This is a genomic window from Aquitalea pelogenes, from assembly GCF_001515305.1.
Taxonomy (GTDB): Bacteria; Pseudomonadota; Gammaproteobacteria; order Burkholderiales; family Chromobacteriaceae; genus Aquitalea; species Aquitalea pelogenes.
The window spans coordinates 1-115,343 of the sequence record NZ_LNQV01000004.1; the positions used below are offsets into that span (position 1 = coordinate 1).

At 59.4% G+C, this 115,343-nt stretch carries 102 protein-coding genes, 5 pseudogenes and 1 riboswitch (1 of these 108 running past the window's edge); of the genes and pseudogenes, 52 read left to right on the forward strand and 55 right to left on the reverse strand.

The window, feature by feature from the left end:
• From AWT75_RS02460 to AWT75_RS02470, 3 genes are all read right to left on the reverse strand, one after another.
• Positions 1–463 (reverse strand): ABC transporter ATP-binding protein (locus AWT75_RS02460; protein WP_153013214.1); only part of this gene is annotated, 463 nt, incomplete at its 3' end.
• Positions 464–560: 97 nt separating this feature from the next.
• Entirely contained in the window at positions 561–746 is a 186-nt protein-coding gene (locus AWT75_RS02465) for a hypothetical protein (RefSeq protein ID WP_062786943.1), read from the reverse strand.
• Between the two features lie 316 nt (positions 747–1,062).
• Entirely contained in the window at positions 1,063–2,151 is a 1,089-nt protein-coding gene (locus AWT75_RS02470; protein WP_082695906.1) for an AraC family transcriptional regulator, read from the reverse strand.
• A gap of 307 nt (positions 2,152–2,458) precedes the next feature.
• Here AWT75_RS02470 and AWT75_RS02475 point away from each other — a divergent pair, with 307 nt between their 5' ends.
• The 3 genes from AWT75_RS02475 to AWT75_RS02485 all read left to right on the forward strand — a co-directional run bounded on the left by AWT75_RS02475 (position 2,459) and on the right by AWT75_RS02485 (position 4,344).
• On the forward strand, positions 2,459–2,911 hold the full coding sequence (locus tag AWT75_RS02475) for a hypothetical protein (protein WP_153013215.1): 453 nt from the start codon (positions 2,459–2,461) through the stop codon (positions 2,909–2,911).
• The gene (locus AWT75_RS02480; protein ID WP_062786954.1) at positions 2,875–3,843 is read left to right on the forward strand and encodes a DUF2145 domain-containing protein; all 969 of its coding nucleotides are present in this window, start codon (positions 2,875–2,877) and stop codon (positions 3,841–3,843) included. Before AWT75_RS02475 ends, AWT75_RS02480 begins: the two co-directional genes overlap by 37 nt.
• 120 nt (positions 3,844–3,963) lie before the next feature.
• Positions 3,964–4,344 carry a hypothetical protein gene (locus AWT75_RS02485; protein WP_062786957.1) on the forward strand — a complete coding sequence of 127 codons (381 nt, stop codon included), beginning with the start codon at positions 3,964–3,966 and terminating at the stop codon, positions 4,342–4,344.
• 82 nt (positions 4,345–4,426) lie between these two features.
• On the opposite strand, the gene AWT75_RS02490 is transcribed toward AWT75_RS02485, so the two are convergent.
• Positions 4,427–5,332: a DMT family transporter gene (locus tag AWT75_RS02490; RefSeq protein ID WP_062786961.1), complete on the reverse strand. Its 906-nt coding sequence runs from the start codon at positions 5,330–5,332 to the stop codon at positions 4,427–4,429.
• 119 nt (positions 5,333–5,451) lie between these two features.
• Between AWT75_RS02490 and AWT75_RS02495 the strand changes: the two genes are divergently transcribed.
• Positions 5,452–5,943 carry an Lrp/AsnC family transcriptional regulator gene (locus AWT75_RS02495; RefSeq protein ID WP_062786964.1) on the forward strand — a complete coding sequence of 164 codons (492 nt, stop codon included), beginning with the start codon at positions 5,452–5,454 and terminating at the stop codon, positions 5,941–5,943.
• Positions 5,944–5,967: 24 nt separating this feature from the next.
• Here AWT75_RS02495 and AWT75_RS02500 read toward each other — a convergent pair whose 3' ends face one another.
• Positions 5,968–6,570 carry a CBS domain-containing protein gene (locus AWT75_RS02500; RefSeq protein WP_045845992.1) on the reverse strand — a complete coding sequence of 201 codons (603 nt, stop codon included), beginning with the start codon at positions 6,568–6,570 and terminating at the stop codon, positions 5,968–5,970.
• 411 nt (positions 6,571–6,981) lie between these two features.
• Positions 6,982–8,370 carry an aminopeptidase P family protein gene (locus tag AWT75_RS02505; RefSeq protein ID WP_062786967.1) on the reverse strand — a complete coding sequence of 463 codons (1,389 nt, stop codon included), beginning with the start codon at positions 8,368–8,370 and terminating at the stop codon, positions 6,982–6,984.
• A gap of 373 nt (positions 8,371–8,743) precedes the next feature.
• Between AWT75_RS02505 and AWT75_RS02510 the strand changes: the two genes are divergently transcribed.
• Positions 8,744–9,193: a DUF441 domain-containing protein gene (locus tag AWT75_RS02510; protein WP_045845990.1), complete on the forward strand. Its 450-nt coding sequence runs from the start codon at positions 8,744–8,746 to the stop codon at positions 9,191–9,193.
• A 19-nt stretch (positions 9,194–9,212) separates the two neighbouring features.
• On the opposite strand, the gene AWT75_RS02515 is transcribed toward AWT75_RS02510, so the two are convergent.
• Complete coding sequence (locus tag AWT75_RS02515; protein WP_062786972.1) at positions 9,213–10,055, reverse strand: LysR substrate-binding domain-containing protein; 843 nt, start codon at positions 10,053–10,055, stop codon at positions 9,213–9,215.
• Between the two features lie 99 nt (positions 10,056–10,154).
• Here AWT75_RS02515 and AWT75_RS02520 point away from each other — a divergent pair, with 99 nt between their 5' ends.
• Entirely contained in the window at positions 10,155–10,832 is a 678-nt protein-coding gene (locus AWT75_RS02520) for a LysE family translocator (RefSeq protein WP_204376855.1), read from the forward strand.
• 107 nt (positions 10,833–10,939) lie between these two features.
• Here the strand turns inward: AWT75_RS02520 and AWT75_RS02525 are convergent, their stop codons facing one another.
• Positions 10,940–12,202, reverse strand: coding sequence for a benzoate/H(+) symporter BenE family transporter (locus AWT75_RS02525; protein WP_082695907.1), 1,263 nt, complete (start codon positions 12,200–12,202; stop codon positions 10,940–10,942).
• A 114-nt stretch (positions 12,203–12,316) separates the two neighbouring features.
• Here AWT75_RS02525 and AWT75_RS02530 point away from each other — a divergent pair, with 114 nt between their 5' ends.
• The 5 genes from AWT75_RS02530 (at position 12,317) to AWT75_RS02550 (ending at position 17,030) form a co-directional block, all read left to right on the forward strand.
• Positions 12,317–13,753, forward strand: coding sequence for an aminotransferase-like domain-containing protein (locus AWT75_RS02530; RefSeq protein ID WP_045845987.1), 1,437 nt, complete (start codon positions 12,317–12,319; stop codon positions 13,751–13,753).
• Entirely contained in the window at positions 13,753–14,853 is a 1,101-nt protein-coding gene (locus AWT75_RS02535; protein WP_062786981.1) for an NAD(P)/FAD-dependent oxidoreductase, read from the forward strand. The genes AWT75_RS02530 and AWT75_RS02535 overlap by 1 nt, the downstream gene beginning before the upstream one ends.
• A 7-nt stretch (positions 14,854–14,860) precedes the next feature.
• Complete coding sequence (locus AWT75_RS02540) at positions 14,861–15,460, forward strand: MOSC domain-containing protein (protein WP_062786985.1); 600 nt, start codon at positions 14,861–14,863, stop codon at positions 15,458–15,460.
• Between the two features lie 98 nt (positions 15,461–15,558).
• Positions 15,559–16,323, forward strand: a complete 765-nt coding sequence (locus AWT75_RS02545) for a DeoR/GlpR family DNA-binding transcription regulator (protein WP_045845984.1) — start codon at positions 15,559–15,561, stop codon at positions 16,321–16,323.
• Between the two features lie 158 nt (positions 16,324–16,481).
• Positions 16,482–17,030 carry a peroxiredoxin gene (locus tag AWT75_RS02550; RefSeq protein ID WP_045845983.1) on the forward strand — a complete coding sequence of 183 codons (549 nt, stop codon included), beginning with the start codon at positions 16,482–16,484 and terminating at the stop codon, positions 17,028–17,030.
• 115 nt (positions 17,031–17,145) lie between these two features.
• Here the strand turns inward: AWT75_RS02550 and yddG are convergent, their stop codons facing one another.
• From yddG to glpK, 5 genes are all read right to left on the reverse strand, one after another.
• Entirely contained in the window at positions 17,146–18,009 is an 864-nt protein-coding gene (gene yddG, locus AWT75_RS02555; RefSeq protein ID WP_062786989.1) for an aromatic amino acid exporter YddG, read from the reverse strand.
• A gap of 74 nt (positions 18,010–18,083) precedes the next feature.
• Positions 18,084–18,818: an AraC family transcriptional regulator gene (locus tag AWT75_RS02560; RefSeq protein ID WP_204376856.1), complete on the reverse strand. Its 735-nt coding sequence runs from the start codon at positions 18,816–18,818 to the stop codon at positions 18,084–18,086.
• A gap of 140 nt (positions 18,819–18,958) precedes the next feature.
• Positions 18,959–20,494 (reverse strand): glycerol-3-phosphate dehydrogenase, encoded by a 1,536-nt coding sequence (gene glpD, locus AWT75_RS02565; protein WP_062786993.1) that lies wholly within the window; start codon positions 20,492–20,494, stop codon positions 18,959–18,961.
• 292 nt (positions 20,495–20,786) lie between these two features.
• On the reverse strand, positions 20,787–21,491 hold the full coding sequence (locus tag AWT75_RS02570; RefSeq protein ID WP_045845980.1) for an MIP/aquaporin family protein: 705 nt from the start codon (positions 21,489–21,491) through the stop codon (positions 20,787–20,789).
• 241 nt (positions 21,492–21,732) lie between these two features.
• On the reverse strand, positions 21,733–23,229 hold the full coding sequence (gene glpK, locus AWT75_RS02575; protein WP_062786996.1) for a glycerol kinase GlpK: 1,497 nt from the start codon (positions 23,227–23,229) through the stop codon (positions 21,733–21,735).
• A gap of 602 nt (positions 23,230–23,831) precedes the next feature.
• Between glpK and pyk the strand changes: the two genes are divergently transcribed.
• Complete coding sequence (gene pyk / locus AWT75_RS02580; RefSeq protein WP_062787181.1) at positions 23,832–25,241, forward strand: pyruvate kinase; 1,410 nt, start codon at positions 23,832–23,834, stop codon at positions 25,239–25,241.
• Between the two features lie 98 nt (positions 25,242–25,339).
• Here pyk and AWT75_RS02585 read toward each other — a convergent pair whose 3' ends face one another.
• The 4 genes from AWT75_RS02585 to AWT75_RS02600 form a co-directional block, all read right to left on the reverse strand.
• Entirely contained in the window at positions 25,340–26,266 is a 927-nt protein-coding gene (locus tag AWT75_RS02585; protein ID WP_062786999.1) for a dienelactone hydrolase family protein, read from the reverse strand.
• On the reverse strand, positions 26,256–26,726 hold the full coding sequence (locus AWT75_RS22025) for an alpha/beta fold hydrolase (protein ID WP_204376857.1): 471 nt from the start codon (positions 26,724–26,726) through the stop codon (positions 26,256–26,258). Before AWT75_RS22025 ends, AWT75_RS02585 begins: the two co-directional genes overlap by 11 nt.
• Before the next feature lie 55 nt (positions 26,727–26,781).
• On the reverse strand, positions 26,782–27,027 hold the full coding sequence (locus tag AWT75_RS22030) for a hypothetical protein (protein ID WP_204376858.1): 246 nt from the start codon (positions 27,025–27,027) through the stop codon (positions 26,782–26,784).
• 337 nt (positions 27,028–27,364) lie between these two features.
• On the reverse strand, positions 27,365–28,363 hold the full coding sequence (locus tag AWT75_RS02600; RefSeq protein ID WP_045845977.1) for a sulfate ABC transporter substrate-binding protein: 999 nt from the start codon (positions 28,361–28,363) through the stop codon (positions 27,365–27,367).
• A 227-nt stretch (positions 28,364–28,590) separates the two neighbouring features.
• Here AWT75_RS02600 and AWT75_RS02605 point away from each other — a divergent pair, with 227 nt between their 5' ends.
• The gene (locus tag AWT75_RS02605; protein ID WP_062787008.1) at positions 28,591–29,163 is read left to right on the forward strand and encodes an RBBP9/YdeN family alpha/beta hydrolase; all 573 of its coding nucleotides are present in this window, start codon (positions 28,591–28,593) and stop codon (positions 29,161–29,163) included.
• Positions 29,164–29,280: 117 nt separating this feature from the next.
• On the forward strand, positions 29,281–29,820 hold the full coding sequence (locus tag AWT75_RS02610) for a DUF2059 domain-containing protein (protein WP_045845975.1): 540 nt from the start codon (positions 29,281–29,283) through the stop codon (positions 29,818–29,820).
• Positions 29,821–29,861: 41 nt separating this feature from the next.
• Here the strand turns inward: AWT75_RS02610 and AWT75_RS02615 are convergent, their stop codons facing one another.
• Complete coding sequence (locus AWT75_RS02615; protein WP_062787184.1) at positions 29,862–30,458, reverse strand: helix-turn-helix domain-containing protein; 597 nt, start codon at positions 30,456–30,458, stop codon at positions 29,862–29,864.
• An 80-nt stretch (positions 30,459–30,538) separates the two neighbouring features.
• Between AWT75_RS02615 and AWT75_RS02620 the strand changes: the two genes are divergently transcribed.
• The 5 genes from AWT75_RS02620 (at position 30,539) to AWT75_RS23760 (ending at position 32,889) form a co-directional block, all read left to right on the forward strand.
• Positions 30,539–31,159: a DMT family transporter gene (locus tag AWT75_RS02620; RefSeq protein ID WP_239689431.1), complete on the forward strand. Its 621-nt coding sequence runs from the start codon at positions 30,539–30,541 to the stop codon at positions 31,157–31,159.
• 32 nt (positions 31,160–31,191) lie between these two features.
• A complete protein-coding gene (locus tag AWT75_RS22535; protein ID WP_239689432.1) occupies positions 31,192–31,431 on the forward strand; it encodes an EamA family transporter in 240 nt (79 codons plus the stop codon).
• A gap of 149 nt (positions 31,432–31,580) precedes the next feature.
• Positions 31,581–32,138, forward strand: coding sequence for a LysE family translocator (locus tag AWT75_RS02625; protein WP_275575672.1), 558 nt, complete (start codon positions 31,581–31,583; stop codon positions 32,136–32,138).
• 40 nt (positions 32,139–32,178) lie between these two features.
• The gene (locus AWT75_RS02630; protein ID WP_045845971.1) at positions 32,179–32,478 is read left to right on the forward strand and encodes a superinfection immunity protein; all 300 of its coding nucleotides are present in this window, start codon (positions 32,179–32,181) and stop codon (positions 32,476–32,478) included.
• Positions 32,479–32,619: 141 nt separating this feature from the next.
• Positions 32,620–32,889 carry an SLC13 family permease gene (locus tag AWT75_RS23760; RefSeq protein WP_420835415.1) on the forward strand — a complete coding sequence of 90 codons (270 nt, stop codon included), beginning with the start codon at positions 32,620–32,622 and terminating at the stop codon, positions 32,887–32,889.
• Between the two features lie 1,350 nt (positions 32,890–34,239).
• Here AWT75_RS23760 and AWT75_RS02635 read toward each other — a convergent pair.
• The 3 genes and pseudogenes from AWT75_RS02635 to AWT75_RS20695 all read right to left on the reverse strand — a co-directional run.
• A pseudogene (locus tag AWT75_RS02635) lies at positions 34,240–37,899 on the reverse strand (two-partner secretion domain-containing protein); the annotation flags it as partial.
• A gap of 29 nt (positions 37,900–37,928) precedes the next feature.
• Positions 37,929–39,128, reverse strand: a complete 1,200-nt coding sequence (locus AWT75_RS02640) for a ShlB/FhaC/HecB family hemolysin secretion/activation protein (protein ID WP_082695908.1) — start codon at positions 39,126–39,128, stop codon at positions 37,929–37,931.
• Complete coding sequence (locus AWT75_RS20695; RefSeq protein WP_153013218.1) at positions 39,116–39,619, reverse strand: POTRA domain-containing protein; 504 nt, start codon at positions 39,617–39,619, stop codon at positions 39,116–39,118. The genes AWT75_RS02640 and AWT75_RS20695 overlap by 13 nt, the downstream gene beginning before the upstream one ends.
• 313 nt (positions 39,620–39,932) lie before the next feature.
• On the opposite strand from AWT75_RS20695, the gene AWT75_RS02645 reads away from it, so the two are divergent.
• The 4 genes from AWT75_RS02645 to AWT75_RS02660 all read left to right on the forward strand — a co-directional run bounded on the left by AWT75_RS02645 (position 39,933) and on the right by AWT75_RS02660 (position 47,969).
• On the forward strand, positions 39,933–41,408 hold the full coding sequence (locus AWT75_RS02645) for a methyl-accepting chemotaxis protein (protein ID WP_062787022.1): 1,476 nt from the start codon (positions 39,933–39,935) through the stop codon (positions 41,406–41,408).
• Positions 41,409–41,520: 112 nt separating this feature from the next.
• Positions 41,521–45,462, forward strand: coding sequence for an ATP-dependent RNA helicase HrpA (gene hrpA / locus AWT75_RS02650; protein ID WP_062787027.1), 3,942 nt, complete (start codon positions 41,521–41,523; stop codon positions 45,460–45,462).
• Positions 45,463–45,548: 86 nt separating this feature from the next.
• The gene (locus AWT75_RS02655; RefSeq protein ID WP_082695910.1) at positions 45,549–46,682 is read left to right on the forward strand and encodes an HD-GYP domain-containing protein; all 1,134 of its coding nucleotides are present in this window, start codon (positions 45,549–45,551) and stop codon (positions 46,680–46,682) included.
• A 126-nt stretch (positions 46,683–46,808) separates the two neighbouring features.
• Positions 46,809–47,969 carry an HD-GYP domain-containing protein gene (locus AWT75_RS02660; RefSeq protein WP_062787034.1) on the forward strand — a complete coding sequence of 387 codons (1,161 nt, stop codon included), beginning with the start codon at positions 46,809–46,811 and terminating at the stop codon, positions 47,967–47,969.
• A gap of 61 nt (positions 47,970–48,030) precedes the next feature.
• On the opposite strand, the gene nagZ is transcribed toward AWT75_RS02660, so the two are convergent.
• From nagZ to rpoE, 15 genes and pseudogenes are all read right to left on the reverse strand, one after another.
• Positions 48,031–49,113: a beta-N-acetylhexosaminidase gene (gene nagZ, locus AWT75_RS02665; RefSeq protein ID WP_062787037.1), complete on the reverse strand. Its 1,083-nt coding sequence runs from the start codon at positions 49,111–49,113 to the stop codon at positions 48,031–48,033.
• Positions 49,114–49,189: 76 nt separating this feature from the next.
• Positions 49,190–49,570: a holo-ACP synthase gene (gene acpS, locus AWT75_RS02670; RefSeq protein WP_045847959.1), complete on the reverse strand. Its 381-nt coding sequence runs from the start codon at positions 49,568–49,570 to the stop codon at positions 49,190–49,192.
• A 20-nt stretch (positions 49,571–49,590) separates the two neighbouring features.
• Positions 49,591–50,316, reverse strand: coding sequence for a pyridoxine 5'-phosphate synthase (gene pdxJ / locus AWT75_RS02675; RefSeq protein ID WP_062787187.1), 726 nt, complete (start codon positions 50,314–50,316; stop codon positions 49,591–49,593).
• A 22-nt stretch (positions 50,317–50,338) separates the two neighbouring features.
• Positions 50,339–51,070: a DNA repair protein RecO gene (recO, locus tag AWT75_RS02680; RefSeq protein ID WP_045847956.1), complete on the reverse strand. Its 732-nt coding sequence runs from the start codon at positions 51,068–51,070 to the stop codon at positions 50,339–50,341.
• On the reverse strand, positions 51,067–51,384 hold the full coding sequence (locus AWT75_RS02685) for a hypothetical protein (protein WP_062787041.1): 318 nt from the start codon (positions 51,382–51,384) through the stop codon (positions 51,067–51,069). Before AWT75_RS02685 ends, recO begins: the two co-directional genes overlap by 4 nt.
• Positions 51,384–52,274 (reverse strand): GTPase Era, encoded by an 891-nt coding sequence (era, locus tag AWT75_RS02690; RefSeq protein ID WP_045847954.1) that lies wholly within the window; start codon positions 52,272–52,274, stop codon positions 51,384–51,386. The genes AWT75_RS02685 and era overlap by 1 nt, the downstream gene beginning before the upstream one ends.
• Positions 52,271–52,981: a ribonuclease III gene (gene rnc, locus AWT75_RS02695; RefSeq protein ID WP_045847953.1), complete on the reverse strand. Its 711-nt coding sequence runs from the start codon at positions 52,979–52,981 to the stop codon at positions 52,271–52,273. Before rnc ends, era begins: the two co-directional genes overlap by 4 nt.
• Positions 52,982–52,986: 5 nt before the next feature.
• Positions 52,987–53,343, reverse strand: a complete 357-nt coding sequence (locus tag AWT75_RS02700) for a DUF4845 domain-containing protein (RefSeq protein WP_045847952.1) — start codon at positions 53,341–53,343, stop codon at positions 52,987–52,989.
• Positions 53,344–53,364: 21 nt separating this feature from the next.
• Positions 53,365–54,326, reverse strand: a pseudogene (lepB, locus tag AWT75_RS02705) (signal peptidase I).
• Positions 54,327–56,120 (reverse strand): translation elongation factor 4, encoded by a 1,794-nt coding sequence (lepA, locus tag AWT75_RS02710; protein WP_045847951.1) that lies wholly within the window; start codon positions 56,118–56,120, stop codon positions 54,327–54,329.
• A 65-nt stretch (positions 56,121–56,185) separates the two neighbouring features.
• Entirely contained in the window at positions 56,186–56,425 is a 240-nt protein-coding gene (locus tag AWT75_RS02715) for a glutaredoxin family protein (protein ID WP_045847950.1), read from the reverse strand.
• Complete coding sequence (locus AWT75_RS02720) at positions 56,422–57,837, reverse strand: DegQ family serine endoprotease (protein ID WP_062787045.1); 1,416 nt, start codon at positions 57,835–57,837, stop codon at positions 56,422–56,424. The genes AWT75_RS02715 and AWT75_RS02720 overlap by 4 nt, the downstream gene beginning before the upstream one ends.
• Positions 57,838–57,931: 94 nt before the next feature.
• Positions 57,932–58,888: a MucB/RseB C-terminal domain-containing protein gene (locus tag AWT75_RS02725; protein WP_062787049.1), complete on the reverse strand. Its 957-nt coding sequence runs from the start codon at positions 58,886–58,888 to the stop codon at positions 57,932–57,934.
• Positions 58,888–59,361, reverse strand: a complete 474-nt coding sequence (locus AWT75_RS02730) for a sigma-E factor negative regulatory protein (protein ID WP_062787052.1) — start codon at positions 59,359–59,361, stop codon at positions 58,888–58,890. The genes AWT75_RS02725 and AWT75_RS02730 overlap by 1 nt, the downstream gene beginning before the upstream one ends.
• A 2-nt stretch (positions 59,362–59,363) precedes the next feature.
• On the reverse strand, positions 59,364–59,963 hold the full coding sequence (gene rpoE, locus AWT75_RS02735; RefSeq protein ID WP_045847946.1) for an RNA polymerase sigma factor RpoE: 600 nt from the start codon (positions 59,961–59,963) through the stop codon (positions 59,364–59,366).
• 242 nt (positions 59,964–60,205) lie between these two features.
• Here rpoE and prpB point away from each other — a divergent pair, with 242 nt between their 5' ends.
• From prpB to prpF, 5 genes are all read left to right on the forward strand, one after another.
• Entirely contained in the window at positions 60,206–61,087 is an 882-nt protein-coding gene (gene prpB, locus AWT75_RS02740) for a methylisocitrate lyase (RefSeq protein WP_045847945.1), read from the forward strand.
• The gene (locus AWT75_RS21180) at positions 61,065–61,313 is read left to right on the forward strand and encodes a hypothetical protein (protein ID WP_153013219.1); all 249 of its coding nucleotides are present in this window, start codon (positions 61,065–61,067) and stop codon (positions 61,311–61,313) included. Before prpB ends, AWT75_RS21180 begins: the two co-directional genes overlap by 23 nt.
• Entirely contained in the window at positions 61,306–62,454 is a 1,149-nt protein-coding gene (prpC, locus tag AWT75_RS02745) for a bifunctional 2-methylcitrate synthase/citrate synthase (RefSeq protein ID WP_059287001.1), read from the forward strand. The genes AWT75_RS21180 and prpC overlap by 8 nt, the downstream gene beginning before the upstream one ends.
• A 69-nt stretch (positions 62,455–62,523) precedes the next feature.
• Positions 62,524–65,124, forward strand: coding sequence for a Fe/S-dependent 2-methylisocitrate dehydratase AcnD (acnD, locus tag AWT75_RS02750; RefSeq protein WP_045847943.1), 2,601 nt, complete (start codon positions 62,524–62,526; stop codon positions 65,122–65,124).
• Positions 65,125–65,460: 336 nt separating this feature from the next.
• Positions 65,461–66,654, forward strand: coding sequence for a 2-methylaconitate cis-trans isomerase PrpF (gene prpF / locus AWT75_RS02755; protein ID WP_062787054.1), 1,194 nt, complete (start codon positions 65,461–65,463; stop codon positions 66,652–66,654).
• Positions 66,655–66,729: 75 nt separating this feature from the next.
• On the opposite strand, the gene AWT75_RS02760 is transcribed toward prpF, so the two are convergent.
• Together AWT75_RS02760 and asd are read right to left on the reverse strand one after the other, a co-directional pair.
• Entirely contained in the window at positions 66,730–68,229 is a 1,500-nt protein-coding gene (locus AWT75_RS02760) for a GGDEF domain-containing protein (protein ID WP_082695911.1), read from the reverse strand.
• 302 nt (positions 68,230–68,531) lie between these two features.
• Positions 68,532–69,380 carry an archaetidylserine decarboxylase gene (gene asd / locus AWT75_RS02765; RefSeq protein ID WP_062787056.1) on the reverse strand — a complete coding sequence of 283 codons (849 nt, stop codon included), beginning with the start codon at positions 69,378–69,380 and terminating at the stop codon, positions 68,532–68,534.
• 187 nt (positions 69,381–69,567) lie between these two features.
• On the opposite strand from asd, the gene AWT75_RS02770 reads away from it, so the two are divergent.
• Both AWT75_RS02770 and AWT75_RS02775 read left to right on the forward strand, forming a co-directional pair.
• Positions 69,568–70,116 (forward strand): NADPH-dependent FMN reductase, encoded by a 549-nt coding sequence (locus AWT75_RS02770; RefSeq protein ID WP_062787060.1) that lies wholly within the window; start codon positions 69,568–69,570, stop codon positions 70,114–70,116.
• Between the two features lie 181 nt (positions 70,117–70,297).
• Positions 70,298–70,966, forward strand: coding sequence for a hypothetical protein (locus tag AWT75_RS02775; RefSeq protein ID WP_062787063.1), 669 nt, complete (start codon positions 70,298–70,300; stop codon positions 70,964–70,966).
• A 45-nt stretch (positions 70,967–71,011) separates the two neighbouring features.
• Here the strand turns inward: AWT75_RS02775 and AWT75_RS02780 are convergent, their stop codons facing one another.
• Both AWT75_RS02780 and dokD read right to left on the reverse strand, forming a co-directional pair.
• Positions 71,012–71,797: an ABC transporter substrate-binding protein gene (locus AWT75_RS02780; protein WP_052694230.1), complete on the reverse strand. Its 786-nt coding sequence runs from the start codon at positions 71,795–71,797 to the stop codon at positions 71,012–71,014.
• A 111-nt stretch (positions 71,798–71,908) separates the two neighbouring features.
• Entirely contained in the window at positions 71,909–73,294 is a 1,386-nt protein-coding gene (gene dokD, locus AWT75_RS02785) for an ornithine/lysine decarboxylase DokD (RefSeq protein WP_062787066.1), read from the reverse strand.
• Positions 73,295–73,390: 96 nt separating this feature from the next.
• Between dokD and AWT75_RS02790 the strand changes: the two genes are divergently transcribed.
• Positions 73,391–74,287 (forward strand): LysR substrate-binding domain-containing protein, encoded by an 897-nt coding sequence (locus tag AWT75_RS02790; protein WP_062787069.1) that lies wholly within the window; start codon positions 73,391–73,393, stop codon positions 74,285–74,287.
• A 49-nt stretch (positions 74,288–74,336) separates the two neighbouring features.
• On the opposite strand, the gene AWT75_RS02795 is transcribed toward AWT75_RS02790, so the two are convergent.
• The gene (locus AWT75_RS02795) at positions 74,337–74,549 is read right to left on the reverse strand and encodes a sigma factor-like helix-turn-helix DNA-binding protein (RefSeq protein WP_045847980.1); all 213 of its coding nucleotides are present in this window, start codon (positions 74,547–74,549) and stop codon (positions 74,337–74,339) included.
• A gap of 166 nt (positions 74,550–74,715) precedes the next feature.
• Positions 74,716–75,963, reverse strand: a complete 1,248-nt coding sequence (locus AWT75_RS02800) for a TIGR03862 family flavoprotein (protein WP_062787072.1) — start codon at positions 75,961–75,963, stop codon at positions 74,716–74,718.
• Positions 75,964–76,205: 242 nt separating this feature from the next.
• Here AWT75_RS02800 and AWT75_RS02805 point away from each other — a divergent pair, with 242 nt between their 5' ends.
• The 3 genes and pseudogenes from AWT75_RS02805 to AWT75_RS22545 all read left to right on the forward strand — a co-directional run bounded on the left by AWT75_RS02805 (position 76,206) and on the right by AWT75_RS22545 (position 79,376).
• On the forward strand, positions 76,206–77,834 hold the full coding sequence (locus AWT75_RS02805; RefSeq protein WP_062787075.1) for a methyl-accepting chemotaxis protein: 1,629 nt from the start codon (positions 76,206–76,208) through the stop codon (positions 77,832–77,834).
• 238 nt (positions 77,835–78,072) lie between these two features.
• Positions 78,073–78,941, forward strand: a pseudogene (locus AWT75_RS22540) (DEAD/DEAH box helicase); the annotation flags it as partial.
• Positions 78,942–79,145: 204 nt separating this feature from the next.
• On the forward strand, positions 79,146–79,376 hold the full coding sequence (locus AWT75_RS22545; protein ID WP_239689438.1) for a DbpA RNA binding domain-containing protein: 231 nt from the start codon (positions 79,146–79,148) through the stop codon (positions 79,374–79,376).
• Between the two features lie 77 nt (positions 79,377–79,453).
• Here AWT75_RS22545 and tauD read toward each other — a convergent pair whose 3' ends face one another.
• The 5 genes and pseudogenes from tauD to tauA all read right to left on the reverse strand — a co-directional run bounded on the left by tauD (position 79,454) and on the right by tauA (position 83,013).
• Positions 79,454–80,287, reverse strand: coding sequence for a taurine dioxygenase (gene tauD, locus AWT75_RS02815; protein WP_062787079.1), 834 nt, complete (start codon positions 80,285–80,287; stop codon positions 79,454–79,456).
• A gap of 59 nt (positions 80,288–80,346) precedes the next feature.
• Positions 80,347–81,228, reverse strand: a complete 882-nt coding sequence (gene tauC, locus AWT75_RS02820; protein WP_082695913.1) for a taurine ABC transporter permease TauC — start codon at positions 81,226–81,228, stop codon at positions 80,347–80,349.
• A complete protein-coding gene (locus AWT75_RS02825) occupies positions 81,225–81,785 on the reverse strand; it encodes an ATP-binding cassette domain-containing protein (protein WP_420835414.1) in 561 nt (186 codons plus the stop codon). Before AWT75_RS02825 ends, tauC begins: the two co-directional genes overlap by 4 nt.
• A gap of 77 nt (positions 81,786–81,862) precedes the next feature.
• Positions 81,863–82,015: pseudogene (locus tag AWT75_RS23765) on the reverse strand (ATP-binding cassette domain-containing protein); the annotation flags it as partial.
• Between the two features lie 2 nt (positions 82,016–82,017).
• Entirely contained in the window at positions 82,018–83,013 is a 996-nt protein-coding gene (tauA, locus tag AWT75_RS02830; RefSeq protein WP_062787082.1) for a taurine ABC transporter substrate-binding protein, read from the reverse strand.
• Between the two features lie 811 nt (positions 83,014–83,824).
• Here tauA and AWT75_RS23770 point away from each other — a divergent pair.
• Positions 83,825–84,088, forward strand: a pseudogene (locus AWT75_RS23770) (methyl-accepting chemotaxis protein); the annotation flags it as partial.
• A 78-nt stretch (positions 84,089–84,166) separates the two neighbouring features.
• Positions 84,167–84,517 (forward strand): CZB domain-containing protein, encoded by a 351-nt coding sequence (locus AWT75_RS23775; RefSeq protein ID WP_239689439.1) that lies wholly within the window; start codon positions 84,167–84,169, stop codon positions 84,515–84,517.
• Positions 84,518–84,563: 46 nt separating this feature from the next.
• On the opposite strand, the gene mmuM is transcribed toward AWT75_RS23775, so the two are convergent.
• Positions 84,564–85,520 carry a homocysteine S-methyltransferase gene (gene mmuM, locus AWT75_RS02840; RefSeq protein WP_062787088.1) on the reverse strand — a complete coding sequence of 319 codons (957 nt, stop codon included), beginning with the start codon at positions 85,518–85,520 and terminating at the stop codon, positions 84,564–84,566.
• On the reverse strand, positions 85,517–86,404 hold the full coding sequence (locus AWT75_RS02845; protein ID WP_197077251.1) for a LysR family transcriptional regulator: 888 nt from the start codon (positions 86,402–86,404) through the stop codon (positions 85,517–85,519). Before AWT75_RS02845 ends, mmuM begins: the two co-directional genes overlap by 4 nt.
• 124 nt (positions 86,405–86,528) lie before the next feature.
• On the opposite strand from AWT75_RS02845, the gene AWT75_RS02850 reads away from it, so the two are divergent.
• Positions 86,529–87,170, forward strand: a complete 642-nt coding sequence (locus AWT75_RS02850) for an NAD(P)-dependent oxidoreductase (RefSeq protein ID WP_062787091.1) — start codon at positions 86,529–86,531, stop codon at positions 87,168–87,170.
• Between the two features lie 146 nt (positions 87,171–87,316).
• Positions 87,317–87,404, forward strand: a riboswitch (glycine riboswitch).
• 394 nt (positions 87,405–87,798) lie between these two features.
• Positions 87,799–89,199, forward strand: a complete 1,401-nt coding sequence (locus tag AWT75_RS02855; RefSeq protein ID WP_062787094.1) for an L-serine ammonia-lyase — start codon at positions 87,799–87,801, stop codon at positions 89,197–89,199.
• Positions 89,200–89,279: 80 nt separating this feature from the next.
• Here the strand turns inward: AWT75_RS02855 and AWT75_RS02860 are convergent, their stop codons facing one another.
• Positions 89,280–90,548 carry an MFS transporter gene (locus AWT75_RS02860; RefSeq protein ID WP_052694302.1) on the reverse strand — a complete coding sequence of 423 codons (1,269 nt, stop codon included), beginning with the start codon at positions 90,546–90,548 and terminating at the stop codon, positions 89,280–89,282.
• Positions 90,549–90,649: 101 nt separating this feature from the next.
• Between AWT75_RS02860 and AWT75_RS02865 the strand changes: the two genes are divergently transcribed.
• The 5 genes from AWT75_RS02865 (at position 90,650) to AWT75_RS02885 (ending at position 96,215) form a co-directional block, all read left to right on the forward strand.
• Complete coding sequence (locus AWT75_RS02865; RefSeq protein WP_062787097.1) at positions 90,650–91,546, forward strand: LysR family transcriptional regulator; 897 nt, start codon at positions 90,650–90,652, stop codon at positions 91,544–91,546.
• Positions 91,547–91,870: 324 nt separating this feature from the next.
• Positions 91,871–92,848, forward strand: a complete 978-nt coding sequence (locus AWT75_RS02870) for a helix-turn-helix transcriptional regulator (RefSeq protein WP_062787101.1) — start codon at positions 91,871–91,873, stop codon at positions 92,846–92,848.
• A 123-nt stretch (positions 92,849–92,971) separates the two neighbouring features.
• Positions 92,972–93,847, forward strand: coding sequence for a transporter (locus AWT75_RS02875; RefSeq protein ID WP_062787196.1), 876 nt, complete (start codon positions 92,972–92,974; stop codon positions 93,845–93,847).
• A gap of 58 nt (positions 93,848–93,905) precedes the next feature.
• Positions 93,906–95,087: an MFS transporter gene (locus tag AWT75_RS02880; protein ID WP_062787105.1), complete on the forward strand. Its 1,182-nt coding sequence runs from the start codon at positions 93,906–93,908 to the stop codon at positions 95,085–95,087.
• A 54-nt stretch (positions 95,088–95,141) separates the two neighbouring features.
• Positions 95,142–96,215 (forward strand): class II histone deacetylase, encoded by a 1,074-nt coding sequence (locus AWT75_RS02885; RefSeq protein ID WP_062787109.1) that lies wholly within the window; start codon positions 95,142–95,144, stop codon positions 96,213–96,215.
• 171 nt (positions 96,216–96,386) lie between these two features.
• Here the strand turns inward: AWT75_RS02885 and AWT75_RS02890 are convergent, their stop codons facing one another.
• Positions 96,387–97,643, reverse strand: a complete 1,257-nt coding sequence (locus tag AWT75_RS02890) for a hypothetical protein (RefSeq protein WP_153013221.1) — start codon at positions 97,641–97,643, stop codon at positions 96,387–96,389.
• Positions 97,644–97,861: 218 nt separating this feature from the next.
• Here AWT75_RS02890 and AWT75_RS02895 point away from each other — a divergent pair, with 218 nt between their 5' ends.
• Entirely contained in the window at positions 97,862–99,508 is a 1,647-nt protein-coding gene (locus AWT75_RS02895) for a BBE domain-containing protein (RefSeq protein ID WP_082695914.1), read from the forward strand.
• Positions 99,509–99,767: 259 nt separating this feature from the next.
• On the opposite strand, the gene AWT75_RS02900 is transcribed toward AWT75_RS02895, so the two are convergent.
• The gene (locus tag AWT75_RS02900; protein ID WP_045848293.1) at positions 99,768–99,968 is read right to left on the reverse strand and encodes a hypothetical protein; all 201 of its coding nucleotides are present in this window, start codon (positions 99,966–99,968) and stop codon (positions 99,768–99,770) included.
• A 12-nt stretch (positions 99,969–99,980) separates the two neighbouring features.
• Here AWT75_RS02900 and AWT75_RS21185 point away from each other — a divergent pair, with 12 nt between their 5' ends.
• Positions 99,981–100,268 (forward strand): hypothetical protein, encoded by a 288-nt coding sequence (locus AWT75_RS21185; protein WP_153013222.1) that lies wholly within the window; start codon positions 99,981–99,983, stop codon positions 100,266–100,268.
• An 11-nt stretch (positions 100,269–100,279) separates the two neighbouring features.
• Here the strand turns inward: AWT75_RS21185 and AWT75_RS02905 are convergent, their stop codons facing one another.
• Together AWT75_RS02905 and uvrA are read right to left on the reverse strand one after the other, a co-directional pair.
• Positions 100,280–100,723 (reverse strand): VOC family protein, encoded by a 444-nt coding sequence (locus AWT75_RS02905; RefSeq protein WP_045848294.1) that lies wholly within the window; start codon positions 100,721–100,723, stop codon positions 100,280–100,282.
• Between the two features lie 128 nt (positions 100,724–100,851).
• On the reverse strand, positions 100,852–103,680 hold the full coding sequence (gene uvrA / locus AWT75_RS02910; RefSeq protein WP_062787120.1) for an excinuclease ABC subunit UvrA: 2,829 nt from the start codon (positions 103,678–103,680) through the stop codon (positions 100,852–100,854).
• A gap of 180 nt (positions 103,681–103,860) precedes the next feature.
• On the opposite strand from uvrA, the gene AWT75_RS02915 reads away from it, so the two are divergent.
• Positions 103,861–105,225, forward strand: coding sequence for an MFS transporter (locus AWT75_RS02915; RefSeq protein ID WP_062787122.1), 1,365 nt, complete (start codon positions 103,861–103,863; stop codon positions 105,223–105,225).
• Positions 105,226–105,315: 90 nt separating this feature from the next.
• A complete protein-coding gene (locus tag AWT75_RS02920; protein ID WP_045848297.1) occupies positions 105,316–105,771 on the forward strand; it encodes a single-stranded DNA-binding protein in 456 nt (151 codons plus the stop codon).
• Positions 105,772–106,033: 262 nt separating this feature from the next.
• Here AWT75_RS02920 and AWT75_RS02925 read toward each other — a convergent pair whose 3' ends face one another.
• Entirely contained in the window at positions 106,034–106,300 is a 267-nt protein-coding gene (locus AWT75_RS02925; RefSeq protein ID WP_153013223.1) for a hypothetical protein, read from the reverse strand.
• Positions 106,301–106,854: 554 nt separating this feature from the next.
• Here AWT75_RS02925 and AWT75_RS21190 point away from each other — a divergent pair.
• From AWT75_RS21190 to AWT75_RS20715, 5 genes are all read left to right on the forward strand, one after another.
• Entirely contained in the window at positions 106,855–107,442 is a 588-nt protein-coding gene (locus AWT75_RS21190) for a fimbrial protein (RefSeq protein WP_153013224.1), read from the forward strand.
• 53 nt (positions 107,443–107,495) lie between these two features.
• Positions 107,496–108,263, forward strand: coding sequence for a fimbrial biogenesis chaperone (locus tag AWT75_RS20700; RefSeq protein ID WP_082695915.1), 768 nt, complete (start codon positions 107,496–107,498; stop codon positions 108,261–108,263).
• Positions 108,264–108,287: 24 nt separating this feature from the next.
• Positions 108,288–110,903, forward strand: coding sequence for a fimbria/pilus outer membrane usher protein (locus AWT75_RS20705; protein ID WP_082695916.1), 2,616 nt, complete (start codon positions 108,288–108,290; stop codon positions 110,901–110,903).
• 77 nt (positions 110,904–110,980) lie between these two features.
• The gene (locus tag AWT75_RS20710) at positions 110,981–112,660 is read left to right on the forward strand and encodes a ShlB/FhaC/HecB family hemolysin secretion/activation protein (protein ID WP_082695917.1); all 1,680 of its coding nucleotides are present in this window, start codon (positions 110,981–110,983) and stop codon (positions 112,658–112,660) included.
• A gap of 132 nt (positions 112,661–112,792) precedes the next feature.
• A protein-coding gene (locus tag AWT75_RS20715) for a two-partner secretion domain-containing protein (protein WP_082695920.1) crosses the window boundary here: on the forward strand, positions 112,793–115,343 show its 5' portion. The gene runs 458 nt beyond the window's last position; only the first 2,551 of its 3,009 coding nucleotides appear in the window; it begins with the start codon at positions 112,793–112,795; its stop codon lies off the right edge, out of view.

Sequence of the window (115,343 nt, forward strand, 5' to 3'; positions counted from 1 at the left end):
CACGGGCCAGCGCCACCCGCTGCTGCTGGCCGCCGGACAGCTGGTGCGGACGGCGGCGGGCAAAGCCGGACAGCTTCACCAGCTCCAGCTTTTCCGCCACGATGGGCTTGATGTCGGCGGCTTTGACACCGCGCATTTCCAGCCCGAAGGCCACGTTTTCTTCCACGGTCAGGTGTGGAAACAAGGCATAGCTCTGGAATACGGTATTTACCGGGCGCTGGAAGGGCAGCTTGCCGGACAGCGATTCGCCATACAGGCGGATGTCGCCGCTGCTGACGTCCTCGAAACCGGCAATCATGCGCAGCAAGGTGGTCTTGCCACAGCCGGACGGGCCCAGCAGGGTGAAGAATTCGTTCTCGCGGATGCTCAGCGCAATATGATCCAGCGCCAGTACCGCATGTTCATCATGGCCAAAACGCTTGCAGACATGGTCGACGTCAATTGCCACACGATTGCCGGTCATGGCAGTCCTCCGGTGCAAATGCTGTGAAAACACGCCCCCGCACCACGCCGCGCGGCGATGGTGTCGGGTTGCTGTCAGAATCTGGAAAAGCCTGGCGCTACACGCCGGGCGGGCGGGCATGACCGCACGGAGTCAGCCGTGCAGCCGGGTCATCGCACAGGAAGGAACTGCCGTGGCAGATCGGGAAACGGTCTCGCCCGTGCAGGCTGTCGGATGGGCACTGCGGCTGGTACGAGGCCGGGGGCTGCGCCATCTTGCGGGCGGCAAAGCCTGGCTTGCTCATGGTTTCTCCTCCGTGTTGTGTGATCGGACATGGCATTGCCTGTAGGCCGGGCAGCCGTGTGGCACTCTCCTGGCGAGGGAGAACTGGCCTTGGCAATGACATCGAGTGGTCCGTCTTTTTTTTATTCATTCTGCCAACAAGTGCTGCGACAAAAAGATACAAAGCGGTCAACTATGGGATAAATACGGCCAAAAATGGCGTGTGCACCGCGCGCAGGACAACAGCTATCGCTTTGGACAGGCCATTCAGGACAGGGCAGCCCTACGGTCCGGCAGCAGGGTCGGCAGGGTTAGAAAGGCAGGAATACGCAGCAGCGTCAGCGCCGCAAATCGGAGGGTCGCTTGCCGGTCCAGCGGGCAAAGGCGTGGCGGAAACTGGCGGATTCGGCAAAGCCCAGCCGCTCGGCAATCATGCCGATGGACAGGCTGCTTTCCTGCAGCAAATGCAGCGCTTGCTGGTGCCGCGCCTGATCCAGCAAGGCCTGGAAGGAGGTTCCCAGTGCTGACAGCTTGCGTCGCAGGGTGCGCTCGGACATGTGCAAGGTGGCGGTCAGCTCGTCCAGCCGGGCAAAGCGCACCGGGTCGGACTGCATCAGGCGCAATACCCGCGCCACCAGTGCCGAGCCGTGACTGCTGGCCCATTGCTGCTGCTGGCGCTGGCATTGCTCCAGCGCCATGTGAAAGCTGACCGCATCGGCCAGCGGCTGGGGCCGGTCCAGCCATTTGGCCGGAAACAGCAGCGCGTTTTCCGCCATGTCAAAGCTGCCCGCCTGACCGAAAATGGCCGGATAAAGCCCGGCATGCGCGGGCGGGGCAAAACACATGTGCACCGCCTTGGGCGACCAGCGCACACCCATGCAGTCGCGGGCAATGGTCCACATCGAGGACAGGCACATTTCGGCATTGAAGCTGAGCAGATCCTCGCGGTAGCGGTAGCCTTCGGCCAGCAGGCAGGCATCCTTGCCCCGCTCTTCCAGCCGCAGGGTGAAATAGCTGGCCAGCAACAGGGGAAAGCGGATGGCGGTTTCCAGTGCCACCCGCAAGGTGGGGCTCACCAGCATGGTGTAACCCAGAATGCCGTAGTTGGAGGTATGCATGGCGTGGCCCAGCCGCAGGCCAAGGGCATCGTCCTGCGACAGGCGACGCGCGGTGTCGAAGACGGTGAGTTCCTGATGGTGGTTGATCAGCCGCGCCGGTTCCAGCAGGCGCTCCGGCGGAATGCCGCTGCCGGCCAGCACCTCGGCCGCGGCAATGCCCTGCTCGGCCAGTACATTCACTGTGGTGACAATGGCATGCAAGGACACCGGCCGACTGGAAGGGTTGTCGTGGCCGGGTGGGGCAACAGGGTCAGGACTGGCGGGCCGCTCCGGGTGCATCGTTGTATCCAGCCATGGCCGGCAGGCCATGTGCTGTCTCCGACTGGGGACAATCGCCTGATCTTGCCGTCTTGCCTGCGGACTGACAAGAGCGCTGCACCCCGGCGCGGGCAGCTGGCTGACGCATCAAATTTTGTAAATCTGCTTGTCGCTGGCCTGCCATGCCCGGAACAATACGGCTGCGCACGCAGACCAACTGTAGGCCATGAATACATGGCTGGCGCAAACCCGACCTTGCCACGGCTTCACTCCGGCAGGTTGCTTACCCGCACAGGGCCGTTGCGGCAGTGCGCTTTCTCTTCGCAAGACTCCGTTCCGGATGGACATAGCCAATACCATGATCACACTGCACAAAACCCTAGCCTCTTCCTGCTGCCTGATGCTGGGCTTGCTATGCACCCAGGCGAATGCCGCCGTCTCCATGCTGTCGGTATCCGACAGTGTCAGCGCTACGGTGGGCAGCATTTCCACCTCCTTGCAGAATTCCTCCAAGGCCATCGGCAATATCGCCGAAGGCGACTACAAGGTGGTGGCCGTAGCCCAGGCCGACCAAGCGGGCAAAACCCAGCTCACCCTGGTGCCGGTAGCCGCCGCCAACAATACCGAGCCTTTCAATCTGTTTGTGGCACAGGCTGATGTGAAGCACAGCGGCGTGGAAACCGGCCAGATCGTGCATGCACAAAAACAGGCCTATGGCCTGGTGTTTGCCCGCGCTGACAACCGGCAACCGTTTGCCCTGCTGCTGGATCAGGCGTGGAAGTCGGAAGTGCAGCCCAAGGTGGTGTCCTGATCCTGCTGCACCGTCACACCGGCCGACGACTACAAGCCCTGCTGATGGCAGGGCTGTTTGCCGTGTCGGCCACACTGGCCAACACGGCGGCGGCATCTTCCTTGATGTTCTGCGAACAGGCCTCACAGCAGAGCGTGGCACGCAAGAGCGACCTGCTGCTGTTCAGCCAGCAGGTACGCCAGCTGCTGGATGAATCCGGCCATCAGGCGGCCATCATCTCCCGCTCCGGGCTGGACCTGGAGCGTTTTCACATACGTCTGTCGCACGCCGGCATCAGCCTGCGCAACAATGCCAACTCGCCCTGGTCGGTACGCCAGCTGTACTACGCCTGTGAGGAACAGCGGCCGCACCTGTACGACCAGGGCCTGCCGGGCTTCCTGATCGACCAGCCGCAAGGCAGCAATGTCTACCTGTCCATCCTGCTGCTGCCGGCAAAACAGGAAGAACAACTGGTAACAGCCGCGCTGGACAACAAGCTGTCGCTGCAACTCCTGGGTGCGGACTACAGCGCCAACGCCTATCCCTTCTCCACCCGCTACCAGAACTGCAACCAGTGGCTGGTGGAGCTGCTGGCCCACGCCTGGGGGCAGTTACCGCGCGCAGGCGACGGCCGCAAGCAGGCACAGGACTGGCTGCAACAACAGGGCTACCGCCCGGATACCGTCGATGTGAAACACCGCTACATGGTGTGGGCGGCCAATGTGGTGCCGCTGGTGCACAATGGCGACCACCCGGACAGCGAACTGGCGGCAAACCGCTATCAGGTGAGCCTGCCCGCGGCAATCGAAGGTTTTGTGCGCCAGCAGGCCGCCGGGACCGAACGCATACAGCTGTGCCTGCGTGGCAAGACCCTGGTCACTCACCGTGGCTGGGACGACATGGCGGATGATTGCCAGCCGGCCGAGGGTGACAGCGTGCAGCAGCTGGGCTGAGTACAAACCGGCACGCTTAACCTTTCTTTACCCGATCTTTACATCCAGCGGCCTCATGCCTGCGCGCTGGCATGCCGATAATGAAGCATCCGATCATCATTTGTATGCAGCGAGACCGTGATGGATATCAGCAAAACAAACGCGGTGAACACCAGCGGCACCAGTACGCTGAGCACTAGCGGCAAGACAGCCGCCAGGGCAGGTAAAGACAGCAACACGCTGAACAGTGATGGCAAGGCGGCAAGCGCCTCGCCGTCCACCATCGTGAAACTGCAAAGCAAGGGCAAGGCGGATGAGGCCAGCAGCGACAGCAATGCCGCCAGCACGGATGACAATGCGCCATCCGCCGTCAAATCCTTTACCTACGGTGTGCTTAACCTGCCCGACCCGGCAGCCGACCCCGCCCCGGCGCCCGCCCAGACAGAAAACAGCTATTTCACCGCCGGCCGCTGGGCCGCAGCCGCAGTGACGGTGGGCACGCTGATTTCGCTGGTGGTGTGAGTCTGCATCCAACGGCATCGTCAACATGCAAAAGGCCGCTTTGCAGCGGCCTGTTTGTTTTGCAAACCCAGCTCAGCGGCGTTCAGCGCCGGGCAATCAGCACAATCCCCACCCCCACCAGCAGCATGCCGGCCAGCTCGCGCGCCAAAGGCCATTCCCCCAGCTGCAACGCCGCCATGGCCACCGCCAGCAGCGGAATCACCAGCGCATTGAAACTGAGCGTGCTGGCAGGCAAACGCTTGAGCAGCCACAACCAGGCCAGCCAGCCCACCGCACTGGACAATACCCCGGCATACAACAGCCCCAGCACAAAACTGCCGGACCAGTGGATATGGGCAAAATCCGCCCACGGCCACAGGGCCAGAATCGGCAACAGGCCGATCAGCGCCTGCCAGGCCGAAAAATTCAGGCTGTCGAGCTGACCACAGCGCGTCGCCCGCTTGCTCAGTACCGAACCCAAGGCCCAGAAGAAACCGGCCAGCACCGCCAGCAGCATGGGCAATACCCCGCCATGCAGCTGCCATGGCGCCACAATCAGCATCAGCCCGACAAAACCGGCGGCCAAGGCCTGGCCGGTACGCCGGCCAAACGGCTCGGCCAGCAACCAGCGTGACAGCAGCGCCACCCAGAACGGCATGGTGAACACCAGCACCGAGGTACGCCCCGCCGCCCCCGCCACCAGCGCCAGGGTAATGGACAGGCTGTACAGGCAGGTGGTGCTCAGCCCCACTTGTGCAGCCTGCGCCAGACGCTGTGGCCGGATGGCACGGCCACGCGCCAGTAGCACGCCAAACAGGGTCAGGCTGCCCAGCGTGGTACGCAAAATCAGATGGGTGATGGGCGTGGTGGCCTGCAAGGTCTGCTTCATCACCACATAGTTGTAGGCCCACAGCGTCACCAGTGCGGCAAACAGCAGCATGGGCAGCCAGCGTGCGGACGTGGTGGTGCGGGACAGGAAGGGATTGAGGGTGGTACTGGAAGCCGACATGGTGCATCTCCGATGGATGCCGCCAGTTTAAGCAGCCCACTGGCTTGCACTGATGCGTTTTACTGCGCCAGAATGCACGCAAACTGATGATTTTGAATATTCAATGCAGGAAAACTGATATGCCAGATGAAAAACAGCTGGACAGCTACGACCGTAAACTGCTGGCCCTGCTGCAGGAAGACGCGCGCCGCACCCACGACGAACTGGCCGAAGCCGTCAGCCTGTCACCCACTGCCGTTACCCGGCGGCTCAAACGGCTGCGCAGCGAGGGCATCATCCGCCGCGAAGTGGCCCTGGTGGACCCGGCCGTGCTGGGACGCCCGTTACGGCTGGTGGTGAATGTGATTCTGGAACGCGAGCGCATTGCGCTGGTGGATGCCTTCAAGCAGGCCATCCGCGCCGCGCCGGAAGTCGTGGAGTGCTACCACGTAACCGGGCGGCCGGACTTTGTGCTGGTGGTACTGGTGCGCGACATGGGCGATTACGAACGCTTTTGCCGCGAGCACATCATGAGCAATGACAATGTGCGCGAGTTTGAATCGCTGGTGGTGATGGAAACCACCAAGTACAGTACCGCCGTGCCACAAGACACGGCGGGCGAAGGCAACTGAAAGCCGGGCCAGCCCGTAACCGGTTCAGCCTTCGTGCAGCAAGGCGTGCTGGATTTCCGACAAGGCCTGCGGCACGCGCATGAAATTGAGCGGCATGCCCAGTCGCCGTGCCATGTGAGAAGACGAGAACATGCCACACAACTGGTAATGGCCGGTGTTCAGGTCCAGCTCGGCCACCAGCGCATGCTGCCGGCCCTGCTGCTTCAGCGTGGACACCATGTGGCCGACGGTGGCGTGCTGCACATCGGCCAGCGACAGCATTTCCAGCTCGCTGCGCGGAGTCATCACGTCGCGCACCAGTACTTCATCGTGGCGTTTGCCGTGCTCCAGCATGCACTGCACCGGGCGTTCGCCCAGAATGTCCGACGCGGTGATCAGGCCCACCAGCCTGCTTTCGTCGTCCTGTACAAACAGCAGGCGAATGCCGCGGCTGATCATCAGGTTGTGCGCATGGCGCAGGGCTTCATCCTCGCCAATGCTCACCGGGTCGATGATGCGCAGGTCGGTCATCACCTCCAGCGCCGGGCTTTTCAGATTGATGGGCCGTTGCGGGCGCTGGTCCAGATGAACCAGATCGGTATGTTTGGGCATGGCCATGGATGGCAGCGCTTGGAATGTGGTTTCCATGTGACTCTCCAGCTGATGGATGTTGTTGTCTGGCTAGGCTGTTGCCTGGTCACAGTGGCGCGGCAGGCTGGCTGTCACGTCGCTGACGGGTTGCACCGGAACTGTCTCCCCTATTCCGGCCCAGATTTCATTCTAGGCAGGATTTTCCAGATGCAAGGCCATCGTGATGGCCCAAGCTGCAAATAAGTGTTGCCCGCAAGCGGCCAGCTTCTGCAACGGCTAACACAGTCACAAGCCATGCTGAAAAATCAAGGTGGCCAGCCCAGCCCGCCAGACCTGCCTCTTGTACTGCATTGCCCCTAGCGCAGCCAGAGATGGCGGTTACACCAGACAGCTGCCCCTGTGCATGCCCGGCATCCACCATGAAAAAACCGCCGTGAAGCGGTGTTTATGGTGCGATAGCAAAACAGCTTACATCTGCATGATGGCTTCCAGCTCTTCCACCGTTTTGGGGATGGGCTCGCCCAGCACACGGCTGCCGGTTTCCGTCACCAGCACATTGTCTTCAATGCGGATGCCGCCAAAACCGCTCATGTCGGCAAAGCGTTCATAGTTGATGTACTGGCTGTGACGGCCCTCGGCCTGCCAGGCGGCAATCAGCGCCGGAATGAAATAAATGCCCGGTTCCACCGTCAGCACCATGCCCGCCTTCAATGCCTTGCCCAGTCGCAAATAGCCCAGGCCGAACAGCGGACTGCGCTGCACGCAGTCGTCATAGCCCACCAGGTCCTCGCCCAGGCCTTCCATATCGTGCACGTCCATGCCGATCTGATGCCCCAGGCCATGCGGGAAGGCAATGGCATAGGCTCCGGATTCGACAATCTCCTCCACCGGGCCGTGGAAAAAGCCCAGTGCGCTCATGCCTTCCACCATCACCCGCGCCGCCAGCTTGTGCACGTCCAGGTAACGTACGCCGGGCTTGATGGCGGCAATGGCCTGCAACTGCATGTCCAGCACGATGTTGTACAGCTCGCGCTGTTGCTGGTTGAACCGCCCACCCACCGGGAAGGTGCGGGTAATGTCGCTGGCGTAGCCGCCACCAGAAGTACAGCCGGTGTCGTTCAATACCAGGTCGCCCTTTTGCAGCACATTGTCGTGGGCATGGTTGTGCAGCACTTCGCCGCGACGCGAGAAAATGGACGGGTAAGCCAGCTGCCAGTCGTGACGGCGCATGATGCCTTCCATGATGCCCACCACCTGATGTTCCACCACACCGGGGCGCGAGGCCTGCATGGCGGCCACATGCATGGCACCGGTCACCGCCAGTGCGGCTTCCATTTCCGCCACTTCTTCCGCGCTCTTGATTTCACGCAGCGCCACCACGGCGCGGGTGAGCGCGGGCGAGAAGCCAGCTGCCACTTCGGCCGGATGCACATTCAGCAGGCGGCCCAGCTCCAGTTTGGTCTCGCCGCGATAGGGTGCCAGATAATGCACGGCGCGCCCGGCAGCATGGGCAGCCGCCAGCGCCTGCTCCAGCACGGCATAAGGCTGGCTGTGGCTGATACCGGCAGAGGCGGCGCGCTCGGCCAGCGTTGGCAGCGGGCCGGTCCACACGATGTCGGCCACGTCCGGGTCATTACCGAACAGGGTGGTCGTGCCAGCGGCAGTGTCGATCAGCACCGCCATGCCCGGCTGGTTCTGGCCAAAGAAGTAGCGGAAGCTGGAATCCTGCACAAAGGGAAAGATGTTGTCGTGGTAGTTCATCGGCGAATCCACATTGCCGACAAACAGCAACAGGCTGTCCGGCATGGACTGCTGCAGCGCGCTGCGGCGCTGCTGATAGGTGACAGCAGAAAACATCACTCATACTCCTTTATCTGGCCATGCTATCCGCACAACTACCGGCCAGCTGGCATTTTATGGCGAAAAATCACGCAAACTGCGGATTGTATACAGTGCAGACACTGTACACGGCAAGCCGGAACATGACCAGCATTGCCACCAGGCAGCTCTCATGATGTGTGCAGGCAGCTGCAACCTCTCTGTGCAAAAGCTGGCACACGGCCAGCAGCAGTGGCATGTAATCAATATTTAGCTGTTGATTGCCGGCAGCTTGCCGGGCTGACCGCCGTATAATTGCATGGCTTTTGTTCTGGCACGGCAGCTGCCCCGGCAGGCCTTGCCAGCGTGCTCATTTGGCCGGATTCACACCTTTCTTTCTCAAGTGATACGCATGCATTTTGACAATCTCCCCATCCTGTTCATCCTGGCCATCTCGCTGATCGGCAACAATTTCACGGTATCCATTGCCGCGCTGGTCTTGCTGTTGATCAAGCTGTTGGGGCTGGACAGCTGGCTGCCGGTAATCGAATCCAAAGGCATCAATGTTGGCGTGGCCATCCTCACCGCCGCCGTGCTGGTTCCGGTGGTATCCGGCCGGGTGGATGGCAACAGCATTGCCAATGTGTTCAAGTCGCCCGCCGGCATCATCGCGGTGCTGACCGGTTTGCTGGTGGCCTGGATTGCCGGGCAGGGCGTGCCCTTCATGAAGTCTTCGCCCGAAGCGGTAACGGCGCTGATGATAGGAACGCTGATCGGCGTGTGCTTTTTCCGTGGGCTGGCGGTGGGGCCGCTGATTGCCGGCGGCGTGGTTGCGCTGGTACTGGGGCTGCTGAAGCTCTGAGCGGCCCGGACGGCCTCCATCAGGCCCCGCCCAATATCTGCTCTGCCAGATAATCGCAGGGCGGACGCTTGGAGCGGGCACTGCGCGCCAGCACGATTTCCACCTGGCCGATATCCGGCAAGCCATCCTGCTGCGTCAAGCGCCGCAAGCGCTCCGGCAAACCACATAGCGCCAGCGGCGCAACGGCCAGCCCGGCCTCCACCATGCTGACCAGCCCGGTCAGGCTGGGGCTTTCGTAAGACATGCGAAACGAAATGTCCTGCCGTTGCAAGGCAGCAATCGCCCGTTCGCGGGCTACGCTGCCATGTTCGAACACCGCCAGCGGCAGCGGGCGCTCCTGCCACACCGCCCGGCTGGGCGAACCGGCCCAGACAATGGGCTCGAAGCGGATATGCTCGCCGCTGATGCGCGGACTTCTGGTGATGCAGGCCAGGTCCAGCGTGCAGTCCTCCAATAGCGGAATCAGCTCGCTGCTGGGACGGCCAATCACCTGGATTTCCACCCGCGGGTGTGCCAGCGAAAACTGGCGCAAGGTGGTGGGCAGCAAGGACGGGGCATAGTCGTCCGGCACGCCCAGCACGATGCGGCCAGTCACTTCCGGGCGCACAATCATTGCCCAGGCCTCCTGCCGCAAGGCCAGCATCTTGCGTCCGTACTCCAGCAAGGCCAGGCCCTCGGCGGTGACTTCCACATGCCGGGTGTTGCGCTTGAACAGCGGCTTGCCCAGCGCATCCTCCAGACTCTTTATCTGCATGCTGACCGCAGAGGCAGAACGGTGCACCACAGCTGCGCCGCGCACAAAGGATTTTGCCTCGGCCACGGCAATCACCATTTCGATGACGTCCAGATCCAGTTTTTTCATTTGATCAGTAAATCTGAATAGTGAAGCAAGTTTAATTCACTTAACTTGATAAGGCAGCAGGCCGATACTGCCAGGCATTCCCACCGAGGGCAGGAGCCCATGATGAATACCGCACCCTCCCTGCAGGAGTTTCTGGCCATCGGCATGCTGCTGGCCATCACGCCCGGGCCCAATATGATGTACGTGCTGTCGCGATCGGTGATACAGGGGCGGCAGGCTGGCCTGCTCTCGCTGGGCGGGGTCATGCTGGGCTATCTGTTTTACATGCTGGCCGCCGCCTTCGGCATCACGGCGGTTTTTGTGGGCATCCCGCATGCCCTTGCCCTGCTGACCATGGTCGGGGCGCTATATCTGGCTTATCTGGCCTGGCAGTCGCTGCGGCCGGGCGGACGCTCGCCGTTTGACGTACGGACCGGACAAGCCGCACCGCCCCGACGCCTGCTGTTGATGGGGGCCACCACCAGTCTGCTCAACCCCAAACTGATGATGATCTTTGTTTCACTGCTTCCCCGCTTTGTCGATTATCAGGCCGGAAATGTACTTGGCCAGACACTGACACTGGGCTCCATGCTGATTCTCGGCTTTGCCACATCGAACGGCATGGTGGCGCTGTTTGCCGGCAGTCTGTCCGATTTGATGACCCGGCGTCGTGGCCTGATGCTGTTGCAACGCCTGCTGACCGGATGCGTGCTGGCCATCCTCAGTGCACGCATGCTGCAAGAAGCATTACCGGCAGGGCTGCTGGTCGATGTACTGATGCTGGGCAAATCAGCCTGAATGATCGCGCGGTCTTCGCTGCCCGTCAGCAGCCGTTCACCCGGCCCTGCCAATAAAAAATGGCCGCTTGCACATGCAGGCGGCCATTGTTTTTTCTGACTCAACACTCAGCTTTTACCCTGCATCACCGGCTTGCTGACCGGCGTGCTTTTGGGGCGCGCCTTCAAGAGCCAGCTTACGCTGCCACCGGCCAGTACCGCCCACAGCGGCGAGCCGAGTCCGGCGATGGTGACACCCGATGCTGCCACGACAAAGGTGAGCAAGGCGGCTTCGCGGTGGCCTTCGTCCATCAACGCGGCGGTAAGCGATGAGGCCAGCGTGCCGAACAGCGCCAAGCCAGCAGCAGTCACCACCAGCGCCTTGGGCAGCAGCAGCACCAGGCCGGCCAGTGCACCACCGGCAATGCCCAGCACGATGTAGAGCGCACCGCACACCAGCCCGGCCATGTAGCGGCGTTGCGGGTCCGGGTGGGCCTCCGGCCCGGTGCAGATGGCGGCGATGATGGCCGCCAGCGTCACGCCATGCCCGCCCAGCGGCGCGGTGATGACCGAAGCCAGACCCAGCACGGTAACCGGCGAGCGGGCCGGAATGTGGTAACCGGAAGCAGACAGCACCGCCATGCCGGGCAAGAACTGGCTGGTCAGTGCCAGCAGTGCCAGTGGCAAGGCCAGGTTGACGAAAGCCGTCCACGACCACTGCGGCATGGTGAACAAGGGGCCGCTGCTGCCCTGCCAGCTGCCCGCCGTACCGTACATGCCTTGCCAGCTGGCAATGGCCAGCCCCAGGCCAATGGCGGCCAGCAGCGCAAAGCGCGGAAACAGCTTGCGACCGATGAAGAACAGCACCGTCATCGGCACCACCAGCAGCGCCTGCTGGCTGGCGGCAGCGGCCACGTCGGCAACAAAGTGGAACAGGATGCCGCCCAGCATGGCGGCCGCCAGCGAGGCCGGGAAAATCTTCATCAGCTTGTCGAAGGCACCGCTCACCCCCACCAGGGTGACAATGACGGCGGCAGCCAGAAACGCCCCCACTGCCTCGCCATACGGCACGCCGGGCAGCGCCGCCAGCAGCAGCGCCGCACCGGGCGTGCTCCAGGCGGTAATGACCGGAACGCGCCAGCGCAAGGTCAGCCAGATACCGGCCACGCCGGAGGCAATGGACACCGCCCATACCCAGGAGCCAAGCTGGGCGGCACTCAGTCCGGCAGACTGGGCGGCATGCACAATGATAAGAAAGGGGCCGGAATAGCCCACCAGCAGTGCCAGCACTGCGGCAAGCCCGGCCGAAGGCGAGAAATGGGACCAGCTGAACGGCACACGATCAGCATGCGTCTGGCTGGCAGGAGACTCTCGCGGGGAAAGCGTGGACATGGATGAACTCCAGGATGCGTCAATGCACACAGGGTAAACAATGTCGGCCGGTCTGCCTTCCCACACGGCGGGCAAACAGCGTAGACTGGGCTGAATCTGTTATATAGAACAGCGATGACCGACACTCCGCTCTACCTGCATATCGCCCGCCAGCTGCAAGCGCGACTGGACAGTGGCGAATGGCCGCCGGGCAGCCGCCTGCCTGCTGTGCGTCAGCTGGCAGCCGAACACGGCGTCAACACCCTGACCGCGCTGGCGGCCTACCGCCATCTGGAAGAACAGCAGCGCGTGGTGGCGCGTCCACGCAGCGGTTTCTTTGCTGCGCTGCCGCGCCATGTAGCAGAAAGCGGCCATATCACCCCGCCCGGCCCCACCGCCGCCGCGCTGGTGGACGTGGACAGCCGCATGAGCAATCTGATCCGCCTGTCAGCCTCGTCCATCCGCCAGCAATTGCACATGGCCGAGGCGCACCACAGCCTGTATCCGGCGCAGGAATTGTCGCGACGCATGCAAATGCGGCTGGCCCGCCAGCCGGAGCTGATTGGCGCTTACCTGCCCACCGCCGACCAGCAACAGCTGTACCAGCAAATACGCCGTCTGGCCTCTGGCTGGCAGCTGGATATTCCGGCCGACCACATCCTGTTCACCCAGGGCATTACCGAAGCCATCAGCCTGTCGCTGCGCCACCTCACCCGCCCGGGCGATGTGGTGGCGGTGGAAACCCCGGTGTACTTCGGCCTGCTGCAAACCCTGCAATCACTGGGCCTGAAGGCGCTGGAGATTCCCTGCACGCCGGATGCCGGGCTGTCGCTGGAGGCGCTGGAATTCGCCCTGCGCCACGGTGCGCCGGTGAAATGCCTGGTAACGGTGACCAACTTCCAGAACCCCACCGGTGCGCTGATGCCGGACGACAACAAAAAGCGCCTGCTGCAACTGGCGCGCCGTCACGGCCTCACCATCATCGAGGACGATGTATTCGGCGAGCTGTATTTCGGCAACCAGCATCCGGCCCCGCTCAAGGCCTGGGACCATGACGGCGACGTGATTTACTGTTCGTCCTTCACCAAGAGCTTTGCCCCGGCCTTCCGTCTGGGCTGGCTGTCCGGCGGGCGGCACCATGCCGCGCTGGAGCGGCTGCGCGAAAGCAGCAGCCTGGTCAGCCCGGCCATCCTGCTTGGCGTGTTGTCCGAGATGCTGGCCAGCGGCGACTACGCCCGCATCAGCCAGCGCATCCGCCAGCAGCTGAAACAGCAAATGGAACAATTGAGCGACGCGGTGCTGGATGCCTTCCCGCGCGGCACCCGCGTACGGCGGCCACAGGGTGGCATGCTGCTGTGGGTGGAAGGCCCGGAAGGGCTGGACAGCCAGGCCCTGCTGGAAGCCGCGCTCTCCCGCTCCATCAGCTTTGCTCCCGGCCTGGTATTTTCTGCCGAGCCGCGTTTTGGCCACTGCCTGCGTATCAACTGCGGCCAGCCCTGGTCCACCCAGCTGGCCGAGGACATCCACCTGCTGGGCTGGCTGGCAGCAGAACAACTGGCCGGACGGCTGTGATGGATCAGGTGGATTGCGTGGTGATAGGCGCGGGCGTGGTGGGCTTGGCCATTGCCCGCCAACTGGCCATGGCCGGGCGCGAGGTGCTGATTTGCGAGGCGGAAGGCCAGATTGGCCAGCACTGCAGCAGCCGCAGCAGCGAGGTGATTCACGCCGGGCTGTACTACCCCACAGGCAGCCTGAAGGCGCGGCTGTGCGTGCAGGGCCGTGCCATGCTGTACCGCTATTGCGCCGAGCGGCACATCCCGCACCAGCGTATCGGCAAGCTGTTGCTGGCCAACACAGCTGCCGACATGCCGCGCTTGCAGGATATTGCCCGCCGCGCTGTCGCCAATGGCGTGGAGGATCTGCACTGGCTGGATGCCGCCGGGGTGCGTGCGCTGGAACCGCAACTGCAAGTACATGCCGCCTTGCTGTCTCCCTCCACCGGCATTATCGATAGCCATGCCTTACTGCAAGCCCTGCTGGCTGATGCCGAAGCCCACGGCGCGCAACTGGCCTGCCATTCCCCGCTCAGCCGTGGCCGGGTAGTGGCAGATGGCATGGAACTGGAAATCGCCGGCATCACCATCAAGGCCAGATCGGTCATCAACGCAGCCGGGGCGTGGGCACCGGCTGTCGCCAGCAGCATGGCCGGTGTTCCACGTGAAACCATTCCGACCGCCCACTATGCTCGTGGTGTGTATTTCAGCCTGAGCGGGCGTTCGCCGTTCTCGCGGCTGATTTACCCGCTGCCGGAAGCGGGCGGGCTGGGCTGCCACCTGACGCTGGATCTGGCCGGACAGGCGCGCTTCGGCCCGGATGTGGAATGGATAGACGGCGTGGACTACCGGCTGGACCCGGCCCGCGCCGCTGCCTTCTATCACAGCATTCGCCGCTGGTGGCCGCAGTTGCCGGACGGCGCATTGCAGCCGGGGTATGCCGGGGTGCGCCCCAAACTGGCAGGGCCGGGCGAGCCGGATGCCGACTTTGTCATCCAGGGCCCGGCACAACATGGCGTGGCCGGGCTGATCAATCTGTACGGCATCGAATCCCCCGGTCTGACCAGTTGCCTGGCGCTGGCGGCGCTGGTGGGTGCCATGGCCAATCAACACATATGAGACCGACATGACAGACAGCCCCACCCTGCACTCCATCAATCTGGCAGCGGTCAGCCCCATGCTGATCGAAGGCCGCCGCATCATGAGTGGCATCAACAAGCTGCCGGTCAGCACCCTGCAACGGCCCGAGGCCATTGCGGTGGGCAAGCTGGGGCTGGCGGGCGACGAGCAGGCCGACCCCACCGTACACGGTGGGCTGGCCAAGGCCATCTACGCCTACCCGCTGGAGCACTACCCATTCTGGCAGCAAGCCTGCCAGCAGCATGGTTCGCGCCATGCCGGCAGTGCTTTACACCACGGCATGCTGGGAGAAAACCTCACCATCAGCGGCCTGCTGGAACAGGATGCCTACGTGGGCGATGTGCTGGAATTTGCCGATTGCCGACTGCAGATTACCGAACCACGCCAGCCCTGCTTCAAGTTCCAGGCGCACATGGACATGCGCCTGGCGGTGAAGCTGATGGCGCAAAGCGGGCATTGCGGCTTTTATCTGGCGGTGGTGCAAACCGGCACGCTGCGCGCCGGGGAAAGCTTCCGCATCCTGCCCGGCCCACGAGAGCTGAGCATGGCCGACGCCTTCCGCCGCCGCTTGCGCCGACTGGATTGAAGCCACCGCATAAGCCGACAGCATTTGGCGAAATGCGCCGCTCATGTAGAATCAGACAGCCTCCAACACCGCAGCATACTGACAAACGACCCGCCACCATGATCATTCTCAATCAGCGCCAGCAGGAACTGCTGGGCATCGTCCATCGCGAAAGCTATGTCACCGTGGAAAAGCTGGCCGCCCATTTTGGCGTCACCCACCAGACCATACGCCGCGACATTGCGCTGATGGCGGAACACCAGCTGCTGCAGCGCTATCACGGTGGTGCCAGCGTGCTGTCCAGTGTGGAAAACGTGGCCTACAACGCCCGTCAGGTGTTGTGCATAGAGGAAAAGCGCCGTCTGGCCGCGCTGCTGGCCAAGCAGATTCCCGACAATGCCTCCTTGTTCATCAATATCGGCACCACCACCGAAGAAGTGGCCAAGGCGCTGCATCGCCATCGCGGCCTCAGGGTGATCACCAACAACCTGCACGTGGCCGACATGATGTGCGACTACCCGGATTGTGAGGTCATCGTGCTGGGCGGCGTGCTGCGCAAGCGCGACCGCGGCATCACCGGTGAAGCCACGGTGCAGCTGATCCGCCAGTTCAAGGTGGACTACGGCATCATCGGCATTTCCAGCATCGAAAACGATGGCGTGCTGCGCGATTACGACTATCGTGAAGTACGCACTTCGGAAGCCATCATCCAGCAATCGCGCCAGGTGCTGCTGGCGGCGGATCATTCCAAGTTCGGCCGCCCGGCGCTGGTGGAACTGGGCCATCTGTCACAGGTGCATGCGCTGTTTACCGACAAGCCGGTGCCGCCGGAAATGCAGGCGGTGATTGCCGAAGCGGGCACCCAGCTGTTTGTCGCCGACTGAGACCTGCTAAGAAAGCCGCCTTGCCGTACTTGCTGTACTGTCTGCGTCGGCAGGCCCTGACCCGGATTTTCTGCGAGGTTTTGCCAGCCGCGCTGAGCGAACCTCTGCCACATCAAGCTGCCAAAAACTGTTCCAGCCCGAATGTCGAGGAGCCCCCCATGTCTGCATTCACCCGCCACACCCTGTCCATCGGCCTGTCCGCCCTGCTGCTGGCCACCACGGCCCAGGCCGAACTGAGCAAAGGTGCCCCGGCCAGCGACTTCAGCACCGAAGCCTCGCTGGGCGGCAAACGCTTTCATTACTCGCTGAACGAGGCGCTGAGCCACGGCCCGGTGGTGCTGTACTTCTACCCGGCGGCCTTTACCAGCGGCTGCACGGTGGAAGCCCACCTGTTTGCCGAAGCCACCGACAAGTTCAAGGCGCTGGGCGCCACGGTGATCGGCGTGTCTGGCGACGACATCGAAAAGCTGCAACGCTTTTCCGTGTCCGAATGCCGCAGCAAATTCCCGGTGGCGGCGGACAAGGATCGCAAGATCATGAAAGCCTACGACGCAGTGATGATTCCCGGCACCAGCTACGCCAGCCGCGTCTCCTACGTCATCACGCCGGACCATAAAGTCTGGTACAGCTATAACGCCATGGCCCCCGACCAGCATGTCAGCAACACGCTGAAGGCGCTGGAAGCGTGGAAGGCGGCGGGGCACTAAGACCCGCTCACACACCCCCCGATGCTGCGTTGCGCGGACTTGCCGTACTCACTGTACGTCGGCGCGCCTTGACTCGGGTGCTCTACGCGGTTTTGTTAGCGGCTCTAAACCGGTCTCAGCCAGCCCGCGCCGCCAGCGCCGCTCCGCCGATGATGGCAAGGCAGGACAGCAACAGGCTCCAGCTGGGCGTGGCCAGGCCTGCGCCCAGCAGCAACAGCGTGGAGATCAGCGGTGCGGCGTAGGACAGCACGCCAAGCAGCGGCAGATTGCCCTGCTTCATGCCGATATCCCAGGTGAAGAAGGCAATGCCCACCGGCCCCAGCCCCAGGGCCAGCACGCCCAGCCAGGCCGTCCACGGCGCAGTCCATACCGTGGCTTCGCCATACAGATGACACAGCGCCGCCAGCACGGCAGTTGCGGCGCAGAACCAGCCCACCGCATCGGTCGGCACCTGTGCCACCAGACGGCTGGCCACCGAGTACAGTGACCAGATCAGCGCGCACAGCAAGGCCATCAGGTAGCCGGGCAGGTACTGGCGGGCAAAACCGCCCTGCCCGCCACCCAGCAACAGCCAGCAGCCACCCAGCGCCAGCAGGCCGCCCAACAGATGCCAGCGTGACAGGCGATGGCCGGGCAGCAAGGCGGAAAACAGCAGAATCAGCAGCGGCCACAAATAGGCCAGCAGACTGACCTGCACCGCCGGGGCCAGCCGCATGGCCAGGAAATAGCAAAAGTGATATCCGAACAGCCCGCCCACTCCCAGCGCCCAGGCCAGGGGCGGCTGACGCAGAAAGCGGATAGGTGACTGAGCGGCGCGCAGCCATTTGGCCAGCATCAGGCCAAAGGCCAGCGCAAAGGTCATGGCCAATAGCTGGAAGGGCGGAAACACGCCGGCCGTCAGCCGGGTCAGCAGCGCAAGGCTGCCCCATAGCAGGATGGACAGGCTGCCGATCAGCGTAGCCTGGTGGCGGGTAAGCATGGGCAATACTCTCAGACAAGCAAAAGCGCAGTGTAGGCAGGATGGCACGCGGCGACTTTGCCGGGCTGGCGGGCTTATTTGGCCGGATGGCGGAAATGGCTGGGCGCGATGCCGAAATGGCGGCGGAAGCGGTCGCTGAAGGCGGACAGGCTGGCATAGCCGCATTGCTCGGCCACCTGCTGCACCGGCAAGCTGCCCTGCTCCAGCAGCAGCCAGCCATGCTGCATGCGCTGCTCCAGCTGGTACTGGCCGGGGCTCATGCCCAGTTGGCGGCGGAACAGCTCCGACAGCTGCGCACGCTCAGGTGGGCCGCCGCCGCCAGCTGCGCCAGGCTGATGTCCTCGGCAAAGCGCGCATCCAGCAGCGCACGGGCAGCGGCCACCCGCCGGTCCAGCCTGGCTGTCGGCCCCGGCACGCTCCGCCAGTAGCTGGGTGAGCAAGAGCAGCATCTGCCGCCTGCCGTTTTCACCCGTATGAGGCCGGGAGAGCTCGGCGCGCAGAAACTCCACATAAGCCAGCATGCCGGCGTCCAGCGGCAAAAAGGCAGGCAGGCTGGCCAGCTGCGGTGCCAGCGTGGCCGGAACATTGGCCACCACGAAGGCATTGTCACCGGGCGCAGCAAAGCCATGGCTGTTACCTGCGGCAATCACCGCCAGCTGGCCGGCCTGCACCACGCCGCCACGGCCCTCGACATCCAGCTCCAGGCAGCCATGCGCCGGCAGCACCAGCTGATGGTAATCATGCTGATGCTGGTGGCTTTCCTGCTGGTAACTACGCAGCTCCAGCAGCAGGTCGTCATGGCGGGACATCCGGCTATGGTAGCGGGGCGAGCTGGGGCTGGGTGCATGCTCGCACAAAAAAAATGCCCCACCGGGGTGGGTGGGGCCTACGGGAGGAGATGGGCGCAAGCCCTGATACAACAAGATACGACCACAACAAATCGTGACGCTTAGCCCGGCTGGGCGCTGTGCACTGCGGTACTGTCCGGCTGCACCGCGCACTGGCGATAACGGGCCAGCCAGTCAGTCAGCACGACACTGGCATTGGCAGGCAGGTGCAGACGCAGCTTGCTGCGTCGCCACAGGATGTCCTCGGCACTGGTCGCCCATTCCTGATCCACCAGATAACTCAATTCGGCTTCATACACGCCGGGCAGCACTTCTTCGCCCAGGTCGGCCAGGCTGCGGGCACTGCCGATCAGCGTATGCAGCCGCGTGCCGTAGCTTTTCACATAGCGCTGCACCAGAGCAGCAGGCAGCCATGGATAGCGCTGCTGGCTGGCCGCCAGGAAAGCCGCCGCATCGGCATTCGGCATGTCGCCACCGGGCAGCGGCACACCGGCCGTCCAGGTGGGCTGCTGATTGCCCAGCAGCGGGGCCAGGCGGTCCACGGCTTCTTCCGCCAGCTTGCGGTAGGTGGTGATCTTGCCGCCAAACACTGACAGCATCGGCGCACCGTTATGGTCCAGTTCCAGCGAATAATCACGCGTCACGCTGGAGGCATTGCTGGCTTCGTCGTCCAGCAGCGGGCGCACGCCGGAATAGGTGCTCAGCACATCGTCCGGGCCGATCTGGCTGTTGAAGTAGCGGTTGCTCATGCGGCACAGGTAATCCACTTCGTCGCCATCAATCTGCACGCTGCCGGGATCGCCGTGGTATTCCACATCGGTGGTGCCGATCAGGGTGAAGTCGTTTTCGTACGGGATGGCAAAGATGATGCGTTTGTCCGGGTTCTGGAAAATATAGGCATAGGGGTGATCAAACAGCTTTTTCACCACGATGTGACTGCCTTTCACCAGACGGATGGACTTGGGTGACGGCAGCTGCAAGGTGTCTTTCAACAGGCTTTCCACCCAGGGACCGGCGGCATTCACCACGGCGCGCGCCCTCACCTGCTCCTGACGACCATCTTCGTGTTGCAAGGTGCACAGCCAGTTTTCGCCTTCGCGCCGCGCCGCCACACAGGCGGTACGGGTGACAATGCGCGCGCCGTGCTCGGCGGCCGCCATGGCGTTGAGCACCACCAGCCGGGCATCCTGCACCCAGCCGTCGGAATAGACAAAGCCACGCTTGAATGCGGCTTTCAGCGGTGCGCCGGACGGATGTTTGGCAAAGCTGATGGTTTCCGAGCCGGGCAGTACTTCGCGCCGGGCCAGATGGTCGTACAGGAACAGCCCGCAGCGGATCATCCATTCCGGACGCTGGGCCTGGTCGTGCGGCATGACAAAGCGCAAGGGCCAGATGATGTGTGGCGCGGCCTTGAGCAGCACTTCGCGCTCTTGCAGCGCCTTGCGCACCAGACCGAACTCGTAATATTCCAGATAGCGCAGGCCGCCATGAATCAGCTTGGTACTGGCCGACGAGGTATGCGCAGCCAGATCGTCCTTTTCGCACAGCAGCACCGACAGGCCGCGGCCTGCTGCATCGCGGGCAATGCCGGCTCCATTGATGCCGCCACCAATCACCATCAGGTCGTAGGGTTTCACAGTTTCATCCTCGGTCTTGTCTGTATCCGGCTTGCGCCTGTCACTACAGGGCAAGAAGGCGGATTGCGTGTGTTGATGGTGTTAGCGTAGCGTCATACGAAGATCAATTCAACACATAATGTTCGTTTATGTTCGTTTTGTGCGTTGCAATGTGCGTATTGACCACAACAATCTTTGTTTTGCATTCCATTTATCGCCCATCCGCTGGAGCAGCCATGCCGCGGACGAAAAAAAAGCCACCCGCAGGTGGCTTGCCGGCCCCGCCAGCAGCGGGGCACCAGGAGCAACAGGTTTACAGATGGGTATACGTGAGCGCCGCCAGCGTGCCCCCCAGCAAGGAACCGACTACCGGCACCCAGGCATAGCCCCAGTCGCTGGAGCCCTTGCCCGGAATGGGCAGCAGCGCATGCATGATGCGCGGCGCCAGATCGCGCGCCGGGCTCATCGCATAGCCGGTGGTGCCGCCCAGCGACACACCGATACCCAGTACCAGCAAGGCCACCGGCAGGGCATCCATCGCGCCCAGCGACAGCTTGGGCGCCACCATGCTGAGAATGGCAAACACCAGCACGAAGGTGGCCAGCACCTCGGACAGCAGATTGCCCGGCAGGCTGCGGATGGCCGGGCCGGTGCAGAAGGTGGCCAGCTTCAAATCCGCGCAGTCGGTGGTTTCGTAATGCTTGCGATACATCACCCACACCAGCAGCGCACCCATCATGCCGCCCAGCATCTGCGCCAGGATGTAACCCGGAGCACGTGCCCATTCAAACTTGCCGGCCACCGCCAGCGCCACGGTGACTGCAGGGTTCAGGTGCGCACCACTGATGGCCGCCACGCTGAATACACCGACAAACACCGCCATCGCCCAGCCAAAGGCAATCACGATCAGGCCGCTGTTATGGCCCTTGGTATTGCTCAGCAGCACATTGGCCACCACGCCATTGCCCAGCAATACCAGCAGGGCCGTTCCGATAAATTCACCAAACAAAGGGTTCATGCAGGGTCTCCGCACCATGACTCCCGCTACCACCGGCTACTCTGGCTGATGGCTGCTCTTTCATGGCGTCAGTTACTGGCAGCAGGCCCGGGCGGGACGATCTTGCTGTCGTCCGGCCACCGGCTGCTGCCATACATCACACAGGAAATTCACACGGCCGGGCTGGCGGCACCAGGCCAGCTGCACACACCCCGGGCATGGGTGCGGGCAGCACGGACAGCCGCCGTGCGAGGGACGGTCATCAGGCGTCGGCCCAGGCCTTGGCGGCATTGACGGCGCGCACCCAGCCACGGACATTGGCATCGACCTGTTCAGCCGCCATGCCTTGCTGGAAGCGGCGGTCCAGCTGCCACTGGCCCTGGATGTCCTCCACCCCGGCCCAGTAACCCACGGCCAGACCAGCCAGATAGGCCGCGCCCAGCGCGGTGGTTTCGGTAATCTTCGGCCGCACCACGTCCACGCCCAGAATGTCGGACTGGAACTGCATCAGCAGTTCGTTGACGGTGGCACCACCATCCACGCGCAATTCGGCAATGGCCATGCCGGCATCGGCTTCCATGGCCTTGAGTACGTCCATGGTCTGGTAGGCAATGCTGTCCAGTGCGGCGCGGGCAATGTGCGCAGCCTTGGTTCCCAGCGTGGCGCCGACGATGGTGCCACGCGCATCCTGGTTCCAGTGCGGCGCACCCAGGCCGGCAAAAGCCGGAACCAGGTAGACGCCGTCACTGTCGGCCACTTCCTGCGCCAGCGGGCCGACATCGGCCGAATGGCGGATGATGCCCAGGCCGTCGCGCAGCCATTTCACCACCGCGCCACCAATGAAAATGGAACCTTCCAGCGCGTAATGCACCTTGCCATCCACTTGCCAGGCAATGGTGGTCAGCAGCTTGTTGGTTGATTCAATCGGCTGTTCACCGGTATTCATCATCATGAAGCAGCCGGTGCCGTAGGTATTTTTCACCATGCCCGGACGGGTGCACTGCTGACCGAACAAGGCGGCCTGCTGATCGCCTGCCACGCCGGCAATCGGGATTTCCACCCCCAGATGGGCGGCATGGGTGTGACCGTACACTTCGCTGGAGCTTTTCACTGCCGGCAGCATGCTGGCCGGAATGCTCAGGATGTCCAACAGTTCGGCATCCCACTCCAGCGTGTGGATGTTGTACAGCATGGTGCGCGAGGCATTGGACACGTCGGTAACGTGCACCTTGCCGTGGGTGAAGTTCCAGATCAGCCAGCTGTCCACGGTGCCGAAGGCCAGCTTGCCGGCCTCGGCACGGGCACGCGCGCCCGGCACATTGTCCAGAATCCACTTGATCTTGCTGCCGGAGAAATAGGCATCCACCAGCAGGCCGGTCTTGCTACGGATGGTGTCGGCCAGGCCGCGTTCCTTCAGCTGGTCGCAGAAGGCGGCGGTGCGGCGGTCTTGCCAGACGATGGCGTTATACACCGGCAGGCCGGTTTCGCGGTCCCACACAATGGTGGTTTCACGCTGGTTGGTAATGCCGATGGCGGCAATGCTGCGGCCATCGATACCGGCCTTGGCCACGGCTTCGGCAGCCACACCGGCCTGCCCGCCCCAGATTTCCTGCGGGTCGTGTTCTACCCAGCCCGGCTGGGGGTAAATCTGGCGGAATTCCTTTTGCGCCAGCGATACGATGTCGCCAGCCTGGTTGAACAGAATGGCACGCGAACTGGTCGTGCCCTGATCCAGCGCCAGAATGAACTGGTTCTTCATGTGAGGTGTCTCCTTGGCAATCCAAAGGCCGTTGCTGGCCGAGCGTTTTTGCTGACTGGTTTTGACGGCAACGCCACAGGCCCTGCGCAAGGCGGGGTGGGCGGGCAATCTTTGTTATGTTGTTTTTTGTATTTATATTGTTCGTTTTATTTTCGGCTCATTCTAGTTAACACGCTTCAGCTGTCAATCAATACGCATGAAACTTTCGCCACTAGCCAGATTCCGACCGCGTACCGGCATGGCAATGTCGTTTTTGCAGCGCAAGATAGCCGAAATGCAAATGGTCTGTAAGCCTTTCACTACAAGGATTTGGCATTTTCTTGCTTTGCAGCAAACATCACCATTTGCCGGACGAGGCAAAATAACAACACCAGCGTCAGACAACGCAAGCAAAACGCACATATCACGCACCCGGAATATTTCCCGACTGACAAGGTGGCAACACCCCGCCCAAGTACCTGCAAGGTAGCAAAGCCACTACATGCCAGTTGTGGCAGCATGGCAAAAACCAAGAGACAGCCGTTGGCAATCCGCCAGCAGATCAGGTCCCCGGACAACACCGCGCCACGGCCACGCAGGCCGGCATCGACAAGGACAAGTACATGCTCCGCAATACCAAGATTCTCGCCACGCTGGGCCCGGCATCCAGCACCCCGCAGCAAATCCTGGCGCTGGCCCGCGCCGGGGTGAACGTATTCCGTCTGAACATGAGTCATGGCAGCCACGACGATCACCGTGCCCGGCTGGCTGCCATCCGCGCCGCCGAAACCGAGCTTGGTCGCCCCATTGGCGTGCTGGTGGACCTGCAAGGCCCCAAGCTGCGCATTGGCACCTTCCCGCAAGGGCCGGTCACCGTACGCGTCGGCCAGCCCTACCGCTTTGTGCTGGACCAGGTGGACGGCGATGCCAGCCAGGTCACCCTGCCGCACCCGGAAGCCTTTGCCGCGCTGGAACACGGCCATCACATCCTGGTGAACGACGGCAAGCTGTCGTTTCACGTGGAACGTGTACAGGACCGGGTGATTGAAACCACCGTGGTGGTAGGCGGCGAGCTGTCCGACCGCAAGGGGTTCAACCTGCCGCAAACCATCCTGCCGCTGTCCGCCATTACCCCGAAAGACCGCAAGGACGCCCAATTCGCCCTGCAGGAAGGGGCAGACTGGATTGCGCTGTCCTTTGTGCAAACAGCTGAAGACGTACGCGAACTGCGCCAGATGATAGGCAGCAGCGTGGGCATTGTGGTGAAGATTGAAAAACCGTCGGCCGTGGACCAGCTGGACGAGATTGCCGAGCTGGCCGACGCGGTGATGGTGGCGCGTGGCGATCTTGGCGTGGAACTGCCGCCGGAAGACGTGCCGGTGGTACAGCGCCGCATCGTGCACCAGTGCCGCCACCTGGGCCGTCCGGTGATTGTGGCTACCCAGATGCTGGAATCCATGATCACCGCCCCCACCCCTACCCGTGCCGAAGCCAACGACGTGGCCACCGCCGTGTACGAAGGTGCCGACGCCGTCATGCTGTCGGCGGAAACCGCCGCCGGCTCCTTCCCGGTGGAAGCAGTACAGATCATGGACCGGGTGATCCGCCGCGTGGAAAGCGCACCGGACTACCGCCGCGTGATGGCACTGGACTACAGCGCCGCCGATGCCCCGGAACAGGCCGACGCCATTGCCGCCTGCGTGCGCAAGGTGGCCGCCATCCTGCCGGTCACCGTATCCGCCGCCTTTACTACCTCCGGTTCCACCTGCCTGCGCCTGGCTCGCGAACGGCCGCACACGCCCATCATGGGCATCTCGCCACGACTGAGCACCGCCCGCCGCCTGACCCTGGTATGGGGCGTGGTGGCCTATAACGGGCCGGATGCGGAAAACCTGGAAGACATGGTGGTGAAAACCACCTTCTGCGCCACCAAGCTGGGGCTGGCCGAACAAGGCAAGCCGATGGTGATCATCGCCGGTGTGCCATTCGGTACGCCGGGAGCCACCAACCTGTTGCGCATCGTGTATCCCTGATCATCCATCGTGGCCATCTGCCGCATGAAAAAAGCCGCCAGTGCAACATCCACTGGCGGCTTTTCATTTATTGCTGCCGACGTTGGCACACCCGGACATCAGGGTATTGCAGCGACGCGATTCATGCGCCCGGCCAGCACCGGCAGGCTTTGCAAGAAGTCATCCAGCGCTGCCGCCCACAGTGCGGCCGGGTGACGGCTCAGGCCATGGCCATCGCCATCTGCCACCGCAGGCGCATGGACAAAGCGAGTGGGGCTGCCACCAGCAGCGAAGGCCTGATGCCAGGCGACGGGTTCATCCGCTCCCCAGTACTGGTCGTTTTCGGCATACAGCCACAGATTGGGTAATACGGTGTGGCGGCCAAAATCGGCATACAGGGCGGTGAGTGCTTGCGGCTCGCAGCTTTGTCCGGGCGATTTTTCCGGGTTGCCACCGGCACCACCGGCAAAGTTGATATAAGCCACCACGCCAGGCGGTGCGCTGGCCCCCACCGCCACCGTCAGCAGGCCGCCAACCGACTGGCCTTCCAGTACGATGGGCTGACCCGCGCCCCAGGGCTGCCGGGCAATCCAGCGAATGGCAGCCTGCACTGCCACACCGCCTGCCTCGGCGGTATGGCGATAATCCGGATGGCCACTGCACTGGCCCGGTGCCAGCATGCGGGCGCTGTGATATTCCGGGTCGCCGCCTCCGGTATTGCCATAACCGGGCCGGATGGGCGCCACAATGATGAAGCCCTTGGCCAGCCAGTAGGCAATCTGGCTGCGGCCCATGGGGTATTTCAGTTGATGGCGCTCCTGCGTGCTGCCGGCACGGCCATGGGAAAACAGCAGCACCGGAAACGGTCCGTCCCCTGCCGGGCGGTACAGCAGTGCCGGCATGTCCAGCGTGCTGCCAAACAGACCTGCGCCAGACAGTGGAATGCTGACTTCCTGCGGGGCAGGCAGACTGGCAGCCCATACCGGCAGCACCAGACCGAGGGCCAGCAAGATGGCCAGGCAGTAACAGCGACATTCACGCCACATGGTCTTGCTCCAGAATGTCTGCCAGCAAAGCCGCCAGGCCGGCAGGGTTGTCTTCACTCATGGCATGGCCGGCATCAGCCAGCACATGCACGCTCACTCCATCTTGAGCAAGACTGGTCAGCCCCGGCAGGGGCAAGGAGCGCTCGCCCACCACCACACTGCGCGGCATGGAGAGCGCCAATAACTGGCTGCGCCAGCCGGGTTCACCACCCTGTACCAGCGATACCGCCGCACGGTGCACGGCAGGCGCATGACTGGCAGAGAGCGACCCCGCCCATAGCGGGCTGCCTTCACGGCTGGCCAGCCGCGCCATGCGGCGCTGGCCACGGCTGACGAATTCCTGCTCGCTCATGGCCGCCAGTGCGCGGCTGAACACGCCGCCGCCGGCATCCAGATTCGGCTCCAGCAATACCAGCCGCGCCACCTTGTCCGGGCGCAGGCTGCTGGCGGTAATGGCCACGGCCCCGCCCATGCTGTGGCGACAATGTCCAGCTGCGGCAGGCCGAGATGATCGATCAGGCCCGCCACGGTTTCGGCATGCGCGGCCACGCTGTAGGCAAAGTCGTCCGGCCGGTCGGAAAACCGGCACCCAGCAAATCCAGCAGCAGACGCCTGCGCCCGGCCAGCGCAGGATCGGCCGCCACGCGGGGAAAGTCGCTGGAAGCGGCACAGCCCAGGCCATGCACAAACAGCAGCGGCACACCGCTGCCGGGCAGGTCGTGATAACGCAATGCCCCATGAGGGCTGTGAAATACTTGCATGCGGATGGCGGGAAACAGATGAAATGAGCGTCGCCCAGTCTACCGCAGCCATGTGACAAGCGGCAGATGCAGACAGAATGGAAATGGAATGCAAAACAGGCCGCATCGTGCGGCCTGTCAGACTGCTGACACAGTGATTCGTGTCGAACCTACTGGACCCGGCAAAGCCGGGCCTTTCGATGAAGTGACTGATTCCGCAGCCTTTCCATCTATTCCCTATCCCCCCGCCCTTACCCTGTAAGGGTGCCTCGCTTTTCTTTCAGAAAGCGAGTGAGGCAATCAAAATCAGACAGGCCGCATCGTGCGGCCTGTCTGTGTTCTTCACGGCAGGAGAAAATCAGTTCTTGCTGTAGATCTGGTCAAACACGCCGCCATCGGCAAAGTGTTTTTTCTGCGCGCTGCGCCAGTCGCCAAACACGTCCTTGAGGGTGAACAGCTTCACCTTGGGGAACTGGCTGGCGTATTTGGCCGCAATCTTGGGGTCACGCGGGCGGTAGTAGTTTTCTGCTGCAATGGTCTGGCCTTCCGGGGTGTACAGGAACTTCAGATAGGCCTCGGCCTGCTTGCGGGTGCCTTTCTTGTCCACCACCTTGTCTACCACGGCCACTGGCGGCTCGGCCAGAATGGAGATGGACGGGGTGACGATGTCAAACTTGTCCGGGCCCATTTCCTTTACCGCCAGCACGGCTTCGTTTTCCCAGGCCAGCAATACATCGCCCAGACCGCGCTGGGTGAAGGTGAGCGTGGCACCACGTGCGCCGGAATCCAGTACCGGTACGTGCTTGTACAGCTCGGCCACATAGGCACGGGCCTTGGCTTCGTTGCCACCGTTTTTCTTCAGCGCATAACCCCAGGCAGCCAGGTAGTTCCAGCGTGCGCCACCGGAGGTTTTCGGGTTCGGCGTGATCACCTGCACGTCATTGCGCACCAGGTCATTCCAGTCCTTGATGTTCTTCGGGTTGCCCTTCTTCACCAGGAACACGATGGTGGAGGTGTAGGGCGAGCTGTTGTCCGGCAGGCGGGTTTGCCAGTTTTTCGGCAGCAAGCCTTCATCGGCCAGCACATCAATATCGTAAGCCAGGGCCAGGGTGGCCACGTCGGCAGCCAGACCATGCTGGATAGACAGCGACTGCTTGCCCGAACCACCATGCGACTGCTTGATGGTGAGCTCTTCGCCGGTCTTTTTCTTCCATTGCTCGGCAAAGGCCTTGTTCACATCCTGATACAGCTCGCGGGTGGGGTCGTAGGACACATTCAGCAGTTCGGCTGCCTTCAGCGGTGTCACAGCCAGCAGCAGCACGGCTGCCAGCGCTTTCAGATTGGTGCGGATAGTCATGAGTGGCTCCTGAGGCGATGTGCGTCGTTTGATGGGCACACTGTAATCAGGAATTGCTTAGCACTAGAAATGATTGTTTCTTATTCTGTTATTCAAAATAAGTCTAACAAACCACGACGCTTCCATGCTCATCAAATTACCAAATGAAATATAAAAACAATTATTTATCACTTTTTAGGCTATAGATTCTGACTTATAGTGGCTGCATCTGTTTCCGGGAACCTGTCATGACCACCATTGCCGACGACTTCGATTTCATCATCCAGCCAGGCTGGAGGGGCAGCGCGACCGATCACTGGCAAAGCCACTGGGAACAGCGCCTCAACGCCATCCGCGTGCAAAACGACAACTGGGAACAGCCGGACCTGGACAGCTGGCTGACCGGACTGGACCACGCCCTGTCGCAGGCACGCCGTCCGGCCATCGTGATTGCCCACAGCCTGGGCTGCATTACCGTGGCGCACTATGCCCGCTTGCAGCCCGGACGGATTGCCGGTGCATTGCTGGTGGCCCCGGCCGATGTGGAAAGACCCTTCGTGCCGCGCGAACTGATGCCGTTTGCCCCCTTGCCGCGCCAGCCACTGCCCTTTGTCAGCCGCGTGGTGGCCAGCGACAACGACCCGTTCTGCAAGTCTGCCCGCGCCGCACGCATGGCAGGTTACTGGCAAAGCCCGCTCACCTGGCTGCGGCAAGCCGGGCATATCAATGTGGCCTCCGGCCATCAGCAATGGGAAGAAGGACTGGCCCTGCTGCCGCCCTTGCTGGAGCGTGCCCGCGCCCAGGGCAGCCTGGCGGCCTGAGGCCGGACCGGGAACTGTCATTGACCGAACATCCTCAAAGCAGCTTTGACCACACTCTCTGGCGGTGTCACACTGCCAGCCTTGTGTCCCAGATGCCATTGCCGAAAAGGATGTCCCATGTTTGCTGCTAGCCCGATCAAGACCGCCATTGCCGCCCTTGCACTGACCCTGCCGATGCTGGCTCATGCCGATGCCGCACAGGATGCCGCCGCCAAGGAACTGGCCCAGGTGATCGGCCTGAACAATATGCCGAATGATCTGGCCAACCGCACCACCGCTTCTGCCGGCCCGCTGCTGCAGGAATATCTGGTGAAGAACAAGGTCAACCTGAGCCCGGAACAGCAAAAGAAGGCCCAGGACGGCTTCAAGACCTATGCTGATGGCGTGCACAAGACCGCCGCTGACTATTTCAACTCTGCCGCTGTGAAAAAGCAGTTCGAGCAGGAAGTGGTCAAGAGCTACAGCGCGCAGTTCTCTGCCGCGGAAATGCAGCAGATCGTGGCCTTCTACAAGACCCCGGCCGGCCAGAAGCTGATGAAGCAACAGCCGGTGGTGATCGACAACATCATGAAGAACATGCTGACTGCCGCCGAAAAGACCCTGCTGCCGAAAATGCGCACGGCCGCCGAAACCTACGGCAAGTCCATCAGCAAATAAGGTCGCGCATGACAATGAAAAACGGCTGCGGGCCGTTTTTGTTATTCCGCCGACTGCGTGCCGTGTGGATACATCAGGATGTTCTTGGTAAAGGCGCAAGCCACCGCGTCGCGGTTGTGATAGCTGTACACCTGGTCCGAGGCAAAAGTCAGTGACTGACCGGTTTGCAGCGTGTGGCTTTGCTGCGCCAGTTGTACTTGCAGGCTGCCTTGCAGCACATACAGCACTTCGTGGCAGCCGGGCGCATCGGCTTCGGCGTGATAGCTGTCACCGGCCGCCAGCTGCCAGCGCCACAGCTCCAGTGTCACACCGGGTTTGACCACCGACTCCAGCAGGCTGGCATGGCTGTCTGCCTGCTCGCCCTGCCAGATGCGCAGCGGCAAGGCACGGGCCTTGTCGCTTGACGACGGCGGGCGCACCACGTCGACAAAACTCAGCCCCAGTGCCGAGGCCAGCTTGTCCACCGTGGCAATGCTGGCATTGCTTTCCCCGGCCTCGATATTCACCAGCATGCGGCGGCTGATGCCCGCCCGCGTGGCCAGCACTTCCTGACTGTAGCCTTGCTGCAGGCGTGCCAGACGCAGATTGTCTGCCACGTTTTGCATGACTTGCAGCGAACCGTTTGCTTCCTTGCTCATGGCCATGTGCAATATATTGCCCAAATGGTGATTTGTGCATTATATTTCACAGACTCCCCACCCGCAACGAGAGCACGTCCATGACACCGCTGACCGCCACCGCCGGCCTGCCACCCGGCCCATCCCGCCTGCCAGACCTGGTGCTGATCGGCGTCACCATGATCTGGGGCTTTACCTTTCTGGTGGTGCAGCACGCGCTGCAATGGGCTGGCCCCTTCAGCTTTGTCAGCCTGCGCTTTGGCGTGGCCGGCCTGATTGCCCTGCTGCTGAGCTGGCGCGAGCTGCACGGCCTGACCCGGCGCGAGCTGCTGACCGGCGCACTGGTGGGCAGCGTGCTGTTTGGCAGCTACAGCCTGCAGACGCTGGGTTTGCAGCTGATTCCCAGCAGCAAGTCGGCCTTTCTCACCGGGCTGTATGTACCACTGGTGCCCTTGTTCCAGCTGCTGCTGTTTCGCCACCGGCCCCGGCTGGCAGCCTGGCTGGGCATCATCGTGGCCTTTGGCGGGCTGGTTTTGCTGTCCGACCCGCGTGGCCTGCAATTCAATTTCGGCGCAGGCGAATGGCTGACCGTGGCCGGGGCCGCCATGATTGCGCTGGAAATCAGCCTGGTGGGCCGCTTTGCCGGCCAGTGCCACCCGCGCCGGGTGGCGGTGGTGCAATTGCTGACCGTGTCCTTGCTGGCGCTCTGGGCTGGCAACTGAGTGGCGAAGCCGCGCCAGAGCCGCATCCGGTATTGCTGGTCAGCCTGCTTGGCATGGGGCTGGCCACTGCCGTCATCCAGATCGCCATGAACTGGGCACAGAAAACCGTCCCCGCCACGCGGGCCACCGTGATTTATGCGATGGAGCCGGTATGGGCTGGCCTGCTTGGTGCACTGGCCGGCGAGCAGCTGGGGCTGATGGCCATCAGCGGCGCGGCGCTGATTGTAGCCAGCGTGCTGATCAGCCAGCTGGGTGGGCGTCAGGGCCATTAGAGGGCTAATGGTGCACAAATAGTTGTTTTTGCTGGGCATTGTCGCTTTAATGAGCGTTTTTCGCCCAGCAAGGTGCCAACCATGTCGCACACGTTTTTGCTGTATACCCTCACCTGCCTGGCCCTGGTGGCGGCACGGGCCCGGACAATCTGCTGGCCATTGCACGTGGCCTGTCGCAGGGCAAGCGGGCGGCGGCCATGTCGGCGCTCGCCTCCGGCTGTGCCATCTTCGTGCATGTCACCGCGGCATCGCTGGGGCTGACCGCACTGTTGCAGGCCTCAGCCACCGCCTTCCTGCTGGTGAAGCTGGCTGGCGGCTGTTATCTGGTCTACCTCGGCTGGCAGGCCATCCGTCACCGCACCCTGGTGCGTTTTTCCCGTATCGACCCCTTACCGCTGTGGCAGGTGTTCCGCAGCGGCTTTCTGTCCGGCAGCCTCAACCCCAAGGTGGGCATCTTCATCATGGCCTTCGTGCCGCAATTCATCAGCACCGGTCAGGGCAGTGTGGCCGGGCAGATGATGTTGCTGGGCGGCTGGTTTGCCTTGCTGACAACATTGGGTTTTGGCCTGATGGGCATCAGTGCCAGCCATCTGGCGCGCTGGATAGCCGCCCGGCCCCGCCTGATTGCCGGGCTGAATATCAGTGCCGGTCTGGCGTTTATTGCAGCAGGTTTGTCCGTGGGGTTTGCCAAGGCGGCAAAGGCGTGATTACCCTAGCCGCTTATCTGATTACCCCTGTTTGTCTGTCATGAAAATCGTCGATCTGCTCAAAGGCCTGTTCATCATCGTGCTGGCGCTGGCCGTGCTGCTGTGGCTGTATGGCACCTTCAACAATCAGCCGCTGTTCGTCACCACCGCCATGTGGATGGGCGACGCGCTGGTGATGATTCCGGCTTATCTGATTCCCAGCATCACCGGCTGGCTGGTGAAAAGCCCCCGTCTGCAAAAAGTGGTTCTCATCAATGTGCTGGGCGGCTGGCTGCTGCTGCCGTGGATCGTGGCCATGGGCATGGCCATCAAGCGTGACGATTTGCGCACCGAGGACTGACGCCGCCGTGCACGCAGCTTGATGACGGCAGCAGCCTTCCCGTAAGCTGCCGCCATGTCTGCACACACCTCCCCCTCTCGTCTGGCCGCCTTGCTCGCCCCGTTCTTGCACGACCGGCTGCTGCATGTGCTGCTGTTGCTGATGCTGCTGCTATGGCTGCCACAGCCCGCGGCGGCCAGCCAGTTTGTCCACTGGATAGACTGGCCCACCATCACCACCCTGTCCGGCCTGCTGTTGCTGACCAAGGGCGTGGAAGCAAGCGGTTATCTGAGTCATCTGGGCCGCCTCATCATCAACCGGCTGGCGCGGGAAAGATCGCTGGCACTGTTTCTGGTGGGCATGTCGGCCCTGCTGTCCACCGTGCTCACCAATGATGTGGCGCTGCAGGGTGAGGTCGCCCTGGGTGGATAGGCGGCTGCCGGTTTGGTCGGTACTGGCCTGGGCGGACCAGTTGTTGGCATTCCAGGTGATGCGGCGTTGCTGGGCGGTGTCGGTGGTGCCGAGTGTGAGGTCTTGTCCGGCGGACAGCACGGTGCTGCCGCTGGATTGGTTGCTCAACTGGCTGCCGCTGAGGTCGAGGTTGCGGCCTGCGGCCAGCAGCATGGGGCCTGTGCCCTGCCCCAGGTACAGCCCGGCCATGCGGTCGAGTACGGTTTGTTGCAGGGTGTTGCCGCCGCTGCCGTGTTGTTGGCTATAGGTGGTGCTGGCGCTGCTGAGGTCGCGCCCGGCGCTCAGGCTGAGGCTGTGGTCGGCCTGAATGCGTCCGCCCTGGTTGTTGAGGTCGGTGTTGGCGTGGATGGCCAGGTCGCCGCCTTGCAGGCGTCCGGCCAAATTGTTGATGGTGTCGGCGTTGATGCTGAGCAGTTGTCGCCCGGCCATGCTGCCCTGGTTGCTAAGGTCGCCCTTCAGTTGCAGTTGCAGTCGGTCTGCCGCCAGGATGGCGCCGCTGGGGGCCAGGTCGCCTTGCTGCAGTTTGACGTACACCTGCGGCACCAGCACTTGCTGGCTGCGGCCATCCGGCAGGGTGACGGTTTGGCTGACCAGCCAGACGATGTCGCTGGTGAGCTGGGCCATTTGCGCAGCGGTGAGCGCCACGCCGGGCACCAGCTGGTGGCTGGCGGCAAAGGTTTTACCGTTGTCCATCAGCGCACGGAACTGGGCCTGACCGTCGCTATAGCCTGCCAGCAGGCTTTGGCCGGTGAGGCGGCTGACTTGCTGGTTGATGAGTTGTTGTTCGACATAACCATCACCCAGGCGTTTGAGGGAGGTATTGGGGTCGGGCGACAGCCCGGCCAGCAGGTAATCGCTGCCCAGCCAGGCCTGGCGATTGGTTAGCGCGGGGTCGGTTTCCAGCAATGGTGCCGGTCCGTCGGGCAGCAGGCGGTACAGGCTGCTGCGTGGCAACTGGATGGTGGGCGGCTGGGTCAGCACGCTGCCGGGGATGCCATTGCTGCCGGGTTCCAGCTGTACCGTGCCATTGCTGGTTTGGCTGAGCCGGGCTACTTCGCTGCCAGGAACGGGCGGTGCAATCGGGCTGGGGCCCGGGCGGCCCTGATCCAGATTGGCGACGGTGTCGGCGTTGATGACCAGGCTGGTCTTGCCCTGGATGCTGGCATCGACGCTGCCTATGGTTTCGCGGATATCGGGCCGGGGGAAAGCAAAGCCGCCACCGGAGTACATGCGTATCTGCACATCAAACTGGTGATTGCGGTACAGCGTGGCAGCGGTATTGATGATCTGGCTAGCTGCCCCACCGTCTATTTGCAGTTGGTCTGCGGCACTGATCTGGCCGTACTGGTTGTCCAGCAACTGGCCCGGCTGCAACAGCATATTGCCGCCAGCGCGGATGGTGGGGGCTGCTCCCGTGTCGGCTGTTAGCACGTCGTCCAGCGCGGTGTGGTGGGCGGTGCGACGTAGTTCGTTATACGGTTCGGTGGTACCCAGACCGGTCGGGTTAATCACGGTATGGATGGGGTCAGTGAGCTGATACGGCGTAATCAGCAATACGCAATGGCTGCTGCAACTGCCATATTGCGCGTCGTAACGAACGGCGTCGGTCTGGTAAGAGAAGTAAGGCGCACCACCGGTGCCACCCGGCCCGTGCAGCAGCAGGAAGGGGTCGAGCCCGTCCGGGCTTTGGTCCGGATTGACCACGCCGTCCTGACGCAGGGTGTAGTAGATGGTTTGGGTTTGCGGCTGGTCGATATTGATGCGCCAGCGCTCGCCGGTCATGCCCCAGCCACGGCCATTGGCAAAGAAGAAGGTACTGGTTTGCGGGCTGAGTTTGACCACGGCGCGGCCCAGCACATTGCCATCCGGGGTGATGATCTGCTCGTTGCTGATGATGTCGGCCGGGTCAACAAAATAAATCTGCGAGGCACGGTAATTGGCCGAGTTACGCAGGTCGCCGCCGTTGTGGCCATTACGCTTCCAGCCGGGCAGGTTCATGGTGACGGTTTCGTCAATGCTGCTTTGCTGGCTCATGCCCACCCGCAGCCGCTGGTTGCGTACGGTGTCGGCGCTGATCTGCATATTGCCACCGGCCTCGATGCTGGCCGACTGGTTGTCCACCAGACTGGCCGGGCGATTGATCTGGCCGCTATCGTCAAAGCCGCCGCCTATCACCATGTCGCCCAGGCTGATGAGCTGGGCGTTTTCGCCATTAAGCAGTTGATCGGTCGCGATGCCCAGTTGTTGCCGGGCGGCAATCACCGGTGCTTGCCCTGCTAGTGAGGTGTTGTCCAGCTGCGGTGCGGCCAGTAACAGCCTGTCAGCATAAATACGCCCGCTGCCGCGATTGCTGATGGCTTGTCCGGCGAGAAGGCTGGCATCCCCGGCGTCTATCAGGCCCTGATTGTCCAGGCTGGTGGTAGCTTGCAGGTTAAGCGTGCTGGCGGTGATGTCGGCCTGGCTGGCATTGCTGATGCTGTCTGCCTGTATGCTGGCGCTGCCTCCGGCGCGCAGGCTGGACTGGTTATCCAGCTTGCCCGTCGTACTGAGTACAAGGTTTCTGCCCGCCTGGATAGCGGCCTGTACGGTAAGGTCTTGCCGGGTGTTGAGGGTGAGGTCCTGCCCGGCAACAAACTGGCCGGTGCTGCCCAGCTGTCTGGCCTGGACGGCCAGATTGCGACTGGCCGTGGTCAGCCCGCCCTGCTGTTGCAGGGTGTCCGCTTGCACTGCGGCATCACCCAGGCTGTGCAATTCCCCCTGGTTGTGCAGGGATTGCGCGGCAACAAGCGACAGGCTGGTTTTGGCGGCAATCAGCCCGGCCTGGTTGTCCAGCGTATCGCCCTGCAGGGTGACGGTATCACCCATGATCAGGCCGGCCTGATTGCGCAGGGTGCTGCTGTTGATGTCCAGTGTGGACGCCTGAATGCGCCCGTCTTGCAGGTTGAACAAGTCGCCGGTTTTCAAGGCCAGCCTGCCGCCGGAGAGTACGCCCAGCGTATCGCCACTGTCGGCATTCCACAGGGTTTGTCCACCCGTATTCAGCAGCAGTGATTGACTAGCAGCCAGCAGGCCGCCACGGTTATCCACCGCACCGCTGCTGGCGCTGATGTCGCGGGCAAAGATGCCGCCCTGGCGGTTGTCAATGTCGCCGCCATTGAACAACAGCCCGGCGGCTTCCAGCCAGCCAGCGCGGTTGTCCAGTTGCCCGGTCATCAGGCTGAGTCCGCCCGCGGCGGCAAGCTTGCCCTGCTGGTTATTCAGAGTGGCGGTGCGCAGGGTGATGTCCTGCCTGGCCACCAAGGTGCCGCCCTGATTGTGGATGGCTCCGGTGTCGATGTGCGCCTGGTCGACATACAGCCGGCCTTGCCGGTTATCCAGCATGGGGCCGAACAGTTGCAGTGTGCGCAGCTGCATGCTGCCGTGATTCTGCAAGCCTTGTTGCAGGCTCAGGTCGATGCCGCCATTGGCCAGCAGGCTGCCGCTGTTATCCAGCAGGTCTGCCACGCGGATGGTGCCGTCGGCTAACACCTCGGCGGGGGTGGGCTGGCTGTAAACCGGGGCATCCCCGCCCGGTGCGTTCGTGCTGTCTGTGGCTGGCGGCGTGGCCGTACCATTATCCGGTGTGGATGGTAGCTCAGGTGCAGTGCTGGCTTTGGGCGGCAGGCCTATCGCCCCGCTGCTGTGCAAGGCATTGGCCTGCAACAGCAAGCCCTGCTGGCCGGTCTGGCTGAGTTGGCCCGCGTTGTCCAGGCTGTCTGCGTCTATCTGCACGCGCTGGCCGCTGATGCTGCCGCTGCTGCTGTTACGGATGTCGCTGGTATTCAGCACCAGTTCGCGCCCGGCATTGATCAGCCCGCTGTTGCTGAGTGGTCCGTTGGCAATGTGCAGGTTGCGGCTGGCCGACAAGGTGCCGTCATTATCCAGCCCCTGGCTTTGCACCAGCAGGCTGCCACCCTGCTGCGCCAGCATGCGGCCGGTGTTGATCAGGCGGCCATCCGCTTGCAGCTGCAAATCGCCCTGACTTGCCACTAGCTCACCGGCATTGCGTGCGCCCAGGCCGTGTTCGGTAGCCAGCAGGGTGATTTTGCCGGCGTACATGCCACCGATTGCCGCCACGTCCAGGCTGTAGGCCGGGACAGCACCGTCATTCCCCGCTGCCGGGGTGGTGGTGGCGATGAGCCTGCCCGTGGCATCCAGCTGGTTCTGCCCGGAGCTCAGTTGCAGTTGCTGCGCCCACAGCCCGGCATTCAGTTGTACGGCCCGGGCCAGGATGGTGGTGTAGTCGCTGCCGCTATCATTCAGCCCTGCACCGTTAATCTGCAACATGCCGTTGCCGGTCTGGAAGCCTTGCACTACCCCGCCAGTAAGCTGCGGCGTGGCAGCGGCAAAGGTGCTGCGGTTGGCATTGAGCACAGTGACGCCATCTATGCGCAGGCCGGAGGGGTTGGCGATGATCAGGTCTGCCCGTGCACCGGCTATTTCCATGGTGCCGCTCAGGCGTGACGGGTTGGCGCTGTTGACCTGGTTGACAATGACTCTGGCACTGCCACCGGCCAGCCACGGGTTGCCTGCCACCCAGCCGGCGCTTTGGGTCTGGCTGGCGCTGCGGCCGTTATTGAAGATGGTGACCGGTGTGGTGGTGTCGAACTGGCGATACTGGTTCATCGACACCCCACCGGCGGTCGGGGTCTGGATATTGATTTGTACCGCACCGCTGGCGGTATTGAGGATGGTGGGGCGTTGCCCGGCAGGTGCGGCAGGGTCGGCCAGAATCTGCGCCAGTGCAGCACCGGGCAGGCTGAGCAACAACAAGGCCAGTGCCAGCGGTCGCCATGCCCAGCAACATGGCCGTGCCTGCCCCGCTCCCGGACGGGTACTGGCTGAGCGCTGGTAGCTGCCGGTCAGCTCGGCGACAGGCATCAACAGATTGCGCAAGGTGTTAAAAACCAGACGATAGCATTGTCGATTCATGGGCCAGTCTCCGGTGGCAAGGCGCAGCGTCAAAAACGGTAGGCAAGGGAGAAGCCCCCGGTGCTGCCGGGGGTGCGAACATGGGTGGGGTAGTGCATGGGCTTGCTGATGAACACTTCGTAGTCGAAGCCAAGCAAGTGGCCACGGCTGCCAAGGGCAATGCCGCTCAGCCGACGACCCGGCAGCAAGGCCGCCGATTGGCCACCGACTTCGCCATGGTCGTAAGCCAGATAGATTTCACGTCCTTTGAATTGCCAGCCCAGCTCATTGCGTACCAGCCAGCCGCGATCGGCACTGAGCTGGTTGTCGCCGTTGAAGCCGCGCACGGTGCTGCGGCTGCCGATAGAAAAGCGGTCCAGCGGAATCAATGGGGTCTGGTTGTATTGGCCGCGCCAGGCCGAGCTGAACTGCAAGGCCTGGCCCAGGGCGCGAAACGGCAATACCAGCTGTGCCTCTGCCTGCCATAGCTGCAAGCGGGAACTGCCCTCGTTGAAGGCCTCCTCCGGCGCGCGCTGCGCGCGACGGGCACCGGTACCACGCCGGTAATTCAGGCTGGCGCTGAATGCGCCCTCACCCAGGCGGGTTTCGTGAGCTACGCCCAGCTCCCAGCCCGCCATGCGACGGCGCTGCACGTCGATTTCGGCATCGTTGATGAAGCTGCTGGTCTTGCGTTGCCACAACTGCAGGTTCACGCCGGTTTTGCTGTCGGCATCACGCAGCAGCAGGCGCGACAGCTTGAGCGAGGCGTTCTCGCTTTTACCGTGATAGAGATAGCTTTCATAAGCACCAGCCACCGACTGGCGATAACGGCCATCATTCAGTGTCAGGCCGAGCAGCCAATACCCCAGCGGCAGGGTGTAGCTGACGGTGTTGTTTTCAGAGCCCCGCTCGCCATCCTGACCACCACCCAGCGCCTGGCTGCGCGACAGGCTGAGCATGTCATTGAGCGTCAGCAGATGGTCCACCGCCAGCGTGGCACTGCCTTGCAGCACCCCGGTGGCCTTGCTGCCGCCATCATCCAGCTGCAATGACAAGCGGTATGGCCTGTGTTGCCGCCATTGCACCAGCACGTCGCTGCTGTTGGGCGGTGCATCGGCGGCGCTGGCCGGGGCAATCTGGAAGTCCGCCTGCACCGAAGGCAGGCGTTGCAGGTTTTCCAGCCCTTGTTCGATGTCACGCAGATTGAGTACCTCACCCGGCCCGGTTGGCAGGGCATTCAGCGTACGCATTGCAGTGCTGTTGTCGGCAGCAGGTTTGATCTGGTGAATAAAACCGGGCAGCAAGGTGAACACCAGCTGTCCGTGCTCAGGTTTTGCGGGCTGACCAGCACCCTGGAAGTGACAAAACCTTGTGCCAGCAGCGCGTTTTGCATGCGCCGTTGCAATTGGCTGACGCCCTGGCTGCCAAGGCAGCGGCCAATGGCGCTGTCCGGCTGGGCGGCAGCATGCAATAGCCACTGAAAGCGTGCGGATAACTCGCCTTGCAGAAACAACTGCCGTATCGGGAAACATGGCTGTTCTGCGGGTGGCAAGGGCGTGACCGCAGGCAGGCTGTTACCTGCTGCGGCGGCAAGTCCGGTAACCGGCGAAGGCACTTGCGCGAAGGAATATACCGGCCACAAACCGGCAAGCAATGGCAGTACTCCTGCCAGGCTACGCGGTACAAACCGGAAATTGGGAATCAAATGGCAGCCAAACAGCGGCAATCGGGACATTGTCATGGTTTGCCGATTGTCCAAATGCCATGCTGCTTGGCCTATCAGCGCATTCCCAAATGGACAGCATACTTTTCGGCACCTGCCGGTAATGCTGGCTGGTGTTGGCCTGACCGGTTCAGCACACACCGACGGCCTGTCCGCGGCAGGGCAAGAAATACACAGCCCTCACTGACTGAGCACCCCGCTGGCACGTGCTCAGCAAATAGTACGATTGCCGATTTCAAACAGTTGTTTTACATTAGCCAATCGCCTGAAATCGGGCGTAAAAACCAAAACAATACTTACAAATCAAGACGCAACGAGGGAGACTCACCACATGACTGCCAAGTCCGTTACCGACTGGTTCATACCGGAAACCATCCGCCAATCCCCCGCCCAGGCCATTGGCGCACGCACGACGGTGGGCGTTGGCCTGCTGGCCGGTTGCATTGCTCCGCTGTTTTCCATCGAGTATTTCATGCTGAATCACCCGGCCATGGGCACCGGCATTGCACTGGGCGGGCTGGGTTTGTTGCTGGCGCCACTCTTGCTGAAACTCACCGGCGCACTGCGCTTTTGTGCCGAGCTGATTACCAGCTGCATGTTCGTGATGGTGTGCTGGATGGTGTACGTCAACGGCGGCATCATGTCCACCAGCGTGGTGTGGTTTGCTTCCATTCCGTTTACCGCCATTTTCGTGTCCACCCGCCGCTCCGGCATGGTGTGGATGGTGCTGACCATTCTGGCTATCGGCGTGTTCTTTTTGCTGTCGTCCGACCCCGGTGCGCTGCCGCCGGTGCCGATCGACCATGCCGAAATTCCCAAACTGCAAGCCAAGTCGCTGATCGGCCTCACCATCGTGGTGTTGTCGCTGGCCATGGCCTTTGACAAGGCCAAGGTAAAAAGCCTGGAAAAGCTGGAACAGGCACGCGCCGAGTCCGAGCAGGCCAGCCGCGCCATGCGCGAGATGATGGAACAGGTGGCGCGCTCCATTCGCGCCGCCTCCAGCGCCAGCCGCGACATTGCCGACAGCACCGGGCTGATGGCACAAACCATGGCCGAGCAGCGCAGCCGTGCGGAAGACATGATGGTGGTGGCACAGCAAATGGCGGTCGTCACCAGCCAGAACGCCGCCCAGTCCGACAGCGCCACCCGGCTGGCGCAAACCGCAGGCCAGGCGGCCAGCAGCGGCGGCCAGGTGATGGACCAGGCGGTATTACAGCTGGGCCGCGCCGGGGAAGTCATCTCCCATGCCGCCAGCAAGCTGGAAGACCTGGGCCAGCGCAGTACCGAGGTCAACGGCATCGTACAGCTGATTCGTGACATTGCCGACCAGACCAACCTGCTGGCGCTCAATGCCGCCATCGAAGCTGCCCGCGCTGGTGAAATGGGGCGCGGCTTTGCCGTGGTGGCGGACGAGGTGCGCAAGCTGGCCGAGCGCACGCAGAACGCCACGCTGGATATCGAAACCAAGATCAAGCTGATTGTGGATGGCACCAATCAGGCCATCATCGCCATGCGTGACGGCAACAGCCAGATGCAGGCCGGGCGCAGCAATGCGCAGGAGGCGCAGCAGAACCTGCAAGGCATCATTCAGGAAACCCGCCAGCTGGCCAGCCTGCTGGAGGAAGTATCCCGGGCGGAAAGCAGCCAGAACCAGGGCTTTGCCCAGTTTGCCGGTGACATTACCGCGGTGGGCGAATCCACTCGCTCGCTGTCCACCGAAACCCGCTCCATTGCCGATGCCATCAAGCGGCTGGACCAGTTGCTGGATGATCTGGGTCGAACCTCGCAGGCCCAGCACGCCGGCTAGTCGCCACAAGGCCTCATCATGCCCGGACCGCCAACTGGCGGTCTTTTGCATTTTGTCCCCCTCCCCCCTCTGCTATACTGCCCGGCTTGTGTAAACAAGTGCTCTTTGCCCGATGACCACCCCAGCCCAGCAACTGTCCCAACTGAAATCCCGCCTTGCCCATTGCCTGCTGCGCGACCGCCACGGCCTGCGACGCAAGCTGAATGATGTGGCTGAACGGCTGAAAAAAAACCAGCCGGCCGACAAGCTGCTGGATGATGTCCGTGCCCAGCTGGAACGCTCGACTGCCCGCGCCGATGCCCGTCGTCAGCACATGCCGCGCCCGCAGTTTGACCCTGCCCTGCCGGTCAACCAGAAGCTGGACGACATCAAGGCCGCCATTGCCGGGCATCAGGTGGTGATCATCTGCGGCGAAACCGGCTCGGGCAAAACCACGCAGATTCCCAAAATCTGCCTGGAGCTGGGCCGCGGGGTGTACGGGCTGATCGGCCACACCCAGCCGCGCCGTCTGGCCGCACGCTCGGTGGCCACCCGCATTGCGCAGGAGCTGGGCTCGCAACTGGGCGAGCATGTCGGTTTCAAGGTGCGTTTTACCGACAAGCTGTCGGAGAAGTCCGTCATCAAGCTGATGACCGACGGCATCATGCTGGCGGAAACCCAGACCGACCGCTATCTGGAAGCCTACGACACCATCATCATCGACGAGGCCCACGAACGCAGCCTCAACATCGACTTTTTGCTGGGCTTTCTCAAGCAGCTGCTGCCGCGCCGCCCGGACCTGAAAATCATCATCACCTCGGCCACCATCGACGCCGACCGTTTTGCCCGCCATTTTGATGGCGCACCGGTGATTGAAGTCTCTGGCCGCACCTTCCCGGTGGAAGTGCGCTATCGCCCGCTCAAGCAGCGCGACGAAGACGAGCGCGAGATGGAAATGGAAGACGCCATTGTCGACGCCGCCGACGAGCTGTCGCGCCAGGGTGCGGGCGACATGTTGGTGTTTTTGCCCGGTGAGCGCGAAATCCGCGAAACGGCGGAAAAACTGCGCAAGTCCGGCATTCGCGGTTATGAAATCCTGCCCTTGTTTGCCCGCCTGTCCAACGAGGACCAACAGAAAATCTTCAAGCCATCCGGCGGACGGCGCATCGTGCTGGCCACCAATGTGGCGGAAACATCACTTACCGTGCCAGGCATCAAGTATGTGATCGATACCGGCCTTGCGCGCATCAACCGCTACAGCCCGCGCGCCAAGGTGGAACAGCTGCAAGTGGAAAAGATTTCCCAGGCCGCCGCGCGCCAGCGGGCTGGCCGGTGTGGTCGGGTGGAAGCCGGTATCTGCGTACGCCTGTACAGCGAAGAGGACTTCAACGCTCGTCCGGCGTTTACCGACCCGGAAATCGTCCGCTCCAACCTGGCGGCGGTTATTCTGCGCATGGCCGCGCTGCGCCTGGGCCGGGTGGATGCCTTCCCCTTTCTGGAAGCCCCCAGCAGCCGCCTGATTGCCGACGGCTACCAGGTGCTGACCGAGCTGGGCGCAGTAACCGACAGCAACGAACTGACCCCGATCGGCAAGGAGCTGGCGCGCATTCCGGTGGACCCGAAAGTGGGCCGCCTGCTGCTGGCCGGCCGCGACTTCGGCTGCATGCGCGAGGTGCTGATCATTGCCTCGGCGCTGTCCATCCAGGACCCGCGCGAGCGCCCTTTTGAAGCCCGCGAAGCCGCCGAGCGTGCCCAGGCCCGCTTCAATGATGAAAAGTCCGACTTCCTGTCCTATCTGCATTTGTGGGACTTCTTCAGCGAAGCCATCAAGCACAAGAAGTCCAACCGCCTGCTGGTGAACACCTGTCACGAGCACTTCCTGTCCTATCTGCGCCTGCGCGAATGGCGCGAGCTGCACGGCCAGTTGGCGGAGATTGCCAGCGAACTGGGCCTGATCAAGCGCGAAGCAGCGCATGCCGATGCCGAGCAGCCCGCTGCCCAGATGTCGCAGAAAAAGCGCCAGCAACTGGATGCCGTGGCCTATGAAAACCTGCACAAGGCGCTGCTGACCGGCCTGGTGGGCAATATCGGCATGAAGAATCTGGAAGGCGACGACTACCAGGGCGCTCGCGGCGTCAGCTTCCATGTTTTCCCCGGTTCCGGCCTGAAAAAGAGCAAGCCCAAGTGGCTGGTGGCGGCAGAGCTGGTGGAAACCACCCGCCTGTACGCCCGCTGCGTGGCCAAGATCGAACCGGAATGGGTGGAAAAACTGGCTCCCCATCTGGTGAAGTACCACTACTTTGAACCGCACTGGGAAAAGAGCCGCGGCGAAGTGGTGGCCAGCGAACGCGTCACCCTGTACGGCCTGACGCTGATTCCGCGCCGGGCGGTGAGCTATGGCCGCATTGCGCCGGAAGAAGCCCGCGAGCTGTTCATCCGCGGGGCGCTGGTGAACATGGATTACGTCAGCAATGCGCCCTTCTTCCAGCGCAACCAGCAGTTGATCCGCGAAGTGGAGCAACTTGAACACAAGGCGCGCCGTCAGGACGTGCTGGTAGATGAAGAAGCGCTGTATGCCTTCTATCACGAACGCATTCCGGCTACGGTAGTGGATGCCGCCAGCTTTGAAGCCTGGCGCAAGGAAGCGGAAAAAACCGAACCCAGGCTGCTGCACCTGACGCGCGATGAGCTGATGCGCCACGCCGCCCAGCATGTGACGGAAAACCAGTTCCCGGAATGGCTGGAACTGGAAGACGGCAAGCTGCGGCTGAAATACCGCTTTGAACCCAAGCACCCGCTGGATGGCGTCACCATGGATGTGCCGCTGGCCATTCTCAACCGTCTGCAACCAGCCCCGTTTGAATGGCTGGTGCCGGGCATGATCCGCGACAAGCTGCAACAGCTGCTCAAGGGCCTGCCCAAGCAGGTGCGGCGCTGTTGCGTGCCGGTGCCGGACTTTGTCACCCGCTTCCTCAGCAGCAATCCGGACCTGCAGCAGCCGATTGCGCCGCAACTGGCGCGTTTCATCCTGCGCGAAACCGGTGGCGTCAAGGTCGACATCGACGAATTCAACAAGCAGGAATTGCCGGAACACCTGCTGTTCAACTTCCGCATCATCGACGACGGCAAGCAGGAAATCGGCCTGGGCCGCGACCTGCTGGCCCTGCAAAAACAGTTTGGCCAGGCCGCCCAGCTGACCTTCCGCGACAGCAGTGCCGATTTTGAGCGGGATGATGTCAGCAGCTGGGACTTTGGCGATCTGCCGGAAAGCATCCAGTTTGCCCGTGGCCGCCAGCAGCTCACCGGCTATCCGGCACTGACGCTGGAACAGGACAAGGTGGCCATCCGCCTGTTCGATACCCAGCCTGAAGCCGAACGCCACCATCGCGCCGGGGTGATCCGCCTGTTGCAACTGCAATTGAAGGAGCAGATGAAGCAACTGGGCAAGGGCCTGTCCGGCATGACCCAGATTGGCCTGAACCTGCGCAATGTGGCCAATGCGGATGTACTGCTGGCCGATGCCATTGCCTGCATCTGCGACCGTGCCTTTATTGGCGAAGACGCGCTGCCGCGCAGCGAAAAAGCCTTCAACGAGCAGAAAACCCGTGCCCGTACCCGACTGCCGGCAGTGATTCAGGCAGTCACGCAGTATTTGAGCCAGATCGGCAGCGAATACATGGTGCTGTATACCAAAATGCAGAAACACCGCCTGGGCAATGAGCTACAACAGCAATTGAGCCGCCTGGTTTACCCCGGATTCCTGCAAGCCACGCCATGGGCGCAACTGCCACACCTCACCCGTTACATGCGCGCCATGAGCCTGCGCATGGACAAGCAGCCGGCCAATCCGCAGCGCGATGGCCAAAGGGCTGCAGAAATCCGCGAGCTGTGGAGCAAGTGGGAGGCCCGGCTGGCAGATGAGCGCGAGCGCGGCGAACCATCCGCCGCCTTGCTGGATTTCCGCTGGCAGCTGGAAGAACTGCGCGTCAGCCTGTTTGCCCAGGAGTTGAAAACGCCTTATCCGGTTTCGGTGAAGCGCTTGCAAAAGGCATGGCAGGATTTACCCAAACAATGATGATTATCAACATTTTCACCCGATATGCATGAGTGAAAATGTTGGTATATCTATATAATTTGGCCATTCAACGCTAACGGTGTGCCATGCCAGATCGCTCCTTGTCTGACAAACTGAAGTCCAGCGCCATTTCCATCGGCAAGGAATTGCCGATGGATGTCTACGCCAAGAACGGCATTCTGCTGCTCAAGCGCGGGCATTATGTGCTGACGCCGGACATGAAGCACCGGCTGATCAAGCTGGGCTTTGCCGAACACGCCGAAGAACCCAAGCCGGCGGATAAGACCGACGCCGAGGGCTACAAGAACCAGCTGCTGTTCGAGGAAGTCGCCTTCCTGCAGCAACGCGTACGCAGCATGTTGCAACATGCTCTAGGCCGCCCCGGACTGGAAGGACGGGTGCGCAGCATCGCCCAGGCGGTGATGACACTGTGCGAACGCCATCCGGACGGGCTGATCGCCGCCATGCTGCTGCTGCCCTTCCAGGATTATGCGGCGGCCCACTCGCTGCATACCACCGCACTGCTGGCACTGATTACCCGGCAGATGAAACTGCCGGCCGATCATCGGGAAATCCTGCTGTGCGCAGCACTCACCATGAATATTGCCCAAGTGGAGCTGCAAAACGAACTGTTCCGCCACCAGGGCGCACTGGCAGCAGAACAGCATGCCGCCATTCGCGAGCACCCCTTGCTCAGCTCGGCCATCCTGCGTGAGGCCGGCATCGAGAACGATTTGTGGCATGCACTCATCCAGACCCACCACGAAAACTGGCATGGCAAGGGCTACCCCTTCGGGCTGGATCGCAAGCAAATCCTGCCGCCAGCCCATTTGCTGCACCTGGCCGACATTACCTGCGCCAAGCTGGCGCCGCGCAGCTACCGGCCGCCACAACTGCCGGCCACGGCGCTGGGGCAGCTGTTCCAGCGCAAGGATGTGGACTTTGACGCCGCCTTCACCACCATGCTGATCCGCGAGCTGGGCATTTATCCGCCCGGCAGCTTTGTCAAACTGGCCAACGACGAAATCGGCGTGGTGCTGGCGCGTCGGCAGAAGCCCAGCGAGCCGCAAGTGGCCGCGCTGCGCAAGGCCGATGGTCCGGCTTATGCCGAGGTATTGCTGCGCGAAACCAGCCACGCGGCCTACAAGATCATCTCGCCTTGCCCGGCGCATATGGCGGGTGTGCGCATTTCCTTTCTGGCCGGGCTGTGGAAATACTGAAACCCCTTTACTGACAAGGAAAAGGGGCAAGGTAAAAGCCATGCAAGGGCAGGCGCATCGGCCTATAATCGCAGCTGGCCTTAAGTTCAGTAGCCACTTGCCAACCCAGCCGACGACACGCTCAGCATGAACACCCGTTTCAAGATCCAATTACAGGACAAGGTAGCGCCCGACCAGATTCACATGGGCAAGGAGCTACCACTGGATGTCTATGCCAAGAACGGCCTGCTGCTGCTGCGCAAGGGACATTTCGTACTGAGCGACCGCCAGCGCGAAAAGCTGCTGGAAATGGGCTATTCGGTGGACGGCAACCGTCTGGATGCCATCAACCTGCCGGAACAGCCGGACACCATGATGGTGCGCGAAAGCGTGCTGCATGAAATGGCCTTCCTGCAACAGCGCACCCGTACCCTGCTGAGCTATGCCATGCAGCTGGAAGACTTCCCGCGCAAGGTATCGCTGGTGGTGCGCGATATCGTGCGGCTGACCGAGCAACACCCGGACGGCGTGATTGCCAGCCTGCTGCTGGTGCCATTCAATGAATACGGCCCGGCGCATGCCCTGCACACCACCGCCCTGCTGGCCTTGCTCAGCCGCCGCATTCCGGATTTGTCCGCAGCGCAGCGCACCTCCATGCTGTCTGCCGCGCTCACCATGAACATGTCCATCTGCGAGCTGCAAAACGCGCTTTACCATCAACAGGAAGCGCTCAGCCCGCAGCAAGAGGACGAAATCGCCAGCCACCCCTTGATGAGTTCCGCCATCCTGCGTGAAGCCAGAGTGAGCGATGAGCTATGGCACTGGCTGGTACAGACCCACCATGAATCCTGGCTGGGCAATGGCTACCCCTACGGGCTGGGGCGTGGCGAGATCGAATCGCTGGCACACATGCTGCACATGGCCGACATCACCTGCGCCAAGCTCACCCCGCGCAGCTACCGTGCCGGCATGGTGCCCGCTGCCGCCCTGGGGCATATCTTCCAGCGCAAGGACCACGAATTCGACCCGGCCTACACCACCCTGCTGATCAAGGAACTGGGCATCTACCCGCCCGGCAGTTTTGTCAAACTGGCCAATGATGAAATCGGTGTGGTGCTGGCGCGCCGTGAAAAAGCCAGCGAACCGCAGGTGGCTGCCATTCGCCGCAGTGACGGCCCGGCATATATCGACGCCCTGATCCGCGACACCAGCCAACCGGCACACAAGGTGGTGGCACCCTGCCCGGCCACGCTGGCAGGCGTGCGGCCTTCTCATCTGGCACGGCTGTGGCGCACCCAACCCAATTGAACTTTCAGCTGCAAAATCAAAAAAGCCGGCATTTACCGACTTTTTGCTTGAATCAACGCGCTTAACTGGCCTCACCCACAGCCGGCCCCTGCAACACGTTTTGCGGAATGGCCAGCGCCTTCACCTCTGCCTGACGCGCAGCAAAGGCCGGACTGAGAATTGCCTGCTGCCAGCCGGTAATGTCTCCGGTGCCGGCCATGCGCTGCAAACGCTCGGCCAGACGCGGCTGGGCTGGCGGCTGCAGCCCGGCCAGCACTTCATCGGCACGTTCCGGCTGATTGCACACCAGCACCATATCGCAGCCTGCCGCCAGTGCAGCTTCGGCACGGTCGACAAAGCTGCCTGCGCCGGCAGCACCTTCCATGCCCAGGTCGTCGGAGAAAATGACGCCATCAAAAGCCAGCTTGCCGCGCAGGATGTCTTGCAGCCATACCGGCGAGAAGCCGGCCGGGCGGCTGTCCACTGCCGGGTACACCACATGTGCCGGCATCACCGAACCCATGCCAGCCTCTGCCAGGCGGGCAAACGGAATCAAGTCGTCTGCTTCCAGCTCGGCCAGCGTGCGGTCATCCTGCGGCATCACGAAATGGCTATCGCCAGCAACAAAACCATGACCAGGGAAGTGCTTGCCGCACGTGGACATGCCACCTTGCCGCAGGCCACGCTGCAAGGCCAGGGCCAGCTCGCTGACAATGTGCGGGTCGCGATGGAAAGCCCGGTTGCCGATGACAGCACAGCGGCCCCAGTCCAGATCCAGCACCGGGGTGAAGGACAGGTCGATGCCGCAGGCACGCAACTCACCCGCCAGCACCACGCCGACATTCTCGGCAGCGGCACGGGCGGCGGTTTCGTCCTGCTGCCACAGCTCGCCCAGCACGTTCATGGGCGGCAGACGGGTGAAGCCATCGAGAAAACGCTGTACGCGGCCACCTTCGTGGTCCACGGCAATCAGCAGCTCCGGTGTGCGCAGCGCGCGGATTTCCGCCGTCAGCGCCTTGAGCTGGTCGATGTTCTGGAAATTGCGGCGGAACAGGATGACCCCGCCCACCAGCGGGTGGGACAAGCGGGCTTTTTCCTGCTCGGTCAGGCCAAAGCCATGTACATCCACCATGACCGGTCCACGCGGCAGATTCGCTACTTGCATGGCTGATTCTCCAAGACTGTGCGAAGGCACGCCTCCGCAATTCAATTGATGATGGCACCGGGCCGGCCCGGCGGCGCTAGGCTTGCTCCAGCACGACGAAAGCCAGCGCGTGTTCCCGCTCGTCGGTAATGGAAACATGGCTGCGCACAATGCCGCGCTGGCTGAGAAAAGCCTGCAAGCCAGCAGAAAAGACCAGTTGCGGCTTGCCCAGTTCGTCATGGCTGACCGCAATGGCAGTCAACAGCACCGGGTCCACCACACCAGTGCCAACCGCCTTTGACAGCGCTTCTTTCACGGCAAAACGCTTGGCCAGAAAACGCGCCTGGTCGCGGGACTGCAGGAAATCCGCCATTTCGGCCTCGGCCAGAATGCGCCGCCCGGCCTTGTCACCCCAGCGCTGCAGCAGCCCCTGCATGCGGGCGATTTCCACCATGTCCGTGCCAATGCCGTATATCATCTGCCCGCTCCTGTCCTGCTTCAGCCACGGGCTTCCTGCATCAGGGCTTTCATGTCGCGCACGGCGCGATCCAGGCCGACGAACACCGCCTGACCGATGATGGCATGGCCGATGTTCAGCTCGGTGATTTGCGGAATGGCGGCAATCGGCTTGACGTTGTGATAATTCAGTCCGTGACCGGCATTCACCACCATGCCCAGCTCGGCGGCAAAGGCGGCCGCACCGCGGATGCGTGCCAGTTCCGCTTCGCGTTCAGCGGCATGCACGGCATCGGCGTAGGCGCCGGTGTGCAGCTCGATCACGCGGGCGCCGGCTTCGAAAGCCTTGCTGATCTGCGCGCGGTCCGGGTCGATGAAGATGGACACCCGGATACCGGCCTGTTGCAGGGTTTCGGTGTAATGACAGACATCTGCATAGTGGCCAAGCACATCCAGGCCGCCTTCAGTGGTGACTTCTTCACGCTTTTCCGGCACCAGGCATACGTCTTCCGGTGCCACGGCCAGCGCATTGGCCAGCATTTCCGGTGTCATCGCCATTTCCAGGTTCATGCGGGTCTTGATGACCTGACGCATGGCCACCACGTCGGCATCCTGGATGTGACGGCGGTCTTCGCGCAGATGCAGGGTAATCAGGTCGGCACCGGCGGTTTCCGCTACCAGCGCCGCTTCGATCGGGCTGGGGTAGCGGGTACCGCGCGCCTGGCGCAGGGTGGCAACGTGGTCGATATTCACACCAAGCAAAATCATGTTCAGCTCCTGTTGGCAGGCCTCAGTCGGCAATGGCGTTGACGGCCTGCAAGAGTTCACGCGAGGCAAATGGCTCCTCGCCCAGCAAATCGGTCAATAGCAGCCGCAGCAGGCTGCGCGCTGCACGGCGGGTGCTGATGGCAGTGTAGTTGTCTGCCTCGATGGCCAGCAGCTCACTGCCTGGCAGGCGCAGAAAGGGCCCTGTCGGGTCGAATCCGGCATCGCGCTCGGGCAAGGCACCGCCACGGCACAGGTAGAGGGCTGCGGCGTCGATGGCAGCGCCGTGCTGGTCGCAGGCGAAGCTGCCAGCATAGCCCAGCGCCTGCAATAGCCGCAATTCGTAACGTCGCAAGGTGGCGGACAGGGAGTCGGCCAGCGCCAGCGCCCTGACCGCCTGGTCGTAGACGGCGAAGGCACGCGGCTCGGCATCGTCACGGGCGGTGAGCTTGAGCATCAGCTCGTTCAGGTAAAAGCCGCAGATCAGGCGCATGCCGGCCAGTTGTGGTACCCCTCCATTCCATTCAGCCGTGTGCAGGGTACGTACCTCGCCTTTGCCGAACCAGGACAGGGTAAGTGGCTGAAACGGCAGCAGGACGCCGCGCACATCGGCACGTGGCCGGCGCGCGCCGCGCGCCACCATGGTGAAGCGGCCATGCTGCGGCGTCAGCACTTCCACCAGCAGGCTGGTTTCCCGGTAGGGTTGTGCATGCAGCAAATACGCCGCCTGACGGTCCACCCTGCCTTGCTGGCTCATTTCTTCATTCCGGAACCAACATCCGCAGGCGGGCTGATGCGGTCGATCTGCAGGGCAAATTGCAGCGCGTCTTCCCGGCTTCCAACACGGGACAGCAACTGCTCGGCATGCATGCGCCAGGCGGCGATGGCATCCACATTGTCCCAATAGCAACGGGTGAAGGCCTTGCCGCTGTCATCCTGTACGGAATCAGCACCCAGATAGCCCGCTTGCAGGCTGGCCAGGCGCAACATGCGTCCGGTCAGGTCCGCCGGGCTGGCGGGTGCAGAAAAAATCACCGCCCAACAGGGCGGCTGTGAAGAAGCGTGCAACATCAGTTCAAGCCGAATTCCCGCAGGAAGCGTACATCATCGGCCCAGCCGGATTTCACCTTCACCCACACTTGCAGGAATACCTTGCCGTCAAACAGCTTTTCCATGTCCAGACGGGCTTCGGTGGAAATTTTCTTCAGCTTCTCGCCGCCTTTGCCAATCACGATGGGCTTCTGGTTTTCCTTGTCCACCAGAACGGCAATGTGGATGCGGCGCAGCGCACCGTCCATCTCGAACATTTCCACTTCCACGTTCATTTCGTAAGGCAGTTCTTCGCCCAGATAGCGGAACAGCTTTTCGCGCACGATTTCGGCCGACAGGAAACGCTCGCTCTTGTCGGTCACCATGTCGTCCGGATACAGCGGCATGGATTCCGGCAGATGCGGACGCACCTTGTCCAAGAGTTCGCTCAGGCGCTGGCCGTGCTTGGCGCTGACCACTTCGCAATCGGTAAAGGGGAATTCCGCACGCACGCCATCGATGAATTCCTGCAGCAACAGCTTGTCCTTGACCTTGTCCAGCTTGTTGATCACCAGGATTACCGGCGTATGTTTTGGCAGCAGCGCCATCACTTCGCGGTCGGCCGCGCTGATGCGCATGGCTTCCAGAATGAACAGCACACAGTCCACGCTACCCAGCGAATCCTTCACGCTCTTGTTGAGCGTTTCGTTGAGCGCGCCCTTGTGGAAGGTCTGGAAACCCGGCGTATCAACAAAAATGAACTGGGCATTGTCTTCGGTATGAATGCCATTGACCCGGTGACGCGTGGTTTGCGCCTTTTTCGAGGTGATGCTGACTTTCTGGCCGATGAGGTGATTCATCAGCGTGGACTTGCCCACATTCGGGCGGCCCACGATGGCTACAAAGCCACAGTGATATGCGTGTTCTGTCATGCGTGTTTCTTGCCTGTGGCCAGTTTTTGTTCAAGGAGCAGCAAGGCGGCTTCCGCTGCCTGCTGTTCTGCGGCGCGGCGGCTGCCGCCTTCGCCCTGCGATTCGATCATCAGTTCGCCCAGATCGCACAGCACCTTGAACCATTGTTCGTGGGCTTCGCCGGTCTGGCCAAGAATGCGGTATTTGGGCAGGGGCCATTTGCGCGCCTGCAAGGCTTCCTGCAGGCGGGTCTTGGCGTCCTTGGCATGCTTGGTGGGGTCGATGGCGGCCACGCGGCTGCCATACAGCCGACGTACCACCTGTTCGGCATGCTGGAAGTCGGCATCAAAGCTGACCGCCGCAAACGTGGCTTCCAGCGCATCCGCCAGTATGGACGGACGGTTGAAGCCGCCGCTTTTGAGTTCGCCCTCACCCAGATACAGGTAGTCACCCAGCTTCAGTTCGTGGGCGATTTCCGCCAGGGTGTTCTGGTTGACCAGATTGGCCCGCAGTCGCGACAGCTCACCCTCGCTCAGGCGGGGGAACTGGTCGAACAACATGCGCGCCACGGTGTAATTGAGAATGCTGTCGCCAATGAACTCGAAACGTTCATTGTTGGACGCGGCAAAGCTGCGGTGCGTCAGCGCCTGACGCAGCAGATCGGGCTTCTGGAATGAATAATCCAGCGCCTCGGACAGGCGCCGGAATCGGGTATCAACATGGTTCACGGTAGTTACTGAGGTGTCTGTCCAGCCTGGGTATCAAAATCGAAGGCCAGGCTGACATTGGCAAACAGCGGTACTTCGCGCCGGTAGGCGGCACGAACGAACACACTGTTGCTGGTGGTAATGATGGTGAGGTTTTCCGGCTTGATCGAGGAAATGTCGCCCACCATGGCATGGTTCATGAACTCACGACGCAAATCGTACTCGCTCTTGCCGGTTTGCCCGGCCATGGCCGTCACTGCCTTGCGCACTTCGGCATACTCTTTGTATACCGGCAGCACCTTGCCTGCCAGCAGGAAACCTGCGCCGACAAACAACATGATGACCAGAACAGAAATGACTGACAAACCGTGCTGACGCTGCATGTGAGTCCCCATGACTTGGTATTAGTGGATGCTGGTGCCGATGCGTGACAGGGCGCCGAAGTTCATCCAGATCAGGAAAGCCTTGCCCACCATCAGCTTGTCGTCAACAAAGCCCCAGTAGCGGCCATCCAGGCTGTTGTCCCGGTTATCGCCCAGCATGAAGTAATGACCGGCCGGCACCTTGCAGACAAAGCCGTTGTCATCATACTGGCATTGGTCACGGTAAGGGAATTCTGCCACCTGCCCCAGTGCCACTACCGGTGCATCCGGAATGTTCAGGACCTTGTACGCCTTGCCATCCATCACTTCCTTGAACTGGTCGTTGTGAATGGTGCCCAGGCTTTGTTCAAGATAGTCATAAGTGCCGTCTTTTTCATCCGGCACTGCCTTGCCATTGATGGTGAGACGCTTGTTGCGGTATTCCACCACGTCACCGGCCACACCAATCACACGCTTGATGTAGTTGACCTTGGGGTTGGGCGGATAGTTGAACACCACCACGTCCCCACGGCTGACCTTGCCCACCGGCACGATCACGTTGTTGAGCACCGGCACACGGATGCCGTAGGCAAACTTGTTGACCAGGATGAAGTCACCCACCACCAGCCCCGGACGCATGGAGCTGCTGGGAATCTGGAAGGGTTCCACCAGGAAGGAGCGCAACAGGAACACCACCAGGATGACCGGAAAAAACCCGCGCGAGTATTCAACGAAATGCCCTGCTTCACCGGCACGTTTCTTTGCCAGCACAAACTTGTCCAGCGCCCAGACCACACCGGTCACCAGCACGAACACCAGCATCACCGCGGTGAAGCTCATGTAGTTGGACAACAGGCCAAAGCCACCGATGACCAGGGCCAGATAGCCCCACTGCACCGATACCGGCCAGTCTTTCTGGCGACTTCACGCTGGCCGCCAAAAGCAATCAGCATGCCGCCGACAATCACGGCAACGATAAATACCCAGAACAGGTTTTCGCCCACTTATTTGTCCCCTACTTGAAGAATGGCCAGGAATGCCTCTTGCGGAATTTCCACATTACCCACCTGTTTCATCCGCTTCTTGCCTGCCTTTTGTTTTTCCAGCAGCTTTTTCTTACGGGTGATGTCACCGCCGTAGCACTTGGCCAGCACGTTCTTGCGCAGCGCCTTGACGGTTTCACGCGCAATGATATGCCCGCCGATGGCTGCCTGCACAGCGATGTCGAACATCTGGCGCGGAATCAGTTCGCGCATCTTGGACACCAGCTCGCGACCACGGTAAATACTGGAGGCACGGTGCACGATCAGGCTGAGCGCATCCACTTTCTCGCTGTTTACCAGCACATCCAGCTTGACCAGATCAGAGCACTGGAATTCCTTGAACTCGTAATCCAGCGAGGCATAACCACGGCTGGTGGACTTGAGCTTGTCAAAGAAGTCCATCACCACTTCGTTCATCGGCATGTCGTAAGTCAGCATCACCTGACGGCCCAGGTACTGCATATTGCGCTGTACGCCGCGCTTCTGGGTACACAGGGTGATCACCGCGCCCACATAATCCTGCGGCACCAGGATGTGCGCCGTGATGATGGGTTCGCGGATTTCCTCGATCTTGCCCGGATCCGGCAGGCGCGACGGGTTTTCCACCTGGATGATGCTGCCATCCTTGAGCACCAGCTCGTACACCACGGTGGGTGCCGTGGTGATCAGGTCCATGTCGAACTCGCGTTCCAGACGTTCCTGCACGATTTCCAGATGCAACAGGCCAAGGAAGCCACAACGGAAACCAAAGCCCAGCGCCTGCGACACTTCCGGCTCGAACTTGAGCGAGGCGTCGTTCAGTTGCAGTTTTTCCAGCGCATCGCGCAGCGCTTCGTAATCGTGGCTTTCCACCGGGTACAGACCGGCAAATACCTGGGACTGCACTTCCTTGAAGCCCGGCAGCGGCTCGGTGGCCGGCGTTTTCATCAGCGTGATGGTATCGCCCACCTTGGCCGATTTCAGTTCCTTGATACCGGCAATGATGAAGCCCACTTCACCGGCGTTCAGCACTTCGCGCTGCACCGACTTGGGCGAGAACACGCCCACCTGCTCCACCAGATGCTCGGCACCGGTGGCCATGAACTTGATCTTGTCCTTGGGACGTACCTGACCGTCCTTGACGCGCACCAGCATCACCACGCCGACATAGTTGTCGAACCAGGAGTCGATGATCAGCGCCTTGAGCGGGCCATCCGGGTTGCCTTCCGGCGGCGGAATCTTGCTGACCACGGTTTCCAGGATGTCTTCAATGCCGATGCCGGACTTGGCCGAGGCACGGACGGCATCAATCGCTTCAATGCCGATGATGTCCTCGATTTCCTGTGAGACACGCTCGGGTTCGGCCGCGGGCAGGTCGATCTTGTTCAGCACCGGCACCACTTCCACGCCCAGGTCGATGGCGGTGTAGCAGTTGGCCACGGTCTGCGCTTCCACGCCTTGCGAGGCATCCACCACCAGCAGTGCGCCTTCGCAGGCGGACAGCGAGCGGGAAACCTCATAGGAGAAGTCCACATGCCCCGGGGTGTCGATCAGGTTCAGGTTGTATACCTGACCGTCGCGCGCCTTGTAATGCAAGGCTGCCGTCTGGGCCTTGATGGTAATGCCGCGCTCTTTCTCGATATCCATCGAGTCGAGCACCTGGGCACTCATTTCACGCAGTTCGAGGCCACCGCAAAACTGGATGAAGCGGTCGGCCAGGGTCGATTTGCCATGGTCGATATGGGCAATGATCGAGAAATTTCTGATATGTTTCATCGGTATCCAGCAAAAAGATAAGGGCACGCTGGCGTGCCCTCGAACAACTCACACTGGCGCGGATTTTAGCCGATTTCGCCCAAATGTGCAGCCAAAGCAGGAATATCCAGATGCCAGTGACAAATCTCCTGTTCACCATCCATCAAAACCGGCACCAGTTCGTTGAATCTGGCCTCCAGTTCGGGGTCTGCATCCACATCCACCACATCCAGCGCAAAGCCGTGCCGGTCTTGCCACGGCTTGAGTTCCGCCAGCATCTGATGGCACAAACTGCAGTACTCCCGGAAATACAAAGTCAGCTTCATTCTTCTCCACCAATGCTCAAGGGCACAAACAGGGTGATGCCCTGACGCCAGAGCTGCAAGGCCAGGGTACTTCCCTTGGGCGCAGCAGTGACCGCCGCCTTGAACTGGGCAAAACTACCCAGCGCCTCGCCACCCAGACCAACAATCACGTCACCCGGCTGAATGCCGGCACGGGCCGCAGCACCACCCACCCGCTTCACCTGCAAACCGTACTTGACCCCCACCTTGGCCAACTGGGCAGGCGTCAGCTCCTGCAAGGCAAGGCCCAGCTGCTTCATGTTCTGCGCATCCGGCACCGCTTGCGGCGAACGGTACTCGCGCTGAGCGGTACGGGCGTCTTCGGTTTTCAGCTCTTCCGGCACCACGGTCAGCTTCTGCATGGCACGATTACGCCACACTTCCAGCACCACTGGCTTGCCCGGACGAATCGCACCAATCAGGCGCGGCAAGTCAGACGAAGAGTCCACGGCCTGTCCGGCAACGGAGAGGATGATATCACCGGTTCGCAGCCCTGCCTTCTCGGCCGGACTTTTTTTCTCCACATCATTCACCAGCGCACCAGCCGGCTTGGCCAGGCCAAAGGAAGCGGCCAGATCCTTGTTCAGCTCCTGGATTGCCACGCCAATACGACCGCGACTGACCTTGCCGGTGGCCTTGAGCTGATCGGCCACATTCATGGCCACATCAATCGGAATGGAGAAGGAAATACCCATGAAGCCACCGGAACGGCTGTAGATCTGGGAATTGATACCGATCACTTCACCCTTTAGATTGAACAGCGGGCCACCGGAATTGCCCGGATTCACCGCCGCATCGGTTTGCAGGAAGGGGACAAAATTCTCATCCGGCAGCAGGCGATTCTTGGCCGAGACAATGCCGGAAGTCACCGTGTTTTCAAAGCCGAAGGGCGAGCCGATGGCCAGCACCCACTCGCCAACCTTCACGTCGGCCATGTTTCCCAGCCGCACCACCGGCAGGTTCTTGGCATCAATCTTGAGCAAGGCCACATCGGTGCGTGCATCGGAACCAATCACCTTGGCCTTGAATTCACGCTTGTCGGTCAGGGTGACGGTAATCTCGTCCGCCCGCGCCACCACGTGGGCATTGGTCAGCAGATAGCCATCCGGCGAAATGATGAAGCCGGAGCCGAGCGAACGCTCCTGTCGCTCTTGCTGCTGTTGCGGGGCAAAACGGCGGAAGAATTCGAAGAATGGATCGCCCTCCATGCCTTCGGGCATGGCACTGACATTCTGCTTGATGGTGGATGTGGTACTGACGTTGACGACAGCACGCCCTTCCGTTTCAACAATACGGGTGAAGTCAGGCAAATCAGCCGCCAGGGCAGCCGCAGGTTGGACAGTGAATGCAGAAGCCGCCAGCATGGCAGCAACGATCAGCTTTTTGATCGACATGGTCGCTCCATCTTGATGTGGTTTGCACAGAAAACAGCGGAGAAGCTTAAAGTGGCCGACCTCCCCGTCCAGGGCGGGAAGGTCGGCGGCACCATCATGGCTTGAGAGTGATCTTGAGGTTCCTGATCATCGCCAGCATGGTCGGTTCGGGCAGATCGCCCACCAGGGTGACCAGATAGTCCCCCTGTATCGCCGTGGCCATATTGACCGCGCCATGCAGATTAACCGCACGTTCGGCACGGCTGTCGCCCTGCGGCTCGATGAACAGCGACAACATTACCAAACCGTCGCTATACACCATGTGCCGCACCGTACGCTCCGCCTGACCAGGCAGGCTGCGCTGCACCGCACGCAACAGCTTGAAGCCGCCCGGCATGCCGGTAACTTCAGACGGCGCGTCGGCATCCAGCGTCATCTGCGGCGCACTGGCGCTGCGCAATACATAGCTCAGCTTGTATTGCGGCTTGAAGGCTGCACGGTCTTTCGGGCCTTGCAATTCGACTTCGGTAAAAGTGAACTGCTCCACCGGCTCTCCGGCGGCATTTTGCGTGATGACCTTCAGCGGAAGATTGCTGACCGGATCGACACACATGCGCAAGGCGTAACGCTTGCTGTCCTTGGGCTTGAGGTCCAGCCAGCTGCAGTCACGCTGCGCCACCCGGTCCTTGCCACCATGCTTCAGCGTGTAGGACTGGGCGATATTGCTGATGTCGTCGGGCAAAATGGCCGGAAACAGGCGCATGGCGCTGACCTTGGCCGCCCCCAGCGACTTGGCATCCGGCGCATAGCAGACCAACTCGAAACCCTTGCGGATGATTTCGCGCGACGGGCCATCCAGCGAGGTGCGTTTTTCCTGGATGTTGTCACCAGAACCGGCACGCACAATACGGTAGGTTTCCAGAGAGGCATTCATCTGATGCAGGTAGGTGCCGCTCAGTGGCAATTGCCTTGCCGCTGCCGCGGTTTTTTTTACCACCAGCCAATCATCGTCCGCGTGAGCCAGTACGGCCACCCCCATCAGACAAACCCCGGAGAGCTGTGTCAGACGCATCAGTGGCGGACTCCATTCCCGTAAGCAACCTTGACAACGCTCTGGTCAGCAGTCATTTCCTGATGGGCCGCCAGATACAGGTCGTCATGCTCCTGGGCCGACTGTACCGCTGCCACCGGCACACCCCGGTCCGCCACTGCGGAATCGGCATTGCCATGCGACAGCTGCTGCCAGCCGACCACAGCGGCAAAACTCACGCTGGCGGCCAGCGCCACGGCACCCGCCCGGCGCGACCGGATTGGCGCAAACCAGCGACGCGGCGCCATTACCGTGGGCTCAGCAGCCAGACGCGTGGCAACACGCTGACGCACATTGACACTCACATGGGAATTGTCACGCATGGCATCCCCGATCAGGTGGTAGGCATCCCACACCTGCTTGAGCTCCTCTTCTTCCGTGATGGCTTTGATTGTTCTGTCTGCGAGCTGCCCGTCCAGCTCGCCATCCATCAGTGCAGATAATTTTTCTTTCATACCTACCACCTTTTGTTTTTTGCCGTATCCAGCAATGGCCTCAACTCGGCAGCAATAGCCTCCCGCGCACGGAAAATACGCGAGCGGACGGTGCCGATGGGACAATTCATTACCTGTGCAATCTCTTCGTAGGACAGTCCGTCCATCTCCCTGAGGGTGATGGCGGTTCTGAGTTCCTCCGGCAAAGCCTGCACGGCACTGTTCACTGTCGTCACGATTTCCTTGTTCATCAGCTCGGTTTCGGGCGTATTCATGTCGGGAACTTGCGACGCCAGGTCGAAGCTCTCGCCATCTTCGTCTTCAAACTCGCTGTTCACCACCGGACGACGCCCGGCTGAACTGAGGAAATTCTTGGCAGTATTGATGCCGATTCGGTACAGCCATGTGTAAAACGCGCTCTCGCCACGGAAAGATGGCAAGGCGCGATACGCTTTGACGAATGCTTCTTGCGTCACATCTTCGATGTCGGCGCCGTCGCGAATGAAACGTGACAAAAGTCTGGCCAGACGACGCTGATATTTTCCAACAAGCAGGTCGAAAGCTCTTTTTTCACCTCGCTGGGCACGCTCCACCAACTGTTGATCGATCTCACGATCACTCATGTCGTTGTAATGCTCCCTGAATTGTCCACTGGTTTAGTTGTGTGTACTGCTGTGTGAACACAACGCTAGACAGTGCTCGTGCAATGAGTTCCCCCGAGCTTTGCTGCCCGGAAACATAGCAGACCTTGCGCAAAAGCTGAAACTTTCCTCCGTACAGAATGAGGCCATAGAGCATTTGCACTCCAACCAAGCACTTGCTAGAATGACCCCAACATCACCCGGATCAACACAAGGACCCAGCCATGAGCACACCCGGTCAACGCTTCCGTCTCGCCGTAGAACAAGAAAAGCCGCTGCAGGTTGTAGGTGCAGTCAACGCCTATGCAGCACGTTTGGCCGAACACTCTGGCTTCAAGTCCCTGTATCTGTCGGGCGGCGGCGTGGCTGCCTGCTCCTGCGGCATTCCGGACCTGGGCATCACCACCCTGGAAGACGTGCTGATTGATGTGCGTCGCATTACCGACGTGACCGAACTGCCGCTGCTGGTGGATATCGATACCGGCTGGGGCGGCGCTTTCAATATTGCCCGCGCCATCCGCAGCCTGGAAAAAGCCGGTGCTGCTGCCGTCCATATCGAAGACCAGGTACAGCAAAAGCGCTGTGGCCATCGCCCGAACAAGGCGATTGTCAGCCAGGAAGAAATGGTAGACCGCATCAAGGCCGCCACCGATGCGCGCAAGGATGACAGCTTCGTCATCATGGCCCGTACCGATGCGCTGGCCGTGGAAGGACTGGATTCCGCCATCGAACGCGCCGTGGCCTGCGTGGAAGCCGGTGCCGACATGATTTTCCCGGAAGCCATGACCGATCTGGCCATGTACAAGCAGTTTGCCGAAGCCGTGGGTGTACCGGTGCTGGCCAACATCACCGAGTTTGGCTCCACCCCGCTCTACACCACACAGGAGCTGGGCGAAAACGGGGTGTCGCTGGTGCTGTACCCGCTGTCCGCCTTCCGCGCCATGAGCCAGGCCGCACTGAATGTGTACGGCGCGCTGCGTCGCGACGGCACCCAGAAAAATGTGCTGGACCTGATGCAGACCCGCATGGATCTGTACGAACACCTGGGCTACCACAGCTACGAGCAAAAGCTGGATGGGCTGTTTGCCGAAGGCAAAAACAAGTAACTGTCTGCCGAAGGCAAAAACAAGTAACGGTCCGCCGAAGGCAAAAACAAGTAAGTATCTGCCGAAGGCAAAAACAAGTAAGTATCTGCCGAAGGCAAAAACAAATAACTGCCTGCCACCAGCAAGACTGGCAGCAAAACCAATCAGTCAGGCAGCCCCGCGCAGCCTGACCATGCGCACAACAGTAAAACCAGAGAAATTGTCCAAGGAGAAATGGCATGACTGAAGTGGTTCTGACTGGCAAGCCGAAGAAATCGGTCGCCCTGTCCGGCGTTGCCGCCGGCAATACCGCCCTGTGCACGGTTGGCCGTACCGGTAACGACCTGAGCTATCGCGGCTATGACATTCTGGATATCGCCGATCAGTGCGAATTTGAAGAAGTCGCCTACCTGCTGGTGCACGGCAAGCTGCCGAACAAGGCCGAGCTGGCAGGCTACAAGCAAAAGCTGAAAGCCCTGCGCGGCCTGCCGCAAGTGGTGAAGAGCGTGCTGGAAGCCCTGCCCGCCTCCGCCCACCCGATGGACGTGATGCGCAGCGGCGTGTCCGCCCTGGGTTGCACCCTGCCGGAAAAGGACGACCACAATATCGCCGGTGCGCGTGACATCGCCGACCGCCTGATGGCTTCCTTCGGCTCCATGCTGCTGTACTGGTACCACTTCAGCCACAACGGCAAGCGCATTGACGTGGAAACCGACGACGACTCCATCGGCGGTCATTTCCTGCACCTGCTGCACGGTGAAAAGCCGTCCGAGCTGTGGGTGAAGGCGATGCACACCTCGCTGATCCTGTACGCCGAGCACGAATTCAACGCCTCCACCTTTACCAGCCGCGTGATTGCCGGTACCGGTTCGGACATGTACTCCAGCATTACCGGTGCCATTGGCGCGCTGCGCGGCCCCAAGCACGGTGGTGCCAATGAAGTGGCGTTTGAAATCCAGAAGCGTTACGACAATCCGGATGAAGCCGAGGCTGACATCAAGGCCCGCGTGGAACGCAAGGAAGTGGTGATTGGCTTTGGCCACCCGGTTTACACCATCTCCGACCCGCGCAACAAGGTGATCAAGGAAGTGGCGCGCAACCTGTCCGCCGCCGCTGGTGACAGCAAGATGTTCGACATTGCCGAGCGCCTGGAAAGCGTGATGTGGGACATCAAGAAGATGTTCCCCAACCTGGACTGGTTCTCCGCCGTGTCCTACCACATGATGGGCGTACCGACTGCCATGTTCACCCCGCTGTTCGTGATTGCCCGTACCAGCGGCTGGAGCGCACACGTGATCGAGCAACGCATTGACGGCAAGATCATCCGCCCGTCGGCCAACTACACCGGCCCGGACGATCAGGCTTTCGTGCCGCTGGCACAACGCTGATGGTCAGGGGAGCTAAGCCGCAAGGATAGCTCCCCGCTTTGCTTCCACCCTGAGAGTTTTAGCGACGCCATGAACAAAAACTACCGCACCCGATTGCCCGGCAGCCAGCTGGACTACTACGACACCCGCGCCGCCGTTGACGCCATTGCGCCCGGCGCCTATGCCACCCTGCCCTATACCTCGCGCGTACTGGCCGAGCAACTGGTGCGCCGCTGCGAACCGGAACTGCTGACCGACGCGCTCAAGCAACTGATCGAACGCAAGCGCGACCTGGATTTCCCCTGGTATCCGGCGCGCGTGGTGTGCCACGACATTCTGGGCCAGACCGCACTGGTCGACCTGGCCGGTCTGCGTGACGCCATTGCCGACAAGGGCGGTGACCCCTCGCTGGTCAACCCGGTGGTGCCGACCCAGTTGATTGTCGACCACTCGCTGGCCGTGGAATGCGGTGGTTTCGACCCGCAGGCTTTTGAAAAAAACCGTGCCATTGAAGACCGTCGCAATGAAGACCGCTTCCACTTCATCGAGTGGACCAAGACTGCCTTCAAGAATGTGGATGTGATTCCGGCCGGCAACGGCATCATGCACCAGATCAATCTGGAAAAAATGTCGCCGGTGATCCAGGTGCGTGATGGCGTGGCCTTCCCCGACACCTGTGTCGGCACCGACAGCCACACCCCGCACGTGGATGCACTGGGCGTGATTGCCATCGGCGTGGGCGGCCTGGAAGCGGAAACCGTGATGCTGGGCCACCCGTCCATGATGCGCCTGCCGGACATCGTCGGCGTCAAGCTCACCGGCCAGCGCCAGCCCGGCATTACCGCCACCGACATCGTGCTGGCGCTCACCGAGTTCCTGCGCAAGGAGCGCGTGGTGGGCGCTTATGTCGAGTTCTTTGGTGATGGCGCTGCCAGCCTGTCCATCGGCGACCGTGCCACCATTTCCAATATGTGCCCGGAATATGGTGCTACTGCTGCCATGTTCTATATCGACCAGCAAACCATCGACTACCTCAAGCTGACCGGCCGCGAAGCCGAGCAAGTGGCACTGGTAGAAAACTACGCCAAGGTCAGCGGCCTGTGGGCCGACAGCCTGGAAAGCGCGCAATACGAACGCGTGCTGGAATTCGACCTGTCCAGCGTGGTGCGCAATATGGCGGGCCCGTCCAACCCGCACAAACGTCTGCCCACCTCGGCACTGGCCGAGCGCGGCATTGCGGTTGACCTGGACAAGGCACGTGCCGAAGAAGCCGAAGGCCTGCTGCCGGATGGCGCGGTCATCATTGCCGCCATCACCAGCTGCACCAACACCAGCAACCCGCGCAATGTGGTGGCCGCCGGCCTGCTGGCCAAGAAAGCCAATGAACTGGGCCTGCTGCGCAAGCCGTGGGTGAAGTCCTCGTTTGCTCCGGGCTCCAAGGTGGCCAGGCTGTATCTGGAAGAAGCCGGACTGCTGCCGGAACTGGAAAAGCTGGGCTTTGGCATCGTCGCCTATGCCTGCACCACCTGTAACGGCATGTCCGGCGCACTGGACCCGAAAATCCAGCAGGAAATCATAGAACGCGACCTGTACACCGCCGCCGTACTGTCCGGCAACCGCAACTTCGATGGCCGTATCCACCCGTATGCCAAGCAGGCCTTCCTCGCCTCGCCACCGCTGGTCGTGGCTTACGCCATTGCAGGTACCGTGCGCTTTGATATCGAAAAAGACGTGCTGGGCGTGGTGGATGGCAAGGAAATCCGCCTGCAGGACCTGTGGCCGTCCGATGATGAAATCGACGCCATCGTGGCGCGTTGCGTGAAGCCGGAGCAGTTCAAGCAGGTATACATCCCGATGTTCGACCTGGGCCAGGTGGAAGAAGCCAAGAGCCCGCTGTACGACTGGCGTCCGAAGTCCACCTACATCCGTCGTCCGCCCTACTGGGAAGGCGCACTGGCCGGCGAGCGTACGCTCAAGGGCATGCTGCCGCTGGCGGTGCTGCCGGACAACATCACCACCGACCACCTGTCGCCGTCCAACGCCATCCTGCCCAGCTCGGCTGCCGGTGAATACCTGGCCAAGATGGGCTTGCCGGAAGAGGACTTCAACTCCTACGCCACCCACCGTGGCGACCACCTCACCGCCCAGCGCGCCACCTTTGCCAACCCGCAACTGGTGAACGAAATGGCCGTGGTGGATGGCGCGGTGAAGAAGGGTTCGCTGGCGCGTATCGAGCCGGAAGGCAAGGTCACCCGCATGTGGGAGGCCATCGAAACCTATATGGCCCGCAAACAGCCGCTGATCATCATTGCCGGTGCCGACTACGGCCAGGGCAGCTCGCGTGACTGGGCAGCCAAGGGCGTGCGGCTGGCCGGGGTGGAAGCCATCGTGGCCGAAGGCTTCGAGCGCATCCACCGCACCAACCTGGTGGGCATGGGCGTATTGCCGCTGGAATTCAAGGCCGGCACCAACCGCAAGACCCTGGCCATTGACGGCACCGAAAGCTACGACGTGAAGGGCGACATCTCGCCGCGCTGCACGCTGACGCTGGTGATTCACCGTCGCAATGGCGAGACGCTGGAAGTGCCGGTCACCTGCCGTCTGGATACCGCCGCCGAAGTGCGGGTGTATCAGGCTGGCGGCGTGCTGCAGCGCTTCGCCCAGGACTTCCTGGAGTCCACCACCGCTTGAGTTTTGCTGCTCCCGGCCTGCGGGTATGTCCCTGCCGGCAGGCCGGACCCAGAGCAGCCCCCTTAGAACCCGTTCATAGTCAGCTGCGCTAGTTGAATATGGGGGCGATACCGCGTTAAAAACGTCTTCGGAATGCTCATTGACTCCATGTCAACTCCGCTTTCCCAGTTGTTTACGGTCGTTTTCGCCTTGTCTCGCTCTAGCTCACAAGACTCTGAACAGATTCTTATGATGCAGGGCGGCGCGAAATCCGTTTCGCAGCCGCCCTGCTGCTTGCCACCCTATTCCGGCAATGCCTGTTGACGGCCTTGCCCACTGCATGACAGGAGAGACTGCATGGCCCATGCTCCACAAATCCGCATTCCTGCCACCTATATCCGTGGCGGCACCAGCAAGGGGGTGTTTTTCCGCCTGCAAGACCTGCCTGCCGCCGCACAGCAGCCCGGCCCGGTGCGTGACGCCATCCTGATGCGGGTGATCGGCAGCCCCGACCCCTACGGCAAGCAGATCGACGGCATGGGCGGTGCCACCTCCAGCACCAGCAAGACGGTGATCCTGGCCAAGAGCAGCCGGCCCGATCACGATGTGGACTACCTGTTTGGCCAGGTGGCCATCGACAAGGCCTTTGTCGACTGGAGCGGCAACTGCGGCAATCTGTCCGCCGCCGTCGGCTCCTTTGCCATCATGAGCGGACTGGTGGATGCCAGCCGCATCCCGGCCAATGGCGTGGCCACGGTACGCATCTGGCAGGCCAATATCAGCAAGACCATCATTGCCCATGTACCCGTCACCAACGGTGAAGTACAGGAGACCGGCGATTTCGAACTGGACGGCGTCACCTTCCCGGCCGCCGAAGTACAGCTTGAATTCCTCGACCCGGCCGACGAGGGCGAAGGCGATGGCGGCGGTGCGATGTTCCCCACCGGCAATGTGGTGGACACGCTGGATGTTCCGGGCGTGGGCAGTTTCCAGGCCACCATGATCAATGCCGGCATCCCCACCATCTTCCTTAACGCAGCAGAACTGGGTTACAGCGGTAGCGAACTGCAGGAAGCCATCAATGGCGATGCCGCCGCACTGGCCCGCTTTGAAACCATCCGCGCCCATGGTGCAGTCCGCATGGGGCTGATCAAGGACATTGCCGAAGCGGCCACCCGCCAGCACACCCCCAAGATTGCCTTTGTCGCTCCGCCTGCGGCCTACACCGCATCCAGTGGCAAGCAGATTGACGCCAGCGACATCGACCTGCGCGTGCGCGCCATGTCCATGGGCAAACTGCACCACGCCATGATGGGCACCGCTGCGGTGGCTATCGGCACGGCTGCCGCCATTCCTGGCACGCTGGTAAACCTGGCCGCCGGTGGTGGCGAACGCCAGTCGGTGCGCTTTGGCCACCCCTCAGGCACCCTGCGCGTAGGTGCGGAAGCCAGGCTGGTGGACGGCCAGTGGCAGGTCAGCAAGGCCATCATGAGCCGCAGCGCCCGCGTACTGATGGAAGGCTGGGTGCGCATTCCCGGCGACAGTTTCTGAGCATTGAAGTCAGCAAATCAACAAACAAGAATGGCCACCCCCGGGTGGCCATTTTTCATTGGGTAATGGCCAGCATCAGCCTGCCACCACCACCCGGTTGCGCCCGGCACGTTTGGCCTGATACAGCGCCATGTCAGCCTGCTTCACCCAGGCGGCCTTGTCTGCCATCAACAGCGAGGCGCTTGCCACCCCCAGGCTCAGCGTTACCGTGATATCGGCCTGACTGGCATGCACCGTGCGTGCCGCCATTTGCTGACGCAGGGTTTCGGCCAGCAGCGCGGCATGTTCCAGTGTGGAATCCGGCAGCACCAGCAGGAACTCCTCGCCACCGTAACGGATGGCGGTATCGTGCAGGCGCATATGCTCCTGCAACAGCATGGCCACCTGTGCAATCACCAGATCGCCCACATCGTGGCCATATTCATCATTCACCTGCTTGAAATGGTCGATATCCAGCATGATCAGCACCGCTTGCTGGCCTGAATGCTGACAGCGCAACCATTCCTGCTGCAATACCTCGTCACCGGACCGGCGATTGAGCAGACCGGTCAGCCCGTCCAGACGCACCAGTTGTGCCAGATAGGTATTGCTCTGCTTCAGCGCATCCAGCAGTTGCTGGTTGCGCCCTTGCCAGTGCAGGAACAGGCGGTAGGCAAAAAAGGCATTGAACAGCACGATCAGGGCGAATACCCAGAAGAACACCCAGCCGGTCTGGGTCATTACCAGCGCCGCCTGTTGCACCTCCGGAGCCAGACCGCGCTGCAACTGCCCCAGCAACAGGCTGCTGCCAAGACTCAGCGACAAATAGCCAAACACCAGCACGCCGACACTGACCAATAACAACAGCAGCACCACCAGATGGCGCGATTCGCCATCACTGCCCTGCACCTGCGGCAAGCGCGCAAAGAGCCAGCGTTCGGTCCGCAGCCAGGACCACGCCAGGATAGGTCCCACCAGCAACAGGTTCTGCAGGAAAAAGCCCAGCCACCAGCCTTGCCAGATGGGCAGTAATTCCGACAAAGGCTGATGATTGCTGTAGGTCCAGATCAGCGCGCCGCTGGAGCTGAAAATGCTGCCGGCAAAGGAGAGCTGGACAAAATGCAGCAGCGACTCCAGACTGCGCAGTCCGCGCATCATGGGCAGGGCCCGGAACCCCAGGGCAATCACGGCCACGCCCAACGGGTCGGCAAAGGCAAACAGTACTGCCCATTGCCAGGCCATGCCGGCATACAAGGCCAGCGACAAGGTGGTGAAATAGGCCGGAATCGCCCCCCACCACCAGCCAATGCACAAACTCCACCACAGGCTGATCAGCAAGGCCGGGTAGACGGTGATATACACCGTCACCCCACCAAATTGCAGTGGCATGCCAGACCAGTTATCCACCACCGACAGCACACCCAGCCCCAGCGAAACCAGAAGACTGCCCAGCCACGCGCCAAACAACAGCCAGCGCTCACGTACCGACAGCTGTTGCCACAAACGCCAGGGGCTGGCAAAGGACGCGCGTGCACTGGCAAAAGCCGCAGGAACGGACAGCACGGAAGATGAGGAGCCGGCAGCGTCGGTATTCATGGTGAATCAAGGCTCACAACGGGATTGAGAAATCATTCTGCCTTGCCACCAACACCGGGCTGGGCGGCGGAACAAATCTGGAACACAGGCAAGGCGCGGCAGTGACATTAGCATAATTAACCCTTGCTCAGCAGGGATATTGCACCCGACTGCGGCATTACCCCTGCCCAGCCGGGACAGAAGCATGATATTGCATGGATAGCTGTTGCATATTGACTGCACACCCGGCCTCATACCAGTCCGGATACGAAAAAACCCGGCCAAACCGGGTTCATGCACGCCATGTCCAAACCGGATGGCATTCAGACCGTGTCCGCCATGCTCTCGCCCAGACGCACCGGACGGGCCGGCTGCCAGTCCTGCTCAAAATGCAGGCCAGCCGTGCCCGGGAACAGCAACACCACCGTAGAACCCAGCTGGAAACGGCCCATCTCCTCGCCCTTGCGCAGCATGATTTGCTGGTCCTGATAATCCCAATGCTGAATGCGGCCCGGACGCGGCGGATTGACAATGCCGTGCCAGACCGTGCCCATGCTGCCAACGATGGTGGCACCCACCAGGGTCAGCACAAAGCGGCCATGCGGGCCTTCAAACTCGCATACCACCCGTTCGTTACGGGCAAACAGGCCGGGCACACCACGTGCCGTGGCCGGATTCACCGAAAACAGCGCACCGGGCACATAAGTCATGCTGAGCAGACGCCCATCGCAAGGCATGTGAATGCGGTGGTAATCACGCGGGCTCAGATAAATGGTGGCGAACTGGCCGTCCTGATAGCGTGCCGCCATCTCGGCATCACCACCCACCAGCGCGGTGGTGGAATAAGCATGGCCCTTGGCCTGGAAGATCTGATCGGCGTGAATGGCACCAAACTGGCTGATGGCACCATCCACCGGGCAGATCAGTGCGGTATCCGCCAATGGTCGCGCACCGGCACGCAGCGGGCGGGTAAAAAACTGGTTGAAGCTGGGATAGCTGCTGATATCCGGATTGGCCGCTTCGGCCATGTTCACCTGATAGCGTCCGACAAACCAGCGAATGACCGCCGTGGTCAGGCTGCCGGCTTCGGCACTTGCCAGCTTGCCGGCCAGAATGGTTAAAGCCTGCTTGGGCAGAAGATATTGCAGCCATACGGCAAAGCGTTCGGACACGATGTAAAACCTTGAATGCGGACAGCCGCACATTATAAGCCGGACTGCCAGTGAATGCGAAACGCCAAGCTGCATTTGCCTGCACAGCCGGTCACTAACCGTCAGCACTGGAAAGCCATGGATGCGCTAACTAGAATGCAGACGGGCTTTACCTCTTTTGCCCGCTTTCCTCACACAAGGAACCACGATGAGCACTCTGAACGTTCTGGCCATTTGCGGCAGCCTGCGCCGTGCCTCCACCAATATGGGTCTGCTGCGCTACGCCAAGGCACATGCGCCAGCCGGCATCCAGATCGACATTGCCGACCTCAGTCAGGTCCCGTTCTACAACGCCGACATCACTGAGAAACCGGCCGCCGTGCAACAACTGCTGGCACAACTGGCAAAGGCCGATGCCTTGCTGCTGGGCTGCCCGGAATACAACTACTCCATGGCCCCGGCACTGAAAAACGCGCTGGACTGGGCATCGCGCGAACCGGACAACAAACTGCTGGCAGGCAAGGCCGTGGCCATTGTGGGCGCTGGCGGCGGCATGGGTACTTCGCGCGCACAGTACCACCTGCGCCAAAGCTGCGTGTATCTGGACCTGCACCCGCTGAACAAGCCGGAAGTATTTGCCAATGCCTTTGCCGGCGGTTTTGATGCCGAAGGCAACCTCACCGACGAGCGCCTGCAAGGCCTGGTGGTGCAGCAGCTGGAAGCATTGCAAGCCTGGGCCGCCCAACTGAAAGCCTGATCGCACCGCAGCACCTCCTGCGCTGTTCCACACCCGGCTGCGGGACAGCGCATTATCTTGTTTTTACTCAATTTTACTTCCATCCTGCCGATATACAGACATCTGCCGCAGGCCATACGGCACGCAGACCCGGCGCCATGCACAGGCTGGCGTCCTTCTCCGTTTTCAGCAGGAGCCTCCCATGACCGTCAACAGCGTCAACAGCAGCCTGTTGCTGAATGCCAGCTACAGCAGCAGCACCATTACCGACAGCAAAACCGGCAACAGCATCAGCAGCAGCACCCTCACCGTGGACGAAGTGGTCACGCTGGGGCAAAACAGTGAGGACAACAGTGCCCTCACCTATGGCAAACCGACCACGGGCAGCAGCACGCCGGTGGATGTACCTGCCTTGCTGGCCAAGTCCAACCAGCAGGTGTCGGATTTCCTCAAGCTGCTGGGCAATCTGGTCCAGCAGCAGGGCCTGCAATGGAACAAGGTGGTCAGTGGCGAACAGAAGCTGACGGTTGACCCGCAGACCAAGGCCGAAGCCACCCAGGCGGTGTCGGAAGATGGCGAGCTGGGCATCAAGAACACCGCGCGGCGCATTCTGGACTTTGCCCGGCTGGGCATAGGCAACGACCCCGGCAAGATAGATACCATTCGCGCTGCTGTGCAGCAGGGCTTTGACGAAGCCAAGAAGGCATTTGGCGGCAGCCTGCCGGACATCAGCAACCAGACGCGGGATGCCATCATGGCTACGCTGGATGACTGGCAGAAAAACGGCCTGCCGAGCAATAACGACTACACGCTGATCCGCCCGGACTTGCAGCAGGACCAGCAGCAGGCCACACAAAACGCGAGCAGTTGAAGCATGCCCGCAGTCCGTGACCGGGCTGCGGGAACACCAGCCGTGTCAGTAAATATCGCGGCCGAAGTACTGCACGCTCAGCTTCTTGAAAGTGCCATTGGCGCGCACGGCGCTGATGGCCTTGTTCAGCTTGTCCAGCAAGGCCTTGTCTTCCTTGCGCACCGCCATGCCGGCACCAGAGCCCAGCACCTCGCGCTCAGCGGCGTTGTCACCATTGATGGACGGGCCGACAAAGGCAAAACCCTTGCCCGGTTCGCTCTTGAGAAAACCCGCTTCCACTTGCAGCTCGTCCTGGAAGCTGGCATCCAGCCGGCCATTCACCAGGTCGGCATAGGCCTTGTCCTGATCCTCATAGCGCACCACATCCATGCCGCGCGGTCCCCAGAACTTGCTCAGGTACATGTCGGCCGTGGTGCCGCGCTGCACGCCCACCCGCTTGCCTTTCATCCCCTCCACCGTGAACCTGAGCGGACTGCCCTTGGCGGCAATCAGCCGCTGTGGCGTACGGAAATAGCGCTCGGTGAAGCTGACCGTCTTGGCCCGCTCGGCGGTAATGGTCATCGACGACATGATCACATCGTACTTCTTGGCCATCAGCCCCGGAATGATGCCATCCCAGTCCTGATTGATCAGGCTGCAGCGGGCTTTCATTTCCTTGCACAGGGCAGCAGCCAGGTCTGCCTCAAAGCCGACGATCTGCCCCGCCGGGTTCAGCGATTCGAACGGCGGATAGGTGGCATCCATGCCGATACGCAGATTGTTCAGGTCCGTCGCTCCCGCTTGCAGGGCGACAGCAGACAACAACACGGCACACCAGGATTGCAGCTTCATCTTCATTCCTCCGGACTGGGTGAGTAGACAAACGCACGACAAGGGACGGCTTGGTGTTATCGCGCCACACCCGTCAAGGGGTGTGGCGATACGGCAAAAGGGTTCTGGCGGTCAGGAAAGGTCACGCTCCAGCAACAACATGTCGTCGAAGCGTTCCTGACGGCGGATCAGGCGGTACTGGCCCGGCCCGTCAATCAGCACCGCAGCGGAACGCGGCTGGGCGTTGTAGACGGTCTGGTTTTCCAGCTGGTAGGCACCCACATCCAGGAAGGCCAGCACATCGCCCGGCGCACTGGCCTCGGGCAGCAGGAACTGCTCACCCAGCGGGCCATGGCGGAAGTAATCGCCACCGTCGCACAAGGGGCCGCCCAGCTTCACGGGCTGATTGTGGCTGTCCGTCATGCGGCTGGCGTTGTAGACATAGAAGTACCAGTCCTTGTAATCCGGAATGGCATTGAAACCGGCATCCAGCATGCACCACTGCACCTGGCCTTCCACGCTGCCATCCTCGCGCAACAAGGTTTTGCGCTTGGCGGTCACCATGCGGGTGAGCAATACCCCGGCACTGCTCACTACCTTGCGGCCCGGCTCGATGCAGATTTCGATATCCTCACGCCAGGCGTGTACTTCGCGGATGACGGCAGCGGCAAATTCATTGGCGCCGATTTGCGGCTGCATATTGTCCGGCCCACCCAAGCCACGGTCGGTGACGTAGCGATATGGTGCCGGAATGCCACCGCCGACATTGATCATGTCAAAGCGCACACCCAGTGCTGCTTCCAGCTGGCGGGCACAATCCACCAGCACACGGGTGGCCGCGCCAAACGGCTCGGCATCCGGCACCTGGTCACCCACATGCATGTGCAGGCCGCACAGCTTTACATAGGGCATGTCCAGTGCCTGACGGCAAATGCCTTCGGCATCGGCCAGATCCACCCCGGACTTGGCGCGGAATGCCGTCATCAGGCCTTCATGGGTAGCGGCCTTGACGTTGGGCTCCACCCGCAGGCAGATGCGTACCGGAATTTGCAGCTGACGGCTGATACGGTCGATGGCCTGCAATTCGTGCTCGCTATCCACATTGATGGCATGCAGCTGCTGGCGGATGGCGAATTCCAGTTCCTCATCGCGCTTCACGACGCCGTTGTAGACAATCTGGCTGCCGGCAAAACCTGCGGCCAGACAGCGGCGGATTTCATTGGCCGAATTGGCTTCGATGCTGATGCCTGATTCGCGCACCACCTGCAATACCGCCAGCAAGGAGCAAGCCTTGGAGGCGTAGCAGATGCGGGTATTGGCATGGCTGGCAAAGGCCTGCTTGATTTCGTCGACATTGCGGCGGATTTCCGGCGCGGAATACACGAATAGCGGTGCGCCGAATTCTGCGGCCAGCGCGGCCAGCCCCACCCCCTCCATCTGCAACTGTCCATCAGCAGCAGACAGACGGCGGTCGTGTTGCAGGGTGTATTGCCGTTGGGAATCGAAATCGTGATGCATGTGCGCTCCGTCATGTTGTGTTGTTTGTTGCCAAACATACGGAAATCGCCTAGTTTTCACGAACGAATAATTGGCATCGAACCATTCCATTCCGTCATGAATGAAACCCACCACCTGCCCTCGCTCACCGCCTTGCGCGCCTTTGTCACCGTCATCGACACCGGCAGCTTTACCGAGGCCGCACGCCGCCTGTTTCTGACCCAGGGTGCCATCAGCAAGCAGATCAGCCTGCTGGAGCAGCACTACGCCACCGCGCTATTGCAAAGGCAGCACCGGCAGATACGCCCGACACCGGCAGGCCAGACCCTGCTGCCGGTAGCGCGTGAGGTGGTACAAAAACTGAAGGAAGTGGACAGGCAGATCAAAACCCGCAGCGACATCCTCAGCCTGCAGGTGTATGTGAGCTTTGCCGTGCGCTGGCTGATGCCGCGGCTGGGCAGCTTTTACCAGCAGCACCCGCTTACCCAGCTGCGCATCGACAGCATGGTGTACGAACCGGAGGTGCTGGACCCGGACAGCCATCAGGCCTATATCCTGTTCGGGCGCGGACAATGGCCGAACATGCAGGCCGAGCTGCTGTTACCCGAGGTGCTCAGCCCGGTGTGCTCCCCTGCCATGCGGACTGAACTGTCCGGTGTGGACAGCCTGGCAGGCCACACCCTGTTTCACACCACCCGCGACTATGAGGAATGGGTTGCCTGGCTGGATACCCAGGGCATACACACGCTTGCCGCCTACAAGCATCAAGTGGTGGACTTGCACCACCTGGCGTGGACGGCGGCTGCCAGCGGGCTGGGTGTGGCGATCGGTGACATGGCCTTGCTGCACGACGAGCTGGAACAAGGCCGGCTGGTCTGCCCATTCGACAGCCAGTTGCATACCGGTTCCGGTTACTGGCTGGTCTACCCGGAGAGCTATGCCGAGCATCCGGGCCTGCAGGATTTACTGTCCTGGCTGCGCGAGCAGGCTGGCGGCATTCGCCACGCGCCATAGAAAAAGCCCGGCATGGAGGCCGGGCGACAAGTCAACAACACAGGAGAAATCACAAAGGCAAATGCGTGGACAGGGCATTGAGCTTGCGCAGTGCCTGACGGAAACGGGTGTGGGCGCGGGACACGGTGGATTCGCTGATATCCATCTGCTGGGCGGCGAAGTAGCCGGTCATGCCTTCTACTTCCATCAGCCAGACGGCTTCACGCGAACGCTTTTTCAGGCCGATCAGGTCGGCTACCTGGTTGAAATCGTCGAGTTTCATGGCGCTGATCTCCGACATCATGGGGTGGGGGAATGATGCTCCAGCCAGTGCAGCAGACACTGGCAACCCCGGTAAAACCACTTGCCGGGGCCGGTAAATTCAGCATAGATGCTTGCAAAAAAAATGCACGGACAGTTTTGCAAGCGGGAAGAAAGACCAGGCTGGCTCAGCGGCCCGTTGCGGCCAGCCAGTCCAGCATGCCTTGCCCGGCGGCGCGGCCACTGGCGAGGCACGCGGTCAGCAGATAGCCGCCGGTAGGGGCTTCCCAGTCCAGCATTTCACCGGCGCAGAACACGCCCGGCATGTCTTTGAGCATCAGCCCGGCGTCCAGCGCCTCCAGCCGGACCCCGCCCGCAGTGCTGATGGCTTCGTCGATGGGCCGCGTGGCGTACATGGTCAGCGGCAAGCGCTTGATACCTGCAGCCAGCTGATCCATATCGTTGAATGCTTCCTTGCTCAGGCATTCGCGCAGCAGGCCTGCCCTCACCCCTTTCAGGTTCAGGCGGCTTTGCAGATGGCTGGATAGCGAACGCGAGCCGCGCGGATGTTTTACTTCCGCCGCCACCTGTCCGGCACTCTTTTGTGGCAGCAAATCCAGATACACCGTGGCACTGCCATTGGCCAGCAAGCTGTCGCGGATGGGCGCGCTGAAGGCATAGATCAGGTTGCCTTCCACTCCGTGGCGGGTGACCACGCATTCCCCGGTCTTGCGCACGGTATGACCAGCCAGATCGGTAAACTCCAGCAGCACCGACTTGAGCGGCTCTCCGGCAAACTTGTCGGCAAAGTGGCTGCTCCAGTTGCAGTCAAAACCGCAATTGGCCGGCAGCAAATCGCGCACCGCCACACCGCGTTCGGCCAGCACGGGCAGCCAGCTGCCATCCGAACCCAGCTTTTTCCAGCTGCCGCCGCCCAAGGCCAGCAGCACGGCATCATGACGGGCTTCCTGCTCGCCATCCGGCGTGGCAAAGCGCAGCGCGCCTTGGTCTTTCCAGCCCAGCCAGCGATGGCGCACCCGGAATTGCACCCCGGCCTCGCGCAAGCGCGTCAGCCAGGCGCGCAGCAAGGGCGCTGCCTTCATCTCGCGCGGGAATACCTTGCCCGAGCTGCCGACAAAGGTTTCCACCCCCAGACCATGCACCCATTCACGCAATATGTCGGCATCGAAATCCTGCAGCCAGGCGGCGACCTCGTTTTCCCGTTCGCGATAGCGGCCGAGAAAGTCCGCCTTGGCTTCGGAATGGGTGATGTTCATCCCGCCCACGCCGGCCAACAGGAATTTGCGCCCCACCGAGGGCATGGCGTCATATACCGTCACCGTCACACCCGCCCGGGACAGTACCTCGGCTGCCATCAGGCCGGACGGACCTCCGCCAATGATGGCAACACGTGAACAAGATGGGGATGACGACATGACAACTCCTGCAGCAAGAACAAGGCAAAACCGGCGGGCCGGTCGACAGAGGGCGGATTGTTGCAGAAAACCCGCGTTATCCCAAGCCACATCGTACCCATACGGCCAAAAGGGGAAAAAATTTTGTTTTAAACCAAGCACAGTTAATATGACGTGCGTTACGCTGGCCGCTGTAGCAGGTCGAGACGGCCTGGATAAAAACATAAGCAACAACAAAAGGAGGCGGGGCTCCCGTACATATAATGAAAAAATTTTCCGAATGGCCAATCTGGCTGCGTCTGACCAGCGCCATCTGGTGCTGTCTGGTGGTGGCCTGGAGCGGGCTGATTGCCTGGGAAACCACGGTCAGCCGTGATATTGCGGTATCGCAGGCCAAGGACCTGGCCAGCAGCATGAACGAAATGACGCTGGCCGGCCTCACCGGCATGATGATGACAGGCACCGTGGGCCAGCGTGATGTGTTTCTGGACCAGATCAAGGAACTGTCCGCCGTGCGCGAACTGCGCGTGGTACGTGGCGACGCGGTCAACAAGCAGTTTGGCCCCGGCAATGCCGGCGACAAGGCACACGCAGCGGACGAAGCGGAAAAAAGCGCCCTTGCCAGCGGCCAGCCCTACGTAGCCATTGAATCCAGCCCGCAACTGGGCGAACACCTGCACGTGGTGTACCCGGCGCGCGCAGCCAGCAATTACCTGGGCAAGAACTGCATCAGCTGTCACCAGGTGAGCGAAGGCACCCCGCTGGGCGCGGTCAGCATGCGCATCTCACTGGAAAAACCCTACGCCTCGGTGGCGCAGTTCCGCAACCAGAGCATCCTGTTTGCCGTCATCGCCTCGCTGCCGCTGATGCTGGTGGTGTTCCTGTTCATCCGCCGCTTTGTCACCCGGCCGCTGCAAGCCATGGCAGGTGGTCTGGCTGAACTGGCCAAGGGCGAAGGCGACCTGACGCGCCGGCTGGAAGTGCGCCATCAGGATGAAATCGGCAAGACTGCCAGCCTGTTCAACCAGATGCTGGGTTCCATTGCCGAGCTGGTACGCCAGGTTGGCACCGCTGCGCGTAGCGTGGCTTCGTCTTCCGGCCAGCTGAGTCAGGGCGCGGAACGACTGGCCGAGGGTTCGCAAGCCCAGAATCGCCAATCGCAGGATGCGGCGCAGGCAGTGGAGCAACTGGCCCAGCATATTGGCGACATTGCCCGCCATGCCGAACAGGTACTGCAACAGTCGGATGAAAGCCTGCAACGCTCGCAGCAGGGCCGCCAGGACCTGAGCCGCTTGCAACAGCAGGTTGGCGAAATCCAGCAAGCCGTCACCATGATGTCCGAAGCGGAAACCGAGCTGGTGCAATCCACTGCCGCCATCACCGGCATGACGCAGCAGGTGCGCGACATTGCCGAACAGACCAATCTGCTGGCCCTGAATGCCGCCATCGAAGCGGCCCGAGCCGGCGAAGCCGGACGTGGCTTTGCCGTGGTGGCGGACGAAGTGCGCAAGCTGGCGGAAAAATCCGCTCTGTCGGCGCGCGAAATCGACAGCGTCACCGACGCGCTGAACAACAAGACCGAAGCCGTGCGCGATGCCGTGGCAGCCAGCCTCACATCCTTGCAGGCCAGCAATCAGTCGGCGGCACAAGTGGCCAGCGTCCTGGATGCCGCCAATGACTCGGCGGTGGCAGTCCGTAATGGCCTGCAACAAATCGTGCAGGTGACCGAACAGCAGCGTGAAGCCAGCGAACGCGTGACCCGCAATATCGACAGCATTGCCCAGCTGGCCAATACCAATGACACAGCCATCCAGCACACCGTGCGCTCGGCAGAGGAGCTGGAACAACTGGCAGGCGGACTGAACGACTCGGTGGCCCGCTTCAAGGTGTAGCAGACCGGCAAGAGCAAGCAACGCCAGTGCGCCCCGGCCCGCTGGCGTTTTTTCTGTCTGCCAGCGCAGTACAGCCACATCCGCAACAGCCGGTTTGGCCAATACGCCGTCTGCTGTTACACTGCCAGCCCGTTTCTGTCGTGATATCGCCAAGTCCGTGAAAAAAATCGCCTTTTCCAGCCTCACCGCGCTGCCTGAAGCCCTGCTCTCCAACCTGGACAGCCTCGGTTACCACAGCATGACCCCCATCCAGGCCGAAAGCCTGCCGGTGATTCTGGACGGGCGCGACCTGATCGCCCAGGCCAAGACCGGCAGCGGCAAGACCGCCGCCTTCGGCCTTGGCATCCTGGCCAACATCAACCCGCGCTGGTTTGCCGTACAGGCACTGGTGCTGTGCCCCACCCGCGAACTGGCCGACCAGGTGGCGCAGGAAATCCGCCGACTGGCACGCAGCATCGACAATATCAAGGTAGTGACCCTGACCGGCGGCTCGCCGATGGGGCCGCAGCGTGCCTCGCTGGAACACGGTGCACACATCGTGGTGGGCACGCCTGGCCGTCTGCAGGATCACCTGTACCGCGAATCGCTGAACCTGGCCGGGGTGAAAACTCTGGTGCTGGACGAAGCCGACCGCATGATTGACATGGGCTTCATCGAGGAAATCGTCGGCATCGTGCGCGCCTGCCCGCGCCAGCGTCAGACCCTGCTGCTCTCCGCCACCTATCCGGACACCATCCGCAAGGCCAGCGCGCAGTTCCTGCGTCAGCCGGTGGAAGTGAAAGTGGAAGCACTGCACAGCGGCGACCATATCGAACAATGGTTCTACAAGGTGAAGCCGGAAACCCGGCTGGAAACCGTCACCCGCATCCTGCAGCACGTGCGTCCGGCTTCCGCGCTGGCCTTCTGCAATACCAAGGAACGCTGCAAGGAGCTGGTGAAGGATTTGCAGGCCCGTGGCTTCTCCGCGCTGGCGCTGTATGGCGATCTGGAACAGCGCGACCGCGACCAGATCCTGCTGCGCTTTGCCAACAAGAGCACCACGGTGCTGGTAGCCACCGACGTGGCGCTCGCGGGCTGGACATCAAGGAACTGGACCTGGTGATCAATGTGGACGTGAGCCACGACCCGGAAGTGCACATCCACCGCATTGGCCGAACCGGCCGTGGCGAGTTGCATGGCCTGGCCATGACGCTGACCTGCGAAAGCGATGCCCGCCGCCTGGTGCAGATCGAGGACTACCAGAAGGCCCCGCTCACCTGGGCCGAAGTGGACGAACTGACCCCGGCGCCGGGCGGCCAGCTGATTCCGGCCATGGTGACGCTGGAAATTGCCGGCGGCAAACGTGACAAGCTGCGCCCGGGTGACATCCTGGGCGCGCTCACTGGTGACGGCGGCATTGCCGGCAGTCATGTGGGGAAGATCAACGTGCTGGAAGGTGCCAGCTTTGTTGCCCTGCAGCGCGACATCGCCCAGCAGGCTTTTGAACGCCTGTCGGTCAGCAAGATCAAGGGCCGTCTGTTCAAGATGCGCTTTGTTGAATAAGCCTTGCGCAACGCACCATGCAAAAGCACCCCAAGGGGTGGCTTTTTTGTTTTCCGACAGAAAAGACCAGAGTCTGATCAGAAGGGTTTGTCACCCAGAATGGTGGCCCGGTGCATGATGCGACGGTTGGGACGGTAATCGTCCACCGCATAATGACTGGTAGAGCGGTTATCCCAGAACGCCACATCCCCGGCCTGCCAGCGCCAGCGGATGGTGAATTCCGGCCGCGCCTGATGGGCAAGCAGGAAGGCTAGCAAGGCAGCGCCCTCTTCTTCCGGCAACTCGTTGATTTCGGTGGTGAAACCGCCATTGACGAACAGGCCCTTGCGACCGCTCACCGGATGGGTGCGCACCACCGGGTGGCTCAGCGGCGGATTGTCGCGCCGCGTCTGTTCCCATTTTTCCCGGTCGGCCGGGGTCAGGCCAAAGCGCTTGAGCGGGAAGGTCTTGGTGAAGTCATGGGTGGCAGTCAGCCCTTCCAGCAAGGTTTTCAGCCGGTCGGACAGCGCATCCCAGGCGGCAAAGCTGCTGGCCCACAGCGTGTCACCGCCGAACTCCGGCAGCAAGCGCGCCGCCAGCACCGCAGCGGCCGGCGGTGTTTCGATGAAGGTGACATCAGTGTGCCAGATGGCATTGTCCTTCAGGTCGAAGGCGTCGGTGTCCAGAATCATCACCTGCGGTGCATCCGGGTGTTGCGGGTAGATGGGGTGGGTGTGCAGATCGCCAAAGCGGGCGGCAAAGTCGCGCTGCTGGCGCGGGCTGATGTCCTGATTACGGAAGAACAGCACCTGGTGTTGCAGCAGGGCCTGCTGAATCTCCTGTTGCAGGCTGTCAGTGAGCGGCTGCGCCAGATCCACGCCTTCAACAATCGCGCCCAGCGCCGGGGACAAACGGGTAAGAGTCAGACTCATCTTCTATTCCTTGCATCATTCGGTTCTGGCCGCCGCCACAGGCAGCGACCATGAAATCTTCAATCCAGCTGGCCATGCCAGGGTGCCAGTCGCCGCTGCAACAGGCGCAAGCCCAGCTCCAGCGCAAAGGCAATCACCGCAATCACCGCGATGCCCAGAATCACCACATCGGTCACCAGGAACTGCGCTGCCGACTGCACCATGAAACCCAGCCCGCGGGTGGCCGCCACCAGTTCGGCCGCCACCAGGGTGGACCAGCCAGTACCCAGGCCGATGCGGATGCCGGTGAGGATTTCCGGCAAGGCCTCGGGCAGGATGACAAACCACAGCAACTGGCTGCGGCTGGCACCCAGCGTCTGCGCGGCACGCAGGCGGTTACGGCTGACCTGCGCCACGCCATGACTGGTGGCAATGATGACCGGTGCCAGTACCGCCAGGAAAATCAGCAGCACCTTGGACAATTCGCCAATGCCGAACCAGATGACAATCAGCGGCAGATAAGCCAGCGGCGGCACCGGGCGATAGGCTTCAATCAGCGGGTCCAGCAAGCCACGCGCCACCGGGCTGACGCCCATCAGCACACCCAGCGGGATGCCCAGCAACACCGCAGCCAGCAAGGCCAGCACGATGCGCTGCAGGCTGGCTGCCAGGTGCTGCCACAAGGTGGCATCCATGAAACCCTGGGTGCTGACGGTGATCAGCTTGGTCACCACCGCTTCGGGTGCCGGCAGAAACAGCGGCGGCACAATGCCGCTGTGCGACAGCCCCCACCAGCCGCCCAGCACTGCCAGCAGGCTGATCAGGCTGAGCCAGCCGCGACGGTATTGCCGCCAGCGGGAGCTACCAGCGCGCGGGCTGGTGGCCGGCAGTTCGTCCGGTACGGTTTTGCTGACGGCAACATCAGCCAGTTTTTGTTCCAGTGTCTGTTCCAGTGCATTCATGCGGCAATCTCCTCGGCCTGACGGCGATGGTCGAACAAGGTGGCCAGCAATTGCTCGCGCAGCGCGATGAAGGCCGGATCGGACTTGATGGCCCGCGCCGATTCACCGGCGCGGTAACGCTGGCTGAAGCCCGGGCGCAGGGTTTCCACAATGCGGCCCGGCCCAGGCGACATCAGCACCAGTTCAGTGGCAAGAAACAGCGCCTCTTCGATATCGTGGGTGATCAGGAAAATGCGTCGCCGCGCCTGCTGCCACACCTTGAGCAGCAGCTCCTGCATTTGCTCGCGGGTAAAGGCATCCAGTGCGCCGAAGGGTTCGTCCATCAGCAATACCTGCGAGTGGCTGGCCAGTGCGCGGGCAATCCCCACGCGCTGACGCTGGCCGCCGGACAGCTGCCAGCTGTAGCGACTGCCGGACTCCGGCAGGTCGACCAGGCGCAGCACCTCGTCGGCCCGCGCCAGCCGTTCGGCCTTGGCCACGCCTTGCAGACGCAAGCCAAACGCCACGTTGTCGCGCACGGAAAGCCAGGGCAGCAAGGCGTCGTGCTGAAACACCACGCGCGGTCCGCACCCGGCCCGGTCACCCGGGCTTCACCAAAGCGCACCTCGCCGCCATCCGGCTGGACAAATCCAGCAAACAGGTTCAGCAAGGTGGTCTTGCCGCAGCCGGACGGCCCCAGTGCCACGGTCAGGTCATCCGGACCGATATCCAGCGACACTTCGGACAAGGCGGGCCGGTCCTGACCGGGATAGCGCACGCTCACCTTGTTGGCGGAGAGGATGGCCATGATTATTTCGCTGCCTTCACAAATTGGTTGCTGACATAGGGGCTGTAATCAGCCTGCAGGCTGTCCACCTTGCCCTGCGATTTCAGGAAGGCTGCGGTATTGGCTACGGCCTGCACGAAAGGCTTTTGCAGCAGGGCAATCTGGTCCTTCTGGGTGAGGAAGCGGTTGCCCTGCAAGCCCAGCACCACGTCAGCCGGCGCAGCGCCGGTCAGACGGCTGATCTTGTCGATATTGTCCTTGTTGGCGATAAAGGCCTTGGGGTTGGCCACATAGCCGGCGATGGCATCCAGCGATACCTTGGCAAACTTGTTGACGAATTCCGGATGGGCATCGGCAAAGTCCTTGCGCACGATCCAGATATCGTAAGTCGGGGCACCCCACTTGGAGACCTGTGCCGAGCTGGTCAGCACCTTGCCGTTAGCCTTGATCTTGCCCAGTGCCGGGTCCCATACGTAGGCGGCATCAATGTCGCCACGCTGCCAGGCAGCAGTGATTTCGCTGGGGCGCAGGTTCAGCACATTCACCTTGCTGGCATCCACATTCCAGTGCTTGAGCGAGGCCAGCAGGCTGTAGTGGGTGGTGGACACATAAGGTACGGCCACTTTCTTGCCGATCAGGTCCTGCGGCTTGGCAATCTTGCTGCCATTGCGCACCACCAGTGCCTCGGCGTCACCGATTTCATCGGCCACCAGGAAAGTGACAATGGGCAGACCACGGCTGGCGGCAGCGGCCAGCGGACTGGAGCCCAGGTTGCCGATCACCACGTCGCCCGAGGCCACGGCAGCAATCACTTCCGAACCGCTTTCAAATTTGCGCCAGTTGATCTGGGTGCCGGTGGCCTTTTCATAAGTACCGTCAGCTTGCGGAATCTTGGTAGGGTCGATGCCGGTCTGGTAGGCGATGGTGACTGCATCACCGGCATGGGCAAGGCTGCCGAACAGGGCAAGGGAAGCGGCGATCAGGGAGAGGCGAACCGTCTTGGTCTTGGCTTGTGTCATGGTGTTTTCCGTTATTGGTGGGTTTGTTTGCTGGACACCAATCTAGCAAGCAGCCCGAGGAAAACTAAGCAAGAAAAAACGGTTTACTTAGCAAAAAAATGCAATAGGAAAACACTGACAGTAATCACAAAAACAGCTGAAAACCCAGCGAGCCGGCCAAAACCGAACAATCGGCTTGATGTGGAGCAAACAGGGGACAAAGTTTGTCCCGCGGCTATTTAAACCAGAGCGCAGAGAAAATACCATGCAGTTAAAAGCTGGCTTTTCAATTAACAAGGCCCAGGCACTTGTCAGTGCAAATACTTCCCCGCGACATGCCGAAGCGCAGTAAAGTCATTAAAAATCAAAACAACAGCTTCAATCAAAGAGAACAACCCAACGGTAGCCGGAGACTTTAATGTTTGGTGCAGCAAAGAACAGACGTATCCAGGAATTAGAGCAACAAGTCGCACAGCTGGAACAGGAAGCACGCCTCAATCAAACCCGCCTGCAGGAAAGTGAACAAGCCCGTCAGCAAGCCGAGCAGCAGCTGTCCAAATTGCAACTGACCAGCCAGCGCAATGACAGCTATATCGAACCCTTTGGTGATTTTTGCAGCAGCCTCGCCAGCATCCGCACCTCGTTTGCCGACCTCGCCACCCTGATGGAAAGCAATTTTGGTGCCGCCGCCGATGCGGTCACCACCCTGCACGGCACCCGTGGCGCAGTGGACACCCTGGCACACAGCTTTGATGAGATTGCCCAGGCACAGCAGAAAACCGCTGAATCCATGGACTCACTCAACAGCAAGACCGGGCAGATCCGCCAGTTCGTGCAGCTGATCAAGGACGTGGCCGACCAGACCAATCTGCTGGCATTGAACGCCGCCATCGAAGCCGCCCGTGCCGGTGAACAAGGCCGCGGCTTTGCCGTGGTGGCCGACGAAGTGCGCAAGCTGGCCGAGCGCACGGCCAATGCCACCAATGAAATTTCCAGCCTGGTGGGCGATGTGGAAAGCGCCTCGCACAGCACCAAGCAACAAGTGACCGAAGCGGCCGCACAGGTAGCGGGTTACCGTGAAACCGGCATTGAAACCGCCAATGCCATCCGCAGCATGGTGGATGTCAGCGAACAGATGGCACGGGTAATTGCCCAGGGCACCAACACCAGCTTCATGGAAGTGGTGAAGCTGGATCACATCGTGTTCAAGCTGGATATCTACAAGGCCTTCATCGGCTATCACGACCTGCATGCCGACAAGGTGTCGTCCCACCAGCATTGCCGTCTGGGCAAGTGGTATTACGAAGGCCGCGGCGCACAGGAATGCAAGGGCAACAGCAACTACACCCAGCTGGAAGCGCCGCACGCCAATGTGCACAACTTCGGCAAGGAAGCGCTCAACGCCTTCCACGCCCACGAGTTTGCCAAGGCACAGCAGGCACTGCGCCGCATGGAAGATGCGTCCAGCCAGGTGATGGATATCCTCACCGACATGGAAAACCAGCCCTGTACCCGCAAGATCTGAATCACTTTGTCAGCTGCCTGAAGCCGGTCATTGACCGGCTTTTTGTTTAACCGTCATTGGCGACAAAGCTGGCACGCAAGGCGGCAATATGCGCGGGGCCGGTACGGCAGCAGCCACCAATCAGCCGCGCCCCGGCAGCACGCCAGCGCTGCGCCAGTGCAACAAAACCCGCCACACTGGCGCTACCCTGCCAGCAGTGCCGTTCCGTATCCCAGTGCTCGCCGGAGTTGGGGTAGGCGAGCAAGGGCCTGGAAGTTACGCTGGCCGCTTGCGCCAACAGTGCCTCCAGCAGCAATGGATCGGTACAGTTCACCCCCAGTGCCACCACTTGCGGTACGGCGTCCAGCATGGCCATGCAGTCGGCCAGCCGCTCGCCCTGCCATACATGTTCTGCATCACGGCAACTGAAGCTGATCCAGGCGGGCGTGGCGGGAAATTCCTGCTGCAGCAAGCGCGCCAGCGCTTCGGCCTCCTGCAGACAGGGAATGGTTTCGCAGGCCAGCAAGTCGGCACCACTGGCGGCCAGCACAGCCAGCCGTGGACGGTGAAAGTCCATCAGCTGCGCCACGCTCAGGCCATAATCCCCCCGGTATTCCGAACCATCCGCCAGCATGGCCCCGTAAGGCCCGACCGACGCTGCCACCAGCGGCGCTGTCGCCTCTTCTGGCTGGCCGGCCATGAAGCGTTGGCGCGCCTGCAAGGCCAGATTCACCGACAGCTGCATCAGCCGGGCCGCTTGCAGCCGGTCCAGCCCACGCCGGGCAAAGCCCTCAAAACTCGCCTGGTAGCTGGAGGTGGTGATGATGTCGGCCCCGGCCTGCAGATAGTCCAGATGCAGCCGGGCGATAGCCTGTGGCGCTTCCAGCAATACGCGTGCCGACCACAGCGGGTCGGCCAGATCAAAACCGCGCGCCTCCAGCTCGGTGGCCAGCGCACCGTCCAGCAACAGGCAATCGCGTTGCGCCAGCCTGTCCTGCAGCACCGTCAGGCCCGCCCTGCTCATGTCGCCGCTCCCGGTTTTTGCTGCATGCGCTGGCGCAAGGCTTCGATGGCATAGCGCACTTTAGCCGGCTGGGCATCGCGCCGTGGCGTCACCACGAAGATCCCCAGGGCAGGCAAGCGCCATTGCGGCAACACGCGCAGCAAGCGCCCATCGGCCAGTTCCTGCCGCACTTCGGGCTCCGGCTGTATCGACAGGCCCATGCCGGCCAGCACAAACTGCCGCGCCGCCAGAATGTTATTGCTGCTCACCCGCCGCTCCACCATTGGCCGCTCTACCTCGCCAGCTGCATTTTCCATGGTCAGCCAGGTGTGACTGCGCTCATGGTCCAGCATCACCCATTGGTGCTGTTCCAGTTGCTGGGGCGTGGTGATAGCCGGATGACGCGCGAGATAAGACGGTGCCGCGCACAACACGCTCTCCCAGTCCGCCAGATGGCGCGCCACCAGCGAGGAATCCTTCAGATCCCCGGCACGCAAGGCAAGGTCGATGCGGTGCTGTACCAGATCGATCATTTCGTCATGAAAGAACAGCTTCAGGCTCAGGCGCGGATGAGCCGCCAGCAAGGGGGCCAGCGCCTCGGTGAGCATGGGCCCGGCAAAGCCGGTGGGTGCGGACAGGCGCAATTCGCCCACCGGGGCGTCACGCATTTCGTTCAGGCGCTGCTCGGCCAGGCGCGCAGCGGCCAGCATGTCGGCACAGCCCTGATAAAACAGGCTGCCGGCTTCGGTCAGGGTCAGGCTGCGCGTGGTCCGGTGCAGCAAGGACACGCCATGTTCCGACTCCAGCTTGCTGATGTGCTGGCTGACTGCTGATGGCGTCATGCCCAGCGCACGTGCCGCCGCCACCATCGAGCCTTGCTCCACCACGGTGGCAAACACTGCCATACGGCGCAAGATATCCATATTATTAAGTTTGGCTAAGTTATTAATGCCAGTATCAGCTGATTATCAGCAGGACGGCAAGTCATTACACTGCGATTAATTCACTATCCACTCAAAGGAATGCAAAATGAAAATCGCTCTGATTGGTGCCACCGGCTTTGTCGGCTCTGCCGTACTGCAAGAACTGCTGGCCCGCCAGCATCAGGTTTCCGCCATTGTCAGCCGCCCGGAACGCCTGCCCGCCCACCCGCAACTGACAGCCGTCAAGGCCGATGCCTACGATGCCGCCGCCATTGCCCAGGCCGTTGCCGGACACGATATGGTGATCAGCACCTTCAATCCCGGCTGGGACAAGGCCGACATCCGTGCCCTCTTCCTCAAGGGTCATGCCGCCATTGTGGCCGGCGTGAAACAGACAGGGGTGAAACGTTTTCTGGAAGTGGGCGGTGCCGGCAGCCTGTACGTGGCACCGGGCGTGCAACTGATCGACACCCCGCACTTCCCCGCCGAATACAAGGAAGGTGCCGAAGGCGCCCGCCAGGCACTGGCAGACTTGCAACAGGAAACCGTGCTGGACTGGGTATTCCTGTCGCCACCGGCCCTGCTGGCTCCGGGCGAGCGCAGCGGTCAGTACCGCCTGGGTGGCGATGCACTGCTGATGGATGGTGAAGCCCCCGCCGGCATCAGCGTGGCCGACCTTGCCGTAGCCATTGCCGACGAGGTGGAAACGCCGCGCCACAGCCGCCAGCGCTTTACCGTCGCACACTGATTTTCCCGCGTACCCGCCTTGGCCGCCTTGCTCCTGCAGGCGGCTTTTTTCATTGGCCCCCGCATGCTGCAACCGCACATCAAAACCCGCACCAATATTGGCGTTGACAGCCATTCCCGGCTTATCTACAGTGCCAGCCAGCCGTAATGGATGGCGCAGGAGAGATCACCCCGGAGGTGACGCCGAAGGGGTATCGCCCCAGAAACTCTCAGGCAAAAGAACTGCACCATCATCTGGCTCTCTGGAGAGAAGACCCGGGCCTGTTTGCTGCCCTGCGGTCTCGCCGAAGGAAGGTCGCCTGCCGACCACAATCTCTCAGGCAAAAGGACAGAGGGGGCGAAGACTGCGCCATGCCTGCGCGCAGGCTGTCCGGCTAAATTCAAGGGGCAAGCCCCGGCCGTCAGCCACCGCCCGGCACCAGCAGACCCGCGCCCGCTCGCCAACCCCCACCCGGTTACCGGACTTGACGCTTCACGACGCCTGATGGCCGGAAGCAGAACAGTCAGCCTGCACAAAGCATGACACGCTGACACACGACACACGGGCCTGCATCCGCAACCAGGCAGTCCCCCACCCGCAACACCGGCGGCCTGCACGGCAGGCTGCCTGCATCAGACAAGAGAGCATCATGGCAATCAGTGTTTTTGACCTGTTCAAGATTGGTATCGGCCCGTCCAGCTCCCACACGGTTGGCCCGATGCGTGCCGCGCGCCAGTTTGTCGCCCGGCTGGAAAAAGACGGCCTGCTGACGGCCACCCGCCGCGTACGCAGCGAGATGTATGGCTCGCTGGGAGCCACCGGCAAGGGCCACGGCTCGGATACCGCCGTGCTGCTGGGCCTGGCGGGCGAACTGCCCGACATGGTGGATACCGACGCCGTGCCGGACATCCTGGCCACCATCCGCCGGGAAAAACAGTTGAAGCTGCTGGGCGAGCACGCCATAGCCTTCAACGAGCCGGACGACCTGATCCTGCACAAGCGCAAAACCCTGCCCTACCACCCCAACGGCATGATTTTTGAAGCCTTCGACGCAGACGGCAACAGCCTGTCCAAGCGCGCCTACTATTCGGTGGGCGGTGGCTTTGTGGTGGATGAAGCCGCCATCGAGGCCGGTTTTACTCCGCCGGGCGTCACCGAGCTCAAACACCAGTTCAATACCGCCGCCGAGCTGCTGGCACTGTGCAAGGAACAAGGCAAGAGCATCAGCCAGATCATGCTGGAAAACGAACTGGCCTGGCGCAGCGAGGAAGAAGTACGCCGTGACCTGCTCACCATCTGGGGCGTGATGCAAGCTTGTGTCAAACGCGGCTGCCAGCGCGAAGGCACCCTGCCCGGTGGCATGAAGGTAAAACGCCGCGCCGCCGACATGTACCAGAAGCTGCTGGCTGCGCCGGAAGCCGCGCTGCGCGACCCGCTGACGGTGATGGACTGGGTGAATCTGTATGCGCTGGCGGTGAATGAAGAAAACGCCGCCGGTGGCCGCGTGGTCACTGCCCCCACCAATGGTGCCGCCGGCATCATCCCGGCGGTAATGCATTACTACGCCCGCTTTGTACCGGGCGCCAGCGAAGACGGCATCGTGCGCTACCTGCTGACCGCCGGTGCCATCGGCATCCTGTTCAAGCTCAATGCCTCCATCTCCGGTGCCGAAGTAGGCTGCCAGGGTGAAGTGGGCTCGGCCTGCTCCATGGCGGCCGGTGCGCTGGCCGAGGTGATGGGCGGCACGCCGGAACAAGTGGAAAATGCGGCGGAAATCGGCATGGAACACAATCTGGGCCTGACCTGCGACCCGGTGGGCGGCCTGGTGCAAGTGCCGTGCATCGAGCGCAACGCCATGGCCTCGGTCAAGGCCATCAATGCCGCGCGCATGGCCTTGCGTGGCGATGGTCAGCACTGCGTGTCGCTGGACCGCGTGATCAAGACCATGCGTGACACCGGCCGCGACATGAGCACCAAGTACAAGGAAACCGCCCGTGGCGGTCTGGCCATCAATGTGATTGAAGTACCGGTCAACGTGGTGGAGTGCTAAGTACCTGCTCTGTTTTAGTGCAGCAAAACAAAACGCCGTGGCCACTGTCCACGCGTTTTCATTTTTAATAGTCAGACAACTTACACCGCCAGCGGCTCCAGCTTGCGCAGCCGCAAGGCAATCAGCAGCAGGGCCAGCAAGCCCAGCGCAATCATCGCCGCTACACCATTCCATTTGCCCATGCCCCACAGCAGGCCGGAGAAGGAACCCACCACACTGGAACCCAGATAATAGGCGGTGAGGTAAAACGCCGAGGCCAGCGCCTTGCCGCGTTGCGCACGACGGCCAATCCAACTGCTGGCCACCGAATGGCCACCAAAGAAGCCGAAGGTAAACAAGGCAATGCCCGGCACCATCAGCCACAGCGAATCTGCCAGCGTGCACACCAGCCCGGCGGCCATCAGCACCACCATCAGCCACAGCATGTTGCGGCGGCCAAAGCGGTCGGCCATGCGCCCTACCCAAGCCGAGGCCCAGATACCCACCATGTACAGCGAGAACACAAAACCCAGCACGCTGTGGCTCAGGTTGAACGGTGCGGCCAGCAAGCGGAAACCCAGGTAGTTGTACAGGCTGACAAAGCAGCCCATGAACAGGAAGGCGGACAGGAACAACCAGGGCAGGCCGCCGTCGGCAAAATGGCTGCCCACATCGCGCCGCAGCTCGGCCAGGTTCAGCGGCACCGGCTTGAAGTGGCGCGAATCCGGCAGGCTGCGCCAGAACTCGATGGCACCGGCAATCCCCAGCACCGCCAGTGACAGTACTGCGGCACGCCAGCCAAAGTGGTCGGCAATCACCGCGGCCAGAAAGCGCCCGCTCATGCCACCCAGCGCATTACCGGCGATATACAAGCCGATGGAATGGCCCAGTGACAAGGGCTCCACTTCTTCGCTCAGATAGGCCATGGCCACGGCAGGCAAGCCCGCCAGCACCACACCGAAAATGGCACGCAGGTAGAGAAACTGCTGAAAGCCGGGCGCAAAAGCCGCCAGCAACATCAGCAGTGCAGCCAGGCTCAGTGCGATATTCATCACCGGCTTGCGCCCCACCTTGTCCGCCAGAAAGCTGGCAGGAATCAGCGCCAGCGCAAGGCCGGTAGTGGGCACCGACAGCACACTGCTGGCGGCAGCCGGGCTCAGGGCGAAGTCTTGCGCAAACATCGGCATCAGCGGCTGCATGCTGTACAGCATGGAAAAGGTGCAAAAGCCGCCGACAAACATGGCACGTGCAGTGGCACGAAAGGCGGGCGAACCGGCTTGCAGGCGGGCGCTGGGGGAAATGGTGTTCTCCTGTGAGGCAGCAGGGCCTGCATGTAGCGTAGCAGCACAGGAAGCAGAATCGGGAGGCATGATGAAACCGGTAGCAGTGATACAGGATTCGAGCTTAGTCCTTGACAAAACAGCAGTCCAATATATCTTTATTCAATTATTAATACTTTAAAAGTATCAATATGGAACTGCGCCACCTGCGTTACTTCGTCACCGTTGCCGAAGAGCTGCACTTCACCCGCGCTGCCGAGCGCCTGCACATCGCCCAGCCGCCCTTGTCCCAGCAAATCCAGGCACTGGAAGCCGAGCTGGGCGTGGCCTTGTTTCTGCGGGAAAAGCGCAAGGTGGAACTCACCGCCGCCGGTCAGCAATTTCTGCAACGCGCCAGGCGCATTCTGGCCGATACCGAAGAGGCCGCCGAACAGGCCAGACGCGCCGCGCGCGGTGAGGTGGGCGAGCTGCGCATCGGCTTTACCTCCTCCCTGCCGCTTACCCCCATCCTGCCCGCCGCGCTGCATGCCTATCGCCAGCACTACCCGGCAGTACGGCTGACCTTGCGCGAAATGTTCACCACCGACCAGTTTTCCGCCTTGCAGCAGCAGGATATCGATGTCGGCTTCGTGCGTTTCAACGGCCTGTCTCCGGCAGACTGGATAGTGGTACAGGAGCTGCGGCGCGACCCGTTGCTGGTGGTGATCAACAGCAACCACCCGCTGGCAGGTGAGCCCAGCCTGTCGCTGGGGCAATTGCGCGACGAAGGCATGATCAGCTATCCGCGCAGTGCCGGTACCGGCCTGCATACGGTCATCCGCCAGCTGTGCGAGGCCAGGGGCTTCGAGCCGCGCATCACCCAGGAAGCGGGCGAGGCCACCACCCAGGTGGGGCTGGTGGCGGCCGGCCTTGGCATCGCCATCCTGCCCTCGCCGCTGAACTGTGTGCAGCTGCCGGGCGTGCGCTATATCCCGCTGACCGACGAGGGCGCGTATCTGGCCATGGGCATTGCCACCCGCGAGGGCGACAGCTCGCCGCTGGTGGCCGGCTTTATTACCCACTTGTGGGACGAAATCCCGGCCAACTGATCCCCGGCTGTCGATTTGTTGCATTTTGTCTATCCAGAATTGGCAAAAATGGCGGATTTTTCATGGCAAGCGCCCGGATTTTCCGCCGACGCTAGCCCATCCCTCATTTGCAGGATGGTCAGCGCCTGATAGCTGCATGACACTGGCTCCACAATAAGAGCGACTGACAAAAACCCTGCCGCTGCGTTGCTCCGCCTTGCCGTACTGCCTGTACTGCCTGCGTCGGCGCGCCTTGCCACAGGGACGCTTTGCCATTTTGTCAGCCGCCCTGCAGGACAGACGGCAGGCCACGCAGCCACCGCACGCCATACAGAGGAGAACAACATGCAGCAGCCATCAGACCATCAGCCCGATCTGGCCATGTTCAGCGCCATCTTGCTGGAGATTTATCGCCTGGCGCGCGAGGAGTCGCTGGAGCGCTTTCACCACACCGTGCTGGAGTGCCTGCGCCCGCAACTGCACTTCGACAAGGCCTGGTGGGGCCGCGCCGCCCAGGCGGCGGATGGCCCGCATGAGCACAGTTCCTTTCTGTTTGGCCTGCCGGACCACTACATCGACGACTGGAAATCCATCCGCCAGCACGATGTCACCGTGACGCGCGTGCATGCCCGGCCAGGCCTGGCCGTGGTGGTGGACATGCAGGGCGACGATGCACCGCCGCAACTGCAATGGCTGGGCCAGCGCCACGACATTGGTGAATTGCTGTGCGTGATTCACATCGACCCGGTCACCCAGCTGAGCGACCATCTGGCGCTGTACCGTCGCCACGGCGCACCACGCTTTACTGCCGCCGACTGCCTGTTGCTGTCCTGCCTGATGCCGCACCTGGCCTCCAGCGTAGCCGTCAACCAGATCCGCACCCTGCAGGCGCTGCGCGAAACCATGAGTGGGCCGCGGCTGGCCATGGCAGTGTGCGACCAGCACGGCACCCTGCACTGTGCCGAGCCCGGCTTTGTCGACCTGCTGCTGACCGAGTGGCCACACTGGACTGGCCCGGCCTTGCCCGCCGGCCTGTCACCGCAAGGACATGACGGTGACAGGCTCAATATCGAGGCGCGCCGCATCAGCGACCTCTACCTGCTGACCGCGCGCTACCGCTGCGCGATGGAGCAGCTTTCCAGCCGCGAAACCGATGTCGCCCGCCTGTTCGGCGAAGGACTCACCTACAAGGACATCGCACGCAGGCTGGGCATGTCGCCGCATACCGTACGCCATCACATTCGCGCCATCTACGCCAAGCTGGGCATCAAGGGCAAGGCAGGCATCGCCCATCTCTTGCACCAGCAAGCGCCATTCGGCTGATCTTTCCAGCCTGCTGATTCCACCCCTACGTCCCTGAAGCTACCGAAGCTGCCATGGTCCGCCATGGCGGGCAGGGACAGCTGCGTCCAGGTTTTTTCGCCCACCCATCCAAAGGAACAAACCATGACCCCGTTTCGCCCTGTTTTGACCGTACTGACAGCCAGCCTGCTGCTGATCAGCCTGCCCGGCCATGCCGCCGATACCAATGCCCGCGACTTTTTCAGCGCACCGGTCGGCACCTCGCTGGGCGTGCTCTACCTGCCCGTCACCTGGGCCGACAGCTTTCACTCCGCCAGCGGCAAGGACCAGCAGGCCCGGCTGAACGTGGAGGCCCTGGCCTGGCGCCAGCTATGGTTTTCCGATCTCTGCGGCACCCTGTGCACGCCGCAGTTCATCATCCCGGCCGCTCACATCAAAGCCACCCTGCCCGGCAGCCAGACCAGCCAGCAGGACAGTGGCATCGGCGACCCGCAAGTGGGCGGCACATTGTTCTTCATCAACCAGCCGGACAAGCGCGAGTACAGCGGCCTGCTGACCCTGATCACCCTGCCGGCAGGCAGCTACGATGCCAGGCACCCGGATGTTTCCGCCGGAGCAAACCGCTGGGGTGCCACCTTTCTCTACAACTACACCCACGGTGTAGGCAAAAACTGGGTGCTGGAAGCCTCGCTGGAAGCCCAGTTCTACGGCAACAACGACAACTATCTCGGCAACAGCCTGAAACAGCAGCCCTTGTACCGGCTGCAGGCCTTTGCTTCCTATGACTTCACGCCGGATACCTACGGCGCGCTACGGCTGTACCACACCCGTGGCGGGGCCTTGCGCCTGAATGGACAGACGCTGTCCGACACCCGGCAGAACAGCACCCAGCTGGGCGTCGAACTGGGCCACTGGCTCAGCAAGCAAGACCAGCTGATGCTGATGCTGGCGCGCAATGTCCACACCACCAACAGCTTTGACAGCAGCCAGGCCATGTTGCGTCTGGTACATGTTTTCTGAGTTGACCAAGCCGACAAGAACATCCGCCCGACGGATCACCCGCTACAGAGGAAAAACCATGAACACGCTATCCAGCGCCAAGCCCGCCTCACCAGCACACCATGCGCGTCCGGCCATGGCCGCCATTGTCGGTTTTGCCGCCATCGTCCCTGCCGTGCTGATGATGGCCCCCGCCGTCGCCAGCCAGTTGGCCAGCCAGCTGCAACTGGGGCCGGTGGATATCGGCAAGCTGTTCTCCGCCGAACTGGGTGCCATGAGCCTGGCCACCCTGCCGGCATTTTTCTGGCTGCCGCGCGTCAACTGGCGCAACGCCGCCTGGCTGGCGGTGCTGGTATTCATCGCAGCCAACCTGCTATCGGCTACTACCGTCAGCTATCCGCTGCTGCTGGGCCTGCGTTTTGTCAGTGCACTGGCCGGAGGCTCGCTGATGATTCTGTGCCTGTCCGCTGCCGCCACCCTGCCCAACCGCGACCGCGTTTATGGCTTGTGGGTGATGGGCCAGCTGGCCTTGGGGGCCGTAGGGCTGGTGGCGATGCCATCCTTGTTTGCCCGCTTCGGCATTGCCGCCTGTTATGTGGGGCTGGCCTTGCTGATGGCACTGTGTGCACCGCTGGCACGCTGTTTTCCCCAGCGCCTGCAGGAAGTCACGCCAGCGAGCACTGTGTCCATCTCCAGCCCACGCCGGGGGCGTGCTGCACTAGGCATCATCGCCACACTGGCGTTTTACATCAGCCTGAGCGGGGTATGGACCTTTGTCGGCCAGATCGCGGTGCAATCCGGCATTGAGCCGCAGCAAAGCGGCAATATCTTCGCCATTGCCACCTTGCTGGGCGTGGCAGGTGCCGGCAGCGCCTCGCTGATTGGCCGTCGCCTGCCACGCTCCCGACTGCTGCTGGCCGGCTTTGCCATGATGATGGCAGCCATGCTGCTGTTGCTGCATAAGCCGGCACTGGCGCGCTTTGCCACCGCAGCACTGCTGTTCAAGTTCAGCTGGACCTTCATCCTGCCCTTCATCCTGGCCACGCTGGCCGACATCGACCACAGCGGCAAGCTGATGAATGCCACCAATCTGGTCATCGGTGGCGGCCTGGCCATCGGCCCCGCGCTGGCCGGTCAGCTGATCGCCGCCAATGGCGGCAGCCTGCATGTCTTGCTACTGCTGGCCACCCTGGTAGCCGCCCTGTCGCTGACCTTGTTGCTGGCACTGCAAGCCCCCCGCTCCATTCCTGCCCACGCCTGAAACCCAAGGAGAAGCCATGACATCCGCTACCGCCTTTTTTTTGATGAACTGTGCATGTGGCACAGCGCCGGCCTGCATGCACTGACACTGCCGGTGGGAGGCTGGGTGCAGCCGCCAGCCGCCGCCGGCCATGCCGAATCGCCGGAAACCAAGCGCCGTTTGAAAAACCTGCTGGATGTGGCCGGCATCAGCCGTCAGCTGCGCCAATGCACTGCCGGGCCAGCCAGCCGTGAAGACCTGCTGCGGGTACATGGCGCAGCCTATCTGGATGAATTCAACCGCATCAGCGACGCCGGCGGCGGCGAACTCGGCCCACAAGCACCGGTCGGGCCGGGCAGCTACAACATTGCCTGCCTGTCTGCCGGCCTTGCCATCGCCGCGGTGGATGCGGTGTGGCGCGGCGAGGTGGCCAATGCCTATGTGCTGACCCGCCCGCCGGGCCACCACTGCCTGCCGGATGCCGCCATGGGCTTTTGCTTCCTGTCCAATATTGCCGTTGCCATCGAAGCGGCCAAGGCGCGCTACGGCATAGAACGGGTGGCGGTGCTGGACTGGGACGTGCACCACGGCAACGGCACCCAGGCTATCTACTACCAGCGCCCGGACGTCCTCACCATGTCGATTCATCAGGATGGCTGCTTCCCGCCGGGCTACAACGGCAGCGAAGACCGGGGTGAAGGGGCCGGGCTGGGAGCCAATATCAATATCCCGCTGTTACCGGGCAGTGGTCACGATGCCTATCTGTACGCCATGCAGCGTATCGTGCTGCCTGCGCTGGAGCGCTATCAGCCGCAGCTGATCATTGTCGCCTGCGGTTATGACGCCAATGCGGTGGACCCGCTGGCGCGCATGCTGGCCCACAGTGACACCTTCCGCCAGATGACCAGCCTGCTACGCAGCTTTGCCGGGCAGCACTGCGCCGGCAAGCTGGTGCTGATGCACGAAGGCGGCTACTCCGAAGCCTATGTGCCATTCTGCGGCCTCGCCACCATCGAAGCCCTGTCGGGCCTTGGCAGCGAAGTAGTCGACCCGCTGCTGGACTTCATCAAGCAGCAGCAGCCCTGCGCGGCCATGCTGCAATTGCAGCACCGCTTGCTGGATGAGATGGCCAGCCTGCACGGGCTGTAACAGGCGGAAATGACCATGCACAAGGCCCGCCAATGGCGGGCCTTGTGCATGGCGATGGATGACGCCCTACATGACTAAATCAGCAGCAATCCAGGGGCACAACAGGAAAAGGACGTATCCGTTGTACTGCGGCAAGGCTCGTCATGGACTGCCCCATGTCCCGGCACCGGTTCAAGCATTGGAATGGGTCTTGTCACGGCGCTGCCGGGCTGCAAGCGCTGCTGGGTCAGACGGGGTCAGCAAGGCCGGGCTGCTATTCAGCGTGAAAGGCACTTTGGCATCCAGATAGCGGGCAAAACGCATGGCGCTGGTGGCAAACACCGCATACACCAATGTTTCATCGTTGTCGGCTGCAATTCCGCTGGGATAGCAGTGATGCTCCTGATCGCAGCGCCACTGCAAGGGGAGGTCCTGCTCATGTGCATCCTCATAATGCGTGAACAAGGCAGTAATGCGCTGCCTGTTAGCATCAATTTCCAGGCTGGTCTTGCTCGCATCAACAGGGATGAGTGGCAAATCTGCCTTGCCACCGAAAGCATGATTAAGCATTTCCTGACTCAGGTGAATCACCCGCTTGGCCTTGATGGCAAAAATCACCGGTAATTGGTGATTGGGCAGGCAGGGCACCGTTGCCAGGCTGCGTTCGTCGCCCTTGTTGTCGCAACGCTTGCTACGCGTCGCCATCTGCTGCAAGAAGCGACGATAGTCACTGCCCGGTACCAGTTCATAAATGGACGGATCCACGGCCAATAGTGCCTGTATATGGTGGCTAGCCATATTGGCTCCACCACTCAGAAACTGCGCTGCATTTTCCAGCTTGATGCCACCAGACTGATCCTGCTGATACAGAAACAGAATGGCTGGTGGCATGTCGGGACTTAACCAAGCGTCCAGGGCATCGGGCTTGTCCGGCATAACGACAGTTCCTGAACTGCCTTTTTTGCTGTAGCTGCGCCGAATGACATAGGAGTCAGAATGGTAGCCCTGTAACAGCTGGCCATCATCCAGCCTGACCCCGCCCTCAAGCGGACGAACCGACTCCAGCTCGCCATCCTCATTGAGTTTGGCATACACAAATGGCAGTTCACCCACATCAATATTTACCACACCTCCATTATCAAACAGCATTGAAATAAACGGAATTGCCTGATCGGCATCCGTATATTGACCACTTCCGGAATGACGAAACGAATCCAGAAAGCCAGTCAGATTGGCACTGGCACAGCCGGCCAGCATTGAGGCGATCACAACAATGGATGCAAAGTCTTTTAATCTCACGAAACACTCCTTGAACATATTAAATAATACAAATGCGTATTCCGATAGAGAATATCCAGTGCAATACGTTCCATTGAGTGCAATTTCCACAACCACGCCGATACCATTCAATTCATTTTCACATGTCATCACATATTGAATATCAGTCACAGTCGCACTGATTTACCGGCAATTTCGGCCTCTAATATAGGCACATGCATTTACATGACATACGCCGAAGATACTGAACTAAAGTACAGTTAATAAGAAAAATCCAATATAACTCATTGCTAATTCAATGCAATGACTCAACAATTCATACCGCAGGGCAAGAAAATTCTCAGCAATGAGCCGCCTTGCTGTTTGATTAATAACTGATTGGATTCATCATGAACAAGATTGAAAGCAACAATAAAACATACGTAGCCCTTCAAAAGGGTTTTAATTTGCGCTGGCCGATTACCAGCGAAGATGGTGCCCAGCGCATTTATATCTGCAGTACGCCGGAAGAAGTGCAAACCGCTGCCAATGAAGCCCTGAGTCAAGGCTTCCGCATTACTGTACGCAGTGGCGGCCATTGCTATGAGGGTTTTGTTTCCAACCGTCTGGATACTGCAGAAAAACTTGCCATCATTGACGTTGGCGAAATGAAAGGCATGGATCATGATGCCGCAGGCAAGGTCAAATCACCTTATGACAAGGATGGCCATGGCTATCAGTTCCGAATTGCTACCGGCAATCAAAACTGGGATGGATACATTTCACTATACAGACAAGCAGGAAAAACCATTCCCGGTGGTTCTTGCTACTCGGTTGGTGTGGGTGGCCACGTCAGTGGTGGTGGCTATGGCCTGCTATCCCGCCTGCATGGCTTGACGGTAGACTGGGTCAGCGGTGTGGATATCCTGGTGGCCGCAGCCGATGGTAAAAGCTTGCAATTCAAGCATGTGCGCGCCGATAGCGCGGACGAAACCGACCGCATGCTGTTTACTGCCTGCTGCGGTGCCGGCGGCAACAACTTTGGCATCATCATCAATTATTACTACGCAGAACTGCCTGACGCTCCACAACAAGCTTACTGGTATCCGCTTAAATATGACTGGAAATGGTTCCAGGCGCACCCGGAAAATTTCACCAAACTGCTGCAGGCTTATTGGCAATGGTTTCATGACAATGATGCCAATTCCAATAATCCGGACCCGGCAATTGGCAATGGCGGCCTGTTTACGCTGTTCAAACTGAATCATATCAAGAGTGATGACAATATTGTCCTTGCCATCCAGTACACTGGTATTGACGGTCTGGTTGGTGGCGAGCGAGACAAGCCACTGAATGACTTCATCCAGAAGATGAATGATGCAGCAGGCAAACCCGGTGTGGTTCATGATGCCTTCCTGCTTCCCAATATCAACCCGTTGGGACGCCGCGATGCCGGCATGACGCTCAGCATGGCAGACCCGCTCATGGCGATGGACTGGATTTATGTTACCCAAAGCATCAATGGTTCTGGTAATAATCAGCGTGGCAAATACAAATCTGAATATCAGATTGAAAACTTCAGCGATGAGGTATGCAAAGCGCTGTTTGAAAACCTGACCAATCCTGACGACACGGCAATGACGCAATCCTTGGTGCAGATTGACTCTTATGGCGGCAAGATCAATGCCAACGGCACTGGGCATACGGCAGTTCCCCAGCGTCAATCCATCCTCAAGGCACAGTATCAGACCTACTGGACTGACCCGAAAGAGGATGACGTGCAAGTAGCCTGGATTCGCCGCATTTACAATGCCGTGCATGCCTCGACGGGTAATCGCCCGCTATTGCCTGCATACCAGGGTTGCTATATCAATTATCCTGATGTGGACATGAAATATGTCCAGGATGGCTCAACCCAGATTGATCCCAACTGGCTGCATCTTTACTACCAGGATGAGGCATTGATTGACCGGCTGATTGCGCTGAAGAACAAGGTTGACCCGCACAATCTGTTCCGTCATGAAATGTCCATTCCATTGCAACGCCCTACCCGCTAACGGGCATGGTTTTGCCATCTGAAACAGGCTGAGCCTGTTCAACGCTGGCCCGCAATTTTGCGGGCCTTTTTGCTTGGCAAGTGCAAGGCTGTACTGCCTCCATTCGCCATACAACAAGCAGCAAACCAGCCCGAACAGCCCAGGACATGCTGTCGACTTGATCAATTGCCGCAGAGCATTCATCCACAGTATTGAAACGAACAAGGCCCGCCAATGGCGGGCCTTGTCACGTCACCGGTTCAAACCCGGTGTGGCAGCTTTACTGCTGTTGTCCGGCGGGCTGCGGCATGCTGCTGCCCTGCTCCGGTGCTGCATCAGGCAGATTGCCTTGTGGTGCCGAAGCCTCTGGCTGCTCTGTCTGTGTCTGCGGCGCGGGCGTGGCGGCAAACACCAGATTGATCAATCCCAGGCTGGCCGGGGGCAGGGAAAGCATGGCCACAACAAGCAATTTCTTATGCATGAGCTTCTTTCAATGTGGTTGGAAGACAAGCCTGTTTTTGCAAACACCATGCCAGCCATGCATTGTCATTTAAAAACAATGACTTGTATTGAAAATCACCCGCCAAAACCATGCCGGTTGTCGGCAATGAGCGACAAGCATGGCAACAATCCACCCAAGCCATTGAAATGGCAGCACTTTTTGGGTCGTTTATTGACGACACCCAGGCAGCACCTGAGCTACCTTCCTGATTTGACAGCATTTTTCAGCACGGCAGGCATGAAAAAACCCGCCGTAGCGGGTTGGTTGCCAATGCGGTAGCACGCAGCCGGTCAGGCCGGTTTGCTGGCCAGCTTGAGCTTGCCAGCAAGCCAGGTATGGTCGTAGCTGACGATCTCGAATGGGTTGCCGAACGGGTCGACAAAACTGATGGAACAGAAAAACTGGTGATCCACCACCGAGTCGCGGGCCACAGTCTGACCGGCGCGGTCGATCACCCGCTCGCCAGCCAACTGGTCTATCCACTCCAGGAAATCCTGCCCGCTTACCAGAAAGGCCACCGAGCCCGGCTCACAAACCGGCTTGTCTTCCTGGGAAATGGCCAGACGCACCGAACCATTGCTGTTCATCAGCATCACGACGCCGTGCGGCCCGCTCTGCATGTGCTTGTAGCGGGTGTCCGGTGCCAGGTTCAGTACACGCTGGTACCAGCCCTGCGCCTTTGCCAGATCGGTGACACGGATATGGATATGGTCAATCTTGCCAAGCGATAGCATTGCATCCTCATCGGGTGTGGGTGAAGCGCCAGCCAGTGGCGCGTGCTCATTCTACGGTGTTTGCCGCAGCCGGCAAAAATGGCATTGGCTGCCCGCCGCGGCTTGGTACTGCGCTGCGCGTGCCGCGCTCAGGTGCGCGGTTGCAGAAGGGGCTTGAGATAACGCCCGGTATGGCTGACCGGATTATCCGCCACCTGTTCCGGCGTGCCGGTGGCAATGATCTGACCACCACCCGCACCGCCTTCCGGACCGAGGTCGATCAGCCAGTCGGCGGTCTTGATCACGTCCAGATTGTGCTCGATCACCACCACGGTGTTGCCGTTTTCACGCAGGCGATGCAGCACTTGCAGCAGCAGGTCGATATCGTGGAAATGCAGGCCGGTGGTGGGTTCATCCAGAATATACAAAGTGCGGCCGGTGTCACGCTTGGACAGTTCCAGCCCCAGCTTCACCCGCTGCGCTTCGCCACCGGACAGCGTGGTGGCACTCTGCCCGAGGCGGATATAACCCAGGCCCACGTCCATCAGCGTCTTGAGCTTGCGGGCCACTGCCGGTACCACGCTGAAGAACTCCAGCGCCTGTTCCACCGTCATGTCCAGCACTTCGTAAACGTTTTTGCCCTTGTACTGCACTTCCAGCGTTTCACGGTTGTAGCGCTTGCCGTGGCACACGTCGCACGGCACGTAGATGTCCGGCAGGAAGTGCATCTCCACCTTGATCACCCCGTCGCCCTGGCAGGCTTCGCAGCGGCCGCCCTTGACGTTGAAGCTGAAGCGGCCCGGCCCGTAGCCACGTTCACGCGACAGCGGCACCCCGGCAAACAGTTCACGGATAGGGGTGAACAGGCCGGTATAGGTGGCCGGGTTGGAACGCGGGGTGCGGCCGATCGGGCTCTGGTCGACATTGATCACCTTGTCCAGCAGCTCCAGCCCTTCAATGCTGTCGTACGGTGCCGGTTCTTCGCTGGCGCCGTTCAGGTCGCGCGCGGCAATCTTGTACAGGGTGTCGTTGATCAGGGTGGACTTGCCGGAACCGGACACGCCGGTAATGCAGGCCAGCATGCCCAGCGGCAGTTCCAGCGACACATTCTTCAGGTTATTGCCGGTGGCACCATGCAGCTTCAGCACCCGTTCCGGGTTGACCTCACGGCGCTCACCCGGCCAGTTGATGCGGCGGCGGCCGGACAGGAAGGCACCAGTCACCGAATTTTCATTGGCTGCCACATCAGCCGGCGTACCGGCCACCAGCACCTCACCACCGTGTTCGCCAGCGCCGGGCCCCATGTCCACCAGGTAATCGGCAGCGCGGATGGCGTCTTCGTCGTGCTCCACCACAATCACGCTGTTGCCGATGTCGCGCAGGCGCATCAGTGTGGCCAGCAGGCGGTCGTTATCGCGCTGGTGCAGGCCGATGGACGGCTCGTCCAGCACATACATCACCCCGGTCAGGCCGGAACCGATCTGGCTGGCCAGGCGGATACGCTGTGCCTCGCCACCAGACAGGGTATCGGCGGAACGTGACAGGTTGAGGTAATCCAGCCCCACATTATTGAGGAAGGACACCCGCTCGCTGATTTCCTTGACGATCTTCTCCGCCACCGCCTGCTTCTGACCGCTGAATTCCAGCTGGGCAAAGAAGGCTGCGGTTTCTTTCAGCGGCAGCTGGTTAAGCTGGTGCAGCGTCTGGCCGCCAATGAACACGTGGCGTGCCTCCAGCCGCAGACGCGAGCCCTGGCAGTGCGGGCAGGGCTGGTTGTTCTGGTACTTGGCCAGTTCCTCGCGCACCGCACTAGAGTCGGTTTCGCGGTAGCGACGTTCCAGATTGGGGATGATGCCCTCAAACGGATGGGCGCGGGTAAAGCGGGTGCCCTTCTCCGACATGTAGACAAATTCGATGCTGTCGCGCCCGGAACCGTGCAGTACCACATGGCGCACTTTTTCCGGCAGGTCTTCAAACGCCAGCTCGGTGGGCGAAAAGCCGTAATGCTCGCCCAGCGCCAGCAGCATCTGGAAGTAAAACTGGTTGCGCTTGTCCCAGCCCTTGATGGCACCGGCGGCAAGGGTCAGCTCCGGGTGGGCCACCACGCGCTTGGGGTCGAAGAAGGTGATTTCGCCCAGGCCATCGCACTTGGGGCAGGCACCCATGGGGTTGTTGAAGGAGAACAGGCGCGGTTCCAGTTCCGGCAGACTGTAGCTGCACACCGGGCAGGCAAACTTGGCCGAGAACCAGTGTTCCTGGCCGCTATCCATCTCCACCGCAATGGCGCGGCCTTCGGCATGGCGCAAGGCGGTTTCAAAGCTTTCCGCCAGGCGTTGCTTCATGTCCTCGCGCACTTTCAGGCGGTCGATCACCACCTCGATGGTGTGCTTCTTGTTCTTGTCCAGCTTGGGCAGGCTGTCGATTTCGTAGACTTCGCCATCCACCCGCACGCGGATGAAGCCCTGGGCGCGCAGGTCGTCGAACAGGTCGAGGTTTTCACCCTTGCGACCAACAATCACCGGGGCCAGGATCATCACCCGGGTTTCTTCCGGCAGCGCCAGTACATGGTCCACCATCTGGCTGACCGTTTGCGATGCCAGCGGCACGCCGTGTTCCGGGCAGTGCGGCTCGCCCACGCGGGCAAACAAGAGGCGCAGGTAGTCGTGGATTTCCGTGACAGTACCCACGGTGGAGCGCGGGTTGTGACTGGTGGCTTTTTGTTCAATGGAAATGGCCGGCGACAGGCCTTCGATCAAGTCGACATCCGGCTTTTCCATCAATTGCAGAAACTGCCGCGCATAGGCCGACAGACTCTCTACATAGCGGCGCTGGCCCTCGGCATACAGGGTGTCAAAAGCCAGAGAGGACTTGCCGGAACCGGACAGGCCGGTGATGACGATCAACTGGTTGCGCGGCAAATCCAGATTGACGTTTTTCAGATTGTGCGTCCGAGCGCCACGAATGCGGATGGTGTCCATGTGTGAGAGCGTTACTCAGTCGGTCGGGGAACCTGATAATATACCCGACTTGGCGACCGCCGCTCCACCAAAGTATGCGCTGCAGCAAAAAAGGCGGCGCATGACAATGGCCCGCAAGGTAAACCGCTGGCCGTTGGCGGCGTTGATAGCCTGACTCCTGAATCGATAACGACAACACACATGAATTCGCTTGAACTGCGCGCCAGCCTAGGGCTGGCTGGTATTTACGCCCTGCGCATGCTGGGCATGTTCCTGATCCTGCCGGTGTTTGCCATTTACGCGCAAACCCTGCACGGGGCCGACAACCACACCCTGATTGGCCTGGCACTGGGCAGCTACGGCCTCACCCAGGCGCTGCTGCAACTGCCGCTGGGCATGCTGTCCGACCGCATCGGCCGCAAGAAGGTGATCTACGGCGGACTGCTGCTGTTTGCCATCGGCAGCTTCGTGGCCGCCGGCGCGCACGATATCGTCACCCTCACCATCGGCCGCGTGATCCAGGGTTCCGGTGCCATCTCCGCCGCCATCACCGCCCTCTTGGCCGACCTCACCCGCGAAGAGAACCGCACCCGCGCCATGGCCATGATAGGCATGAGCATCGGCACCACCTTTGCCGTCAGCCTGGTGCTGGGGCCGGTGCTGGCGCAGTACATCGGCGTCAACGGCATTTTCGCGCTCACCGGCGCGCTGTCGCTGGCCGCGCTGGTGGGGGTGTGGCTGATCATCCCCGACCCGGCCATCTCGCGCTTTCACTCGGATACCGAAGCCAATACCAAACGCCTGCCGGCGGTACTGAAAAACCCGCAACTGCTGCGCCTGAACTACGGCATTTTCGCGCTGCATGCCGCGCAAATGGCCATGTTCGTCACCATTCCGTTTGCCCTGATCAAGACCGCAGGCCTGGACAAGGCCCACCACTGGGAGGTGTACCTGCCGGTTACCGTCATCGGCTTCATCCTAATGGTGCCCGCCATCATCTACGGCGAGAAAAAAGCCCGGCTCAAGCAGGTATTCATCGGTGCCATCGCCATCATGACTGCCGCCCAGCTGGGCATGGCACTGGCGCTGGACAGCTTCTGGCAGATCGTGATGTGGCTGGGCCTGTATTTCATCGCCTTCAATATCCTGGAAGCCACCCTGCCCTCGCTGATTTCAAAAATTGCCCCGGCCGATGCCAAAGGGACGGCCATCGGTGTGTATAATACGGCCCAGTCTTTTGGCTTGTTCATGGGTGCTGCCGCTGGCGGCTGGCTGTACACCCATTACGGCCCGGCCGGTGTGTTCGGCTTTACCAGCGTGCTGATGGCCAGCTGGCTGCTGGCATCCTTCAGCATGCAGGCACCACAGGCAGTGCGCTCGGTGATGTTCCACATTGGCGAGGACTGGCAAGGCAACCCGCAACAGCTATCACAGCAGCTATCGGCCCTGAGTGGAGTTAGCGAAGCGGTGGTGGTGATGGAAGACCGGGTGGCCTACCTCAAGGTCTCCCAGCAAGGCTGGGACGAAAACACCGTGAAACAACTGGTTGAAGCCACTTATTCCTGACGGTGCGGCCATTGCCAGGACGCACCTCACCCTGCAATCATGCGTCGGCCAAGACCGGCGCAGCATTATCGAATCGAATCGGAGATCCACATGAACAGCATCACTTTTGACGGACGCCTGGCGGCAGACGCCGAACTGCGCTACACCCCGAGCGGCGAACCGGTGCTGAGCTTCCGCGTGGCCAGCGACATCGGCTTTGGCGAGCGCAAGACCACCAACTGGTTTAGCTGCCAGGTATGGGGCAAGCGCGGCGAATCGCTGAAAAACTTCCTGAGCAAGGGCCAGCAAGTGACCGTGTACGGCCAGCTTACCCTGCGCGAATGGCAGAACAAGGAAGGCCAGAAACAACTGTCGCCGGATGTGCGCGTGAACGAACTGAGCCTGCAAGGCGGCAAGCGCGAAGGCGGCTCGTCCATGGACGACAACTACGCCTACGGCGAACCGGCTGCCCAGTCCCGCCCGGCAGCCGCACCGGCCGCCCCGCGCCGCATGGAAGCCAAACCGGCACCGAAGCTGGACGATATGGACGACGACATTCCATTCTGACCAGAAGCATATATGAGTTGAACAAAGAGCCCGCTCCCTGATGGAGGCGGGCTCTTTGATTTTTGTTTACACCAAACGAGTGTCCAATACATTACGGAAACTTCTCTCAACCACAAGTAGACCCCTGCTGATACGCAACACAAGACTGAGCAGCATCCTCAACACCTCCACAGCACCATCCAGAAACCGACTGGGCAAAATCTGGCTGCGTCAACAATGACGAACCACAGCACGTACTGCAATCGATAACGTGTGATGCAGACTATTTTCCTGATTTCAACAGCAAGTGATTAAGCTTAGCTGCTTGCATAAAACTACCCCGCGCCTCTTTGAACCCTTCCTTGTATAGACGTATCCCCCCACAAGCCAAGAACACAAGATAGATATAAGCATCAGATCGACTGGTGTGAGCAATCATAGCCAGCTCGTGCACAGCATCATCACCAGCAGTAATACTTGTGTTGTACCCGGTCACAGCAACCAACACAAAATCGAATAACCAGGTCAGAAAAAACTTCTCGCCCAACACGAACATTCACTGTTAGTACTTTTTGTACACTCACAAATTCATTAACGGCCATTACTTCATCAGTCGCGAATTGTCCCAAGCATTTACACCAGTCATTTTAAGTAGACGGTGCTAAATAGCCGGATTCCCCAAAGCAGGCTTGCCTCACACTCTAGATATAAAACCAATCCATTTTCTACATAAAATGATGATCTGTATTTAAGTTAGACACTTCTCCCGTCAAAACTCAAAACCAAAGTGAGTGAACACGAAGATACTGAAATACAGAATACAAGAATAGCTTGCCACAACGTAATAAAGCCCCTCCACGACAGACGCCACACCAGAGCATCAATGACATTCAAATATAGATAAATATCAAATATTCGAAAGAAAATGAATAAAAACAACCAAGTCTAGATAAATATTTCCTGACAAATAGAATTATCATCGATAAAAATAGATAAATCTATGTACTACTAAGATATTTCCGATTATACGTAATAAATATTTCAAATAGCTTCGAAATGCATTTGAAATTCCAAGTGCTAGTTATCAATAAAAAGGAGTTCTCCATGAAAAATATAGCAAAGTTATCTCTTATTATCGCAACAAGTGTTATGGCTAATCATTCAAGTGCAGCTTCAACAAATTCAGGACAAATTTCATTTACTGGAAGTATTGGGGCAAGTACTTGTCTTATTGATGGAGAGCTACAAGGATTCAAAACGGTCGATTTTGGTTCACTGCAACCTTCGGATGTGCCAGCCGCTGGATCAACTCCAGTACCATTCACACTCACGATCTCTGGTGATGCTTCATCATGCAACAAAGATACAGTATCAATAGCATTTAATCCAAACAATCCAAATATTGACAAATCAACAGGCAATCTGAAACTAAATGGACCACTGCCAGCAGGTAATGTAGGAATTGAGCTAGCTGCCATTCCTTCAGGAGGAGGAGCTGCGGCAAAAATACGATTAGGAGGAAGTAATGGATTCACTAATGTGAATATCACGCCTTCCATGTCAACATCTCCAAGCGGAAATCGTTCTGGAACAGCAAATTTGCAAGCTAAATTGGTACGTGTCGACCCAAGCATTGTACCGACCCCCGGCTCGATATTTAGTCAGATTGACTATGTATTGGTTTATCAATAAAAAGCAAGCCGCATATAAAAAAACCTAAAATAACCTTACAGCTTCGCCCAAAAATGAGCGAAGCTTTTTTAAATAAAAAGCATATGACATCAAATTTCAAAATTAAATATACCGTATTAAGCGTATTGGTAACTATATTGGTACTCATACAGCAAACACATGCTGCAATTGTAATGAAAGGCACCAGAATTATTTTTCAATCAAACGAACAGGAAACGAGCATTGAGATCAATAACAAAGGGACAGTACCATCTCTAGTACAAACATGGATAGACAAAGGAAACATAGAAAAATCACCGACAAACATACAAGTCCCATTTGTACTATCACCACCAATATTTAGAATAGATGGAAACAAAAGGCAAATATTAAGAATAATATACACCGGAGAAAAATTGCCGGAAGATAGGGAATCAATTTTTTGGTTGAATATTTTAGAAATACCGCCAAAGAATAGTGAAAACAACACACTCCAGTTTACATACAGAAGCCGGATAAAGCTTTTCTTCAGACCAGAATCACTCCCTACAGCTGCTAACGATGGAATAAAAAAATTAGACTGGAGGATCTTGCATGAAAAGAATAAATACTATTTAGACGTAAAAAATACTAGCCCTTTTTTTGTGTCATTAATAAATATTAAAATATCAAATAAAAATATATCGACAGAAGTAAAGCCAGACATGGTTGCACCATTTTCAAGAGAAAAATTTGAACTAGAAGAGAAAAATATTAGCGCGCCATTAAGAATCGACTACAAGGCCGTCAATGACTTTGGGGGAATTACCACCGAGAACGTAGAAATAAATGAAATACCGTAATACAAATATAACGAGAGGAGAAAAATGACAAATAAAATCAAATTAAAAAAATCATTTAATAATAATGAAACAATTAAACAAAAAAACTTTAAAACACTATTTGCAACATATATCGCCCTGCATATGACAAGTCCGTTATCAACGGCAGAAACGCTGAAGTCCGCAACAAGTGATTCACCTAATGTGCCGGACACAAAGAGCAACGATATTGAATTTGATCCAGCTTTTTTATATCAAGACTCCAACACGCCCATCATAGACATCAGCAAATTTAATAAAAGTTCAAAGTTAATAGCGGGAAAATATAGATTTGAAACTTATATCAATGACACTTTCAAGGGTCTAAATGAAATAACAATAAATGACAATAAAGATTTGGCAAAGCAAATTTGCATCCGCAAAGAGCAGCTAACCGAATTTGGAATCAACTTCAAAAAAATAAATCAACGGTTAAATTTAAATAATGAATCAATACAATCCAAGGAAGAAGATCATTGTTATGATATTCTGAAAAATATACCGGGAAGCATAATTGATATAGATCAAAGTGCGCAAAAAATAACATTAGTTATTCCAGAAATATTTTTAAACAATCCTAGAATAGGCACATATGCTGACCCATCAACATGGCAACAAGGCAACAATGGATTGCTGATTAATTATAACAGCAACTTTTTTCAGACCAATACTTCTAAAACTGCGTACTTAGGAATAAACAGCAGTGCAAATTATCAAAGATGGAGACTAAGACATTCAGGATCACTGAATTGGAACAATCAGGAAAGTTCAAAAGCAAAATACAATACAAATAATACCTATCTACAAACAGACAGCACAACACTAAAATCACAAATAATATTTGGCGAGACCAATACAAATGATAACTTATTTGACAGCATTCCATTTAAGGGTATGCAACTATATAGCGATGACCGAATGCTGGAAGATATCGCGCAAAGCTACGCACCAATAATTCACGGAATTACAACTGGCAATGCAAAGGTGTCCGTTTATCAGAAGGAACAACTCATCTATGAAACTACAGTTGCACCGGGGCCATTTGAGATAGACGACATCCAGGCCCAAACCGATGGTGGCGATTTGAAAGTAGTCACAACTGAAGCAAATGGTCTTCAGCGCAGCTTTATTGTTCCTTATTCATATTCACCTGAATTATTACGTGCTGGTCAAGACAGATACAATATAGCACTAGGGAAAGTACATCTTAATTCAATCACATACAATCCAAATATATTTCAAGGTGTGTTAAGACATGGATTCAGTGGAAACTGGACCGGATATACGGGCCTGATTTATTCAAAAACTTACTCAAGCCTACTCGTAGGGAGTGCGCTAAATTTGAGACTTGGAACAATTTCGGTTGATATAACAAGGTCAATATATAAACCACATAATGAAGAATCCAAGTTTGGCAATAGTATACGCATTGCATTTAGCAAATCCCTACCTGAAAACGGAACAAATATTTCAATTGCCTCATATAGATATTCTTCAGATAAGTATTTAACTTTAAGCAATGCGATAAGATTGATGGGCCGGGATGATATTAGTACAAACAGGCAACCATTAAGCCAAAAGCAACGCATTGAAGTGAATATTAATCAAAGCATAAAATCCAAATCCATATATTTAAATGGTTCGATATTGGAATTTTGGGGGTCAAATGAAAAAGTAGCAAATATATCCGCAGGGTACAGCGATGCTTGGAAAAATATAAATTTCTCACTTGCATTCCAAAGAAGTAAAGAATTTTACAAAAATACATCATCATTAAAAAATAGTATCAGTTTAAATATCAGCATTCCATTTGGGAAAGAGAATGACAGATCATCTATTAATAGCTTTGCTTCATACGAAGGAAGCGGAAATTCTCAATGGAACACAAGCATATCAGGGAGATTCAATAATGATGACAATGCATCCTATACCGCATATGGAAATTCAACAAATAGCAGATCGTTAAATGGGGGTATCCGACTTGGATATCTGCTTCCCAAAGCTGCCATTTCTGCGGGCATGAGCAGCGGACCTGGATATCAACATTACTCAGCAACAGCGGCAGGTGCCTTAATTATGCACTCAAATGGGATAACGCTATCACAAGCGACAGGAGAAACGGTTGCACTAGTTCATGTTCCAAATGGAGAAGGCGCAGCTGTAGGTATTTCAAAAGCTCCGATCGATAGAAACGGTTATACCGTCATTAGTAATCTTACCCCATATCACACTAATAAAATTAGTCTTGTAACCAAGAATATGCCGGTAAACGTAGAATTAGTACAAGACAACAATACTGTTGTAACGCCGCGCGCAGGTGCAATTATGCATCTGGAGTACAAAACACAACCATCTTACAGCACGATAATTAGTAGTACTTTAGAAAATGGAGACCCACTTCCATATGCTGCAAGTATATTAGATGAAACTGGGAAAGACATTGGTATTGTTAGCCAGGGAAGCCGGGTACTAGTAAAAGCTATAAATCAAAGTGGGATATTACTAGTTAAATGGGGAAATCAGCCAGATGCACAATGTACTATTAAATATACATTGGAAACGAAATCAAAGGAAAATGGCTTAAAATTCAACCACATATCTGAAACATGTCACCGGTACTAAATAGCAACGATATAGTGCATTGATCTTTAAAATAAATATACATAAATGAAATAATAGATGAATAAATTCCAAAAGAAATGAATAACCACTTTAAACCAAAAAAATTACACTTACTCACTATGGGGATTGGCATGTACTCATGCCTTGGCAGCGTGCTAGCGGCACCCTCCGGAGGTCAGTTGATTCGAGAAATTGATCAACAAAACAGAATAGACAATCAACTCAAACATGCGCCGTTGCAACTTGATATAAACAACGATAAAAACAAGACAAATCATCCCACGGAAAGCAATATAAAAGTACTCATAACAAAAATAGTATTCAGGGGAAATAATACTTTCAGCCAGGATGAATTACACACTCTTATCAAAAATGACATTAACAAAGAGTACTCTCTTAAAGAATTAAAAAATATCGCTCAGAAAGTTGAAGATTTTTATCACAAAAAAAATTATACATTTTCGCATGCTTATATTCCTCCTCAAGAAATTAAAGATGGGGTATTAACCATAGAAATTAAAGAAGGAAGGTATGGCGAAATAAAATATGAAAATCAATCCAAGCTTAAAAAATTTGTCGTATCAAACACAATGCGCTCTATTAAAAAAAATGAAGTAATACAAACTAAAAATCTGGAAAGCTCCTTGATTAGATTAAATAAAATAGCTGGGATACACGCAACATCCACATTAGAGCCAGGAGCAGAAAGTGGCCAAGCCGATTTAACCGTAAGCATAGAGAATACAAAATACCTAAGCGCAAATGTTAGCTCAGACAATCTAGGTGACAAAAGTACAGGTCGCTACAGAGCTATAGGTGACTTGACGCTCAATAATCCGTTAAATATTGGCGACCAGATAAATATAAAAGCACTGACAAGCAACCCTGAGAATTTGTATCGGAGAATAAATTACTTAGTACCGACAAATATTGGGGACTCCAAAATTGGAATAAACTATTCCAAAATGCAATATTCAATAGGTGGGGCCATGGAAGCATTGGGAATACATGGCTATGTTAACTCAACCGGAGTCTATCTACAGCAACCCATCATATCGCAAAATGATAGATATGCCGAATTGGAAATTAGATATGAAGAAAGATTATTCAATGACATGACTGGTGTTGATCAAGACACAAACAAAAAGAAATCTAAAATTATTACCACATTATTCTCCACCAGCGTAGCAAATGTACTTTCCGATATATCCTTAAGTAATTTCACGGCAAGTTACAGCATTGGTCGCATTACGGTGCTAAGCCCAACGTGGGAAAACTATTACCAAAAATCGACAAGAATACAAGGCGGTTTTAGTAAATTAGCAATTAATGGCAGCCACGAAAAGTGGATAACAAGCAGAACCAGCATACTCGGACAAATTAATATGCAAGGGTCTGATAAAAATATGATTTCTGCTGAGAAAATTGGTTTAGGTGGTGTTTATTCAGTTCGTGCATATTCAGCCAATGATGCCGCAGGTGATGTAGGCTTTGTCGGCAGTGTTGAGATACGGCATTTAATAAAACCAAAAATTCAAACTTCATTGTTTTATGACTATGGACAGACGCGTGCAAGCAAAAATGGATGGGGAGAAGCTAATCCTCTTATCCGTAGAGCTGCAATCGGAACAGCATTAACATTTGCAAACAAAGAAGGCTCACTCAAAATAACCGCCGCATTACCGATTTCGCCTGGAAATTCTGTCAACACACAGAAAGCACCATCAGCCTGGATTCAGGCTAACTATATATTTTGATATATTAAAATCCACAAGAAAGAAGAATATCGAATCTATAGTCGGAACTTATTATCGATTCATCAAGTGCAATGCAATTTTTAAAACGAAATATTGATACCTAACCAAAATAACCGCACTAAGGATTCCATTATGAACACAATCTTCAGCCGTATCTGGAATACACATAAAGGGTGTTGGGTTGCCTGCAGTGAAAATGCAAAGGCTTGTAGGAAAACAGGAAGTATCAGTCGTTCTCAACTTCATTTGGCTTCAGTCATCAGCGCGATTTCCATACCGACTGCTTTTGCATTACCAACCGGTGGAAATATTGTGTCAGGAACTGGGAATATTCAGGTTTTCGATAATGGAAAGCAAATTTCTGTTAACCAAAGCACTGACAAAATTATTATTAATTGGGACAAATTTGGGATTAAAGCAGATGAGAAAGTGCAATTTAATCAACCAAATCAAAACTCGATTGCATTGAATCGCGTCCTTGGACTTGAAGGAACAGTCATACTAGGCCAACTGTCTGGCAATGGAAAGGTCTTCATCATCAATCCAAATGGAGTCTTATTTGGAAATGGATCCCAAGTCAATGTAGGTGGTTTGCTTGCATCGACACAGAATATAACTGATACCGATTTTAATGGTGGAAATTACAAATTCTCTGGAATTTCCAGATCAATCATTCTCAACCAAGGGACTATTAATAGTACCAATGGCTACGTCATTCTTCTTGCAAATCAAGTCAAAAACACAGGAACAATCAACACATCAAATGGGAGTACCGCATTAGCTGCAGGTAATGCATTTACACTCAGTATTGATGATGCAAGGCTAATTAATGTGAAAGTTGATAGTGCAATCATGGATGCGCTGGTGCAAAACAGCAATAAAATAAGCGCCAATGGTGGTCAGGTTATCCTTACTGCACGTGACAGTTCGAATTTGATGAAAACAGTAGTTAACAACAGCGGCACAATAGAAGCAAACACACTCAATTATATGTCAGGCAGAATTGTCTTGGATGCAGGACCTAAAGACCGCGTTGATATAAATGGACAAGTAAGTGCAAGCGCTCAAGGACAAAATATTGGTGATGGAGGTTCAATCAACATTAGCGGCAAGCATGCACGCATTGGCCTGGGTACGCTTTTTAATACAACAGCTGACAATGGAAATACAGGATTAGTCTCGATCAAAGCAGATGACTTTGAAATTGCCACTCGTGGAAATAGTGTTCCATACTCTGATAGTTATATTGCATCTGACACCTTGTCTCGTGGCTTGGCATTTTCTAATTTCTCCATCACCAACGGGAATGGTGACCTGGCAGTGAACGGCCCTGTAGCATGGTCTAGTAAAAATAAACTAGAGTTAAATGCGCAGAATGACATATTGATTAACGATAACATTTCCTCAACAGGCATAAATTCTAGCCTAGCACTCAACACAGGATCTGGAAATTACGTATTAGCCAAAGGAAAAGCTATCACACTAGCAGGCGCCAATGCAGGATTCTCTCTCAATAAAAAATCATATAACGTTATTCAAACATTTGATCAACTTCAACGTATAAATAGTAATCTATATGGTCTCTATGTAATAGGAAGTAACATAGACGGTGCAAACAAAAAATTTGAATCCATTGCAAGTGGGAGCAATCCATATGCATCATTTAAAGGTGTCATAGACGGCTTTGGGCATACAATAACAAGACTTGCGATCACTGCCGCGGGCCCAAATGCTGGTTTGATTGCAACAAACGATGGTACTTTGAAGAATATAAACCTCACGGCCAGTAGTATTTCAAATACCACATCCAATGTGCCCGCGGCAATTGGCTCACTTATTGGTTATAACCGCGGATCTCTGATCAATAGTAGCAGCAATACTACTGTCTCAAGCTCCTCCAGCCAAGTAAATACTCTCGGTGGTTTAGTTGGCATTAATAGTGGGACCATTGATGGTGGTACCTTTACGGGAACTGTATCCAGCAATTCCAACACACTCGGAGTTGGTGGCATCACAGGAGAAAATAGCCGTGGTACTATACTTAACTCCCTCAATACAGGCACTGTTAATGGTGGCATGAATAATAATGCAAATTCTGGCAATGGTGCAGGTGGATTAGTTGGCATTAACCTCCAAGGTAGAATTCAATACTCTCAAAACAAGGGAAATGTCAACGTCAACTACTCACCTAATAGCGGTGGCCTAGTTGGTATAAATGCTGGAGGCATTGTTAGTGACTCTAGCAATACAGGTAACGTTGGTGCTAATTATTGCTATTCAAATAGTTCATATGCTGCCAATGTGGGTGGGCTTATTGGCTACTTGAGCACTGGCGATGTACTGAACTCTCGTTCTGATAGCGTGGTTAATGGGGGAGCATCTTCCGTAGCAGGTGGGCTCATCGGTACCAATCTTGCCGGTACTATTATCAATGTTGCCGCCAATTCAACAGTTAACAATAGTAATGGGCGAGAAACTGGTGGTCTGATTGGCATAAACAATATGGGTGATGTTACCGATGCCATAGCTGCCGGCACGGTAATTGGTGGCAGTAACACTAGTGTAGGTGGCTTGATAGGAAGCAACAATGACGGTAACGTTCTAAACTCACTTGTAAAAATGATGACACCAACAGGGGCGATATCAAAAGTCTCTGCTAGTACAAATACCAATATTGGTGGAG

Coding starts and splice junctions, on each gene's coding strand:
- AWT75_RS02465 (WP_062786943.1), bottom strand. CDS start 746: ATGAGCAAGCCAGGCTTTGCCGCCCGCAAGATGGCGCAGCCCCCGGCC.
- AWT75_RS02470 (WP_082695906.1), bottom strand. CDS start 2,151: ATGGCCTGCCGGCCATGGCTGGATACAACGATGCACCCGGAGCGGCCC.
- AWT75_RS02475 (WP_153013215.1), top strand. CDS start 2,459: ATGATCACACTGCACAAAACCCTAGCCTCTTCCTGCTGCCTGATGCTG.
- AWT75_RS02485 (WP_062786957.1), top strand. CDS start 3,964: ATGGATATCAGCAAAACAAACGCGGTGAACACCAGCGGCACCAGTACG.
- AWT75_RS02490 (WP_062786961.1), bottom strand. CDS start 5,332: ATGTCGGCTTCCAGTACCACCCTCAATCCCTTCCTGTCCCGCACCACC.
- AWT75_RS02495 (WP_062786964.1), top strand. CDS start 5,452: ATGCCAGATGAAAAACAGCTGGACAGCTACGACCGTAAACTGCTGGCC.
- AWT75_RS02500 (WP_045845992.1), bottom strand. CDS start 6,570: ATGGAAACCACATTCCAAGCGCTGCCATCCATGGCCATGCCCAAACAT.
- AWT75_RS02505 (WP_062786967.1), bottom strand. CDS start 8,370: ATGTTTTCTGCTGTCACCTATCAGCAGCGCCGCAGCGCGCTGCAGCAG.
- AWT75_RS02510 (WP_045845990.1), top strand. CDS start 8,744: ATGCATTTTGACAATCTCCCCATCCTGTTCATCCTGGCCATCTCGCTG.
- AWT75_RS02515 (WP_062786972.1), bottom strand. CDS start 10,055: ATGAAAAAACTGGATCTGGACGTCATCGAAATGGTGATTGCCGTGGCC.
- AWT75_RS02520 (WP_204376855.1), top strand. CDS start 10,155: ATGATGAATACCGCACCCTCCCTGCAGGAGTTTCTGGCCATCGGCATG.
- AWT75_RS02525 (WP_082695907.1), bottom strand. CDS start 12,202: ATGTCCACGCTTTCCCCGCGAGAGTCTCCTGCCAGCCAGACGCATGCT.
- AWT75_RS02530 (WP_045845987.1), top strand. CDS start 12,317: ATGACCGACACTCCGCTCTACCTGCATATCGCCCGCCAGCTGCAAGCG.
- AWT75_RS02535 (WP_062786981.1), top strand. CDS start 13,753: ATGGATCAGGTGGATTGCGTGGTGATAGGCGCGGGCGTGGTGGGCTTG.
- AWT75_RS02540 (WP_062786985.1), top strand. CDS start 14,861: ATGACAGACAGCCCCACCCTGCACTCCATCAATCTGGCAGCGGTCAGC.
- AWT75_RS02545 (WP_045845984.1), top strand. CDS start 15,559: ATGATCATTCTCAATCAGCGCCAGCAGGAACTGCTGGGCATCGTCCAT.
- AWT75_RS02550 (WP_045845983.1), top strand. CDS start 16,482: ATGTCTGCATTCACCCGCCACACCCTGTCCATCGGCCTGTCCGCCCTG.
- yddG (WP_062786989.1), bottom strand. CDS start 18,009: ATGCTTACCCGCCACCAGGCTACGCTGATCGGCAGCCTGTCCATCCTG.
- AWT75_RS02560 (WP_204376856.1), bottom strand. CDS start 18,818: ATGTCCCGCCATGACGACCTGCTGCTGGAGCTGCGTAGTTACCAGCAG.
- AWT75_RS02570 (WP_045845980.1), bottom strand. CDS start 21,491: ATGAACCCTTTGTTTGGTGAATTTATCGGAACGGCCCTGCTGGTATTG.
- glpK (WP_062786996.1), bottom strand. CDS start 23,229: ATGAAGAACCAGTTCATTCTGGCGCTGGATCAGGGCACGACCAGTTCG.
- pyk (WP_062787181.1), top strand. CDS start 23,832: ATGCTCCGCAATACCAAGATTCTCGCCACGCTGGGCCCGGCATCCAGC.
- AWT75_RS02585 (WP_062786999.1), bottom strand. CDS start 26,266: ATGTGGCGTGAATGTCGCTGTTACTGCCTGGCCATCTTGCTGGCCCTC.
- AWT75_RS22030 (WP_204376858.1), bottom strand. CDS start 27,027: ATGCAAGTATTTCACAGCCCTCATGGGGCATTGCGTTATCACGACCTG.
- AWT75_RS02600 (WP_045845977.1), bottom strand. CDS start 28,363: ATGACTATCCGCACCAATCTGAAAGCGCTGGCAGCCGTGCTGCTGCTG.
- AWT75_RS02605 (WP_062787008.1), top strand. CDS start 28,591: ATGACCACCATTGCCGACGACTTCGATTTCATCATCCAGCCAGGCTGG.
- AWT75_RS02610 (WP_045845975.1), top strand. CDS start 29,281: ATGTTTGCTGCTAGCCCGATCAAGACCGCCATTGCCGCCCTTGCACTG.
- AWT75_RS02615 (WP_062787184.1), bottom strand. CDS start 30,458: ATGAGCAAGGAAGCAAACGGTTCGCTGCAAGTCATGCAAAACGTGGCA.
- AWT75_RS02620 (WP_239689431.1), top strand. CDS start 30,539: ATGACACCGCTGACCGCCACCGCCGGCCTGCCACCCGGCCCATCCCGC.
- AWT75_RS02630 (WP_045845971.1), top strand. CDS start 32,179: ATGAAAATCGTCGATCTGCTCAAAGGCCTGTTCATCATCGTGCTGGCG.
- AWT75_RS23760 (WP_420835415.1), top strand. CDS start 32,620: ATGCTGCTGCTATGGCTGCCACAGCCCGCGGCGGCCAGCCAGTTTGTC.
- AWT75_RS02640 (WP_082695908.1), bottom strand. CDS start 39,128: ATGCGTACGCTGAATGCCCTGCCAACCGGGCCGGGTGAGGTACTCAAT.
- AWT75_RS20695 (WP_153013218.1), bottom strand. CDS start 39,619: ATGACAATGTCCCGATTGCCGCTGTTTGGCTGCCATTTGATTCCCAAT.
- AWT75_RS02645 (WP_062787022.1), top strand. CDS start 39,933: ATGACTGCCAAGTCCGTTACCGACTGGTTCATACCGGAAACCATCCGC.
- hrpA (WP_062787027.1), top strand. CDS start 41,521: ATGACCACCCCAGCCCAGCAACTGTCCCAACTGAAATCCCGCCTTGCC.
- AWT75_RS02655 (WP_082695910.1), top strand. CDS start 45,549: ATGCCAGATCGCTCCTTGTCTGACAAACTGAAGTCCAGCGCCATTTCC.
- AWT75_RS02660 (WP_062787034.1), top strand. CDS start 46,809: ATGAACACCCGTTTCAAGATCCAATTACAGGACAAGGTAGCGCCCGAC.
- nagZ (WP_062787037.1), bottom strand. CDS start 49,113: ATGCAAGTAGCGAATCTGCCGCGTGGACCGGTCATGGTGGATGTACAT.
- acpS (WP_045847959.1), bottom strand. CDS start 49,570: ATGATATACGGCATTGGCACGGACATGGTGGAAATCGCCCGCATGCAG.
- pdxJ (WP_062787187.1), bottom strand. CDS start 50,316: ATGATTTTGCTTGGTGTGAATATCGACCACGTTGCCACCCTGCGCCAG.
- recO (WP_045847956.1), bottom strand. CDS start 51,070: ATGAGCCAGCAAGGCAGGGTGGACCGTCAGGCGGCGTATTTGCTGCAT.
- AWT75_RS02685 (WP_062787041.1), bottom strand. CDS start 51,384: ATGTTGCACGCTTCTTCACAGCCGCCCTGTTGGGCGGTGATTTTTTCT.
- era (WP_045847954.1), bottom strand. CDS start 52,274: ATGACAGAACACGCATATCACTGTGGCTTTGTAGCCATCGTGGGCCGC.
- AWT75_RS02700 (WP_045847952.1), bottom strand. CDS start 53,343: ATGCAGCGTCAGCACGGTTTGTCAGTCATTTCTGTTCTGGTCATCATG.
- lepA (WP_045847951.1), bottom strand. CDS start 56,120: ATGAAACATATCAGAAATTTCTCGATCATTGCCCATATCGACCATGGC.
- AWT75_RS02715 (WP_045847950.1), bottom strand. CDS start 56,425: ATGAAGCTGACTTTGTATTTCCGGGAGTACTGCAGTTTGTGCCATCAG.
- AWT75_RS02720 (WP_062787045.1), bottom strand. CDS start 57,837: ATGTCGATCAAAAAGCTGATCGTTGCTGCCATGCTGGCGGCTTCTGCA.
- AWT75_RS02725 (WP_062787049.1), bottom strand. CDS start 58,888: ATGCGTCTGACACAGCTCTCCGGGGTTTGTCTGATGGGGGTGGCCGTA.
- AWT75_RS02730 (WP_062787052.1), bottom strand. CDS start 59,361: ATGAAAGAAAAATTATCTGCACTGATGGATGGCGAGCTGGACGGGCAG.
- rpoE (WP_045847946.1), bottom strand. CDS start 59,963: ATGAGTGATCGTGAGATCGATCAACAGTTGGTGGAGCGTGCCCAGCGA.
- prpB (WP_045847945.1), top strand. CDS start 60,206: ATGAGCACACCCGGTCAACGCTTCCGTCTCGCCGTAGAACAAGAAAAG.
- prpC (WP_059287001.1), top strand. CDS start 61,306: ATGACTGAAGTGGTTCTGACTGGCAAGCCGAAGAAATCGGTCGCCCTG.
- acnD (WP_045847943.1), top strand. CDS start 62,524: ATGAACAAAAACTACCGCACCCGATTGCCCGGCAGCCAGCTGGACTAC.
- prpF (WP_062787054.1), top strand. CDS start 65,461: ATGGCCCATGCTCCACAAATCCGCATTCCTGCCACCTATATCCGTGGC.
- AWT75_RS02760 (WP_082695911.1), bottom strand. CDS start 68,229: ATGAATACCGACGCTGCCGGCTCCTCATCTTCCGTGCTGTCCGTTCCT.
- AWT75_RS02770 (WP_062787060.1), top strand. CDS start 69,568: ATGAGCACTCTGAACGTTCTGGCCATTTGCGGCAGCCTGCGCCGTGCC.
- AWT75_RS02775 (WP_062787063.1), top strand. CDS start 70,298: ATGACCGTCAACAGCGTCAACAGCAGCCTGTTGCTGAATGCCAGCTAC.
- AWT75_RS02780 (WP_052694230.1), bottom strand. CDS start 71,797: ATGAAGCTGCAATCCTGGTGTGCCGTGTTGTTGTCTGCTGTCGCCCTG.
- dokD (WP_062787066.1), bottom strand. CDS start 73,294: ATGCATCACGATTTCGATTCCCAACGGCAATACACCCTGCAACACGAC.
- AWT75_RS02790 (WP_062787069.1), top strand. CDS start 73,391: ATGAATGAAACCCACCACCTGCCCTCGCTCACCGCCTTGCGCGCCTTT.
- AWT75_RS02795 (WP_045847980.1), bottom strand. CDS start 74,549: ATGAAACTCGACGATTTCAACCAGGTAGCCGACCTGATCGGCCTGAAA.
- AWT75_RS02800 (WP_062787072.1), bottom strand. CDS start 75,963: ATGTCGTCATCCCCATCTTGTTCACGTGTTGCCATCATTGGCGGAGGT.
- AWT75_RS02805 (WP_062787075.1), top strand. CDS start 76,206: ATGAAAAAATTTTCCGAATGGCCAATCTGGCTGCGTCTGACCAGCGCC.
- AWT75_RS22545 (WP_239689438.1), top strand. CDS start 79,146: ATGGTGACGCTGGAAATTGCCGGCGGCAAACGTGACAAGCTGCGCCCG.
- tauD (WP_062787079.1), bottom strand. CDS start 80,287: ATGAGTCTGACTCTTACCCGTTTGTCCCCGGCGCTGGGCGCGATTGTT.
- tauC (WP_082695913.1), bottom strand. CDS start 81,228: ATGAATGCACTGGAACAGACACTGGAACAAAAACTGGCTGATGTTGCC.
- tauA (WP_062787082.1), bottom strand. CDS start 83,013: ATGACACAAGCCAAGACCAAGACGGTTCGCCTCTCCCTGATCGCCGCT.
- AWT75_RS23775 (WP_239689439.1), top strand. CDS start 84,167: ATGGAAGTGGTGAAGCTGGATCACATCGTGTTCAAGCTGGATATCTAC.
- mmuM (WP_062787088.1), bottom strand. CDS start 85,520: ATGAGCAGGGCGGGCCTGACGGTGCTGCAGGACAGGCTGGCGCAACGC.
- AWT75_RS02845 (WP_197077251.1), bottom strand. CDS start 86,404: ATGGCAGTGTTTGCCACCGTGGTGGAGCAAGGCTCGATGGTGGCGGCG.
- AWT75_RS02850 (WP_062787091.1), top strand. CDS start 86,529: ATGAAAATCGCTCTGATTGGTGCCACCGGCTTTGTCGGCTCTGCCGTA.
- AWT75_RS02855 (WP_062787094.1), top strand. CDS start 87,799: ATGGCAATCAGTGTTTTTGACCTGTTCAAGATTGGTATCGGCCCGTCC.
- AWT75_RS02860 (WP_052694302.1), bottom strand. CDS start 90,548: ATGCCTCCCGATTCTGCTTCCTGTGCTGCTACGCTACATGCAGGCCCT.
- AWT75_RS02865 (WP_062787097.1), top strand. CDS start 90,650: ATGGAACTGCGCCACCTGCGTTACTTCGTCACCGTTGCCGAAGAGCTG.
- AWT75_RS02870 (WP_062787101.1), top strand. CDS start 91,871: ATGCAGCAGCCATCAGACCATCAGCCCGATCTGGCCATGTTCAGCGCC.
- AWT75_RS02875 (WP_062787196.1), top strand. CDS start 92,972: ATGACCCCGTTTCGCCCTGTTTTGACCGTACTGACAGCCAGCCTGCTG.
- AWT75_RS02880 (WP_062787105.1), top strand. CDS start 93,906: ATGAACACGCTATCCAGCGCCAAGCCCGCCTCACCAGCACACCATGCG.
- AWT75_RS02885 (WP_062787109.1), top strand. CDS start 95,142: ATGTGGCACAGCGCCGGCCTGCATGCACTGACACTGCCGGTGGGAGGC.
- AWT75_RS02895 (WP_082695914.1), top strand. CDS start 97,862: ATGAACAAGATTGAAAGCAACAATAAAACATACGTAGCCCTTCAAAAG.
- AWT75_RS02900 (WP_045848293.1), bottom strand. CDS start 99,968: ATGCATAAGAAATTGCTTGTTGTGGCCATGCTTTCCCTGCCCCCGGCC.
- AWT75_RS21185 (WP_153013222.1), top strand. CDS start 99,981: ATGTGGTTGGAAGACAAGCCTGTTTTTGCAAACACCATGCCAGCCATG.
- AWT75_RS02905 (WP_045848294.1), bottom strand. CDS start 100,723: ATGCTATCGCTTGGCAAGATTGACCATATCCATATCCGTGTCACCGAT.
- uvrA (WP_062787120.1), bottom strand. CDS start 103,680: ATGGACACCATCCGCATTCGTGGCGCTCGGACGCACAATCTGAAAAAC.
- AWT75_RS02915 (WP_062787122.1), top strand. CDS start 103,861: ATGAATTCGCTTGAACTGCGCGCCAGCCTAGGGCTGGCTGGTATTTAC.
- AWT75_RS02920 (WP_045848297.1), top strand. CDS start 105,316: ATGAACAGCATCACTTTTGACGGACGCCTGGCGGCAGACGCCGAACTG.
- AWT75_RS21190 (WP_153013224.1), top strand. CDS start 106,855: ATGAAAAATATAGCAAAGTTATCTCTTATTATCGCAACAAGTGTTATG.
- AWT75_RS20700 (WP_082695915.1), top strand. CDS start 107,496: ATGAGCGAAGCTTTTTTAAATAAAAAGCATATGACATCAAATTTCAAA.
- AWT75_RS20705 (WP_082695916.1), top strand. CDS start 108,288: ATGACAAATAAAATCAAATTAAAAAAATCATTTAATAATAATGAAACA.
- AWT75_RS20710 (WP_082695917.1), top strand. CDS start 110,981: ATGAATAACCACTTTAAACCAAAAAAATTACACTTACTCACTATGGGG.